Source organism: Agarivorans sp. 1_MG-2023, assembly GCF_030548385.1.
Lineage (GTDB): Bacteria > Pseudomonadota > Gammaproteobacteria > Enterobacterales > Celerinatantimonadaceae > Agarivorans.
Map to the genome: position 1 here is coordinate 115,344 of NZ_JAUOSJ010000006.1, position 115,343 is coordinate 230,686.

The following is a 115,343-nucleotide window of genomic DNA, read 5'->3' on the forward strand; positions in this document are numbered from 1 at the left end:
TGGCTATTTTAGATGCTTCTATAGATTTATTGCTCTATCGCTATTCTTATTTGTAGCTGCTTTCCTTTATACTATCGCCCTTTCACTAAATAATACTGCATAGCTGATTATTATTTAGGCTGAACATTCATTGAATTTTAAAACGTAAAACGGGAAAGGCCAAATGCGCACTGTTTACTGTGGACAAGTAACCAAAGAGTTAGTTGATCAAGAAATAAATTTAGTTGGTTGGGTAAATCGCCGCCGTGATTTAGGTGGCGTTATCTTTATTGACTTACGTGACCGCGAAGGCATTGTGCAAGTGGTTTTTGACCCAGATCGTAAAGATGTATTCGCTACCGCCAACAGCTTGCGTAATGAGTTTTGTGTCCGGCTTAAAGGCCGCGTTCGTGCGCGTCCAGACAGTCAAGTTAATGCTGACATGACCACGGGTGAAGTTGAGCTACTTGGCTTAGAGCTAGAAATCTTAAATCGCTCTGCACCACTGCCGTTGGATAACAATCAAGATAACTCTGAAGAGCAGCGTTTAAAATACCGCTATTTAGATTTACGTCGCCCAGAAATGAGCCAGCGTATGGTGTTTCGCGCCAAGGTAACGGGTTTCGTTCGCCGTTTTATGGAAGACAATGGCTTCTTAGACATTGAAACGCCAATTCTTACCAAAGCTACGCCAGAAGGTGCGCGCGATTATTTAGTGCCGAGCCGTACTCATAAAGGTCAGTTTTTTGCTTTGCCGCAATCACCACAGATTTTTAAACAATTACTGATGATGTCTGGCATGGATCGTTACTACCAAATCGTTAAGTGCTTCCGTGATGAAGACTTACGTGCCGATCGCCAACCAGAGTTTACTCAAATTGATATTGAAACATCATTCATGAGCTCTGACCAAGTAATGGCCGTGACTGAACAAATGGTTCGTGAATTGTTTGTCTCAATGTTAGACGTTGATTTGGGTGAGTTCCCACAAATGACTTACGCTGAAGCAATGCGTTTGTATGGCTCTGATAAGCCAGATTTACGTAACCCAATGCAATTAGTTGATGTTGCTGACTTGCTTAAAGACGTAGAGTTTAAAGTATTTTCTGGCCCAGCTAACGATGAGAAAGGCCGCGTAGCAGTGTTACGTGTACCGGGTGGTGCAAAGCTTTCTCGCAAGCAAATTGATGACTACGGTAAGTATGTAGGTATTTATGGCGCTAAGGGCTTAGCATGGATGAAAGTGAATGAAGTCGCTGCAGGCGTTGAAGGTCTTCAATCACCTATTCTTAAGTTCCTAAATGAAGAAGTTGCACAAGGCATTGTTGAGCGCACAGCTGCACAAGACGGCGACTTGATTCTTTTCGGCGCAGATAAAGCGAATATTGTTTGCGAAGCGATGGGTGCTTTACGTTTGAAAGTAGGCGAAGATCTTGGCCTAGTATCAGATGAGTGGCGACCGCTTTGGGTTGTTGATTTCCCAATGTTTGAAGAAGTAGATGGTCATTTCCATGCCATTCACCATCCATTCACTGCGCCAGTTGAAGGCGTGAGTGCTGAGGACTTAACCGCTTCACCAGAAGGTGTGTTATCAAACGCATACGACATGGTGCTAAACGGCTGTGAGTTAGGTGGTGGTAGCGTACGTATCCATAAACAAGATATGCAAGCTGCTGCGTTTAAAGTACTCGGTATTAGCGATGAAGAAGCTCAAGAGAAATTTGGCTTCTTACTGGAAGCGCTTCAGTATGGTGCTCCACCACACGCGGGTTTAGCGTTTGGTCTAGATCGCTTAGTAATGTTGATGACCGGTGCAAGCTCTATTCGTGACGTAATGGCGTTCCCGAAAACAGCCACTGCTGCCTGTCCGTTAACTAGTGCGCCAAGTGCTGCTAATCCAGTGTCTTTAACTGAATTAGCCTTAAGCGTTAACTTACCAAAGTAAGCGTTCTTTAAATTGCAAAAAGGCGAGCATAAGCTCGCCTTTTTTAATGTTATAGATTTACTTATTCAGCTAGTGATTGCCATTGGAGTGAGCGCTTGTTTGTGGAATATGAAACAGCGGGTGCAAGTGAATAATGTTGCCACTTTTATCCAATAGCGCGCCTTTTTCATTGCAACGCAAATAAAACTCTAATGCCGCTTCCTTAGTGACTGGGTGACCAAAAAAGTAGCCTTGTACTTTGTCAAAGCCGTTTTGCTTCAACCAATTAGCGTGTTCAAGTGTTTCTACGCCTTCTACCAAAATCTCGTAATCTAGGGTGTACATTAGCTTGCGCATGCTCAGTACAATGTTTTGAGTGGCTACTGAGGTGATGGCATTGTGGCCAAATTCTCGATCAAATTTAATCTTATCGCAGGCAAGGTTGCTAAGGTAACTCAAAGAGGTAAAGCCTTTACCAAAGTCATCAAAGGCAACTCTAATGCCTGCACCTCGAATTTCGTTTAACTGGTTTTTAACTTGCTGATAGTTTTGTACGGCGACACTTTCGGTGATTTCAAGCTCTAACAGATTACTACCGATACTAATGGTTTTATATTTGCTGATCAGCTTTTGAGCGAAATTCTTGTCTTCAAACTGACGGCCACTAATATTAAATGCGATGGTTAAGCCGCTGTAACCTTTAGTATTTAACTCTTCTAATAACGCTAATGACTTATCTATGACCCAATAACCTAGAGGAAGGATATGGCGGCCTGATTCAACGGTATCGAGAAATTGACCAGGGTTCATTAAACCTTGAGTAGGGTGATTCCAACGTAGTAGCAATTCGAAACCAGTGACTGCTTGTTGTTTCATTGAGACTTGCGGCTGTAAGTATAGTTCCAGTTCGTTGTTACTCATGGCATTTTGGAACTGATTTTCAATGGTGAATACCATGTCATTCTGACGGGCTAACTCGATATCGAAGTGGGTACAGCAATTACGCCCTTTACGTTTAGAAGAGTACATTGCTAAATCAGCATATTTAACTAATAACTGCGGCTCGTACTCGGCTTGTTTTGCGGTGGCGATACCAATACTGAGCGTCACCTTCATTGAAACTCCTGAGATGGTAATGTCTCGAGAAATTTCTTGTGCAAGGCTATAGGCAAAACCAAGCACGCTGTCTTTGTCTTTTTTGTTAATCAGCAGCGTGAACTCATCGCCGCCTAAGCGGAAGGTGCTAGATGCAAACTCGCTTAAGCGCATAATGCGTTTAGCGACTTGTACCAACAGTAAATCGCCAAAGTCATGACCTAAGGTATCGTTAATGGTCTTAAAATTATCTAAGTCAATGTAGATAAGGCTTAACTCGTCGCCTTGGCGTTCTGCTTCTTTTAGCGCTTTACTGAGTTGTTCGAGAAAAGCAGTTCGATTTGGCAGTTCGGTAAGTGGATCTTCCATCGCCATTTTCTCCAATACTTTGGTATTGGCGGCAATGCTCGATCGCATTTCAGAGAAACTATCGGCTAGCTCGATAGAAATATGATCAAGTGAGTCAAATTCGTCATTAAATAGGTGCAGGTTGTTTTGCGGTTTGTAGCTCTCATCTTCTAATATCGTTGGCAAGCTGGCAGCGTGATAACGAAGTTTATTTAAGGGACGGCGCATTAGCATTAAGCCAATAGCAATGCTTAAAGCCATGGTGAGCAATAACAAAATAGAAAGCTGGTTTTCGAAGCGGGTTTGCAATTGTATTTGGTCGCTCCAGTCTTTAAGAATAACCAGTTTTAAAGTGCTGCTAGCACTGTTCTTAATGGGATAAAGTTTGCCAACAATGGTTTTGTGTTCAACCTGAAACTCCATATTGGCATGGTGGCGGTACTCAATAGCACTATCAAACCATTGTTGGCTAAGGGCTTGAGTATTGGTCGCCAGTAAAATGCTTTTGTATAAGGGGCGATCTAAATCGACGATGGCCAGTTCAATGTCATCTCGCTGGGTTACTTTGATTAAGGCATCTGCTAACTCAAGTTGAAACGCTAGAATGCCTTGTTCTGAACTACGGGTACGAATAGGCAAAGAGATCCACAAATAGCACATCTCGCTGCATTGTAATAATTGCATGGGTTTAGAACGCAGTGTTACCTGCTCTAATAGCTCTTTGGGGGGCGGAGAGTCAGAGGCGCTGCAGGTGTAATTGTCTACCTCAAAAACCGTACAGCCATTCACAATAGGCAATAACCATTGCAGCTCTGGGAGTTGGCGAGTGAGGTACTTCTCTAATTCACTCATATTCTCCGCTTTACTAAACAAGGTTTGGGCTTCAAACAAGTAGGTAATGCTGTCACTTAATCGTTCTATTTGGTCATTAAATTCTAGCGCGTAGTTGTCTAGGTAGCTGAGCTTAAGTTGTGCTTGCTGATTCTGGTAATGCTCCATTGCGGTGAAACCGAAGATGGAAACAACAAAGCCCGCAGCTAGCACAAGTGCAACGGTCATTTTCAAACGTACGCTAATATAACGTTGTTTTAAATTGATTAAGGGGAACTTACTTAGCTTCATTGGCTATCCCAAGGTTAGTACTTACAGCAACGAAACATTAATAGATTCATTATTAGTTAAGCATAGAGCGATTTATTAAAAGCGGTAGCTAAGTTGTAAGGCGAACAAGCGCCAGTATCGCTCAGGGTTATTGTTTCGTTGTGGATTTAAGTCGTTTACAGGGGGGAGCATTGAGGTACCAACAAACCAGTGATGCTCAAATTTGAGTTGGAAATTCTGGTGAAAATTCCAAGTCGCGCCAATGGCGAAATCTTCTAGGTCTCGTAAGTTCTTTTCTATATCGTCGTCGATAAAGTGGCTGTTATCGTAACGAGCTAGTAGGTTCCATTGTTGGTTGATAATGTAAATCCCTTGAACATAGTAGGCATTCATATCGATGCTTCCGTCAAACAATGGCTCGAGACCTTGAGCTGGTTGGTTTTTCCCTTCTGCATAGGTGCCACCACGGCGCAGAGTAATTTCACTGGTTATTTCAAATTTCTGTTGAGAATACTGTAGAGAACCAATGTATTGATCAGTATCAATAGTAAAATCTAAGGGAAGGTCAAACGGACTTGGGTTTAGTGAATCCTCTAGGTGCATTTTTAAGCGGCGATATTCTAAACCTACATACCAGTTTGCTGTTGGGCGCATAGAGAAATGCAGCGATGTATTCCATTCGCTTTCAAATGTCCCTTCTTGGTCTTGACCAAAAAAACGGCGACTAAAGCTTTCATCAAAGCTTTCCTTACCTATCGACGCTGCAAACTTATATTCTTGACCGCCCAACGAAAAGTAGTCGATGTCCATACGCAATCCGTCGGCTCGCAAGCTTTGCTCTTTCAATATATGTGGGTATACCGACAAAGGTAATACAATGCTTGGTCGCGTAAACGGCACGTCACGTGTTTCTCCATAGATGCCATTGCTAATTTTGAAGCGCCCGAGCTTAAACCCAATATCCCAATCTTCATGGCTAGGGATTTTGTAATTTAAGCTGAGGTAGTCAACTTCAATGCCTGACTCAAACCAATCTCCAGTTTCTTGAGCTATGACCAAGCCTGATACCGACCAGTTTCTATTGATTAGCCAATAGCCACGTAACCCTGCTTCTAATAATGGGCCGCTGTCGCCTGAGTTGTATCCGTAGTAATTATTGGCGTTTACCCCAATATAACTGGCAGAAACAAATCCGCCCCAAGAGACTTTGCCTTGGCCGTATGCAGGAACTGCGATGGTGGATAAACTAGTCAACAATAATAGAATGAAGGTCTTCATTGCTCACCTCTTGGCTGACATATCCAATTGCGTTGGGGTTTTTAATAATGGTATCGAGCATTTCTTGTTCGGAATCTACGATGGTGGGCGCAATAGCTGTACCCGTGTATATTTGGCGTTCCCAAATTCGGCTGAGCTGGTAGGGGAAAAGTTTAAGCGCGTCTAAGCAAAACTGTTTATGCAATTCACTATTATCTTTCATCACGACCAGTTCAATAACTTGTCCGTCGGGCCAATTTTTTTCCCTTAGTGAAAAGATCGAACGAATTTGCTTACTGCTCAATTCAGCTTGTTTTTCTGCATGACTTATCACCCACACCTGTGCGTGCATGGGTATGCTAAAAATGAGTAAGAAAAGAAGCACAGTGACTTTTTTGAGGCTTGAGTTAAGCCGCAACAAGCTAAGTAAACTGTGCCAATAAATTACAATCATAGCCTTCCGTGGTTAGCTTATAACTATTGATAAAATGTTAATTCTCTTAAATATAGGCCAATTTTTTCAATAAGTTAAGTGAAATCATCTTTTGTTTAACATTGCCTAAATATTCGGCAGGAAATTATCCTTAATGGTTGATATTTAATGTAATTATCAATAGTGGTGAGGCTTTGGTGTCTTCTGGGTCTTATATATTTATGTAATATTATTGAATCCAGCTCTATGTTGTGACTAATTGCTGATGTTTTTATTATTTTTATGTGGGGAGATCGTAGAGTTATTTCTAAACAAATATGTAACAAATTGATATAATTGAACTTATGTTAAAAGATCGAGATCATTTATCAAACAGATAGTGCTAGGCTTGGTCGCTTCTTAGCGTTTATCATCAATCAATAAGCATTTATTGGAGAACGCCATGGCAGGTCATAGTAAATGGGCCAATATTAAGCATCGTAAAGCGGCTCAAGATGCTAAAAGAGGCAAGATTTTTACTAAGTTTATTCGGGAGCTTACGGTCGCAGCCAGAGAAGGTGGCTCAGATCCAGATGCTAATCCTAGATTGAGAGCCGCTATTGATAAAGCCTTATCTAATAACATGACGCGCGACACGGTAAATCGTGCGGTACAGCGCGGAGCTGGAGAGTTGGATGGGCAACAGCTAGAAACGGTGATTTACGAGGGATACGGACCCGGTGGCACAGCGGTTCTTGTTGAAACGATGACCGATAATCGAAACCGTACCGTATCTACTGTAAGACATGCCTTTTCCAAAAGCGGTGGCAACTTAGGTACTGATGGCAGTGTTGCTTATCTATTCGAAAAGAAAGGTATTATTTCTTACGCAGCGGGTAGCGACGAAGAACAAGTAATGGATGCAGCCCTAGAGGCTGGCGCTGATGATGTTATCTCCCATGAAGATGGAAGTGTTGACGTTTATACTTTGCCTAACGATTTTGGTGTAGTGAAAGACGCCTTAGATAATGCGGGTTTAGAGGCGGTTAATTCAGAAGTTACCATGATTGCCTCTACGCAAGCTGAATTAGATTTAAGCACTGCTCCAAAGTTGTTACGACTTATTGATATGCTGGAAGACGATGATGACGTGCAAGAGGTGTATCACAATGGTGAAATATCAGATGACATTGCTGAGCAACTGTAAACTTTCGTGAGTATTATTCTAGGCATTGATCCGGGCTCACGGATCACCGGTTACGGTTTGATAAAGCAAGCCAATGGACGAATCGAGTATTTAGGCAGTGGCTGTATTCGCACTAGCGAAAAAGAACTGCCGTTACGTTTGAAGCAAATTCACGCGGGTGTTAGCGAAATTATTGCCCAGTTTTCTCCTGATGAATTTGCCATTGAACAAGTGTTTATGGCTAAAAACGCTGATTCGGCACTCAAGTTAGGGCAAGCTCGAGGGGCAGCAATTGTAGCAGCAGTAAGCCAAGATTTACCCGTTGCTGAATATTCAGCAAGGCAAATAAAACAAGCGGTGGTAGGCACTGGCGCGGCCGATAAAAGCCAGGTTCAGCATATGGTGACTCAGCTGTTGAGCTTGTCAGCGAGCCCACAAGCCGATGCAGCCGATGCTTTAGCGGTGGCACTTTGTCATTGCCATACTCGTCAAAGCCTTATCGGCATGGCGGGGAAAGTGAGAGGCACAGTAAGACGACGTTTACGCTAGCTATTGCCTAAATAAACAGCAGCTAAGTGATTTTTTTTTATTAATTGCTTAACACGAATTGAAACCAGAAAGTTTGACCCAATATATTGCTGATAGAGTTTATTAGCTAAGGTAAAGAGGACGACATGACCTTAGAGCGTTCAGAACGTTTTGAAATTCCCGTATTACCCTTGCGCGATGTTGTGGTTTATCCGCACATGGTCATTCCTTTGTTTGTTGGTCGTGAAAAATCGATTCGTTGCTTAGAAAGCGCGATGAGCCAAGACAAGCAAGTATTATTAGTCGCGCAAAAAGATGCCAGCAACGACAATCCTCAAGTGGAAGACTTATACACTGTGGGTACTGTGGCTAATATTCTGCAACTATTGAAACTGCCAGACGGTACAGTGAAAGTGCTGGTCGAGGGCAGCCAGCGGGCTAATCTTGAAGAAATTATTCAAGAGGATGAGTATTACATTGCTGCTGCAGAGTATGTGGTGTCTGCTCAGCCGGATGAAAAAGAACAAGAAGTCATGGTTCGTTCAGCAATAAGCCAGTTCGAAGGCTATATAAAGCTGAATAAAAAGATCCCGCCGGAGGTGCTTACCTCGGTGTCTGGTATAGACGATGCAGCGCGCTTAGCTGATACCATGGCTGCACACATGCCGCTTAAGCTTGAAGACAAGCAGTCGGTGCTAGAGTTAGCCAGTATTCCTGAACGTCTGGAATACTTAATGGCGATGATGGAATCTGAAATCGATTTGCTGCATGTGGAGAAAAAAATCCGCGGTCGCGTTAAAAAGCAAATGGAGAAGAGTCAGCGCGAGTACTATCTCAACGAGCAAATGAAGGCGATTCAGAAAGAGCTAGGTGAATCTGAAGATGGTCAAGACGAGTTTGAGCAACTGTCTCAACGTATCGACGAAGCCAAGATGCCAGAAGAAGCTAAGGAAAAGACCTTAGCTGAGCTAAATAAACTCAAAATGATGTCACCAATGTCTGCTGAAGCGACCGTTGTACGTGGTTACGTAGATTGGATGCTGAGTGTGCCGTGGGTTAAACGCTCAAAAGTGAAGCGTGACTTAGCAAAAGCGGAGCAGGTGCTTAATCAAGACCATTACGGTTTAGAAAAGGTTAAAGAGCGCATTTTAGAGTACTTGGCAGTACAAAGCCGAGTAAACAAATTAAAAGGGCCAATACTATGTTTAGTTGGTCCTCCAGGTGTCGGTAAAACCTCGCTTGGTCAATCAATCGCTAAGTCTACCGGGCGCAAATACGTGCGTATGGCCTTAGGCGGCGTAAGAGATGAAGCCGAGATCCGCGGCCACCGTCGTACTTACATTGGTTCAATGCCGGGTAAGTTGATTCAAAAAATGTCTAAAGTAGCGGTTAAAAACCCTCTATTTTTGCTTGATGAAATCGACAAAATGGCTTCAGATATGCGTGGCGATCCGGCTTCCGCTTTGCTAGAAGTATTAGACCCAGAACAAAACAACAGCTTTAACGACCATTACTTAGAAGTTGATTACGACCTCTCTGATGTGATGTTTGTGGCTACCTCAAACTCAATGAATATCCCTGGTCCTTTATTAGACCGTATGGAAGTGATTCGTTTATCAGGTTACACCGAAGACGAAAAACTAAACATTGCTAAGCAACACTTAATTAGTAAGCAAATTAAACGCAATGGTTTAAAAGAGTATGAGATTGCTATTGAAGACAGTGCCATCATTGGCATTATTCGTTACTACACTCGCGAAGCGGGCGTGCGAAGCTTAGAGCGAGAGATCTCTAAGCTATGTCGCAAAGCAGTAAAAGAAATTTTGCTGAACAAAGACACGAAGAAAGTTGAGATTAGCCAAGACAACCTCAGCCATTATTTGGGTGTGCAACGTTGTGATTATGGTAAGGCGGATGAAAATAACCGCGTTGGCATGGTGACGGGTCTAGCATGGACCGAAGTTGGTGGTGACTTACTCACCATTGAAACAGCCTCGGTACCGGGTAAGGGCAAGCTTAGCTATACCGGTTCTTTAGGCGACGTTATGCAAGAGTCTATTCAAGCTGCGATGACAGTGGTAAGAGCACGCGCCGATAAGTGGCGTATCAATAACGACTTTTACGAGAAGCGTGATATTCATGTTCACGTACCTGAAGGTGCAACACCTAAAGATGGTCCAAGTGCAGGCATTGCCATGTGTACCGCTTTGGTGTCGAGCTTAACGGGTAACCCGGTTAAGGCTGAAGTAGCAATGACCGGTGAAATTACCTTGCGTGGTGAAGTTCTGCCCATTGGTGGCTTGAAAGAGAAGCTGTTGGCGGCGCATCGCGGTGGTATCAAAACGGTTCTTATTCCGCAAGAGAATGAGCGAGACTTAGAAGAGATACCAGAAAATGTTATTGGTGACCTAAAAATCATTCCAGTTCGCTGGATTGAACAGGTTCTAGAAGCGGCTTTAGAGCAAAATCCTGAAGGCTTTGAAGTAAAAGCTTGAGTCAATGCAAATAAACGATATTCAATCGTAAAATAGTACTTGCCAGCCTTGTTCAAGGGCTATAGCCTAAGGCTGGCAAGGAAGCCGTTGATAATTATATTGATGGTGAAAAATTAACTAAATGTAGACTGACGAACCTCATTCTGAACCGTAATAATAGGGAAGCTTTCCTGCGGTAAAAAGAAAAAGGAATAACAACAAGGGGAACCAATTGTGAATAAAGCTCAACTCGTAGACAAAATTGCTGAAGGTGCAGATATTTCTAAGGCCGCTGCCGGTCGTGCACTTGATTCTTTCATCGATGCCATTTCTGATACTTTGAAAGACGGTGATAATGTTGCCTTGGTAGGTTTCGGTACTTTCCAAGTGAAAGAACGTTCTGCCCGTACTGGTCGTAACCCTCAGACTGGTGCTGAAATTCAAATTGCCGCTGCTAACGTACCATCGTTCAAAGCCGGTAAAGCGTTAAAAGACGCAGTAAACTAAACAGTCAGGCGCAATTGCGATCTGTCAAAGGCGCATCCTCTGATGCGCTTTTTCATTATTTAATGTGGTAAAGAGTAATTAAGCATGTTGGAAAAGCTCCGTGAAGGAAGCCAAGGTCCGGTAGCCAAAATCATCCTCGGTCTGGTCATTTTATCTTTTGCTCTAGCTGGTGTAGGTAGCTATATAGCTACACCTAGTGAGCAACTCGCCGCTGAAGTTAATGGCGAGTCCATTAGCCGTGCTGAATTTGATCAAGCCTATCAAAACGAACGCGGACGATTAGAAAGCCAGTTTGGCGCTGCATTTAGCCAACTAGCGGCTGATCCAAGCTATATGGCACAGTTCAGAAATAACGTTCTAGAGCGTATGATCGGAGAGCGCTTGCTTGACCAAGCTGCCGAAAAATACGGTTTACGCGTGAGCGATGAGCGAGTTAAATCGCAAATCTTAGGTATGCAAGAATTCCAAGTAGATGGTAAGTTCGATAACGAACGTTACCTTGCTGTGCTTTACCGCGCGAATCTTCAGCCGAGTCAATTCCGCGATATGATTCGCAACGACTTAACCCGTCGCCAGTTACAGCAAGCCTTATTAGGTAGTGAGTTTGCGCTTCCAAACGAAGCTGAGTTGTTGGTTAAACTCAATCAGCAAACCCGAGACGTACGTTATGTAACGGTTCCGGTGGCTAATTTTGCCGCTCAAGAAGCGCCAACAGACGAAGAATTAAAAGCCTACTACGAAGAACGTAAAAACACCTTCAAAACTGAAGAGTCAGTAGATGTTGAATTCATCGTGGTAGACGCGGCCAAAATTGCAGACAGTATTGTTGTTGATGAGCAAGATATTCAGCAATTCTACGAAGCTAACAGCCGAAGCTATACTCAGCCGGAAAAACGTAAAGTTGCGCATATTCTGATTGGATTTAGTGGCGATGAAGCTGCCGATAAAGCGAAAGCTGAAGCTTTATTAGCTAAAGTCCAGCAAGGTGAAGACTTCGCTACTTTAGCAGCTGAATCATCAGACGACACCTTTAGTGGTCAAGAAGGCGGTGAGCTAGATTGGTTTGAGAGTGGCGTAATGGCGCCTGAGTTTGATGCTGCTGCTTTTGCCTTGGCCGATAAGGGCGATGTAAGTGAGTTAGTTAAAACTGAGTTTGGCTTTCACTTAATTAAACTGATTGATGTGCAAACAGCGCAAGTGAAACCGCTTGAAGACGTGAAAGATCAAATTAGTCAGCGTTTACAACAAGAACAAGCTCAAAATGCATTTTATGAGCAAGCTCAACGCTTAGCTGAAGTGTCTTTTGAAATTCCTGACTCTCTCGTTGATGTAGCCAGTGAAACAGGGCTAACTGTTGAAACCGTTAAAGGCTTAACTCGTTCAAGCGCTAACGCGATATTGAGCCAACCTCAAGTGCTTAGCCAACTGTTCAACCTAGACTTTATTGCTGAAGGCTTAAACAGTGAAGCCATTCAACTCGCGGATGATAGCTCGGTAGTGGTGCGCGTAATGGCTCATAAAGCTGCCGAAGTTAAACCATTCGAAACTGTTGAATCGCAAATTGCTAGTGACTTAACACTTTCTCGCTCTAATCAAGCAGCCCAAGATTATGCTGATAGCCTTATCGCCGCCCTAGAGTCTGGAGAAGGCTTAGACGGCTTGCTTTACGAGCAGAATCTAACTGTAGATTCTAAAGTAAAAGTTGCTCGAGATAGCCAAGACTTTGAACCACAAGTGGTTCGTCATTTATTCATGATGGCTAAGCCTACTGAGCAAAAAGTAGCGAGTCGTATCGCCACTATGAATGGCGATCAGTTGGTGATTCAAGTCACTGAGGTGAATGAATCTAGTTCAGTGGATAGCAGTGAAGCCGATCGTTGGTTAGAACAGCTTAGCAGCGTAAAAACTGAAGCTAGTTATCAAGTATTGATTGATGTCTTAAAAAGCAAAGCAGAAATCCAAAACTTGTTGTAAGCTTATCTCTTACGTAAGATACTGAAAAAAGGACGTTTTACGTCCTTTTTTAGTTTTGGGAGATTGTCTTGAAAAAGTCCTTGGTATTAATTATTGCCTTATTTGGGATCTGCTTAGGCGTGTTGTCTTTCGTTTACTTTACTTATCCAGAGCTTATAGGCGTGCAGCGAGAAGTTAAAGTAAATCCGATTGTTGGTGCTTGGGAATCAGAACATGCTTTCTATGGCAAGAAAGAGCGATTAGTATTTACTGATGATGGTCAGCTTAAATCTGGCAGCAGGGTAGCCACTAAGTACAAGATAAATGGTAATAAAGTCATTGTTACTTCTACCGATAGAGTGGTTGAATATCGGGTCTCTAAAGATGGTCAGCGTTTAGATGCATATTTGCCAAGGGTTGGCAGAGTTCGTTATACCAAAGTAAATTCCAGTCAACAAAATTCAAATCAAAGACAATAAAAAGGCCTCTAAAATAGAGGCCTTTTAAAAACAATTGTTCTGAGTTAATTAGATGGCTTTAACGTCGAATGGAACTAAAGTATCTGCGTCTGCATCGTAATCAACACCTTCCACCCCAAAACCAAACAGTTTTAAGAATTCAGCCTTGTAGTACTCATAGTCAGAATGCTGTTTAAGGTTTTCAGTGGTAATTTGTGGCCACAGATCAACACAGGCTTGTTGGATGTCGTCACGTAGCTCCCAGTCATCCAGGCGTAAACGATTGCTTTCATCTACCGCTGGCGTAGAACCATCATTGCGGTACAAACGCTCATCGAATAAACGATAGATTTGTTCCATACAGCCTTCATGCAAACCATGTTCTTTCATGATTTTGAATACCATTGATATGTACAAAGGCATCACTGGAATAGCTGAACTCGCTTGAGTGACCACACTTTTAAGTACCGCTACATTCGCGCTACCTTGTTTGGTGCTTAGCTTTTCGTTTAGAGCGCTGGCTGCTCGGTCTAAATCCATTTTGGCTTTGCCTAATGCGCCATCCCAATAAATAGGCCAGGTAAGAGCGGTGCCAATGTAGCTGTACGCAACCGTTTTACAGCCTTTAGCAAGTACACCTGCTTCGTCTAATGCCTTAATCCAAAGCTCCCAATCTTCGCCGCCCATTACCGTTACAGTATCAGCAATCTCTTGCTCGGTTGCGGGTTCAATGCTGGCTTCGATAATTGTATCTTTATTGGTGTCTACAGCGGTTGCTGTGTAGGTATTACCAATAGGCTTTAAGCTCGATCGGATTAACTCACCGCTATCGGGTAATTTGCGTACCGGAGAGGCTAGTGAGTAAACCACTAAGTCAATTTCGCCTAAGTCCTGTTTGATTAACTCAATAGCGGCTTCTTTTGCCTGATGAGAAAATGCATCACCATTAATACTTTTGGCATAAAGGCCAGCTTCATGCGCTTTTTGGTCAAACGCTGCTGCATTATACCAACCTGCAGTACCGGTTTTACGCTCGGTTGCTGGTTTCTCGAAAAAGACACCAATGGTTGCAGCGTCACTGCCAAATGCAGCGGCAATGCGTGAAGACAAACCGTAACCGCTTGAAGATCCTACTACCAATACACGCTTAGGGCCGTCTGTAACTTTGCCTTTTTGCTTGGTGTAATTAATTTGCTCTTGCACGTTGGCTGCGCAGCCTACCGGATGAGTGGTTGTGCAAATAAAACCACGGATCTTTGGTTTGATGATCATGCTAATTCCTTAAACTTGGCCAAATAGTTAGCGCTAAGTATATTGTTGTTTCAACGCTAAAAAACGCAATGATTCTAGCATGTTTGCTATTAAAGTGGCATTTAGCCTAGCTGATCAGAGCAGTTTATTGAGCACTCTATTTAAAACCCGTTATTCTTAAGTGATAGCACAATCAGATTTGCTTCTAGCGCTGCTATCAATTGGTGTCGCTAGAATTTTACTGGCTAGCCTTGGCACTTTTCTGATATAAACTTAATATCAAATTAGCAAAACATTATCCTATAGAGATAGTGGCTATACTAAACGCGATGCTTATTAAGCAACTATAAAAACACTTAAGGGAATAAGGGTTAAGCTTTTGAAAAACAAAATACTTCCGACCAGTATTAAAGGAAAAGTAGTTGGGTTACCTACTAGCAAAACAACCCAACATGCCGCCCAGAAAAAAGCGGCTGAAATTGCCAAACACTACGAGACTTATTTTCAACCATTGGTTGCACTCAGTGATGAGGATGTGGGCAGTGTTTACCGTTTGCGCCACGATGTTTATTGTGAAGAGTTAGGTTTTGAACCAGTAAACTCCGAGCAGGTAGAACGCGATGAGTTTGACGATTATTCTGATTATTGCTTGGTTCGCCATTTATCGTCTGGAACTTATGCCAGTACCGTACGAGTGGTATCACCAACGGGCGACCAATTGCTCCCATTAGAAAAGTATTGTGAGGGAGCGATTACTGACGACGATCTACACCCGCAAAATTTCGCTAGAGAAGACGTATGTGAAATATCACGTTTAGCATTACGCGCTACTTTTAGACGACGTAAAACTGATAAGTTTGTTGATTCAGCTACCGGTGGCATTAACGTAGCCGAACTTTATGAAGAGGAGTTGCGTTGTTTCCCGTTTATTACTGCAAGCATGTATTTAGCCGCTACGGTGTTGGTTGAGAGGCATAATATTAAGCATGCTTATGTGATGATGGAGCCTAGGTTAGCGCGCAGTACTGCCTTGTTAGGGATTAAATTTCAGCAAATTGGTCCTGTGGTTGAGTATCACGGTCAACGTGCGCCTTATTATATTACTGCAGAGAAAATCCGTAGCGATTTACCGATTACGCTTAAGCCTTTGATGGATATGATTGAACGCGAAGTTAATCTATCACTATCAATGAGCTCTGTTGTAGGGGCGCAAGAGTCAATTTTGTATCGTGGTAACTCATAAAACTATCGCGATGTTATTTACGGAAAGCATCTTGGTAGGCATTTAATAAACGTTGACTCAGCTCGTGTTCGGGCTGAGTAAAAAATAGCTCCGTTGGCCTGAATTCAACGGCTTTTCCTTGCTGCATTACCAATACTTTATCGGAAAAGTGACGCACCAACCCCAAATCGTTAGAGACGAAAACATAGCTGATCGCAAAGCGTTGTTGTAATTCAATTAGCAAGTTAATAATTTGCGCTCTTACCGATACATCAAGTGCCGCAATACTTTCGTCAATAACAATAATCTTCGGACTTAAAATCAGCGCTCGAGCTACCGCTATGCGCTGTTTTTGACCACTCGATAGCATGTTGGGATAAAACTCAGCATGTTCTTCAAGTAAACCTACCAGTTTCAAAGTAGCTACAACCTTTAGTTGTTGCTCCTCGGTACTTAGGCCGGTATTTAACATCAGTGGTGCAGAGAGGATCCGGCCAATGTTAGAACGGGGGTTTAAAGAGCTGGTAGGGTCCTGGAAAATCATCCTTATTAAGCGGCAGCGGCGAGTATAATCTCCATACTTTAAGGCCTCGCCATTTACAAAAATATCACCGCTACTGGGTTTATTAATGCCGGCGAGTACTTTGGCGAGGCTAGATTTCCCAGAGCCTGATTCACCTATAATTGCCAAGCTTTCACCCATATTGAGGTCAAAGCTAATATCATCTATTGCAGCAAAACGTTGGCGACTTAACCAACCTTTATGCACATACACGTGCTGCGATAAATTTTTAACGTGTAAAAGGTTAGCCATTTACAGTGACCTTTTTTTCAATATTGAGCGGGTAGTGGCAAGCATATTGATGGCCTTTTACTTTCTTTAATTTAGGTTGAGTTACGCACTTACGTTGGGCTTTAGGGCAGCGGGGGCCTAGCCGACAACCAATAGGCAAATGCTGCAGTGCTGGAATAGAGCCTGGCAACCCTGGGAGTAGGGCTTTTCTATCGAAAGGTTGGCTGAATTTAGGTGCGGAACTAAGCAAAGCATTGGTATATGGGTGGTGACTATTGCCTACCACTTGTTCTGAACGCCCAACCTCCACCATTTGGCCACAATAAATCACGCTAATTGTATCGGCTAAATCGGAGAGAGTATTTAAGTCATGGCTAATTAACAAAATAGCCGTATTGTTAAGCTTATTGAGTTTGTGCAGCAAGCGAAGAATTTGGCTGGCAGTAGTGACTTCCATCGCGGTAGTTGGTTCATCAGCGACTAACAGCTTGGGTTGCCCAGCAATGGCCATGGCAATCATTACTTTCTGGCATAAACCATCAGACAGTTCATAAGGATAACTGCGCATTACTTTATGGTGGTCTTTAACGCCTACCTTATGCAATAAGGCTTGCGCCTGTTTTTTCCGCCATTGAAAACGGCGCCAAAATCCCCCTTTGATATTGTGGCAAGGGATCGCTTCTTCAATTTGTTTACCCACTTCTTCTGAGGGATCTAAACAAGAACTCGGTTCCTGAAAGATCATTGCTATTTCGTGACCGAGTACCTTGCGCCGTTGCTTAGTCGTGAGCTGAAGAAGATCTACATCACCTAAGCGCATTCTGTCAGCTTTTATAGTCCAGCTGGGTTTGGTGACTCCTAGTAAGGCTTTAGCAATTAAACTTTTACCAGAACCTGACTCACCCACTAAAGCTTTAATTTCGCCTTCAGCCATGGTTAAGCTAACGCGGTCTACCGCCTTAACTTTGCCGGTGGGAGTATCAATTTCGATAGTCAGGTTACGAATGTCTAGTAAGGCCATTAGTCGACTCCTTCTAACATCGCTTGGCGTAAACCTTCGCCCACCATGTTCACACTTAAGATACTGGTCATAATAACAAAGCCGGGTAGGGTAACGGTCCAGGGGGCTGAGAATAGTAAATCTTTACTCCCCCCTAACATTGCACCCCACTCGGGCAGTGGAGCCTGTGCGCCAATGCCAATAAAACCTAGGGCGGTAATATCAATTAACGATGAAGAGAAACTGCGGCTTATTTGAAACACGATTGAGTCTGCAATATTGGGTAGTACGCCGTGTTTCAAAATTCGATAGTTGGTCGCACCATCAAGTCTAATTGCGGTAATGTATTCTTTTTGAATTTCGGTAGAAACCGCAATGTAAGTGAATCGAATAAACTGGGGTATTTGTGCTAAAGCGATAGCGATTAAGGTGTTCTCTAAACCCGTACCCAAAAACGATACCACCATAATGGCAATAAGCAGCGAAGGTATGGATAAGGCCGTGTCCATCACATGGTGTAAAACGCTAGATTTTACGCCACGGCTCATGCCTGAAAAGATGCCTAGAGGAATTCCAATTAGCGCTGCAAAGGTAACAACAATTAAGCCGCCACCAAAGGTGAGCTGGCAGCCGTAGATGAGGCGGCTTAACACATCACGACCTAAATCATCGGTGCCAAAAAAATTATCAACGTGACCGCTTTGATTCCACGAAGGTGGCTGTAATAAATTGTCGCTTTGAAAATCTAGGGTATAAGGCGCAATCAGCGGGCCAAACAGCGCTAAGCCAACAAAACCCAGCAGTACCCAAAAGCCAATCATTGCAATGGAGTTATCTTTAAAACGCTCTAATACACGCTGGAGAGCGCTAGAGATGGTCGTTTCTGCAAATACATTAGTGTTGAGCATAAACTTCTCTTCGGCGTAATGGATGTATTAGCGCGGTAAACAAATCGGTGAGTACAAAGGTAATAATTACCAAAGTGGCTACAGCCAACATTCCACCTTGAATCGCCACATAATCTTGTTGGTAAATACTGGATATTAACCAACGTCCAATGCCAGGCCAGGCAAACACCACTTCAAGAACCATTGCCATGGTAAGTACGTTACCAAATTGAAGGCCTAAGCTGGGTAAAATGGGCGGTAAGGCATTATGTAAAGCGTGGCGAGTCACTATTTGCCATTTTGATAGGCCTTTGGTCGCTGCAGCTTTAATATAGTTTTCGCTCATCACCTTCGCCATTGAGTTGGATAGCTGGCGTATTACTTCTGTTGTCGGTACTACCGCTAATACAAGAGTAGGTAAGGCTAAATGGCTAACGATGCTCATTAAGGCTGGCCAACGCGCTTGAGGTTCTAACCACATGACATCGATGATGCCAAAACCGGTAATTTGAGGGATCTCTAACAGTAAATCGTAACGACCAGATACCGGGAACCAACCCAATAACAGTGACGAGTTCATCACTAACAGTAAGGCTAACCAAAATACCGGAATACTGTAGCCCACCATTGTAACGCTAAGGATTAGGTTTCTAATCCAGTGTTGGTGATAAATACCGGCTAACGTACCCAGTGGTATACCCACAATAAAAGACAGCAAAAAAGCAGAAAAGCACAGCTCTAAAGTGGCGGGTAAAAAGCTAATCAGTTCATCAAATACTGGTTTGCCGGTAATGCTAGATACACCCAAGTCGCCGTTGAGGTTATTCCAAACAAAGACTAGGTACTGGCTTAACCAATTACCGTCTGTTTCAATAAAGATGGTTTGATTCTTCTGAAAGAAAAAAGCAATTAAGTTGATGATTAAAAAGGTAATCACCAGTAGGTTAATTCGACGAATAAAGTAACGTAACATGGCTTACTTCCTATAGGCGCTGCTAAAAGAAACGCCTCCGTATGGATTCCATGTAATACCACTGACACTGTTATTATACGAGTACATTTTAAGCGCATGGGTTAAGGGAAGTACGGGCACATCTTGCTCAATAATTTCTTGAATTTTATAGTAACTTCTCACACGGTCCGCTAATCGCGGTGAGGTGGTGGCAGCATCGAGCAGCTGTTCGAAGTGCCCATTACACCAACGGCTATAGTTGTAACCTTGTTCTACCGCTTCACAAGCAAATTGTTGACGGAAAAAATCATCGGGGTCGCTATTATCGGTAGACCAACCCACTAGCAGCATATCGTAGTTAACACTTGGAGCCAGTAAGTAACGGCGAAGCACTTCCCAATCAAATAATCTAACGTTTACTTGGTAACCATCTTTCACCAAGTCATTACGTATTAGTTCTGCGGTTTTGTGGGGCTGTGGGTTATAACTTTTCGCTTCATTGAGTACCCACAATTCAATCGGTTGTTGTTTGGCTTTTTCGATATAGGGGTATACCAAAAAATCTTGCTCTGGTGAGCGAGCTTGGTGGCGATAGGCCCAAGAAGAAGCGGATAACATTCCATCGGCAATTTCAGCGGTATTCAAATAAACGGAATCTACAATTCGTTGTTTGTTGATTAAGCCTGCTACATTGCGCCGAACGCGCACATCGGCAAACGGTGGCTTTTGAGTATTAAAGGCCAAATAAGAGACATTTAATCCCGCCTGAACTGACACCAACAAATCATCACGTTCTTTAAGCACTTCTAACTGATTGGCAGCTGGTTGAGCCATTATATCGCATTGGCCTGTCAGTAATTTGGCCAAACGAATAGAAGACGTAGGAGTGATATCAAATACCAACTGCTGCATAGGTGGAGCGCCACGCCAATGCAGCCAATGGCGGTAGTAACGAATAAAGTGATCTTTACGTTGGCTGGCGTAATAAAATGGGCCGCTACCAATCGGTTGCTGATCGAGTAAACCTAGCTGATTTTTGTCATTCAGCTGTTGGGCGTACTCTGCAGACAAAATAACTGCGTAATCGCTGGCCAGATTTGCCAAAAAAGCAGCGTCAGGTTTTTTTAGTACAAATTCGATGCTGCTATTAGATAGCTTGTTTAAGGCTTGAATATTGTTGCCAAAGCCAATGTTATTGAAAAACGGATAATCGCCATTGGCTAAGATATAAAGCGGGTGCTCAGGGTTTAAAATTCGCTCAAAGCTAAGCATTACATCATCAGCATTCAAATTACGGCTTGGAGAGAAGTAATCGGTTTTATGAAAATGAATACCTTGGCGTAAGTCGAAGCGATAATGTAAGCGGTCTTCACTAATGTGCCAATTGTTCGCCACACCACCTACCAGTTGCTGAGTGATAGGGTCGACTTCAATTAGGCGGTCGTATAAATGCCTAGAAGTCACCGCAATAGCATTCATAGAACTTTCTAACTGAGGGTTAAATGTGTGCGGAGCGGTCTCGGTGCAATACACCAAGCCGAGTTTTTTTACGTCTTGTTGCTGTTCACAACCAAGCAGCAAAAAACTTAGACACATCATTGTGCCGAATGAGAATGCATTCATGTGAGGCTGATATCCTGATAACTGCTTGATAATTTAACATTAACCATCTGCTTATCTCAACCAATGATGGACTTAGCCTTGGGTATTAATTTGATGTTTCTTGATCAAACCCCTTAGTTGATGGTAGCTGATCTCTAAGGCTTGAGCGCAAAGGGTTTGTTTATAATGGTGTTTTTCTAAGGTATCGATAATAAGTTTTTTTTCAAACTCAGCGACTTGCTGCGTAAAACCTAAGTGTGAATGGACAACTTGGCTTTCATTGTTTGGTTCTGCAACTGGGCGCCAAGGTGAAGCAAAAGGGTCAACGTTAATCGCCTCTACTTGCCCCTTAGCATTGCTATTTTCAACTACAGCGCGCTCTACTACATTTTTTAACTCGCGAATATTACCTGGCCACGAGTAGGCTTCGAGTTGTTGTTTAACCGGTGTAGTGAAACTAACTCGATTGTTTAAGTTAAGTTCGTGGGCAATTTTTTGAGCGAAGTGTTCGGCTAACAAACAAATGTCTTCGGCTCTATGACGTAGTGGCGGCAGGGTAATCACCGCAAAAGATAAACGGTCTAACAGGTCGGCTCTAAACTTACCTTGGGTGACCAAACTGGGAAGGTCTTGGTTAGTTGCACAAATTAAGCGTACATCAACATCTATGGTTTTATTACTTCCAAGACGTTCGATTTGATTGTATTCAATGGTGCGTAATAATTTTTCTTGCACCTCAGAGGGCATGTTGGCGAGCTCATCTAAAAACAAGCTGCCTTTATCTGCTTGCTCAAAGCGCCCGATACGTTGCTGAGCGGCACCAGTAAATGCGCCAGCTTGATGACCAAATAGTTCAGACTCAATCAAATTGGGATTTAAACTAGCGCAGTTTAGGCTTAGGTAGTGCTTGTCCCAGCGCTCAGATAAATAGTGTAAACGCGCTGCAATTAGCTCCTTACCGGTCCCACGTTCGCCAATGACTAACACTGGGCGGTTAAGTGGGGCAAGCAAAGACACTTTATCAAGTACTTCTAAAAAGCTGGGAGCATTACCTAGTAAACTTGGGCTATTCATTGGCTATATAGACTAACTTTTGGTTAATTTAACTATAACTTCGGCCGAGTAATTTGTCACTTTTCATCTAAATTTATAAATATCATGAGCTTACATAGTTGGCACAAGAGTTGTTATAGCTAGTTAGTCAATCTATAACACTTAGCCGTAATGATTAACGGTTTAACTTTTAGTCGTAAGGGGAAATACCATGGGAATGTTCACTCGTTTAGCTGACATCATTAATGCCAACATCAGTGCCATGTTAGACAAGGCGGAAGACCCACAAAAAATGTTGCGCTTAATCATTCAAGAAATGGAAGATACTTTAGTTGAGGTGCGCGCCAGCACGGCCAAAGTACTTGCCGATAAAAAGCAGCTGATTCGCAAAATCCAAATCTTAGAGCAGCAAGCTGATGATTGGCAGGGGAAAGCTGAGTTAGCACTTAGTCGTGAGCGGGAAGATTTAGCGCGTTTAGCCTTAGTAGAGAAAAAGCACATTCAGGAGTCTATTAAGATCCAGCAACACGAGCTCAGCTTAGTAGATGATAGCTTGCTACAGTTACAACAAGAGATAGAACAGCTTGAGTTAAAACTTACCGAATCTCGCAATCGTCAAGCTGGTTTACTCGCAAGACAAACCACGGCTAAAAACCGTCATGCAGTAAGACAGCAACTTGATAACGAACGCGCTTTAAAAACCCGTGAAAAATTTGAGCAATTTCAAGCTAAGATTGATCAACTAGAAGCAAAAGCAGAAGTATTGGGTAACGATGGTAATAACCCAGACTTAAATAAACAGTTTGCTGAGTTGAGCGCTGATGCTGAAATCGCAGAAGAACTGAGTAAGTTAAAAGCTAAGTTAGAGCAACAATAGGAGAGCATATGCTTACTGTATTGGTAACCCCGTTAATATTGTTTATGGCGATTGTGGCTCCTTTGTGGCTGATTCTGCACTACAAAAGCAAGCGACAAGTTGAACACGGCATTAGTGAGCAAGAGCGAGAGCAATTAAACGCCATCGCTACACGCGCCAAAGATATGTCTGCTCGGATTCGTGCTTTAGAGAGCATTTTGGATGAAAGTGTACCGCATTGGAGGGAGCGCTAATGTTTGATAAACCTTTATACCGCGATCCCCGTAAAGGAAAGATAGCGGGAGTATGTGCCGGATTAGCGCATAGTCTTGGCGCAGAAACCTGGTTAATTCGCATTATTGCGGTTACCGTCGCCATTACTAACTTAGGTTTGTTTCTGATTATCTATGGTGCCGCTTGGTTGTTTATGGACAAGCGACCTAGTAACCAAGAAAGTGACGAATCAGTGACAATTAAATCAAAAGTGTGGCAACGAGGGGAAACGCCAAGCCAAGCTATAAATGAACTTGAGCATCAATTTGATGGTTTTGAGCAACGTTTACGCAAAGTTGAGAAGGTGGTTACCGCGCGTGATTTTGAACTTCATAGTCAGTTCAAAAACTTATAAGTTAAACGTGAAATAAATTTGTTCAGTTCAAAATAACTCAAGTGAATGTTAAATGACGCTTGGGTTATGTTGGCTTTTTTGGTTAGACTAAAGAAGCTTCGATAGAATTCGAGCTGTAATAAGTTGCTCAATAGGAGAGTTTTTTGCGTTTAGTATGGATTGTAGGAGAGGGCGGTATGTGGTGCAGCTGTGAGTTTTTACAGGCACTCCAGTTACTGTCTCGGTCGCTAAAACTAAAAGCAGGCGCGTTATGCGCATAGAGCTAAACTGTGAGCAAAACACCCAAGTTTTTAGCGCAGTATTGGCAGTACTGGTTAAACATGGCTTGGCCCTGCAAGCGATGCAAAGTGTAGACAGTGGGCATTTATTCCTCCACCTTACTGAACTTGAACTTCCCCTTACTCAACAATTACTTAGTGAGTTTCGCTACTTAAATGGTGTGTCTGATGCGCGAATTGTATCGGCCTTACCTTCAGAAGTAGAGCATAAAGAAGTACAAATTCTGCTCGATAACGTGCCGTATCCGGTAGTGCTTATCGACAAACTTGGTCAAATTCGTCAATTCAATCAAGCCTTTGAGCAATCTTGTGGAGATACCCAACAGCCTTTATCTAATAGCGATATTAGTAAGTTTTTGCGAGGCTTTAGTGTACAGCGCTGGTTTGGCAGTGGCTCAGGCAAGCGCGAATTAGTAGAGATCCAGCTTAGCGGTCGGGTTTATATGGCCGACATTATCCCTCTCTCAGAAACCGCATTATTCTCACATCTGCCTGGTGCTATTATGCTGTTTAAGTCAGCGCACTGGTTAGAAGCTAGCTTTGATTTATCGCAAATTGAATTAGGCATTAGCGAAGGCCGCTTAGTGGCCAGTAGTGACGAAACTAATAATGTTCTCAATAGTTTAAAACGTTTAGTTGACCACCCTATGCCCACCTTACTGTTTGGTGAAGCAGGCGTTGGTAAACGCTTTTTAGCGCGCTTACTTAATGAGCTTTCCATGGGCAGTGACGAACGTTTTTATTCTGTTAGTTGCCATAGCCAAGAATACAGTCTCTCTGAACAATTGGCTGAAATTGCCGCCGAGCAACCTAATACAGTTCTGCTCACTAATATTGAACGTTTGAAAAGTAATGAGATAGAAGACGCTGTTAGTTCACTCACTGCGCCGCAGCTCGGTATAAAACACTTGTTGTTTTCAAGCCGCTATAGCCCAGAGCAATTAGCCGCGTTGTGGGGGGGCGATTATTATTATTCGATCATCAAAAACAGTATTAGTGTGCCTCCATTACGACAACGTAAAGAAGACATTGTGCCCTTGGCGCAGTCTTGGCTAGATTTCCAATCAGCTAAGCATCAAGAAGTGTCTCCTCCATTAGGGCGCGAGGTAAAGCGTTACTTGAGTTCCTTGAGTTGGCCGGGAAATATTCCGCAGCTATACCAAGTATTACAAGACTCTTTAGAAGTAGGCAGCTTAAAGCGCTGGCAAGTGAGTGATATTAAGTATCATCATGAAAAAGTGGTGGATAACGTCAGTATAGAGAGCTTGTTGCAGCAAGACTACCACTCAGCAATGGGCGAGTTTGAGCACCTTTTACTGAGTTATCATTATCCACAGCACCCAAGCTCACGACTGCTGGCCAAAAAACTGGGTCTTTCGCATACCGCAATTGCCAATAAACTTCGTGAACATAATATTCGTAACAAAACTGATTTAGATAACTAGTTTCGCCAGATTCGCAGCTGAAAAGCTCGATCTGTGGTTTACCCTTGCGCTGGTTTTGCTATGATGCGGCAATCAAAAAAATAAACTAATGCAATGGAGACGCAAACACAATGAAGAACTATAAGATCGCCTTATTGGCCGGCGACGGCATCGGTCCTGAAGTAATGAAGCAAGCGGTCAAAGTACTTAAAGCGGTTGAAGCGCGTAACCCAGAAGTAGCATTTGAACTTAACGAAGCCTTGTTTGGTGCGGTTGCCTACTTTGAAACGGGTAAATCTTTCCCTGCTGAAACCATCAAAATTTGTGATGAAGCTGATGCCATTCTTAAAGGCACCATTGGCTTAAATCATGAAGATTCAAAGAAAATCCCAGTAGACGAACAGCCAGAGCGTGGCGCTTTGCTACCGCTTCGTCGTCGTTACAATACCTACGCAAACTTCCGCCCTGTTTACCTTCCAAAAGAGCTCGCTCACTTTTCACCTCTTAAACAAGAAGTGATTGGTGAAGGTATCGATATCATGATCATTCGTGAGTTAGTGGGTGGTTTGTACTTTGGCGAGAAAGAAGTGGGCAAAGACGAAAATGGTCAGCGTTACGTGCGTGAAGTGCTTGAGTATGACGAAGGCCAAATTCGCGACATTCTAAAAGTAGGTTTTGAAACTGCGCAACGCCGTAAAAAAGTAATGCACAATATCCATAAAAGTAACGTATTGAAATCAAGCGTACTATGGAACGAAATTTTAGAAGAAGTTGCCGTTGATTATCCAGATGTAGAAGTTAAGCACATCTTGGTAGATGCAGCAGCCACCTACCTATGTTTAAACCCTGGTATGTTTGACACCATGGTGATGGAAAACATGTTTGGTGATATTTTAAGTGACCAAGGCGGCGGTATTTTAGGTTCGTTAGGCCTTATGCCTTCAGCGTGTATGGGCCCAGAAAAGTCTTACTACGAGCCATCTCATGGCAGTGCTCCAGACATTGCGGGCAAAAACATTGCTAACCCTTACTCAATGATTGGTTCAGTAGCATTAATGCTAGAAATGAGCTTTGGCATGGAGCAAGAAGCTAAAAATCTTTGGCATGCAATGAAGTCGGTATTTGCCAATGGTTACGGCACGCCAGACTTGGCAAAAGGCGAAGATGCTAAACTTATCGACACTGACGCCTTTGGCGATATGGTGGTTGATGAGTTAAACAAAGCCCCTCGCGTTTAATTGCCAATACCCTTAATAACCAGCCTACGGGCTGGTTTTTTGTTGCTGCTACTCGGATGTCTTTATGATGAAAAAATCAACCAAAATTGTCAGTGCTGGACGCGATAGAAAATGGACTCAAGGCCTTGTAAATCCGCCGGTTTCTCGCGGTTCTACGGTTGTGTTCAACAGCGTTAAAGAGATGAAACAAGCAACCGCTAAACGTCACGATAAAACCTTGTTTTATGGGCGTAGAGGCACTCAAACTCATTTTGCTTTTCAAGAAGCAATGGTAGAGATTGAAGGTGGAGAAGGCTGTGCGCTTTACCCTTGCGGAACGGCTGCGATAAGTGGTGCATTGTTGTCGTTTTTACAACATGGTGACCACCTGCTAATGGTGGATACTGCTTATGAACCTACACGAGATTTATGCGAGAAGTTGCTAACTCGCTACGGTATTGAAACCACCTATTACGATCCCTTGATTGGTGCTGGTATTAGTGCGCTTATTCAAGCCAATACCAAAGTCATCTTCCTAGAATCTCCTGGTTCGCTCACTATGGAGGTGCAAGATGCACCTGCAATAGTGGCAGCAGCACGCGCCGCAGAGCAAGATATTGTGGTGATGCTTGATAATACGTGGGCATCGCCACTTAACTTTAGTCCTTTTGATTTTGATATTGATATCTCTATTCAAGCGGCTACCAAATACATAGTGGGCCATTCTGATGTAATGCTAGGTACAGCAGTGGCTAATAAGCGCTGTTGGGACCAACTTAGAGAGAATTCTTATTTATTAGGGCAGTGCACTTCGCCTGATGATGTTTATTTGGCCATGCGCGGCATGCGCACCTTAGGTGTTCGTTTAGCCCAGCATGAGAAAAATGCTTTAGAAGTAGCCAATTGGCTGGCTACCCGTGACGATGTTGATCACGTTCGCCATCCGGCATTAGCAAGTTGCCCAGGGAACGAGTTTTTCAAGCGTGATTTTCAGGGTGCTTGTGGTTTGTTTTCTTTTGTTATGAAAGGTGGCAATCAAGCAGCCTTAACGGCATTACTTGATGGAATGGAACACTTTAAGATGGGCTATTCTTGGGGTGGATATGAAAGCCTAATAATGGGAGTTAATGGCGTTGATAAGCTTCGCACTGCCACTCAGTGGCAAGCGAGCGGCACCTTAATCCGTGTTCATATTGGTCTCGAAGACACCGCAGATCTTATCGCCGATTTAGAGGCTGGTTTAGCGAGATTTAATGCTCAGCTGTAAATCGAATGGTTGTGATAAAAAGCCACCCTCCTAGGGTGGCTTTTTTATTTGTAGTTATCACAATTTGATAACATTTGCGTTCTGAGCTTGTTGCTTGCAGAAGCCTTTGTTAGCGTTTAGTAACAACGTTAAAACAAAAAGCTGAGCAAAGGACTGCCGATGTTTAATCCATCTTTACCTAAACTTCATTCGCTAACGGTGATATCTATAAGCCTAATACTGGTCGCCTGCGGTGGCGGGGGGGGAAATGATGCTCCAGCTCAGTCTTTAACTGGTCAGCAGTTGTTTACTCAAACTGACGCTGGTGGCAATCAGTTTTCTTGTAGTACTTGCCATGCCATTGCTGAAGACAGCCAAGGCTTGGATGACCAGCAATTGCACCGTCCGGCTCACTCATTACGTAATGTAGTAAATCGCAATGCCTTCTATAACGGCAGCTTTAGTGAGTTAATTGATGCTGTAAACAACTGTAGGGTAGATTGGATGGATGCCAATGCCTATAGCGATACCAGCGAGCAGTGGGGGGGATTACAGCAATACTTGCAAAGCTTTAGTGATGGTTCGGTTGCTGATGAAGTCAGTTTTAATCAAGTGGCGGCTATTAATGATTTTAGCGGAGCTGACTCAAACAAAGGCGAGCAACTGTTTAATCAAACCTGTGCTACTTGTCATGGCGATAATGCAAGCGGTAGTCACTTAGCCAATAGTTTACATGGCTCTGGTTTAAGCGCGGCGCAAGTGGCGACTAAAGTTCGTACTTCGGGGCCATCGAATAGCGCCTACTTTACAAATTTGGTCGAAGGGAATATGCCATTTTGGAGTGAACAGAGGCTGGGCAACGCTGATCTAGCTGATATCGCAAGTTATGTTGAAAGCATTAATCTTAGCCAAACCTACAATTGTAATGCTGCCGACCACCCAAAAGTTGGCCAAGTAGCAATTTTAGATACTAAAGCGCATGGCGTCAGTGGCCGAGTAGAAATTGTTGATAATTGTACATTAGAGGTTACTGCGTTTAATTATGATGGTGGTGGCCCTGACGTACTGTTTTATGGCGCACCAACCAGCAATTACAATGTAGGCGGTTTTAACATTGGCAGTACTATTAATGGGCCAATTTATAATAACGATAGCCTGAGCTTAAATTTGGCTAGCGCCAGTCAACTGGATGATCTTGGCGGGATTAGTGTGTGGTGCCGAGACTTTAGTGTGAGTTTTGGTGATGGGCTGTTTAATTAGCCGTTTATTGAACATGATTGAACCTAGAGCAGAAACTAAAGCGAGCCAATGGCTCGCTTTAGTTTATTGGATCGCAAGGTTGCGGTTTTCCTATGCCATATCCTTGCACATAATCCACCCCAATCTCTGCTAATACATTTTGAATGTCTTGGTTTTCAACAAACTCAGCCACGGTTTTCATATTCATCATGTGAGCAATAGCGTTAATTGATTCTACAATGGCTCGGTCGGTGGCTTCGCTAACAATGTTAATGATTAAGCTACCGTCAATTTTCAAATAATCTACCGGTAAGCTTTTTAAATAACCAAAGGATGAAGCACCGCTGCCAAAGTCATCTAAGGCAAAGCGGATCCCTAAGGCTTTCATTTCTCGCATAAATTCCAAGGCTCTAGTGAGTTGAGAAATGGCGGCGGTTTCGGTAATTTCAAAGCAAATGTTTTTGGGGTTTATGGAAGAGTGCTTAACCAATTCAACGACTTTATTTACAAACTCATCGTTGCTTAAACTAATTCCAGATAAATTAATCGACACTACTGTATTGCCATCAGGGAAATACTGGTGGTAGCGCTTAAACACTGTTTCAAGCACCCATTGGTCGATAATGGTGATTACACTGTGTTTTTCTGCCGCAGGTATAAACAAGTTAGGTGGAATGATGTTGCCGTGTTCATCACGGTAACGAATTAGCATTTCGTAGTGTTTTGAATCGGAGTTTTTATCAAGTGGGGCAATCACTTGCTTCACTAAATAAAACTGGTTTTGCTCTATAGCCTGAGCTACGTTTGCGATGTAGCCCATTTGTTTGGCTTCATCGAACAAATCATCATTATCCAAATCTGCAATATATACCCGGCCACGGCCTTCTTCTTTGGCTCTGTAACAAGATAAATCAGCTTTGCTGAGCAATTCGGTTTCATTTAACGCGCCAGTAATCGGCACCATGCCAATGCTAACACCCACGTTGAATAAGCGTTTATTCCAATGGAAGCGATACGCGTTTACCTGAGCAATAATACGCTCACATAAGGCTTGCGCTTCTGCTTGGCTTTTACTGACTAAAATAATGCCAAATTCGTCGCCACCCAAGCGCCCTATAAGATCTTGTTTGTTTATGCATTGGCTAATTACTGTGGCTACTTCGGCCAACATAGCATCACCAATTAAATGCCCTGCAGTATCGTTTACCAATTTAAAACGGTCTAAATCTAGGAAACATAAATAACAATTTTGGCTTTCTTCTTGATGCCGCTGGGCATAAGCCTTGAGTTGCTCATTAAAGCTGGCGCGGTTAATTAAACCGGTGAGGGAATCATAAGTTGCTTGATAGGCGAGCTTTTGACTCAAGAGGTGCTCAGCGGTAATTTCTTTGCTGATCCCGCGATAACCAATATAGTTATTGCTGCTATCGAAGATAGGCTTACCATTGAGCAGAAATATCTTTATATCTTTACTGGGTAACTTAACTTTAAAGGTTAGGTTATTTAAAGGTTGGGTATAGGCGACTGCGTTTTCATATTCAAGCCAAGGAAAGCTTAATTCGGGCTTGGAACGGCAAATTTCAGATAAGGTTTTACCAATTAGCTGTGTTGCATCTGCAGCATAAAGTGGTCGAGTATCACCAGACAGGTAACTAAAGCGTTGTTCTGTATCGGTTTCCCAAAAAATGTTTGCTCCAGCTTTCGCCAAATCACGATAACGGGATTCATTTTCAGCTAGCAGTTGTCGAGTGATGCTGCCTCTGCGAATGATTTCCATCAATAAAATAATTATCAGTAAAGACACTACAAAAGCCGAGACCACCAACCTCACCATTAATTTGTATTTTTGGTAAAAGGTTTCTTCCTTATTGATGATCTTAGCGTCTTTAGGTAAAGATTTTTCGGAGTAATTATATTCTTGTAGTTTTTCCCAATTAAATATCCATTGACTTTGGGCAAGGGTAATCGGCTCTATGTCATCAACCGACTCACCGGCTATAATACGCTTAGCTAATTCGGCCGCGCGCATAGCATGTTGTCGACCGTCTAGTTCATCTGCTCCTACCGCTCCGTGTGACAGCGTTGTTATAGCAAGAGTATAAATTGGGTTGTTAGTCCAGGTTGCTAATTGTTGGGTGCCTTCGTTCCAGCTTAATAATGCATTGTTTCGCGCTGGACTAGTTAGTTGGCCTAGCAGCAATACTGGAATGTTGCTGTTGATATTGGCGAACACATCAACAATTTCATCCTCGGCTAAGGTTTCGATAATGTGAATTTTACTGGGTGCACCTGGTTTTCCTATCACTGTTTTTGCTTTGGCTAAATTAGCTAAACCGGTTGAGCTAGGATCTATTACCAGCACCAATTCATTTTGGCCAGTTTGCTGTTTAATACTAATGATAGTGTTAGCAATGTCTCGATTTTCAAATACCCCTGTCATATTCGGTGCGTTCAGTACTTGTTCTGTTACGCGGTTTATACCCAAATATACAATTGGTACCGTGCTAAAAAATTGCTTTCTATTATTTCTAATAAGGTTGAAGGCAGGGTCATCAGAAATCACGATAACATCTAAAGGAGTATTGGCGTATTTAGTCTCTAGGTAGCTTAAAAAGCTTAGCCTGAAATCACTGTTGGGATAACGTTTGGCATCCATGTATTCATGAAACAAGCGAGTATTGCCATCATCTTTGAATGAGCTGTCTAGGCCCTGTTTTAAGTAACCGGTCCAAAAGTGTTCGTTGTGATAGGAATGAACCACTAATACATTATTGTTTGCTTGTGCATTCGCACTAAACATATTGAGGCTTAGCAAGCCAAAGAATAGACACTTCCAATATAGAGAAATCGCTCGCAAAATGGCTCCCTGCCTAACAATGATTTTTGAGAACTTGTACTCTCAAAAAACCAGGTGATTACTGCTTTCCTTGTTGTATTGATGCTAGCACTATGAGCACAAAAATCGAACTCCGATAACGATATTTAGCCACACAAAGCTCTCTCAATCCTTAAAGCGTGACCTTGATACAACACTCAACAAAAGCTTAGCTGGTACGACCCAAGTAATTAATCTAATTGATTAAATTATCTTTAATTAGCGCTAGTCGCTCTGTAAAGCTTTGGTTAGGATGGTTCTTTTTTACCGATTCCAAGGATTAGGATGGCGGGTTTAAGTTTAATCGCATTGCTTGATGACATTGCTGCTGTGTTAGATGACGTTGCGCTAATGACTAAAGTTGCGGCAAAGAAAACCGCAGGAGTGTTGGGTGACGATTTAGCGCTTAACGCCCAGCAGGTGTCGGGGGTTAAAGCTGACCGCGAATTACCGGTGGTGTGGGCGGTCGCTAAAGGCTCTTTTGCTAATAAATTAATCTTGGTGCCAAGTGCTTTAGCCTTAAGCGTTTTTCTGCCAGTGGCAATTAACATATTGTTGATTGTAGGCGGTTTATTTTTATGCTTTGAAGGCTTTGAAAAAGTCTTTCATGCGTTATTTCCTCATACTGATAATGAACAACAAAACAAACACCAGCGCTTACAAGCCAACTCCGATGACACTGTGGATTTAGTGGCGTTTGAAAAGGATAAAATTAAAGGTGCCATTCGTACCGATTTTATTTTATCTGCCGAGATTATCGTTATTGCGTTAGGGACAGTGAACGAGGCCGCGTTGTTAACTCAGATACTTGTGGTATCGGGCATTGCCTTTTCAATGACCATTGGGGTTTATGGTTTAGTGGCAGGCATAGTAAAACTAGATGATGCGGGTCTATATTTGCTTGAGCATGCTAAGCAAAATAACGGCGGTCAACTACAACAAACATTGGGTAAAGGTTTGCTAGGTTTTGCGCCCATTCTCATGAAGTTTCTAGTCGTAGTGGGTACCGCCGCAATGTTTTTAGTGGGGGGCGGTATTTTAAGCCATGGCATTCCCATGTTTGCTGATTGGACTCATCATGTTCAACACTGGGCTGGCCATTTAGGCGCAATGTCTCCGATTATGGAGGTGTTCGCTCCTATTGCTTACAATGCCTTGTTAGGCATTGTTGCTGGCGGTGTGGTTATGTCGGTTATTACTCTTATCAAAAGTGTGTCGATTAAAGCCGACTAGCTCAATGGTTGAATTTTTGTTGCTGGTAGCGCGTGAGCAATTGCTTAAACGCGCTACCTTGCTTTACCTCCTCTAAGGCGCGTTGAAACTGCCCAATAACAGCGTCGTCGACAGCATTATTAAAGGCGTAGCAAAGTTCTTGCTCTTGAAGTACCCAGCTTACTTCGTAGTGTTTTAATGAGTAATTGTTTTGTTTGGCCGCGTGCCTAATGGTTTGCTCTGAGCCAGCGATAAAATCAACCCGCTTAGCTAACAACAACTTAATTAAATGGCGATAGCTGTCGCTAAACATTAGGTTTTCGTCTTCAATGCCATTGTTTAGCAAAATTTGTTCTCCTACGTCTGCGCGTAATACGCCAATTTTCAAGTGGTTGAGTTGTTTGAATGAGGAGAGCTTTGGATGACGCTTGTTATCGCCCATCAGAACTATATTCACGTTATCGATAGCACATACCCATTTAAAGTAAGGGTCACGTTTTGGTGTATGTACCGTAGCAAACAACACTGTATTGGGTTTTTGCCCGAGCAAGTAATAGGCTCTATCCCAAGGCATTATTTTTACGCTGTGCTCAGGTTCACCCAATTGTTGCCAAATCAGCTTGAGTAGCTCAACCGAAAACCCACTTGCTTGGCCGTTGTTATCTCGGTAATTGATGGGGTAGGCATCTTCGCTGAGGTAGCTGAGCTTGGGTAACTCTGCGTAACTTTGCCCGCATACCCAATACAGAGAAAGTACTAAAAGGAAACGCCGCATGTCTAAACTCAACTAATATGGATTAGCTTAAGTATAGAAAGGGAGCGGCGTTGCTCACGACAATTGTGCTAAATGTGCGCTACCTTGTGTTTAGTCCTATTGCTCTAAAGGCAGGCGAACACAAAACTCAACACCACTATTGTCGGTAAAATTGCGAGCGCTAATGTGGCCGCCATGAAACTCAGTAATTAAACGCGCAATATACAAACCTAAACCTAAGTGGGGCTTTTGCTGGGCTTGTTGGCTGCGAATTGACACCATTGATTCAAAGATTTGCTCTACCATATTATCCGGCAGAGTCGGACCGTGGTTGCTAATCAGTAGTACCGCATCTTTGTTATCCTGTTGGAAGCTCACCTTGATGGGTTTGTCTGGCAGGCTGAATTCCATAGCATTGGCGACGAGCTTATCCATAAGCTGGGCAATGTATTCTGGCACACCAACGATGTTTAAGGTGTTGGGCGTAATATCGCAATCAAAAGCCTGTTCAGGATAAGTATATTGGTAGCCCTGCATGCAGCCGGCCACAACTTTAGATAGCGGAAAACGACTGGTTTCTGCTTGCGATAAACTTTGCTCAAGACGAGTGGCCTCACTCATGTTGTTGAGGATCATGTTTAAGCGATTCACCCCTTCTTGGGCTCTATCTACGTATTTTTGAGTATCTTGATCCAGTGTTTGTAAACTCAGGTGTTCTAATGACGAACGCACTACTGCAACTGGGGTGCGAAGCTCATGAGATAAGCGCGAAGACATGTTTTCTAGGTAATGCGTGTATTGGCTTAAACGGCTAACAATATTGGCAAAGCTGCGTGATAGGTCGCCAATTTCATCGCGGTCTTTAGAACCGGGCAACGTGGCGGTTACTCGCCCTTGGCTATCAATGGCTTTTTCAGCTTGGTCGCGTAGCTTTCTAATTCGGCTAGAAATGCTGGATGCAAACAAAAAGAGTGACAGCGTGCCAACCCCCATCACCAGCAAAATAATATTGAATAAGCGCTCTAGCGCGCGGTTACGCAAAGTGCGAATACCGTTAGTGGTCTCTTCTGCTACCACTACGCCCATCACTTTATCGTCAATCCATATCGGGCTGGCAGCAGCTAACACCACGGCACGCCCGTCGGGTGTTAAACGCCACGTTGAGCCGGGTTTGCCGGTAAGCGCTTGCTGAATGTGGCTGCCTTCTAGCTCAGTAGAGTCTTGCAGGGAATCGACAAAATCCTGTGGTGGTTTAGTCAGAATTTTATAATACAGTGGGTGTAAATACTCGGTGGTAAAGCGGCTCCACCAATCATCGTTGTTATCGCGGCTCAGGCTGCGAGCCCAAATACTTTGGGTACTGCGAATATCACCTGATTTAGCCAATACTCGGCCGTGTTTATCTACTACCCAAATGCGTGAGCTGTTGTGGCTCATCCCTTTGATGATGCTTTCTATCTCAGGTGAGGGAACCAGTACAGTACCCAATTGGTCAACGGTATCAATGGCCGACGTACCCACAATAGACACTAACTCTCGCTTTGGTGTGCGGTTTACATCGTAAATCGAAAAGCCCAGTTTACTGCCAACCATACTCAGTGGAATTCGCAGTTCAATGTTGTAGCCTTTATTGGTTTTTAACCATTGACCTTGAATTTTCACCTCGGGTTTTACTGGGGTGTTTAAGCTGGGGTCTAGGGGCAATTCAAAGGCATTTATCCAGCCATCTTCTGTTGTTGCCACAACATAGCGCCTAAACTCGCCATCGGGTGCAAGCGTCGCGATGGCAAGGTGGTCATTGTTGTCTACGCGCAGTGTATTTTTGCCGCGGTAAACCACATCTTGATCGGTCACTTCAAAGTAGGCATATAAATAGCGCCCAAATTTACCCACCATATGCGTAAATTCGCTTTGCAAGGGGGCATCGGGATCGGCTTGATAAATCACATGCTCGTCGCCATAGCGCAACATGCGGTGTTGGTACTCGTGCCAGTCGTTTAGTTTGCCATCGAGTTGAATCGGACCAGAAAGCGGGTAGGCGTATAAATCACGGCCTTTTTGTACTTGGCTTAAAAAGCTGGCTTGGCTATTAAACAACGTTGGGCGTTCGTGCAGGGCGGTTGCCAAGGCTTGCGTGGTACCTTCTAAGGTTTTTTCTTGGCCTAAGCGCAGGTATTTTTCCATTTCCCACACGTATTGATAACCCAACCAAGGCAAGCACAATAAAAACAGTGAAAGAATGGTGACTTTGGCGCGTAGGCCAATTGGCAGTACTGGTAGCATTAGGCCACGCTATCCCATCGATAACCCATGCCATACACCGTATCAATGCACTCAAAATTTGGGTCTATGGCTAAAAACTTCTTACGGATACGTTTTACGTGAGAGGTAATCGTGCTGTCGTCGACAAAGATTTTCGCCTCGGTCATTAGTTCTTGTCGGCTTCGAACATGGCCGGGACGTTTAGCCAGTGCATGTACCATCCAAAACTCGGTCACGGTTAACTCTATAGTTTGTTGGTTCCACAGCACTTGCATGCGGTTGCCATCAATAGCCAAAGGGCCTCGCTCTAGTAAGTTGTCTTCTAAAGGGGCTGCGCCGAGTAATTCTGAGCGACGAAACAATGCGGCAATGCGAGCCACTAAATGCGGAAAACTTATATCTTTTGTTAAGTAATCGTCGGCGCCTAATCTAAGGCCACAAACGGTATCGAAATCGCTGTCGCGTGCGGTCAGAAAAATAATCGGCAGGGTACTCGACATAGCGCGCAGTGATTGGCACAACGAAAAACCGCCATCTATCTCATCTTCTAAACCTATATCAATGATGGCCAAGTCGGGCAGGCGAGTATTAAAAGCGGAGAGTGCACTAGGGCGATTAGCATAGGCCTGTACGCTATATCCTTGTTGCTGTAATACATCTTTGTAGTTTTCGCGGATGGCCGCTTCGTCTTCTACGATGGCAATTCGTTTCATGGTTTCACTTACGTTCTAAGCTGCTGACTTGCATAGACTATACATTATTTTTATCACGCTTTGGTGGCTTCAGCGCAATTGCCATTTTGTTGCCACATTTGATAAGCGAACTGCCATTTTTAGCGCCCGCTAATGCCATTTCAACAGTGTTTAATTAAGCCATCGAAGCAGCTTGGACAGACCAAGCTAACAACAAAACCATAATTATCCATTGAGAAGGAAATACTCCATGAAAAAGCATCTAATTGTCCTAGCCATTATTAGCAGCCTAAGCCTATCAACTGTATCAGTTGCCAACGAGGTCACCGAGTCATCTTCACCACGTAGCGGCAAAAGTGAGATGGTTGGATTTGGTACTGGAGCTGCCATTGGCGCCATAGTTGGCGGCCCAATAGGCGCGTTTATTGGTGGCTTCACTGGCACCTGGATTGGCAAATCGGTTGCCGACGAACAAGAGTTAGCGGCTCAAACGCAGCAACTACACCAGCAGCAAGATGAAATAGAGGTATTAGCTAAGCGCAGTGAGCAGCTGGAGTCTCTTACTCAGCAGCACGCTAGAGTTAACACCCAATTAGAGCAGCTAAAAATGGCGCAACAGCAAAAACTTGAGGAGCTCGCGATTGGTTTAAACGTGCAGTTTAAAACCGGCTCTTCGTTAATCGAGCCTCACTTTAAACAGCAACTCGACGACGTAGTTTATGCCATGTCTCTAGCACCAGATTTAAAGCTAGATTTAACCGGCTATGCCGATCGCCAAGGGGATTCAAGTTACAACCAAGCCTTATCGGAGCAGCGCTTAGCTGAAGTAAGAGCCTATTTAGTTAATCAAGGTATTGATGAATCGCGATTATATTCTCAAGCCTTTGGTGATACCGCACCGCTTCAAGCAGAGGCCAATTTAGAGAACAACTTCTTTGACCGCCGCGTCACCCTAAAGCTGATGTCTGAACGTGGCATGTTAGCAGCGCAATAATCACCACAGCTAAGGGAGATAGCCTAATGAAAATAGATGTTATTCGATTAGCCAGCGGTTTTTGTCACAGCGTCTCCTTTGGCGGCGCTATTATCGTGTTGTGGGCGGCCTTTGCGTCGCCCAGCCAAGCGGCAGTGCACAGTGACAACAGGGAAAGCGGGCAGGAGCTAAGCCAAGGCAGTTTGGTGTTTATAGACAGCAACGGCCAGCGTCAACAGCGACTACCGCTACATACCAAGGTAGAAATGACAGTATCAGGTATGACCAACAGAGTGACGCTTATTCAAACATTTGAAAATAATACTCAAGATTGGATTAATGGCCGCTACATGTTTCCGTTACCTAATGATGCTGCCGTAGACCAAATGCATTTAATTGTGGGAGACCGCGAAATAGAAGGGGAGATTCAAGAGAAAAAACAAGCCAAACGTACTTTTGATACCGCTAAACAAGAAGGTAAGCGAGCCAGCTTAGTTGAACAACTAAGGCCGAATATTTTTACCACGGCAGTGGCTAATCTTGGCCCCAATGAAAGCTTGCAGGTGAAAATAAGCTATCAGCAACAGTTGGCTTATCAAGATGGCGAGTTTAGTTTGCGCTTCCCTATGGTGGTCAATCCACGCTATACCCCGCAAATTTTCAAAGACCAAGCGCGAAGAACCCTGGCGGATGATAACTCGCAAGCGTTGTCGTTGGCTGCTTTAATGGATGAGCCGTATCAAACGGCGAATGGCAACAGCAATTTTGAGCACATGATGCAGCTAATGCAACATAGCGTTCGCCAATATAGCCAAAGTGAATCAACCAGTCCGCTTAAGGCGAGTTTACATATTTCTTTAAATACAGGCTTTGAGTTAGATAGCTTGCAAAGTGTTTATCACCCAGTGTCTAAGCAAGTTCTTAGCGATGGCAGCATCGATATTAGATTGCTGAATACCGATGCAAATCGTGATTTCTTGTTGAAGTGGAAACCTATTGTCGGCTCTCGTCCTGAAGCGGCGGTATACAAGCAAACTGGACTGAGCCATCAAACATCAGCGTTGCCAGCTAAAGATGACTACGCTTTGCTAATGTTGATGCCGCCGCAAGGGAACGCTGAAGACATTATTGACCTACCTCGGGAGCTTATTCTGGTTATAGATACCTCTGGGTCGATGTCTGGAGAATCTGTGGCTCAAGCTCGTGAAGCCTTACTCGAAGCATTAAGCGGATTAGCCGAGCATGATTATTTTAACCTTATTGAATTTAACTCAAACTATCAGCATTTTTTGCCTCAATCGGTACCAGCCAGCAGCAAAAATCTAAAACAAGCACGTGCTTTTGTTAACCAGCTGCAAGCCAATGGTGGGACTGAAATGTACGGGGCCTTACAAGCGGCGTTAAAAGATGTTAACCGTGAGCAGGAAGAGCTCAAGCGACTTCGCCAGGTGATTTTTATCACCGACGGAGCAGTGAGTAACGAGTCTGCTTTGTTTGAGTTAATCACTAACCAATTAGGCAATAATCGCTTGTTTACCATTGGTATCGGCTCCGCGCCTAATTCACACTTTATGCAACGTGCTGCCGAGTTGGGTAAAGGTACCTTTACCTACATAGGCAAACAAAATGAAGTGAAACAAAAGGTGACGACTTTATTTAAGCAAATTTCTCACCCGGTGGTGAGCGATGTGCAATTGAGTTTCAGTGACGGCACTGTGCCTGAATATTGGCCGGCAAACATTCCCGATTTGTACCTTGGTCAACCGTTAATGGTGAGCATTAAAATGCCTAGCCACTCTCAACAACAGCTAGTGGTGAGCGGCAACATTGGTGAGCAATTTTGGCAACGTAGTTTAAATTTACAAGCTAACCAATCAGCAGCCGGTTTAGATTTATTGTGGGCCCGCCAATACATATCTGCCTTAGAGTTAAGCAAAAGCTCGCTCAACCAAGAGCGGGTAGAGAAACAAGTCTTAGCACTGGCGCTTAAATATCATTTGGTGAGCTCGCAAACCAGTTTAGTGGCAGTAGATTTAACGCCGGCTAAGCCTTTGTCGTTTGATGCTATTAATAAACAAATAGATGGCGGTATGCCGTTAGGCTGGCAAGCAGGTGGAATATTGCCGCAAACCTCGACTTCAAGTCGGTTAAACATTCTCATTGGTTGCTTGTTGCTACTCCTTGCGCTGGGCCTTGGTTGGCGCAAAACAACACTCAGTAATGAAAACCAAGTGGTTCACTAACACATCTCAAGCAAGAGCATGAACAGATAATTCATGCTCGTTTTTACTCAGCAAATCAAACCAACTATTCAAAAAGGACAACACCATGAGCATTAGCTTTATGGCAAAACATCCGGTGCCTTGTAGTTTATTCCTCCTCGGTATTTTGGTGCTTGGACACGGCGCGTACATACAGGCAAAAGCCTACTTGGCGCAGTTTTTAATTGCTCAAGCCTGGCAGAGCACTCTAGCCGATCAGCAAACTCATAAACCTTGGCATTGGGCTGATACCTATCCTGTCGCTAAGTTAAGCTTCGTGACCAAACTAGAAAGCATTGGCTTTAAACATCAAGTCGATTCGGTGTATGTATTGGCAGGAGCGTCGGGGCGCACTTTGGCTTTTGGCCCCGGTTTAGTGCTTAGTGGCGCAAAAATTGGAGAGGTGGGAAACACCGTGATTGCCGGGCATCGCGATACCCACTTTTCCAATTTAGCTGCGGTTAACAAAGGAGACCTATTACAAGTAGAGGCAAATGATGGTGAAGTATTACTGTATCAGGTGGTGAATACTCAAATTGCTCATCAATCTGATACTCAATTTATGGCACCTAGTGATGATAATCGTTTAACGTTGATAACTTGTTATCCCTTTAATCAACTTAGTGGCGGGGCAGAGCAGCGCTACATAGTAGAGGCGCTGCTCGTAAACCAACCTAAAGCGATTTAAAGATGGGATAAGCTAACAATTAGTGAGTATTTACCACTGAGTTTTGCTCTCTAAAGCGCTCTGGCGATTGGCCTGTCCAGCCAGAAAAAGCCCGATAGAAAGATGTGGTTTCGTGAAAGCCGAGTAAAAACGACACCTCTGAGGTGGAGGTAGGGGTTTTACTCAAATAGAACTCGGCTAACTCTTGGCGCGTATTATTAAGAATGTTTTGATAGTTGGCGTTTTCTGCACTGAGTTTACGTTGCAAGGTTCGTTTACTCATGGCTAACTGGCTGGCTACATTTTCAATTGATACCTGAGCGCTAGGAATAAGCTCTAATAGGGCACTTTTCACGCGTTGTTGGGTAGAGGCATCACGCTCAAGGTTAGATAAGCGTTTCTGCAGCTCTGGCTCAAAAATACTCCACATGCCGGTGTTTTCAGTAAGAAAAGGCAAGTTTGCATCCTCGGCGCTAAACTCTAGAGCCAGAGAGTCTGACTGTTTAACCGCAACACCAAAATACTCTTGATAACGCTCGGCAGACGATACTTCGATGGGGCAATACACCGCTAGCGGTTCAATGTTCTTGCGCGTGGCTGTGCGTAATAGTTGGGTGAAAAACACCAACTCAGTCATTGAAAAAGTGCGAGACAGCTGCTGATTAGCTTGCAATGGCTCTAAGCTTAATCGGGTCGTTTTACTGGTAAACGTTAGGTCTAGTTTAAGCGGTGCAATCAGCGGTTTAAAGCGTTGCAGCCGTTCCAGTGCGGTATTAAAGTTTGGGCTACATAAGCTGGCAAAAATAGGTGGGTCAAAACACTCTACATTGAATGATTCAGCAAACTTTAAGGGCAACTCTATGTCGCCGGCCATTTGATCTAGGGCTTGCCAGAATCGAAAATATTCGTCGGCGGTAATTTGCATATTGTCGGTAGCAAACAAATCAAGCCTTAGCTGGGCAAGGCGAAGCAGCTCAGCGGGCTCAATGCCAAAGTCTATTAGCATTAATCGCCAACCGGCATGAACCGAGTATTTAGAACTTATCGTCATTAATGTCCCCTTTAGGGCCAAGCCTTAGCGCTTTGTACGCTAAGGCAAAGTGTTGATTACATGGTTTTCTCTTACTTAGTTTTTTCCATTGATTGGCGAGATATTTTAAGCAAAGTTTTACGAGGCATAAACGGAATAATCCAATTTAGCATGAAGCTCAAACTACGTTGGTTAATTGCCACTAGTTCGCCTTTCTCCATCGCTTGATAGCCATACCTTGCTACCGACTCTGCGCTGGCGGCATTTTTCCAAGCATCTACGCCTTCAAGGTTACCCGCTTCCACAAAGCCAGTGGCAACGGTGCCAGGACAAAGGGCAGTAACGGTAATGTTATTCTCTGCCACTTCTTCGGCAACGGCTTGTGAAAATGAAGTCACGTATGCTTTAGTGGCGTAGTAAACCGCTTGTAATGGCCCCGGCAAAAATGAAGCGGTAGAGGAGACATTTAGGATTTTGCCGTTATTTCGCGCCACCATGCCTTGTAGGTATAAGTGAGTGAGATTGCTTAAGGTCACCATATTTAACTGCATCATGGCTTGGTCTGCGCTTAACTCGCGCTCGTGGAATTTACCATGACCACCAAAACCGGCATTGTTAATCAGAACGTCAACTTCTATACCTAGTTGCTCGGTCTGCTCAAACACCTGCTGAGCTGAATCCGCTAGAGATAAGTCTAGTGCAATCACCGTAACAGATACTTTGTATTGGTTTTCTAGTTCTGCCTTGAGAAGGCCTAGGCTTTGCTTATTGCGAGCAACTAGTACTAAATCGCCACCTTTGGCTGCGTGAATATGGGCCAATTCTTTACCAATTCCCTTAGATGCCCCGGTGATTAAAGCGACATTGTTTTGGTTGTTTTGGATGGTCATGTTGTGTTCCTATCAAGCGTGTTTGGATTTGATGTGGCTATATTATTAGCTGATGAAGCCAAAATCTTTTCCAAAGGTGACACGCTTATAGCGGATCGCGCCAAGTTGCTTTTGGTTTAGTCTAGAAACAAATAGACAATCTTGGGTTACAGCATGTACCTTAATCGCAAACCGATAATGGTATCTCCCGCGGTGTTGATACCTCTGGTAGCCGATTTAGTGAAGTAGTGCTGAATATCCGGCGCGATACTGAGGCGATTGGTGACTTTAAAATCGTAATAAATCTCTATCGACTTTTCATTGCCGTGCTGTTTGCGAATACGGTCTATGGGTTCTACTTCGGCGTAACCAATACCGAGTACGTCTTGATTATTCAGTAAGTCATTAAACACAATACCGCCTACCGCTACTGCTTTGGTTTTAGCCACATATCGCTGGAAAGAACGGTTATATCGAGCAAAAATACCCACATTGCCAATGTCTTGGCTGAGGCTAATTGACAGGGCTTGTCCTGCGCGATTAGCCTCTAAGTCATTAGCAGAGGTTTGAGCGTTAGAAGTATCATCAATGTCTGCGACACTTACTTTAAACTCACCCCCTCCAAAGCTGAACTGCGGTGTAAGACCTAGCTCTATATGACGCACCATTTTGCCATCGCTGAAGCTTCGAAAATCAATGTCTTTACCGTTGGGCTTGGCATCGTTAAAGCCCACTTGCGCATAGGCCCAATCATTCTGCACTGACAATGTAGCGCCTAAGGCGCGTTGTCCAGTGGTCCAACTTAAGCCTTGGTGGGAGAAAGGGGAGGCCATAAAAGTACTACGGTCGTCACTAAGGTATTTGTTGGTGGCCCATAGACGCGTGGTATAAAGATGGCCTAGCCGATATGTGAGCCGACGGTTTAACAGGCTATGCTCCCACCACAGCCCGTTTATTGCTGTAATGTTTTGATCTGGGCCGGTCATGCCGCCGTTGGGTTGGCTTGGGCCAAGGCCAACATCATCGGCAAATTTACGAGTATCAGTATTATTCAGCATGTTTACCATCACTCCCGCAAATACCAGCTTTGCATAACCATTTTGGTTTTCCCAAAAGCGCTTTTGAATGATTAAGTCTGTCTCGTTATCAAGATAGTTATTGCCGTGCCCGTCGGTTTGGCCTATTGGCGCGATTTGTATTTGATAATCTAAACCATGATTTACCGACAAGTATTTTTTCATATCTTGGTAGTTATCTAGCGTATCTACACCTTGGTAAAGAGGTCTTTGGTTATAGGGGGATACTGATTTGGACAGATCTTCAAACTGCTGGCCTTTTGAACCATTGGCCGCCGCTAAAAAAGAGACGCTAAACAGTAGTAACACAGACAAGGTACGCATAATTGTTCTCAACAGTTTAATTGATGAGGAGATTATCTATTTAGCGTTGTCGGTTGTTGAGTAAATTACGGTTTACTCACGACTAATCAGTAGGTTAGCAATGCTTTGTTGTTGTACTTGTTACCTAAAGTTACTTTGCTTAAACCTGAGATTTTTACTGCCTTTTGTTATTGCTCCAGTGTGTTACTGCTTGGCTGTTTTATTACTTTGTAAACTAGCTCAAATGTTGTTAACAGAGAGTAATCGCCAATGTGGGTATGTTTGTGTCACCAAATAAACGACGATGCTATAGCGAAAGCCCAGCGAGAGGGTCAAGATTCTATTAAGCAATTAAAGCAATCTCTTGGCTTGGGTAAAACTTGTGGAAAGTGCGTTCGCCTAACCAAACAGCGGTTAATAAGTCAGCCTAAAACACTTATTACTAGCCGTATACTGGCACATTGATTAGCCAACTAAAGTTTATGTATGTGGTGCATGTATTAAATGACAAAAATTCACTTAATACATAGTGATAGAAAGACTACACTCTAGCTAATTGAATTAACTCGCACACTATTCGGAGTATCACTATGTTTAAGGCTCTCGTTCTCGATCAAGTAGAGAAGCAAACTCACTCAAATATTCGTCAGCTTGAAGTTTCAGATTTACCCGAAAGTGACGTGGTAGTGCAAGTAGACTATTCATCTCTTAACTATAAAGATGGCTTAGCTATTACCGGTAAAGGCAAGATCGTACGTAATTTTCCGATGGTGCCAGGTATTGATTTAACTGGCACAGTTGAGCAATCTCACGACCCGCGTTATGGGGCGGGTGATAAAGTTGTATTAACTGGCTGGGGAGTTGGAGAAGGCCACTGGGGCGGTATGGCGGAAAAAGCGAGTCTTAAAGCAGATTGGTTAGTGCCTCTGCCAGAAGGCTTAAGTGGTAAACAAGCCATGATGATTGGTACCGCTGGTTTTACTGCTATGTTGTGTGTTCAAGCATTAGTTGATGCAGGTATTACGCCTGAATCTGGCGAGATATTGGTAACCGGCGCTAGCGGCGGCGTGGGCTCGGTAGCGGTTTGTTTGCTCGCTCAACTAGGCTACCAAGTAGCGGCTGTAACTGGCCGTATTGAACAGAATGGCGAACTACTTAGCCAACTTGGCGCAGCGCGTATTATTGACAGAACTGAGTTTGAAGAGCCTGCACGTGCTTTAGAAAAGCAGCTTTGGGCGGGTGCTGTTGATACTGTAGGCAGTAAAGTACTGGCTAAAGTATTGGCTCAAATGGACTATAACGGTGCAGTTGCTGCATGCGGCTTAGCGGGTGGCTTTGATTTACCCACCACAGTAATGCCATTTATATTGCGTAATGTAAGTTTGCTTGGCATTGATTCGGTGAGTTGCCCAACAGCAAAACGAATTAAAGCATGGCAACGCTTGGCTGAATTATTGCCACAAAGTTATTACCAACAAGCGTGTACTGAAGTAGAGCTAGAGCAAGTGGCAGAATATGCTGAAGCGATTACTAATGGCCAAGTAACGGGGCGAGTAGTGATTAAGCTCTAGTTAAATGCTAATACTGAACAAGCCGGCATCTCGTCGGCTTTTTTGTTGGTGCTTACAATATGTATTAAAGCAGACCTATGTCTTGTACTCGTTTGCTAATGAGTCGACTGCACTCTTGCTTAATAATGTTTCTAAGCCACATTTGAGGCGCAGAGTAATCACAGCGAGCATGCCATATTAGCGAATAATCAAAGGGTTCAAACTTGAATGGAAGCGGCTTAACAACTAGCTGATTTTTTTCTGCCACCAAGTAGGCTAAATCTGCTGGTACAGTGATAATAACCGGGACTTTATCGGTTATCGCTAGGGCCGCTTCTAAGTGATAGGCGCGTAACAATGTGGCAGGTTTGGGGTGTTCAATTAAGGCTTCGTCTAGCAGTGCTTTAACGCCATCGCTAATGGCGATCATCGCGTGAGGGAAGGCGAGGTAGTCTTCAATGGTTAATTCTTTTTCTGCTAAGGGGTGATGTTTTGCTAATAAACAAAATACGCTCACTAGCCCTAAGCTTTCTTTTAGTAGTGGTTCTACCGCTTGTACTGGTCGACAAATGGCCATATCGCAACCTTCAGAAGTCAGTTGCTTAGCAAGGTTTTGGTGCTGCAAAGGAGCAAACTCTAAAGAGATGTTTGGTGCTTCTTGATAGATACGCGCTAGTGCAAAGGGCAATATGGTTTGCATGGCATAGTCGGTGGTGGCAATTCGAAAATGCTGCTGACAAGTAGCTGGGTCAAACTCACTGGGGCTAAGTACCTGTCGCAATTCCTCTAGCGGATTTTGCAAAGACAGAGTAATGTCTAGCGCGCGTTGTGTAGGAACAAGACCTTGGCCTTGGCGAATAAACAAAGGGTCGTTTAGCAGCTCTCGTAAACGGGTCAATACTCGGCTCATGGCTGATTGACTGAGATTTAGTCGGCTGGCCGCGCGGCTCACACTGCCTTCCTCAATAAGCACTGTTAGTGCAATGAGGAGGTTTAAATCCCGACGATATATTTCTTCTAATTCCATCACTAGCTTAGGTAATTATGTCTATGTTTAGTATGCATTAATTACCATGATTTTGGTGGGTTTTTCTAAAGCAAATGGTTAGCTTAAGCTAACGTTTGCTTCTTTTAGAACTTTGCCAGAAACCTTCGCTACTTTCTAAGATATTGAGTTTATCGTTAAGCTTGGGGTTAAAGATTGTGTTGAGCGGCTAGTAAGGGGTAACACTGAGGTGAAGTAAGAGTTCTAGCCGCGAAACTACAGCGGCTAGAGGCTTAGTCTTAATCATATGTTTTCTTAATGTATTTAGTGATGGCTCTTAATAACTTGTGCAATATCTATTAGCACTAAGTAAGAGGCAACCAATGCTAGGAATATCCCTATAAATATCATGACGTTGTCCTTTTTAAATCGCGTTTAATTATTAAGAGATTCGTTTCCGACAACAATTTAACGAAAGCCTTAATGTCGATATTTTTTTAGTTTTTATTGTTGGTTCTTTATTGCTATGTATACCATTAAATCTTGCTAAAAATTAATAGTAATACAATTAAAGCTCAATAATTGAGCGCATGTCTGTGAGAATGATCGGGTTTTGACTTTTCAAGCCAAAGAATCTCCTTGTTTGGTGACAATGATCGGCTGCTTAAGCAAAAATCAGTAAGGGAATGTTAACGTTAATAAACGTGTAAATGTGAGCGTAGGAAAACCTGAAAACGACGGTTATTTGTATTACTAGTAGTGTAAGGCGTCATTAAGATCTTTGTTTGTTGTCATGATGTGGCTAACGAAATGTAAGTAGTACGAGATAGTTTTTGCTTTAGGGTTAGTTATAGTTGTCACGCCATTATATTACTCTTTCTAAACGATGCCTTTACTTACCCTATTGTAAATTGAAACTTGGTTAAGTATTGGTGAGTACTTTTGTATTAAGAGCTTGTACTAAGCTACTCCCTATAGATATTGTTTTTATTATTCATAGTGAAAAGAATCTCGCCGCCCTTTATCTAAGCAGCATGTCTCTTTCCTAGGCTCTCCACTCTTATTGATGGTTTTACTACTAGAGACAGGGTGGAAATAAACGTGTTAAGCAAATCTGCTAAAGACAAATCGAACCAGACTTATCAGTAAAACAGCATAGATCTCAACTTGAGAAATAGACGGCTTTTTAAGCGTAATAGTGCGAGGCAGGTCACTTTACAATCGCTTTTATTTGCCACATTATAGTTTTGTATTACTAATACAATATGATCATTTTTACCGATTTAAGGAGGTTTAAATGAAACCTTTATCCGGTTACTCGATTTATAAGTGAGTAACTATAAGAAGGCGAAGTAGCGACTTAAGCTAACGGTGTTAATTCTTCAATAAAACACCTAAGTACTTAAAAGCTACGCAGAAACATTAGTACCTTAACTATTACAATAATATTATTTATTCCTACAAGGAGGTTTAAATGAAAGCGTCTAAGCTGCTGCTAATCCCTATGAGCACTACTTTTATGTTTGGCTGTTTCGATGCACCAGAGGTGTACGTTCCACCAGCTGAGCCTACCTATGCTATTGAGGAAGTTACTTGGAATATTACAAGTGCTACTTCTCTTATAGCCCCTACCTCAGCAGAATATCCTGAAGTGTACTACTTCGAAAATGATATTCTTAAAGTTTACACTTACAACGAGACTGATGATTTATACACTTATAGCCAGCAAGCTTACACAGTGTCGGAATCTACTATTAGTTATGGTGATGTAGACGGTACATATGAAGTTGTTGGGGATACCTTATCGATTTCTTATACAAAAGATGCAGTAGAATACACGGATAACGGTTCTGAAATTATTGACCAAACCGTGCTGGATTCTATTGCTGCTGCTGAAGAAGCTGAAGGCCCAGGTGTTGAAATCCCTGATGCCGTGAATGAGTACCAATTCTCGGGTGGTGATTTTGAGTCCGATAGTGGGACAGCAGCAAACGATATTTATGCATCATCGGAAGATGTTCGCTTCACTGCTGCCGCTGGTATGGGCGGTGTTGACGAAACAGCGATAACTTTTGATCAGTTTAACGCTGGTTCAGGTGCTTATGGTTACTTGAAGTATGATTCTTCAGAAATTGTTGAGGGTGTCACTTATGGTTCAGATACCTTGTCTACAGAAGAGTCACCTTCGTTCTCTTTAGAAGCGGTAATTAATGCTAATACTGCTGCTGCAGAGAACATGCAAATAGTTCAATTTGCGGAAACCAGTAACAACGATAAAGGCTTTAATTTCTATGTAGCTTCTGATCAAACTATTCGCTTTAAGCTATATGGCGCTGGTGGTAATACTGTTGAAGTAACCGCTGCAACTGCTTTCGAAACAGGCAACTGGTACCACTTAGCCGCTGTGTATGATGCTGATGATGGCGAAACAGGCACGATCAAAATTTACGTTAATGGTAAGTTAGATAATACTCGCGATGTTTCAGTAGATTATGGCTTTAACACGGAAGATGATTTTTACATCTTAGGTGGTGCTAACAGCAAAGATCGTAACTTTAAAGGTACTGTAGATAGTATTGCAACGTGGGCTGAAGCGTTAGATGCTATTCAAATCGCCGAGCGAGCTTCTCAGTTTGCAGACGGTGAGGAGCCGGTTGACCCACCCGTTGACCCTGATGTGCCAGCTGCTAACTATCAGTGGGAGTTTTCTACCGTTGATGGAGATGCTGCAATCGGTGCCTACACCTTAAGTATGAGTAAATCAAGTGACAACCCACGTGAAGTTGTGACAGGTGCATTTGATACTGGAAGTGCTGTTCAAATTACTCAAGCTGAAGGTGGAAACTTTGGTTACCACTATATTGATGATGTAGATATGTCAACGAGCCCACTAGCAGCAGCTGATGGTGTAATTTCTTTTGAAATACTGTTCAAGTCAACTGACGCTGCATTTAACTCTGATGCTGGTCAAGATTTACAGTTGATTGAAAATGTTGATAGTAACCGAGGTTATAAACTAGTTATTGACGAGACTACTTTGCTTCCTCGATTAAGAATTTATAATGGCTCAAGCTCTACTTCAGTAACTGGTGCAACTCCTCTAGAAGATGATGCATGGACACATATTGTTGCAACTTACGATGGTACAACTGCAACCGTCTATGTAAATGGTGTTCAAGACGCGACACAAGAAGTTACTGACTTCTTACCTAACGAAAGTACAAGCGACAAGCTTTACATCGGTGGTGGCGCTAACAGTTCACAGAAAAACCTTGAAGGCGCTATCGATAATGTTGCGTTTTGGTTAGACACCTTAACTGCTGAAGAAGTGGCTGCACGCGCTGAATCACTCGGCTTCACTGTTGCTCAATAATTAATGGTGACACCTTAAGTTAGCTTCTTTAGCTTAAGCGATAAAACAGAGCCCCTCACAACTTAGTTGTGAGGGGCTTTTTTGTAGAGAACGTTTGTGGTTTTCTTTAATTGTCGTTTTATGCGCACTAGGTATGGAGGTGTTACTAGTCTTTCAAGTAACTGTTGCTATGCAGGTGTAAGTAGCGGTAGAAGACAGCTTTTGTTTAAGTTTCACTTAGCGGGCACTGCTTATTTCCCAATAGATTTGCTTCGAGTGGCAAAGCTCCTCGCTTTTGACCGCCAGGGCTCGAATAGCCTCTCCTGTATTTTGCCAATTTATCTTTGCTATTTAACGGCATGATTTCTCTTAGACCTTATACTGACTTAGCATCAGAATGCTCTTGATGTTGTGTTAATTAAATGTGCCAAAAAATCTTTTACTTACGGGCTAAAAATCTGCTCAACCTCAAAGTTGCCGTCAGTTTGACTGATTCGTTTTGATTGTGATCACATTTTATTCACCTCTTACTTGGAAGTGATAACAAATAGTATTGTAATACAAATAAGTTCATCCTAAACAGAGTAAATAATGAAATCTAGCAGTCTAGTTATGTTGATTGGCGGCGTAAGTTTGTTGAGCGTAAATGCAATGGCAACGTCGGTAGACTTTCGTCACGAGTATAAAAGTGACACTAAACAACATGCTAGCCGAGTGAAGATGGCCCACACCTTTGAAAACAATTTCTCTATGGCTTTAGAGTTAAAGTTTAAGGGAGAAGAGGGCAAATTTATGGAAGATTTACAATCAAACGGATCCGAAATCGATCTCGGTTATCGTTACAAAATAAACGACCAATGGGCGTTAATACCTGGTATGCCAATTGAATTTGGCGCTTCAGGAACAACCTATAAACCACAACTACGTTTAACCTATACACCCGAGAAGGTTAAGGGCTTGTCTGTTAGTGGCCGTTATCGCCTTGATGTAAAACCCGGCGAAGATGTTAAAAAATACCGTCATCGTTATACCGCAAACATTGGTTATAAATATCAGCAATGGGCATTTGGCTTAGAGAGTAACTACTACTACGCTGATAATTCAGATTACCTGTTGTACAACAACGACAGAACTAACTATGAAAACAACTTTACCATTCATTACAGCATTGGTGATTGGACTCCTTGGTTAGAATTTGGTGATGTATCTGTATCTGATCAGTCTAGCCAGAGGGAACTAAGAAGTCGTATCGGGCTTCGTTATAACTTCTAAAATGTGAACTGAGTATTTGTAATACAATAAAAACATGTTTAATCTTATTGTATTAATTAATAATTTATTTCTTTTAGATTAACTAATCAATGAGAGCGTAGATATGTCTAATAAAGTTGCTTTAATCACGGGCGCAACAGGTGGTATTGGTTTCCAAGTCGCCAAGCGATTGGGTCAAGATGGCTACACAGTTGTACTTAATGGTATCGAAGACGAACATGGCGCAGCGCGTGTTGCTCAACTTAAAGACGCAGGTATTGAAGCTGAATACTATGGATTTGATGTCACTGATGATGCTGCTGTTACCAAAAACGTAAATCTAATTGGCGAAAAGTTTGGACAGATTGATGTTGTGGTGAACAATGCTGGTGGTTTAGGTGGGCGTAGTCCAATGGAAGAAATGACCACTGAATTCTATCGCTTTGTTATGGCACTTAACTTAGATAGCGCGTTCTTTGTTTCGCGTGCGGCCATTCCATTTTTAAAGAAAGCGGAAAATGCCTCGATTATCAACTTTACGTCTAATGCCGCTTGGAATGCTGGCGGTCCAGGAGCGGGTATATACGGTGTGTCTAAAGCTGCGGTTCATACTTTAACTCGTGCTTTAGCTAAAGAGCTCGCGCCCGCTGGTATTCGTGTTAATGCAGTATCACCAGGTACTATCGATACGCCATTCCATGCTCAGATAAAAGAAACTAAGCCAGAAGTCTTTGCTTCTTGGAAGGACAGCATTTTGCTTGGGCGTTTAGGCCAACCAGAAGAAGTGGCTTCAACGATCTCTTTTCTTGTTAGTAAAGATGCGTCGTTTATCACTGCTGAAACAGTGCAAATTGGCGGTGGTCAAGCCTTGGGTATTTAGCCCCTACTAATAAGCATTTGGTAGCGGTGGGATAAATCCTTGAGTGCATCATAAAAAGCCACATGGTTAGCTGTGTGGCTTTTTCTTTTAAAGTGTCTAGATGTAGATTGCTATAGTCTTTTCGGCTCTAACACTTATTCAAACACCCCGTTTGATCAGTAGAATCTTCCAAATCCATAGTTTGGCTTTCTTACCTATATGGAACGCGAGCGTTTTGCATCGCTATCTCACCACGTCATTAACCTTAGCGAAGCTTACGTAAGCTAAATACTGGATCATTTTGGTGGGTAGGAGGCTCATCTGCTGCAACAAAAAAATGAAGGCGGATAGTGTTGTTACTTAAAAGAGTAAAAGATTTAAGGTAACTAATTTCCCGAGTCAGTTTAAAAGTAAACGGCTGTTTGATTAGTCTTTAAGTGTTACAAATAAGGCGATCAAGCCTGCATTTGCTAGTATTTTATGTATCTGAGATAAAATAATTACTGTAGTATTAGTAATACTAAATGTGTATTAATTTGTGTTAGCAATGGTAATTCTCAGGGTTGCCATTGCTAACACAAAATTTGGAAAAGGTTGTTCTATGTCTAACGAATTCACTCAGATTGAGGGCTCATCACGCAGTCTTCATTTGCAAGTGGCCCGCGAAATTGCCCGCGGTATTTTATCGGGGGCGCTACCACAAGGCAGTATTATCCCTGGCGAGCTTGATTTATGTGAACAGTTTGGCGTGAGTCGCACTGCTTTGCGTGAAGCTATCAAGCTGCTTAACTCAAAAGGTTTGTTAGAGTCTCGTCCCAAAATTGGTACTCGCGTTCGTGATCGTGAGTATTGGAATTTCTTAGACTCCCAGTTACTTGATTGGATGATGGGTTTAAACAACACCGAATTAGCGTATCAAGATTTCTTAGCGTTACGCCGAGCTATTGAGCCAGAAGCCGCTGCGTTAGCCGCACGTAATGCCAGTGCTGAACAGCGTATGGGACTTTCTGCAGTGTTTCAACAGATGGCTGATGTTGCCTCTGGAGCAGATTTAGAAACATCGTGGACCGACGTAGATATGGAGTTCCACCGTTTGGTATTTTTATCAACCGGGAATAGTTTCTATATTCCATTTGCTAATGTATTACGCACCATGTTTATTGGGTTTATCGATCACTCATCGAAAGATGGCGGCACCTGTATTGAAGAACATAAAGCCATTTACGATGCGATTATGGCCGGAAACGCAGATAAAGCACGCGATGCCAATTTGGCCTTGTTAAACAATAGTAATCATCGCCTACCATCGCATAACGCGGCTTAGTATTTAACTACCGTTTTGTAAAAGCCTAACTCATTCTTGAGTTAGGCTTTTTTGTTGCCTGATTAATAAAAACAAGGAATCAACAAATTGACGTTTCAGTTATATTGGCAAAAGCTTACTTGTACCTCATTTGGGCAATATTGTACTAAATAAAAAAGCCAACGAATTGAGAGCTTAGTTATCTATCATGGGGTAACGGTTGGAGCAAAAGGGCAAAGTAGTGACTTTGGTTTGCCTACTATTGGTAATCATGTTCGTCTCTCCGCCGGGGCTATTGTTCTTGGCAGTGTTCAAATAGGCGAGAATACAACTGTTGGTGCAGGAGCGGTAGTGGTTAAAGATGTACCTGCTAATTCTGTTGCTGTGGGTAACCCCGCTCGATGTTTTGATAACCCCGTTGAGCATCAAATTGTTGGTGATGAACAAGATGTGGAGTAAGGTTTCTTACTAAGTCGTTTACTATTATGGGAATATTCGAGCGGTTATTGGAGTTGTCTCTAAATTATTTAACTGACAGGGGGAGGAATGAGAAAGCTAGCTGAAGATATTTGGATAGTGGAAGGCGAAGCCGTTCCTTTTTTTACCTTACCATACACCACGCGAATGACCGTTGTTCGGCTTGATGACGGCGGGCTGTGGCTCCATAGCCCAATCCGTTTTAGTGAACAGTTAGCTAGTCAATTAAGCGCTCTAGGTATTGTTAAATACCTGATTGCCCCGAATCATTTACACCACCTTTTTATTGGTGAATGGCAGGGCCGTTACCCTAATGCCAGCACCTACGGCACCGAGCAAGTTATAAACAAACGCGGAGATTTGGTTTTTGACGGAGCGTTAACTAATAGTGCTAATATGCATTGGCCGTGGCAAGAGTTTATAGAACAAACCTTGTTCACCGGCTCCCCCGCAATGCAAGAATGTGTCTTTTTCCATAAAAAATCAGCTGTTCTTATTGTTACCGACTTGGTAGAAAATTTTAGTATTGAGCATTTTTCTTGCTGTCATCGATTGATTGCCAAAGGGGTAGGGATTTTAGCGCCTGACGGAAAAATGCCGATAGATTGGCGTTTGAGCTTTATGTTTGGTAGAGCAGAAGCTCGCAATCATCTAGCTACTATTCTCAATTGGCAGCCCAAGGTTCTGGTAATGGCACATGGCGAGATTGTTGAAACAGAGGCTACAGCTTTTCTAAAACGCTCATTCCGCTGGTTAAGCAAAGCGGAATAAGTGGTCTGTAGCCTAAGCGGTGTGTTTGGTCTTTAGTCTTTTTAACCACACTTTGAGCGGGTAAAGAGTTTGTCCTATTACTGTCCGAGGCAATCGTTGGGTTGTGCCGTAACTTGCTGGCCAATGTTGTTTGGGAAAATGATAAGTCTTGAATAAGCGGTCGAATAATACGGTATGCGCAGAATAATTGGTATCAATCGCCGGTTTTTCCGAACTATGGTGCCAGTGATGGAATTGTGGCGTAACCAATATGTACTTTAGGGGGCCAAATGAAATACCTAAATTACAATGGATAAGTACTGCTTGCAGCGCGGCGAAGGTAACGTATATATTCAGCGCGGCCTGATCAACGCCCAATAAGTAGAGGGGGATCATTACCATCGCTCGTTCTGAGAATACTTGAACGAAATGTCCTCGCGAACCTGCTAGCCAATCAATATTTTCAATCGAATGATGAACCGCATGAATAGGCCACAAAACTTTGAACTCGTGATAAGCACGATGCTCCCAATATAAAACAAAATCGGCGCTAATCACGATAACGACGAATTGTACAATGGTAGGTATGCTTCTAATGCTTTCTTGAAAGGTGTTGCTAACAGCCCAGTCAAAGTGACTGACATGGTAGTTGGCAAACACGAGTATGGCCGAAATAGCGAGGTGATTAAAAGAAAAGTAGAACAAGTCTACATCCCATTCAGGCCTCATGATTAATTGATTTCGGTACTTAGGGAATAACTTCTCTAAGCTTAAAAATATGAAGATGGAACCTAAAAATGCCAAGATTAACCAATCAATCCCCAGTGACAGCTCGGCGGGTTCAACGGGGCCTACAGGAATTCTGTATCCACCTAACAAAAAAGCGACGGCTGTAAATAGTATTCCCGAAATACCTAAATATTTGTAAGCACCTTTATTGAGCAAAAATGTCAGAATACCTAATACGATTGACGTATACATACCGTATTTAAGCACCTGTTGTAACTGCTCCGCGTCATAGATTTTTCTTAACTCGGTGGTAGTCAGCATGGAAGGATATAGGTAGGCTATAACCGCTAGCAGGCTGAGTATTCCTAGAAATAATGAGCAAAATCCGCTGATTCGCCCTTCACCTAAACGAAACTCTTTGTCTACATTTTTTGAAACGGTACGTGGTTTGTAGTTGTACTCACTGTCCATGTGATTCTCTGCTTGTATGGGAGCTCAGTTTACGCTTAAGTCTTGGTGCTCAAATAACACTGCTATGAAATGGCAACTGCTGATTAGAGCTAAACCGCATTTTGTGGCAGGCATAGTAAAGTGTTTGCTGTTGAGAATAAAGTTATTAACATATTTAATACAACAAGGGTTTTATTGTTAAGCGTATGAGCGAGGGCTTCGGCGTAATCTGCTAGGTTTTGTCATTCCAACAGTCCAAACGCCAATATAGTTGGCGTTTGGAAAATTGAATAGGGGAGAAGGTACTTTAACGCCCACCAGTTTGTTGCAAGCAACGAGATTATTGGTTGATAGCGAAGCCTATCCCCAGACTTTTGTTATGTTTGTTGTAGTCAATGAGTGATTCGCCGTAACCATTAAAATATTTAAGATACAGCGCTAGCTCTTGGGTGATTCCGTAAGACCAACGCAGGTCTACCGCGCCCTTGTTGTCGCTTTTTAGGTTATTCCGGCCTAAAAAGCTTAAGCGATGTCGGTCATTGATTTGCCATTTGGCTGTGAGCTCTCCGTAACCGTAATAATCTTCCATATTGGGGTTGTCATCTTCTTCCGCTGTTTCCTCAAACCGATACCAAGGTTTTACAGCAATAGTGACGGGCTTAGCGTCGAAGCTAAACTCGGTATATATGCGATTCCAGGAACGAGAACGTATTTGGGTCTGACCGTTAGATTCATGCACTAAACCTAAACGTATCCATTCTGGCGACCAAGCCGAGCTGCGTGCCTCTTTTTTGCTGTTCCACTGATAGAAAAACTCGGGCTCGTAGTTGGTTTCCCTCACTGAATCGCCAGAGCGTTCATAAGGTTGCCAAAAGGTTTGTTGGGTATACGCAAAGCTGAGATTGTCGGTGTCGGTAAACAAGTTGAAGGGCATGGTTAAGCGAAAACTAAACTGAAACTCCACTTCTACTTTGTCGGGCTGCTGGCCTGGAACGCCTCCTGCCAAGTCGGGAACCGACGGGGAAGGGTTGTACTTGAAAGGCAGAATATAACTATCTCTAAATATGCTCATGCCAGCAAATGTCCATTGGCTGCTATCAGACATCATTTCGCGTCTATCACCAATTCGGTTTAATGCTACTCCCAAGCCGAAGGATTGATTGTGAATGTTATAATCAAGCATCGATTCACCATAGCCATTAAAGTACTTGGCATAAAGCGAAAACGCTGGCGTTATACAATAGGCAAAGCGTAAATCTATTGCGCCTTTGTTATCAGACTTTAGATTGTTTCTGCCCATAGCGCTGACGCGGTGGTTACATTGGTTGTCACCAAATAAGTAAGCTACAGAAACTTCGCCGTATCCGTAATAATCGGTAAAGTCTCCGCCATTATTAACTTCTGGGCCTATCGGGATCCAAGGTTTAGCGGAGAACAACCAGTCGTTGTAGGATGTATCAAACTGAGCATAAATCCGCTCCCAAGAGCGATCAAAGTCGCCATAAGAGCCATTGGCTTGATGGCTAAAACCAACACTGGCTGAGCGCAGATGCCATTTATTCGCGTCAATAGCAAACTCATCAGGTCGCCAAGTATAAATTAGCTCGGGTTCGTAGTTGGTATCGCGAAAAGGGGAAGAGAATGGTTTGTTGTAAACTTGCCAAAAGCTTCGTTGAGTATAGGCAATACTAAAGTAGTCTCGCTGGCTAAACAGGCTCTCGCCTACAATCAACTTACCACTGATTTGAAACTCTGTTTCTAAGTTATCGATACCGCGATTACTGTCAGCTTCTTTTGTGGCTAAGGCCGAAGAATAGTCACCAAGATCAGGCGGGTTAGGGTTATATTTTCCGAGTAGAATATAGGTGTCGCGATAGGCCACAAGCCTTGGACCGGTTTGTTGTTCTGCAAAACCGCTGGTGCTCGCCAGCGAAAATAACAAGGCGCTAAAGGTTAACTTTTTCATCTCATCCCTGATATTCAACCAATGGTTTTAAACCTGATTGCAATTTCTATATCAATTTAACAATGTTGTTACCTTAATGTTAGCGGTGATACGTTTAAGATGCGAGGTTTTGTAAGCCAAAGTGTGCTGCGATAGGGTTAGCAACTCGTTGTAACTGAGAGAAAATTTGGAAATAAAAAAGGAAGCGAGCCGCTTCCTTTTCTTAGGAGACAAGTACCAGTCAAGAGAGGGTATACGCAATAGCCACACCAAATGCCACAATTGCTACGGTGAATAGTAGCTGGATCCCGGTGGATAATAAGGCTAAAACAAATCCTGCAACTGCAGTGGTTTTAAACAGCAGTGAAAACAAAATACTGGTTACTACTATTGCTACCAAAGTGGGGAAGAACCCTTGGCCAATGACAATATCGGTTAGCATGCCGGCTGCAATGGCCAAGATGACCGCAATAAAACATACATCCATGCCTGAGCGTTCTATTTTTAATACTTGAGTGCCAATTTTAATTGGCGCCAACATGATTAAAGTGAGCAGTGCGAGAGTGATTACTACAGTCATATCATTACCTCATTCCTTGATATTAAGCATCCGTGCTAGTGACAATGTACTGATTTATTGTCATACCTAATTAGGTATAGCTGCAGAATATCTTTCGTTTAGAAAATGAGCCATTCCCCATTTGGGTTAAATTTGTCGTTTAAATAGTGAACACTCTGCTAAGTCTTTGATTATGCTATTTCACAGTGTGAACTTTTTATGACGAGGAGGTTTGTTAGGTTTTTTGAGCGCGGAGTGAAGCGATGTTCCAGAATATCGTCCATTAGCCCGCTTTAGTTTTTCGTCGTATGAGAAGTTATTGGCGAATGGGGTGGTTACGAGCAACCAGCAGAAAATGTCGTTATATCAGTAAGCTATTGTCTAGTTTGAATCTGAATATAAATGTTGAATAAGAGAAAGCCTCGCGATAGCGAGGCTGTAGAAGCGCTTACATAACAATTGTTATGCAATGAACACAGGACCACTCCAGCGCAGGGTTTTACCGTCAACCTCGAGCTGATGTTGAGTATCTTTTTTCACATTAGCTTGGTTAGACACACATACCGTAATGTGTTTACCCGACACCAAATGAATCGCAACCGCTGACGCCACTTTATTATGAGTGAGAACCTCTACGGCACATACTTGGCCGCGTGCATCAGTGCTGGCTTCAATGGCTTCATTAAAGTAGCCGTGAGTTTCAAATACGTTAGCAAATAAATGATCTTTAGCTTTCTGGCGAAGTATCAGTACTGGCTCGCTGCGTAAATTGAAGTCAGGATCGTTAGCGCCAGTGCGGGCCATTATCACTTGGCTGTTCGCTGTTGCTGAGCTTATTACTGAGTAATAACTGTTGCCTTGTAGCCATGTCATTAGGCTTGAGTTGTTTACCTCTGCAGTGGCTTGATGCCACAAGTGCTGGTAACCGTGTGCGTCGCCCAAGGGTTTTAACGTGGCTTTGCATTGGTAGTTAAAATCGCTGCGAATAAAGTGACCAGAGTAGTGCAGGGTATAGTCGTAGTTATGTTCTTGCTCACTCACCAAGCGGAATAAATCTAGCACCAATGGCTTAGTAAAGCCTTCCGCTTCAAACATTATAACGCTGCGTTGTTGGTCTACACCTGGGTAGTAGTTACGTACAAACGCACTCATCGCTTGTAATTTTCTGTTGCCGCTTACGAAGAAGTGTTTCTCTCCCCACTTTTGTTCTGCGGTTGCAGTGTCACCTTGGTTTTGACTTTGGAAATCAACCACCACGGTATTATGGGCAATCGTTTGCTTAGCGTAGCTTTTGTTTTCAGGAATGTAGCGACCACCGAATTTAGGCTCAATGTTTACCCAACGGCCATAACCGTAATCGTGTAGCACTTCTTGGCCACGATTAAATAGGTTGAAGTGCAGGCCATCAAAGTGGCCGTGGTCTAGCGCCGAGTGAAGTTTATGATCACTGCCGTGTTGGCCAAACCATAGAAGCGCCATGCTGTCATCTTGCATAGTGTCACGGTGGCGTAGAATCGCCACGCCGCCGCGATCGCCTTCAGCGCCGTCTGTTAACACTAAACTGCCCCAGTTAAAACCACCTAAGTTTGCGGCGTTATTGCTGGCTTCAGACAAGCTAGCGCCCGAAGCGTGTATCCACACTTTAGCTTGGTGCTTGGCCATCGCCACTAAGTTTGCATCGCGTTGGTAACGGCTAAAACACATGCTGGTCGCAATCAAAATGCCTTCGTCATTAATGTCCATAGATTTAGAGGAATCATTAAGCGCTGGCAGTACACCATTTGGAAAGGCGGTAGACATTACTGCGTAAGTGGTGGTTTTAATCACTTGGTCTTTTAACTGATAAATACCAATTTCTGGTTGGCGACGTTCAATGGCTTCGGCAAACAAAAAGATTGGGCGCAGTGAAAAACGGTGATAGTAAGGGCCTTCCATGTAGTAACCGTCTGGCGAAAATAATTGAGTCAGTTGGGCAATAAAGCCTCCACTTACGCTATCGCCTTTTAAGCCGTATAAGGCTTTATCTACACTGGTTTGGTCTTGAATGGCATAGCCACAAATACCTACCCCGGCTACTGCCCACAAACCATGGTTATGTACTATGTCAAAATCATGGGTATAAACGTCAACAAACAATTCAATCATCAATTTGAACAAATCATTTTCGATCAATGTTTGTTCATCATCTGCGAGTTTGTGGCGAATACACGAGTAAGCACATGAGGCGTAAAGCATCCACATGTTTTCGTTCAAGGTTTGGTGAAACAAGCGCCCTGGTGGGTTGGTGTCTCGGCTAGTGTTTAGCTCTAAAGTAGGGTACACCTTGGCGTATTCAACCAGCATGTTTCGTGCGTAATCTAGGTAGCGTTGTTCTTCAGTAATCAGGTACAAACGGCCGGCTAAATCTAAATGGATGTAGTTTTGTTTATGGCGGTTATGTTCGTAACCACCGGCTTCACCGTGACCAGGGATCTCGATGCCTAATGGCATGTATGCCTCTAACGCGGCAATTTCGCTAGCGATAGATTGACCAATAAGTGAATCGGTATTTAAATGCTTAGCGAGCTCTTTTGCTTCTTCAAAGCTTATCAATAGTGGTTGGTAAGTCATGATTAACCTCGGTTCTTTTCTAACGCCAGAGATCCCTGCCAGCAATAAGTTTGTTGATGAGTTTCTATAGAATGCTGAGTATTGGCGCTTACGTTTCGCTGATTACTTAGCATTACAGTGAAATGAATATTTTCGCCCAGTATTTGAATCACAGTGCCTATTTCGTTACTGGCTAGCACCTTTACTTCTGTTACTTTACCGCGAGCATTGGTACTCGCTTCTACGGCTTCATTAAAGTAACCATGTGTTTCCAACACATTGGCAAATACTGTCGATTTGGCTTGGCGGCGCAGAATAAGGCTGGTTTCGCTACGCAAGTTATATTGTGGGTCATTGGCACCAACCCGGGTAAAGAATAGCTCGTCGTTGGCTTCACTGGCGCTAATCCACGAATAGTAGCTATTGCCTTGTAACCAGCTAACAAGGCTGTTGTTTGCGGCTTTGCCTTGGGCAACATTCCATAAGTGCTGGTAACCAAAGTCGCTACCCATTGGCGAGAGTTCGCCATGCATTTGGTAGTCGCTGTTACAGCGAATTATTTGCCCTTGATATTGCAATGCGTAGTCGTAACTATGCTCTTCTTCACTGTTTATGCGGAAAACATCTAACAGTAAAGGTGCGTCTAAGGCATCATCGTTTATCAACAGTAAGCTGCGCTGTTGATCCACGCCAGGATAAAAGTTATCGGCAAATGCACTTACCGCTTGCAGGTCTTTACCTTGGTTTTCGAAGAAATGTGGAACACCGTGTTTAGCGTCGGCGGTTTCTACATCAAAGTCATTTTGGCAATCTTGGTCTACTGCCACCGCGTTATGGGCAATAGTTTGGCGCGCGTAAGACTTGTTTTCATCTAAGTAGCGTCCGCCAAATTTGGGCTCTACGTTAACCCAGCGTCCAAAACCGTACTCTTTAAGCACTTCTTGGCCACGGTTAAAGAAGCTAATGCCTAAGGTGTCAAAGTGACCATGCCCCATACCGTGTTGGCCATAGTTCATAACTAATTGGCTTACGTCACCGTCTTGGCTTTGAAGGCGAACAAAGCCCTGAGCACCGCGGTCTCCGTTTGGTCCTTCGTTTAATTCAACACTTGGCCAATGCGGCAGGCTGGTATTGTTCGATTTTTCAAAGCCTTGCGAAAGCGCTGATCCACAACCATGTATCCACACTTGCTGCTGAATGTTAGCCATGCCGAGTAGTTTGTCATCGTGGCCATAATGCTTGTAAGCCAAACTTACTGCTACCACCACGCCTTGGTCTTTAATATCCATAGATAAAGACGCGTCATTTAAAGCAGGGAATACACCATTAGGGTAGGCGGTGGCTAACAAAGCTTTAATGGTTTTTCCAATCACTTGGTCTTTGTATTCAAAAATATTTAGGCTGGGGCGATGGCGGTGCAATACTTCGGCAAATAAACACAGAGGGCGAATCGCATAACGATGGTAATAAGGCCCCTCCATGTAGTAACCAGAAGGAGCAAACAATTGGCTAATTTGCGCTAAAAAGCCACCACTTACATCATCGCCTTTAAGGCCATGCACAGACATTTCAACGTACTCTGGTTTATCAATGGCTAAACCACAAATCGCTACTGCAGCTACTGCCCATAAACCATGGTTATGAATGCGATCAAAATCGTGACCGTATTTTACCGTGAACATATCCAACATAGGTTGGAATAGTTTGCTTTCGATGTGCTGGCGCTGTTCATCATTCAACCAGTGTTTAATGCAGCTATAGCCTAAGCTTGAGTAAAGTAACCACACATGTTCATTTAGGATCTGATGGAACAAACGACCTGGTGGGTTGGTATTGCGTTGAATGTGAAAGCCAAAGCCTAAGTATTTGTCGGCATATTCAGTCAGTATCTCGGCGGTAAATTTGGCGTATTGTTTGTCGCCAGTGATTAGAAATAAACGACCCGCCTGATTAATGTATTGGTAGTTTTGCTTGTGACGGTTGTGCTCGTAGCCTCCGGCTTCTCCATGTCCCGGTACTTCGATGGGGGTGGCCATGTAAGTTTGAGTATCGCTAATCATTTTAGCTAGGCTTAAACCCATTAAGCTGTTGGTACCAAGCTGCGCACTAATCTCGGTAATTTCTTGCTGGTCGAGTAGCACTGCATTTGTTGTCGCAAGCATCTAAAAACCTCTGAATACATTAATTTATTGCTATAAAGTAATACAAATAAGGGGTAAGATCATCCTTGTGGACAAAAAATAGTGAGATTACTCACAATATATCTTTCTTTATATTTTATGTTTGTGGTGTTGCTGCTTATCTGTGTATTCGTTGTTATTTCTGGCTTTATGTGCTTTTTAACGCATCAACTGAATGTATAGGAAAAATAATTGGATCTTCATCACGAATAAAGTGTTTTTGTATTACAATATAATTTAATTGTTTTAGACTAAGTGTGTTCTTACATTTTCTTATTAAACTTTAACCTTCAGAGGCGGCTATGAGTATTGATATCGTTGTTGTACTGGCCTACTTCGTATTTTTAATTGCGATAGGTTGGATGTTCCGTACCTTCACATCTTCTACCAGTGACTACTTTAGAGGCGGCGGTAAAATGCTGTGGTGGATGGTAGGTGCGACAGCATTTATGACTCAATTTTCAGCATGGACCTTTACTGGAGCAGCAGGGAAAGCATTTAGCGACGGTTTTGCCATCGTTATCTTGTTCTTAGCCAACGCGTTTGGCTACTTTATGAATTACATTTATTTTGCACCGAAGTTTAGACAGCTTCGCGTGGTAACAGCCATAGAAGCCATCAAGAAACGTTTCGGACGTACCTCTGAACAGTTTTTCACTTGGTTAGGTATGCCAGACAGCCTTATTTCGGCGGGTGTGTGGTTAAACGGTTTGGCTATTTTTGTTGCCGCAGTGTTCAACATCCCAATGGAAACAACCATTATCTTTACTGGTGTAGTGCTAGTGATTATGGCGGTAACCGGTGGTTCGTGGGCTGTTGTTGCGTCTGACTTTATGCAAATGTTAGTGATTATGGCGGTAACAATTACCTGTGCCATAGCGGCTTACTTCCACGGTGGTGGCTTAACTAACATTATTGGTAACTTCCATGGCGACTTCGTGATGGGCAGTAACCTTAATTACGTGAGTATTTTCTTACTATGGATTGTTTTCATCTTTGTAAAACAGTTCGGTGTAATGAACAACAGCATTAATGCTTATCGCTACCTTTGTGCTAAAGACAGTGATAATGCGCGTAAGGCTGCAGGCCTAGCGTGTATCTTAATGATTGTTGGCCCTCTTATTTGGTTCTTACCACCTTGGTACGTTAATGCCCATATGCCTGATTTTGCTGAAGCATATAGCTCGGTAGGTGGTGCTGATGCAGCTTACTTGGCCTTTGTGCAAAACGTTATGCCAGCGGGCATGGTGGGTTTGTTAATGTCGGCAATGTTTGCGGCAACCATGAGCTCTATGGACTCGGGTCTTAACCGTAACGCCGGTATCTTTATCCGTAACTTCTACTCACCCATCGTGCGTAAAGAAGCAGCTAGCGAAAAAGAACTGATTGTAGCGAGTAAAGCCGCCACTATTTGCATGGGCATTGTGATTATCTCTATCGGCCTATTCATTAACTCACTTCGTCACTTAAGTTTGTTCGACATTGTATTGAATATTGGTGCCTTAATTGGCTTCCCAATGCTCATTCCTGTGCTACTCGGCATGTGGATCCGCAATACGCCTGATTGGGCAGGTTGGGGAACCTTAGTTGTGGGTGGTGTGGTGTCTTACGTATTTGGTATCGCGTTAACTGCAGACGACATTCAAAACTGGTTTGGTTTGGACCAAGCGTTAACTGGTCGTGAGTGGGCAGATCTTAAAGTGGGTCTGAGCTTAGCGGCGCACGTAGTGTTCACTGGTGGCTTCTTTGTAGCCTCAACCATGTTCTTCAAAGGCCGTACGCCAGAGCGTGAAGCGGAAGTGGCCGAGCTGTTCCGTGATTGGAATACCCCAGTACATGCCAATAGTGAAGAGCAGCAAAACCTAGATACTAAACAGCGCTCAATGTTGGGCAACCTCATTAGCGTAGCTGGCTTCGGTATCATCTCTATGGCGATGATTCCAAACGATATTTCTGGCAGAGCTTTGTTTGTACTGTGTGGAACTATTGTACTAGTAGCGGGTATCTTGTTAGTTCAAGCAGCAAGAAAACCTAATAAAAAATTACCGGCAGAAGCGACGATGGAATAAACGCTAGATGCTTAAACCAAGGCGAGCACTAGGCGAGCCTTGGTTTATAAAAAACGGATTTGCCTTAAGCACAACCGAAAACTAACCATAACGAGAAACATTATGACAGCATTTTTTGATTCAGCAGCAACACCTTGGGACGACCTAGGCGACGGTATCACACGTAAAATCGTGGGGCACACAGACCAACTAATGGTTGTTCACGTACGTTTTGAAAAGGGCGCAATTGGCGCACCGCATGCCCATGAGTTGCATGACCAAATTGGTTACGTAGCCGAAGGTAGTTTTGAAGCTGAAATTAACGGCGAGAAGAAAATCGTTAAGAAAGGCGATGCCTATATTGCTCCAAAAACCTTTATGCATGGCGCAGTGGCGCTTGAAGAAGGCAGCGTATTAGTAGATTGTTTCTCACCACCGCGTGAGGACTTCTTGTCTTAAGAGGAAACATTCATGACTGAGTTAAAAGTCGCCTTTATTGGCGAATGCATGGTAGAACTACAGCAGCAAGAGCAAGGCCTTCGTCAGAGCTTTGGTGGCGACACACTAAATACTGCTGTTTATTTTTCACGGATTAGTGAAAAAGCCAAAGCAAGTTATGTTACTGCATTAGGTAGCGATAACTTGAGCGAGCAAATGATCGCTACTTGGCATGCTGAAAATATTGATACCCACTTAGTGCAGCGACTAGACGATAAGATACCAGGCATGTACATGGTGCAGGTAGACGAAACCGGCGAGCGTAGCTTTTTATATTGGCGTAACGATTCAGCGGCAAAATTTTGGTTAGACAGAGCTAGCGAAGAGCTATTGGCAGAGCTAAGCAGCTACGATGTAGTGTACTTATCTGGCATTAGCATCGCAGTGTTACCTGAAGCATCTCGTGAAAAACTCTTCCAAGTATTAGCTCAGTGTAAAACCAATGGGGCTAAGGTTGTTTTTGATAATAACTTCCGCCCAGCATTATGGCAGAGCAAGCAACAAGCAATTGAAGCTTACGCAAAAGTATTAGCTTGTACTCATACCGCCATGCTTACCTTTGATGATGAGCAAGAAATTTACGGTGATGAGAATATAGAGCAGTGCATAGAGCGCACTCTAGCTTTAGGTGTTAGTGAGCTAGTCATTAAACGCGGTAGCAAAGACTGCTTGATTGTGACCGAAGATGGCGCAATTAGTGTGCCTGCAACCAAAGTAACTAACGTGGTTGATACTAATGCTGCGGGTGACTCATTTGCTGCTGGCTACCTTGTTGCACGTTTACACGGTGCAAACACCGAGCAAGCCGCATTAACCGGCCACAAAGTGGCAGGTACCGTTATTCAGCATAAAGGTGCGGTAATTGACGCTGCGCATATGCCAAAGATTCAGCTATTATTTACCGCAGATGCGGTATAAGAACTAGGAACAAAACATGAACTTAAATGAACAACTTCAAGCGCTTAAAGTAATTCCTGTTATCGCTATTGATAACGCTGATGATGCAGTGCCATTGGCAAAAGTATTGGTAGAAAATGGTTTGCCATGTGCCGAAATCACCTTTAGAACACCTGCTGCAGCTCAAGCTATTGCTAACATGCGTGAAGCTTACCCAGACATGCTAATTGGCGCAGGTACGGTTCTGACCAGTGCACAAGTAGACCAAGCTATTGATGCTGGTGTTGATTTTGTAGTAAGCCCTGGTTTTAATCCAACCACTGTTCGCTACTGTCAGCAACGCAACATGCCAATTATTCCTGGTGTTAACAACCCATCGTTGGTTGAGCAAGCAATGGAAATGGGCTTAGATACCTTGAAGTTCTTCCCGGCAGAACCTTCTGGCGGAGTAGGCATGTTAAAAGCCTTAACCGCTGTTTACCCCGTTAAATTTATGCCTACTGGTGGTGTATCGGTTAAGAACATTAACGATTACTTGAGCATTAATGCGGTACTGGCCTGTGGCGGTACGTGGATGGTGCCAGCTAACTTGATCAAAGACCAAAACTGGGATGCGATTGCAGAGTTAGTAAAAGCTATCGACCTTAACTAGTTTTACTGAGTTAAATGATAGCCTCGGCAGCGTAAGCTACCGAGGCTTTTTTGTGTCATATCAACGTGCTTAATATGTAGGCTGTTAGAATAACCATACTCGTACAGAGATGGAGTCAAGCCTATGGATTACCTAAAACTCAACGCGCTTAATATTGAAGAACAGCATATTTGCTGCGGCTTTTCGGACAAAAAGTGTGCTGAAAGTTACCAGGCAAAAAAAGCGTGGCTAAGGGAGCAGTTCGATCATGGTTTGGTATTTGAGCGACTCGATGAACGGGCTAAGGTATTCATTGAATATCAACCTGCTGAAAACGCTTGGCTGCCCATTGAAGCAGACAATTATTTGGCTTTAGCTTGCTTTTGGGTGTCTGGAAAATATAAGAAACAAGGCCATGGTAAACGTTTATTGGCGTCTGCTCTTAGTGCTGCTAAGCAACAAGATAAAGCTGGTTTAGTCACTGTAGTAGGGCGTAAAAAGTATCATTTTTTGAGTGATACTAAGTGGTTACTTCGGCAGGGCTTCAAAGTGGTAGACGAAGCGCCAAACGGCTTTATATTGCTTGCGCTAAATATCACTTCAAAACAAAGCCATAAATCACCTTGTTTTAGACAAAATGTTAAATTTCCCTCTTTGAGCCAGCAGGAAAAGGCATGTGTGGCTTATTATTCTAATCGTTGTCCCTTTGCTGAATATCACGTTACCCAATCACTACAAGAAAGCTGTAAAAAGCGAAACATTACCTTGCACTTAGTTAAATTTACTAGCTCGGAGCAGGCGCAAGCTAGCCCAACACCCGCGACTATTTTTAGCTTGTATTACGATGGTCAATTTATTACTACAGATATCAGCGCGTGCATGGATAGCCGCTTTGACAAATTTGTTAAAATTTAAGGCCTGCTAAGCAGTCGTCAATCACCTTCATGTTTTGTTGTGGTTGTGTAGATTATTTGTTGATGCTTATATTTGTTTGGCCTAGTATGATTTAGGTCAATATGGATAAGGCTTATACCTATGAATAACATGCTGTTTTGTTGTCTAGCGTTAATTCTCTCTTTATCGCTAAATGCCTGTTACTTTGACTCTACTGGGGATCTCGCTGTTGAAAAACTGCAAGTCTCCGTTCGGAGCGTTGATGGTGATAGTTCACCAGGCTCCCTTCCAAAAGGTTTTAGCCAGTCGTTAGTGGCTACGGCGACCTTATTCGACGGTTCAACCCGAGATGTTACTCACCTGGTGCGTTGGCGTAGCAGCAACCAAACTGTCGTTAAAGTTGCGGATCAGAAAGCATCAGCAGTGGCCGTTGGTAGCGCCGATATTTCAGCGATGTTGCGCGGAATAGAAAGCAATCAGTTGAGTATTAACGTTACTGACGCGGTATTAGTCCAGATTCAAATCACGCCTCCTTTAGTCTCTCTCCCCGTTGGAATAGTCCATAACTATCAAGCTTTAGCGAGCTTTAGTGATTCCAGTGTTATGAATGTCACCGATCAAGTTATTTGGACTTTAGGCGATAGCGGCATAGCGACCATGGATGCTGGCCGCTTAACCACTTTATTACCAGGTTTTATAGGTTTAACTGCGACGTTACTCAACGTTCAAAGTAATTTGGTTGAATTGCACGTTACTGATACTGAATTAGTGTCTATTCAGGTTACCCCTAGCGATTATACTATTGCTTTTGGTACCAATGCTGAGTACTTAGCAATCGGCACTTATACGGATAGTAGTACGCAAGATTTAAGTAGCTTAGTTGAATGGTATAGCAGCGAAACTAATGTGGCCACCATCGCTGATGGCTTGGCCACCGCGGTAAGCCAAGGTTCTACAAACATTAATGCGAGCTTAAACGGTGTAAGCAGTAATAGCGTGGAGCTAACTGTAACAGCAGAAGAACTGGTTAGTATTCAAATTACTCCTGCTTTGAGTTCCCTTCCTGAGGGCGGAACTCAAGTTTACGTGGCTACCGGCACCTATACAGATAACAGCACTCAAGATATTAGTCACCTAGTCGCTTGGAACAGCAGCGCTATAAATATTGCTACGATTGTTGATGGTTTGGCAATAGCTGTTGATGAAGGCACAAGTGTAATAAGTGCGAGCTTACATGGTGTAAGTAGCAGTGCAACGTTAACGGTAATAGAAGAAGAGCTAGTGAGCATTCAAGTGACGCCGGCTTTAAGTTCTCTTCCAGAAGGCGGGACTCAAGTTTACATCGCCACTGGCACCTATACAGATGACAGCACCCTAGATATTAGTCATTTAGTTGCTTGGAACAGCAGCGCTACAGATATTGCTACGATTGTTGATGGTTTAGCGATAGCGGTTGACGAAGGCTCAACTGTAATAAGTGCGAGCTTACATGGCGTAAGTAGCAGTGCAACGTTAACGGTGATAGAAGAAGAGTTAGTGAGTATTCAAGTGACGCCGGCTTTAAGTTCTCTCCCAGAAGGCGGAACCCAAGTTTACATCGCCACCGGCACCTATACAGATGACAGCACCCTAGATATTAGTCACCTAGTTGCTTGGAACAGCAGCGCTACAGATATAGCTACGATTGTTGATGGTTTGGCAATAGCGGTTGACGAAGGCTCAACTGTAATAAGTGCGAGCTTACATGGCGTAAGTAGCAGTGCAACGTTAACGGTGATAGAAGAAGAGTTAGTGAGCATTCAAGTGACGCCGGCTTTAAGTTCTCTCCCAGAAGGCGGGACCCAAGTTTACATCGCAACTGGAATCTACTCGGACAACAGTACTCAGAATATCAGTAACTTGGTGGCTTGGAATAGTAGTGATACACGTGTAGCAACTATTATAGGTGGCTTAGCGACAGCTGTAATAGAGGGTAATAGTGTTATCAGTGCCACCTTAGGTGATATTACCAGTAACAGTGGGGCGTTAACGATTACAGCTGAAGAATTAGTCAGTATTCAAATTACACCGGCTACGAGCAGTATCGCTAAAGGGATTACCCAACCTTATGTTGCGACAGGAACTTACACAGACAGTAGCACTCAAGATATCAGTAATCTGGTGGCTTGGAATAGTAGCAATACCAGTATAGCAACCATTGTTGATGGTTTAGCAACGGCGACAGCACAAGGAGTCAGCGTAGTCAGTGCCAGCTTAGGAGGCATTCATAGTAATAATGCTACACAAACGGTGACAGCGGAAGAACTGGTTAGTGTTCAACTTACCCCTACCGTTAGCAGTATTGCGAAGGGTAATACTCAAGGTTTTGTTGCAACCGGTACGTACACAGACAATAGTATCCAAGATATCAGTAGTTCTGTGTCTTGGAATAGTAGCGATACTGGAGTCGCAACGGTGGTTGATGGTTTGGTCACAGGGGTGATTGAAGGTAACAGCACTATTACTGCTAGCTTAGCGGGCTTTACCATTAATAATGCTAGCTTAACGGTAACCGCTGCGGTGTTGGCGAGTATTGAGGTTAGTGTGCCGAGCGAATTGTTAGTTACCGGTAGAGCGAGTACTTATAGCGCCACCGGCGTTTATAGTGACAATACAACGGCTGATCTTACCTCACTGGCTGATTGGAGTAGTGATAATGCCGCAATAGCGACGGTTACCGATGGTAATGCAGTCGCTGTTGCAACGGGTGCTGCAGTGTTTACCGTGAGTTACAACGGAATAAACAGCCCAGGGACTAACTTATTGGTTGTTGATACAGTGCCCGTTTGTGGAGCGAACCCTGCATCGGGTGATTGCATCATGTATTCAACAGGTTTATCAGGTAATGCTGCCGGCAAGTTATTCACCGCAGGGCCTAGTTTACCAGTGGTTAGCGCCATGGGGTATACCGTTATGAATCAAGGCGCCAATACTGGATTAACCTATGGGCAAGCCATTGCGGAAGACGGTGAATATGGGCCTGAAGGCACTTATGTAAGGTTTCGCAATGATGGTGTAGGTAATGGGCAGTACGACCGCTTTTGTTTAGATTTGAATACTATTGTCTTTGATGGAAAAACTAATTGGAGGCGAGCAACACGTTTCGAGCTAAGTGATCTGTTTGCCGACTATGGAAATATGTTTGTAAACCAAGGCTGGCCTGTTCGATCCGGTTATTGGTCTTCAAATTACTATGGATACAGTGGAACATATGACAGCGATTTGTATTGGTTTGTAGCTATGCTAGATGGCAGTAACTATACGCAAGTTGACTGGACGCCTCGACCTGCAAGTTGTGTGTCGGAATAGCATGTAACTCGTTGTGGCTAAACTCATTCTTCTTTGTGGTTTTATTGGTTCGGGTAAAACCACCTATGCAAAAAAACTGGCTGAGCAAGTGCCCGCTTTTCGTTTCACGATGGACGAATGGATGATCCCATTATTTGGTGAACATATGGGGAGAGAAGTCTTTGATCATCGTGTCGCCACGCTTACTCGTCTTTTTCAGCAATCGGCCGTTGATCTTATCAAGCTAGGTAACTCAGTTGTTCTAGATAGCGGCTTATGGAGACGTATTGACCGTGAACAAATGATGCAGTGGGCTGAATCGCTGGCTATTGATTATGAGATACACTATTTGAATGTAAGCTTTGCAAGGTGTTGCGAACGAGCTTACTTGCGTAATGGTGATTGTGACCAACACGCCTACAAAATGACGCCTGAAATGATGACTCAATTTTGGCAAAAATTTGAGGTGCCGACTGAGGATGAGCTTGTAAAGTGGGTAGGGGATTAATCTGATAAAGTAGTGAGGCGAACTTAAGTTAATCATTATTATAGATTTTTATTTTGTGTGATTACTTATTAAGGCTTGTAAGCTTCAGCCTAAAGCAATAGACTTTAACTTTACAATTATATGACATTAATCACAAAGTCATTTTTGCTAATGCTTCTACATCATACTTTGATGATAGATCCAAAACGCGTTTCGCGATTTAAGATGAAAGCTCAAGGGACTGAGTTTGGATAGACAAACTAGTAAGTTAAATTTAAAGGTATTAGCCGAACTAATCTTCGCTTTAGTGGCTATTTTAACCTTAGGCTTTTTGTTAGCGCGTTTCGAAGCGTTTGAATCTATATATAACTTCTCGCGCGCTCATGAAAGCTGGGAGTTAGACGAACTAATCATTATGCTGCTGTTATCACCGGTATTTTTGGTATGGGTGTTAGCACGTAGATGGATAGAAGCCTTACAAGAAGCAAAACTTAGAGACAAGCGCGAACGGCAATTAGCGTATCAAGCTACTCACGACCCCCTTACAAAATTACCCAATCGACTGTTACTTGAAGACCGACTTAGCCTTGCAGTAGCTCGCGCACAGCGCAACCATACTCAAATTGCAGTTATGATGTTAGATCTCGATGATTTTAAGCGAGTGAATGACGAACTTGGCCACGATGTTGGAGACCGCTTACTGGAACAGTTAGCCGCCCAGCTAAAAGCTTGCGTTCGAGCTGAAGACACCATCGCACGTTTTGGTGGTGATGAATTCGTAATAGTACTTTGCAGTGCTAGCGAGCAGCAAGCCTGTTTGACACTCGTTGACCGTATTCTGGAAAACTGCGTAAAGCCGATTACCCTCAATGGTATAGAGTTAATAACTTCTGCCAGTGTAGGCCTCACCTTTTATCCCGATAACCATCATGAAGAGCTCGCACCGGACCAATTAATTCGTCAAGCTGATCAAGCGCTGTACCAAGCTAAATTAGCAGGTAAAAATTGCTACTCTATTTATAACAGCGAGAGTGCCAAAGCGATTAAGTGCTCCCACGCAAAACGTAAAGCGTTTGCTTACGCACTGAATAATCAGCAACTACAGCTATTTTATCAGCCTCAAGTGAATATTAAGACTGGCCAGGTGATAGGTGCCGAAGCGTTGTTACGTTGGCAGCATCCTAGGAAAGGCTTGCTCTCTCCAATGAGTTTCTTAGATGCTATTGAAGAGCACAGTTTAAGCATTGATTTAGGTGAATGGGTTATCGATACTGCCTTGGCGCAATTACAGCGCTGGCAGCTATCAAACTGTCGTTTTAAGTTGAGCATTAATATTGGTGCATTACATATTCAACAATCTAACTTTGCTGAACGTTTGCAACAGCAACTCGCTAAATATCCCAGTGTTAACCCAAACTGTTTACAGTTAGAAATTACCGAAACTGGCATTTTAGATGATCTGCAGAAGGTAGCTGCCACCATTACGCAATGTCAGAAGATGGGCGTGAGTTTTGCCTTAGATGATTTTGGTACCGGCTTTTCATCACTCACCTATTTACAAAGTTTGCCCGCAGAGTTGATTAAAATTGACCGCAGTTTCGTTCGAGATGAGTTAAATGACCCTAAAGATTTACGCATGATTCAAGGCATTATTAGCTTAGCCAAAGTTTTCTCTTTACCGGTTATCGCAGAAGGTGTGGAGTCTGAAGCGCAGCAAAATAAGTTACTTGGTTTAGGTTGCGAGCTTGCTCAAGGCTACTTGTATGCCAAAGCCTTACCAGCTGATGAGTTTTTATTATGGCTAACGGAATGGCAAACTCAGGAAAATAGCCAAAGTTCTTCTTCTAGGGTGGAGTATTCAAGTATCCCTAAGTTAGCCTTGTAAGTCTCTTGTTTAGTGGCTGTTTTTGCCTAAAGATAACGCATGAAATTAGCCTCGTTAACAAGTATTGCGGTGAACAGATTTCTTACTATTTTTGCAACCTTAGCCTTATTTAGATGAGTTTACAGATGGTGGAATTAACCCTCTTTTAAAGCATTTTGTGTTTCGTAGGCAGAATGTATCCCTCGAAACGTAAACCCTATCCTATTTATTTTAAATGCTATTAATCTGCTTTTACCTGTCCTTTACTCTATATTTTAAATAGACCGTAGCGTGTTATGTTGATTTTTGTGTAAATCGTCGAGTCTCAGATTGTTGGATTTGGCTTAAGCTAGACCATGATGCTAATTTAATTATTCTTTTAGATAATAATATCAATAACTGTCTCTTATACAAAAAACTACAAAATTTTCTCTAGTCAATTATTTGTTAGGATCTTGTTAAGCGTTTGCAATTGCAAATGCTTAATTTTAACAAATTGTTGGTTTATTTTGCTATTAGGGTAGGCGGGAAGCTTGTCTGAGTTATCTAATAGACACTAAAAGGGAATCGTAATGCATAGTTACAAGCGAACATTAAAAGTCACCTTATTATTTGCACTTTCAGCAGGTTTGATAAGTGCTTGTTCAGAAGAGCAGAAAGCGACGTTAGGTGCAGAACTGCTTAGTAAGTCAATTTCTCAAGCGTCAATTCTAGATCATTTAGCCAGTTTAGAGGGCTTATCTTCAGCTACTACCGATGGAAACTCAATTACTCGAGTGGCTGGCAGTGAAGGCTATAGTTCTTCTGTAGAGTTTATTGTGGGCAAGATGGAAGCACTAGGTTACCAAGTGGAATTGCAAAGCTTCGACTTTAGGAGTTGGGAAGAACTACCGGGCTCAGCGGTGCAAGTTGATGGAGTAAACTTATTAGGAATTTCTGACATTACCGAAGGTGAAGCAGCTGATTACGCAGCGATGTCTTACTCTGCTAGTTCAACTGGAAAAGTGATGGCTGATATCGCATTTGTTAGCCCAGACTTTCGCTTTGACGCCGACGATTATGACAGTACTGATGGTTGCGAAGTGAGTGACTTTGATGGCTTAGAGCTAACAGGAAAAATCGCGGTTATTCAACGAGGTGGCTGTAGTTTTAACCAAAAAGTAGTGAATGCCCAGCAAGCAGGCGCAGCCGCTGCACTTATATTTAACCAAGGCAATGATGAAGGGCGTACAGCCGTTGTAAATGGCACCTTGGGGAGTGATAGTGAGGCGGTTATACCAGCTTTTGGGGTAAGGTTTGACCTTGGTGAGCAATGGTATCAAGCGAGTTTAGTGGGGACGGTGACAGGGGAGCTGACCATATCCACGGATGACAACATGATCGTAACAGAAAACATTATCGCTGAAACTAAAAGAGGCGATGCCGAGCAAGTGGTGATGTTAGGCGCTCACTTAGACTCCGTTGCCGTAGGTCCGGGTATTAACGATAATGGTTCGGGTAGTGTGGGTTTATTAGAATACGCAACGCGCTTAGCTAAATATGAGCATTTGCTAAAGAACAAAGTTCGATTTGCCTGGTGGGCCGCGGAAGAAGCTGGTTTAGTTGGGTCTGAGTATTATACTAATGACTTGTTTGGCCCCCTATATAATACCGCTCAACAGCAAATATTGTCTGAGTTAGGCTTAGATGATGTGAGTGAATTGAGCCCAGAGCAAAGTGCATTGGTTGATCAACGTTACAACCAGCTTAATCACATTAAACTCTATTTGAACTTCGATATGATTGGCTCGCCAAACTACATATTCGGTGTAATGGACGGGGATTTATCTGACACCAAAGACAGCCCAGATAATGCTTATACTGGCGACTTTACTCCACCTGCTGGCACCTCAAACATAGAGTCTGTTTTCAACCGCTTTTTTAGTGAACAGTCTGAGCAAACAGTACCTCAAGCGCTGTCTAAACGTTCAGACTACGCAGGCTTTGCAGATTGGGGGGTGGCATTTGGTGGCTTGTTCACCGGAGCGGAACGCGTAAAAAGCATAGCTGAAGCCGAAGCATTTGGTGGTGACGCTGAGCAAGCTTACGATCCTTGCTATCACCAAGCGTGTGATGACTTAAACAATGTTAGTGCGAAAGCTGCATACATCAATACTCAAGCATTGGCGTATGTGACCACCTATTATGCGATGAAAAAAGAGTTGTTTCCTGCTGAACCAGTGGTTCAGCAGGCGCGGTTTAGCTCATCAGCAACTTACCTACCTATTGGCACTAAGTTAAAAGCTGCCCCTAGTCATAGTGATCATGGACATTTCCATGGTGATTTAGACCAAGATAGAGAGTAAAGCGCTGTTCACTTAGTTATTGGGGGCTTTACGCCCCCAATTTTATTTCTTGTAACGGGTGTTGTTCTGGTCTGCTTTGTTATATTTTGGTTGTTTATATGTAGCCAAGTGTGAGTTTGTGACAATAAGTTTAAAAGAAGCCGGTGAAATCCAACAGGGTCGTATTCATAGCAAACTGAGTGATTGTAAATCGACATTTGATGCTAGCTCACCTTTTTGTAATCCCATCTTTCTAGTCGCTCTTGAGGAGCGACTGTGCGTAGGCGGCAACACAGGTTGGCAGCCACATCACATTGAGTTGCCCGATCATCAAATAGTGATTCCTAGTTATATAAAGCAGCACAGTTATGGCGAGTATGTTTTTGATTGGGCATGGGCCGACGCTTATCAGCGTTACGGTGTAGAGTATTATCCTAAGCTGGTCACTATGCAGCCCTTTACTCCTATAACTAGCAATAAGCACCTTGGTGGAAACCTTAACGCATCGCTCATAAAGCAGTGGGTAGACAGTGTTTATACCGTTTGCGAGCAACAGCAATTAAGCTCCTGGCACTGCAACTTTATTGGTAAGGACTTAGCCGATGAATTTGCTGAACTTGGTTTAATGACCCGCCATGGAGTGCAGTTTGAATGGCTTAATAAAGGCTATCAAGATTTCAACGATTTTTTGGCTAGCTTTACTTCTCGTAAACGCAAAAACACCAATAAGGAGCGCCGAAGCGCTCAGCAAAATGTAGATGCTATTCATTGGAAGATTGGCGCTGATATAGACTCAGCCGCATTAGACGCTTTTTACCTGTGTTACCAAACCACTTATTTAAAGCGTGGCCAACAGGCCTATTTGTCTCTCGCTTTCTTTAAACAGCTTTGCGAAAACATGGGTGAATCTATGTTGTTGGTGGTGGCCGAAAAAGATCAGCAAATTATCGCTTCAGCCTTATTCTTTTTTGATGAAACCAACCTTTATGGCCGTTATTGGGGGAGCGTACAACAAACCGATATGTTGCATTTTGAGCTGTGCTTTTACCAAGGGATTGAGTTTGCGATATCAAGAGGTATTAATCGCTTTAACCCTGGAACACAGGGAGAGCACAAACTGTTAAGAGGTTTTGAACCCATCACTACTTATTCATCTCATTATGTAAAAAGAAGTGACTTTTCCGTCGCTATCGCCGATTTTTGTCGGCAAGAAAGAATGCAGATGGCGCAATATAAACAACAATGTTTACAGCTGCTTCCATACAAGCAAAGCTGTGACTAAAGGGAAGATGGAATTCTAATGATTGATTTAGCGTTACGCTGTCATTGCGGCAAAATCGAAGGTGTAGTTAAGCAAGTCAGCGCCAATAGCTGCAACCGAATGGCGTGTTATTGTAAAGACTGTCGCCAATTTTCCAATCACTTGTCAGTAGATTCAAACACTCTAAATGAGTACGGTGGAACAGAGCTATACCAAGTGGCTCCAAATAGTTTACGCATCACCCAAGGTGCTGAACATCTAGCGTGTTTACGGTTAAAAAGAAAAGGCATTTACCGTTGGTATAGTGCTTGTTGTAATACGCCAATTGCTAATACCGTGAGTTTAAAGCTACCGTTTGTTAGTGTTTTCCATGACTTTGTAGCCGAAGGGCAACAACCTGACCTTAACTTAGGAAAATCTTTAGGTGCAGTTCATTCTGACCAAGCCTTAAAACCCTTACCTGAACACTTACAAGGTCAGTCTCAGCGTAAAATTGTCGTAAAAACAGTACTTAAATTGTTGTTGTGGAAACTTACGGGGAAGGCCAGGCCAAGTCCATTTTTTGAAGACTCAGGCAGATCAAAAGTGAAACCCATTATTCTTAAAGAATAATTACATTGCTTCTTGGTTTGCTGCTTTTACTTTGCGTTGTAAGTAATAAAAAATCACAATTTGAAAAAGCTTAAAACTTAACCAAAACATATCTCGTCTCCGGTGGTATATTCTAATGTCCCAGATCCGTGTGGTCGATTAATAGATGAGTAAATAATAAGAAAGCTCAATTTTTGACCATTTTCTCAGGTTTGTTATCCGTTCGCAAGCTCTACTACAGATACACCTAATACCCAATAAATGGCATCAATGGCCTGCTGTTTGTCACCCCACTTTTCTGTGAGCAAACTCTGTAAACGTTGAATACCCGTTACTGTCATTGAACTGGTATCTTCACGCGTAGCGTTACTTACCAACAGGTGAACCACAGTTTTAAATACTTTTTCGTTTAAACAGTTATGCCAAGATGCCTTAAACGTGTCTGGGTTAGTAAAGTCCAGTTGAGTCATCAATACTGGAAACACTTTTCCGCGTAAGGCTTCACCAAAATCTGTTTTAGTGGGGTAGTAGGCCTGAACACTACTTTTGCCAATACCAAACTCTTTCGCCATATTGTTTAACGTAATGTAATCCCAGCCTCGTTCAAAGAAACAATTAAGTACGATTGCATCGTATTTTTCTTTGTTCTCTTGCCGTTTTTCTACAGTAATTCTTGCCATATGCTCCTCCGATTTCGAGCAATATAACACTTTATTCGTCCTTTGGATAAATAAAATGTTGACTTTATGGGTCCCGGGGACGTAATATGCATCTCGTCATAAGGAATTGAACAACGAAACAAGGAGATATTTGGTTTATTTGTAGCGGGCTATTCGAAATTAGATGGTGTTGAGCCCAACTTTAAAGGTAGAAAAATGAAAAGAACTGTTTTAGCAACTCTCATTGCGATTAGCCCACTGGCCTTAACGGGTTGTTTAGATAACTCTAGCACTTCTGATGACTCTGAACTGCAGGCGCGCACGGTTAGTGTAAAATTGCAGTCACCAGCCTCAATTGGTCTTAAAGAGGGTGAGCTCGAAGGCAATGATTTACACGAGAAGGTAATTAAGGTTTATGACAACAACGGTTACCCCCACTTTCTCCGGGTCGATGGTTACCAAGTACTGGTAAACGACTTTATCGATGGAGTAGGCGCTAGAGAAGTTCTTATCGATATCGAAGATATCAGCAAAGCTGACAGCTTTGACATTGAGGTTACCGGTGAAGCTCACATTAAGCTAATCGCCCCTATTACCTATTTTGATGGTGACGTAGCTTACTCGTATACTGCAGTAGCTGAAGAAACTGTAACTCGTGAAACCAATGAGGTGTTGCTTTATGCTGAATATGACCCTTCGTTTAGCTACGTTACTGTTCGAGCTACAGAAGACGTTGACCGTGCCAACACCTATGTAAATGATGAAAATTTGGCTGCCGCCTTAAATGAGGACGGTACTGATGCGTACCATACAGTTTACGTTCAGAAAGAATCTGTAATTGAAATAACTACAACTTATGGGTCGACAATCGTAGAAACATTGGCCTATGACTCAGAAAGTCCAGAGCATTATCCATATAACATCACTAGGAATGAAGAAGGTGGGATTATTATTGTTCCTCCTAAATTTGGCGAGCCAATTGAAATTTCACCTGTAGAGCCAATCATCACTAAGTCTCAAGTGATTTTTGCTGATATAACCAACACTGATAATACAGACGGCGCAGTTACGTTAGTGCCTAAACCACGAGGTGGGAAACCTAATGATTTTGAGGCCACTGTTAAAACGGTAGTTGGCAATGAAAATCTTGGAACCATTGGCGATAGAAATCTAGATTTTACTTATGATTTACTTACTCATGAGGGAGCTATTCAGCCGTATGTGAACATCTACGTAGATGGGACTCTTGAAGTAACGGATGCAGATAACACAGTTACTAAAGAGCAAGTAAAGTCGGTAACTTACTATGGTAACGGTCAAAAAGATGTCACCGTGAGATTTGAAAGCTCTGATGTACCAAGTAAAACATTTGATTTATCTGAAGTTTTACACCTAAACGTAACCAACCAGTTGGACAACAATGGCAGAGGCAATTTTTGGGTTCGCTTAAATGATGAAGACGCAAATTCAGGTACCCCTATTACTATTCGTACTTACGATTTTAGCCTGATCTCGGTGGAGTAATATAGTTATGCTACCGATTTTAAACGGCCTTGTAGTACTGTTGATGGTAATTGTTGCGATGTATCTGATGATACGCAAAGTTGTTCAAGGTTTGGTTGTGTTACCAGTCGCGCTGAGTGCTAATACCCAAGAAGAAAAAATTACTAGCTAACATTACTCATTAGCTTTTAGACCAAATAAAAAACCAGGGGCAATATAGCTTCTGGTTTTTTGCGTAGAGTATTTTTGGCTGAATTAGCTTTTTCTATTTTTATAGTGGCCATTACCTTTCTTAGATTTAGGTTTGTAGTTAAGAATAGAAACCGGAACCTCTTTAGTCGGTACAAAGCCTTCTACTTCTTTTCGTTCGATTAAGTGACCAATACGGCTTTCTATGGCGCAAAGGTTTCTAAAATCGTCTCTAGAGACAAATGATATCGCTTCGCCTTGGGCTCCAGCTCGGCCAGTTCTGCCAATGCGGTGAACGTAGTCATCGGCTTGGTCTGGCAAATCGTAGTTTACTACGCGGCTCAGTTCATCAATATCAATACCACGAGATGCGATCCCTGTGGCCACTACAAACTTTACTTCGCCAGCCTTAAAATTTTCTAGTAGCTTGTTTCTCGACGCTTGGCTTCTGCCGCTATGAAAAGCCTCAGCGGCAATGCCTCGTTTTTCTAACTGACTCACTAACTTAGCAGAACCGTGTTTGGTTTGAATGAAAATTAGTGCTTGTTGCCAGTCATTTTCCTTAATCAAATGGCTGAGCAGCGCTGACTTTTTATCTTTATCTACGGTAATCAAGCACTGGTCAATTTTGGGTGCGTTATCAATATGGTTGCTTACCGATATTTCTACCGCATCGTTAATGGTGGTTTTCGCTAAGGCTTTAACTTGCTTTGACAGGGTCGCCGAGAACAGCAGGCTTTGGCGATTGCCTGGTAAACGGTCAACAATTTTAGTGATATCGTCGATAAAGCCCATATCTAGCATGCGGTCGGCTTCATCTAACACCAGGGTTTCTAGTTGATCAAAATGTACCGCTCTTTGGTACATCATATCTAGCAACCTTCCTGGAGTGGCCACGAGTATGTCTATTCCGTAAATTAGCGCTTGTTTCTGTGGCTCTGAATCAACGCCACCCACCATCGCTAACGAGCTTATTTCTAGGTGTTTGGCGTAGTCTACAATGTTTTTTTCTACTTGCTGTGCTAATTCACGAGTGGGAGTGAGTATTAATGCTCGTACTCGTTTACCGCGTAAATCTTCACCTTGTTGGCTGATTTTTTCCAAGATAGGTAACACAAAGCTGGCCGTTTTACCGGTGCCTGTTTGCGCAGCGCCCATTACATTCTTACCGGCTAATACCAAGGGGATTGCCTGCTGTTGAATAGGGCTTGGAGTATGGTAGTTTAGCTCTGCTAAAGCGTGCAAAATTGGCGTGCTTAATCCGAGTTTGGAAAATGGCATGATAGTTCTCAGGTCAACAAAGAGGGCTGTTGCTATTATAGTGGCTAGCAACACAAATTAATAAGGCGCGCAGTGTAACACGTAAGCCTGTGTAAGCTAGTCTAGTGATTGGCGGTCTGTTGTATTGTTAACAGCATTAAATGAAGAGGCCTAAATGATTTCTTGCCAAGATTATGACTATATCGAAATAGTATGCATGTATCATTTTCCTATAAGGATCGAGCTTGTAAACGGCGAGACCATTCAAGGTAAAGCCTTGGATACACAAAGAAATACAGAACAAGAAGAATGTATAAAAGTATTAGTAGGCGAAGATGAGCGCTTAATAAATTTAAGCTCGATTAAACGTTTAACAGTACTGATGGATAACCCACACTTTCATGCCGTTGAGTTCAATTGATTTGGCAGTGTCACTATTGTTTTGACGTAAAAAAGGCGAGCACTGCTCGCTTTTTTAGTTAACCGAAACCTTATGTTACGCAGGCTGGCGTTGATGTAACCTCACATTTAACATGCGCAGGGTTGCTTGAATACCGGCAAATACTTGGTTTGAGTTAACCCCTCGAGTATGGAACTGCTTGGCGTCATCGGCCCATTGAATCACACATTCTGTTAAGGCATTTGCTTGACCACCTGGAGGAATACGTACTTCGTAATCAAGAAGTTCAGGCATGGTTAGATCAGCTTCAGAAAGTGGATAGGCTAGTGCTTTCATAAAGGCATCAAACCCACCGTTGCCGTGGCCAGAGCTTTTGTAGACTTCATCACCAATTCGCAGGCGAATATTGGCAGAGGATTCTAAATCTAAGCCGCTGGTGATCGAGCAGTTAAGTAACTCAATATGGGCGAAATCATTGCTTTCCATAATGTCGGCAATAATAAACGGCAAATCGTTAGGGGTAATAGTGGCTTTTTGGTCGCCTAATTTAACAATTTTATCCAACAGCTTTTTCTGGTTCTCTGGCGATATTTCTATCTCCATCGCTTCAAGGTTTTTAATAATTGAAGCCTTACCGGCCATTTTCCCTAAGGCATAACTGCGTTCTCGGCCAAAGCGCTCTGGGCTAAGTTCGGTAATATATAAACCGCCTTTTTGGTCACCGTCGGCATGAATACCAGCCGTTTGGGTAAACACATCGGCGCCTACAATCGGGGTATTGGCGGCTAAACGTTTGCCCGAAAAGCTCTCTACTAGCTTGGCAATATTGTGAATTTCTTTTTCATCAATATTAAGCTTGAAGCCAAGTTTATCTTTGAGCACAACCGATACTTCAGCTAGCGAGGCATTGCCCGCGCGTTCACCTAAACAGTTCATGGTGCAATGCAACGCCGCCACACCGGCTTCTGCTGCTGCCATAGCATTTGCGGTGGCTAAACCATAATCGTTATGTGGGTGGAAATTAAACTTTATGTTTGGGAAGCGGCTAATCATATCGCTTAGGCTACTTGATACTTCTTTTGGCGCCATAACGCCCAGTGTATCGGGTAGCATAAAATGCTCAATGCCTAAGTCTTTCAACGCTTCTACCAAGGCGTAAACGTAGTCTGGGCTGTTAGCATAGCCGTTTGACCAATCTTCTAAATACACATTTACACTCAAACCTTGGCGTTGTGCGTAGCTTACCGTTTGTTTAATGTCGGCAATGTGTTGTTCTAGCGTTTTACCCAGTTGGTTAGTGCAGTGATTAAGGCTGCCTTTGGTTAGTAGGTTGATGATCTTCGCGCCGGATTCAACAATCCAATCCACGCTTTTGGTGTGATCAACAAAACCTAAAATTTCTATTTGTTGTATATGGCCAGCGCCTTTTGCCCAATCGGTAAGCTGCTGTACAGCTGATTTCTCGCCGTCTGATACACGAGCTGATGCCACTTCAATGCGATCAACTTTTAGAGATTGGAGTAGGGCTTTGCCTATGCTGACTTTTTCCTGAGGGAAATAAGACACACCTTGGGTTTGTTCGCCATCGCGAAGGGTAGTGTCCATGAGTTGTATTGAGCGGTTTTGCTCCATAAACCATGTCTCGCAGTTAAGAAAATTGCTAAAAGCAGGCGCAGCCATAGCTGCGCCTAGCTACAACTAAGCGCTTGGCCACAACCAAGGTAGTTGTTGTTTGTGTTTCACTTCAAATTCGTCGATTTTATCTTCAAATTTCAAGGTCCAACCGATGTCATCAAGACCTTTCGATAAAGTCTCTTTGCGGAATGGGTCAACATCAAACGCAATTTTGTTACCCGCTGGGGTGTTAATTACTTGATTCTCTAAATCGATAGTAATTGAAATGCCTGGTGCAGCTTCTACTTCATCCATTAATGCTTGCAGTGTTTCGGCATCAACTTTAATTGGCAATATGCCATTTTTAAAGCAGTTGCTAAAGAAGATATCAGCATAACTGGTTGAAATAATGGTATTAAAACCGTAATCGGCAATTGACCATGGTGCGTGTTCACGTGAACTACCACAACCAAAGTTATCACCAGCGATTAGGATTTTTGCGCCTTTAAACTCAGGGCGGTTTAACTCAAACTCTGGATTGTCAGAACCGTCTTCTAGGTAACGCCAATCGTGGAATAAGTGGATACCAAAACCGGTGCGCTCAACTTTCTTCAAGAATTGCTTTGCTATGATTTGGTCTGTATCAACGTTACTGCGGTTCATTACCGCAGCAACAGAGTTGTGTTTTTCATATGGTTGCATCATTAACTCCAAAAATTTAACTCACATCGATTAACTCAATGTGTTTACATTATTTCCAATTACGTAAATCGACGAACTTACCTTCAACGGCTGCGGCTGCGGCCATTGCTGGTGATACAAGGTGGGTACGACCCCCTTTACCTTGACGTCCTTCGAAGTTTCGGTTTGAAGTTGAAGCACAACGTTGCTCAGGTTGAAGATAATCACCATTCATGGCTAAGCACATTGAACAACCTGGCTCACGCCATTCCCAACCCGCGTCAATGAAGATTTTATCTAAACCTTCTTTCTCGGCTTGTTCTTTTACTGGGTAAGACCCTGGTACAGCAATAGCTTGTACGCCTTGGGCAACTTTTTTGCCTTTGGTCATTTCAGCGGCTGCACGGAAGTCTTCGATGCGACCGTTAGTACAAGAGCCTACGAATACCACATCAACTGGGAAATCTGTCATTTTCTTGCCAGCTTCTAGGCCCATGTAGTTAAGGGCGCTTTTAGCGGCGAGTGACTTAATTGAGTCTTCGATTTGAGCTGGATCTGGAATAGCTTGATCTACTGGAAGTACTTGCTCTGGCGAAGTGCCCCAAGTGATTTGCGGAGCGATGTCAGCGGCAGCTAATTCTACTACTGCATCGTACTCTGCGCCTTCATCAGTGGTTAGTGATTCCCAGTAAGCAACGGCTTGTTCCCAGTACTCACCTTGAGGGGCAAATTCTTTGCCTTTCAAGAAATCATAGGTTTTTTGATCGGGAGCGATAAGGCCAGCACGTGCGCCGCCTTCAATAGCCATGTTACATACGGTCATACGACCTTCCATGCTAAGGGCTTCAATAGCGCTACCGGCAAATTCGATAACATAACCAGTACCGCCTGCGGTACCAATTTTACCAATAATGGCTAGAACAATGTCTTTAGCAGTAGCGAATTCAGAAAGTTCGCCATCTACTTTAACCAGCATGGTTTTTGATTTTTGCTGTTGGATGGTCTGAGTAGCCATGATGTGCTCTACTTCAGAAGTACCAATACCAAAGGCTAGGGCGCCAAAGGCACCATGAGTAGCGGTATGGCTATCACCACAACATACCACCATACCTGGATGTACAAAGCCATGCTCTGGTACAACAATATGAATAACACCATTGTTGGCGTTGTTCATGTCGTAAAGGTTAATGCTGTTGTCGGCACAGTTTTGCGCCATCACTTCGATTTGTTTTTTGCCAATTGGGTCTGGCAAGCTTACGCGGTCGGCTGCTTTAGTTGGAACACAGTGGTCCATTGTAGCCAGAATGCTGTGTGGGTTACGAACCGGGCGATTAGCAATGCGTAAACCTTCGAAGGCTTGCGGGCTAGTTACTTCGTGCATGAGGTGACGATCAACAAAAAGGATAGATGCGCTACCTTTTGGTTCGTGGACTACATGCGCGTCCCAGATCTTTTCGTACATTGTTTTTTTCATGGCTTCCTTTACACCCTGTCTGTTGCTCTCACTCGCGTTGTTTTTATATCTCTGTCAAGCGTTAAGCGAATACGACTAACTTAAACTGTTTATTTTCTCTGTCTGCCAATTACGATTTTTAAGCTAAAAATAGCGCTTAAATAACCACAATTAAGACCCGACATCATAAAACAACATCACAGGTGCAGCAAGGGGCACGAGGGATTCATTGTTGATCTGGCGGCCAAGTTGATGTTTTGCCAAATGAAAGCGCTGTCAGTCATAAAAATCACAAATAATCATGCTTTGTTAGTGAAAACTTAAGTAGCTTTTGTTTTCATCATTCCAAATGGTTGAACGAGGTGTTTGCTCGCAGGGTGCGATGTACAAATACCATGGAGGTTGAATGAAAGGTTTTAAACTTGGTTTATTAAGTGCCGCGTTAGTTATGGCGGGCGGTTCGGCAAATTTGTCGGCGGCAATGATCAAAACCCCTTTGTACATGAATTATGCCGATAGCGGCGTAAATGTTGAGCAACGCTTAAAGTTTGCAGGAAAGAGTCGCTACAAGATTACGGTACCTCTAGAAAAAGGCATTTATAACTTCCAGGTGTCTGATGAAGGTCAACAATGTGGCCTACGTTACGGCCCCGCCGATGAAGCGAAAATGCGCTTTTCCAAACCTCAAGGCTTGAGCGACTGCGCTGAAGACAAGTTCTTCGAGCTAAACATTCGTTTTGCTGGCAATTATGAGCTGATTTTAGATAACTCCGATGCCGACAAACCTACTTTACAAGTATCGCGTAAAGCCAAAGCGTCTACCTTCAAACGTAAACCTCCAGCCGTGGATTGTATTGCTTGGGATGGTCAACCGGTTACCGTTGACGTTAGCTCTACCTTTAGTAACGGCGAAACGGTAAAAGACTTCTATTCTGGTCAAACACAAAAAGTTACTAACGGCACTGTTACCATGCAACCAGACCCCGCAAGCGGCGGAGTATTGTTGCTAGAAGCGGCGGATGCTGAAGCCAGTGAGTTCTCGTGGGATAACGCCAGCGTTTATTTCATCATGACAGACCGTTTCAATAACGGTGATACTAGCAATGATTACCCGCTAAATCGTAAAGCCGACGGTAAACAAGAAATTGGCACCTTTCAAGGTGGCGACTTTAGCGGTATTACGGCCAAGTTAGATTACATTAAAGATTTAGGCATGAACGCCATTTGGGTTACCCCAATTGTTGAACAAATTCATGGCTTTATTGGGGGCGGTGAAAAGGGCAGTTTCCCATTCTATGGTTACCATGGTTATTGGGCTTTAGATTTTACCAAGATTGATCCAAACCTAGGCAGTGAAGAAGATTTTGGCCGCTTTGTAGATGAAGCACATAAGCGTGGTATTCGAGTATTGGTAGACGTTGTAGTGAACCATGTTGGTTACCCTACAATGGATGATATGCAAACCTTTGGCATCAACGCTATGGCACCAGGCGCCCCGGTGCCTAAGAAGTGGACTGATTGGCAACCTGATTTCGAAAAAGGCCACAACTGGCATCGCTACAACAACTTTATTCGCTGGAGTTCTAGCGACTGGGCAGACAAATGGTGGGGACCAGATTGGGTTCGTAGTGGCATGGCTGGATATACTGCTCCTGGCGGCGATGATATCACCATGAATTTAGCTGGCTTGCCAGATCTAATCACCGAAAGCACTAAGCATGTAGGCTTGCCGCCTATTCTAAAAAATAAGAAAGATACCAAAGCTGTTGAGCGCGAAGGCTATACGGTATTGGATTATTTGGTGGAGTGGCATACCAACTGGGTACGTGACTACGGTATTGATGGCTTTAGAGCAGATACCGTTAAACACGTAGAAGCCGAAGTATGGGGCAAGCTAAAAGACTCTGCGACAGAAGCGTTAGCTGAGTGGAAAAAAGAAAACCCTGAGAAAGCAATAGATGACAAACCGTTTTGGATGGTGGGTGAAGTATGGCACCACGGGGCTTACCGTGATTTCTACTTCGATAACGGCATGGATAGCTTAATTAACTTTGAATATGCAGGTGAAAGTGCTGCACTTAAAGGCTCTCAGTGTTTAGCGCAAAACGAGAAAATGTACGCAACTTATGCCAAAGACATAAACAGCGATCCTACGTTTAACTTGCTTACTTACATTAGTTCGCACGATACCAAGTTGTTCTATTCAAACTATGAAGATATTCCGCTACAAGCAGGAGCGGGTACAGCATTGTTGATGATGCCTGGTGGCGTGCAACTGTATTATGGTGATGAGAGTGGGCGACCACGTGGGCCGCAATCGGATGCATTTGATTCGCCGACTCGTTCATTTATGAATTGGGAACAAATTGATAAAGAAGCGGATCGCCAAGCTTTGGTTAAACACTGGCAAACAGTGGGTCAGTTCCGAGACCGTCACGTAGCGGTTGGAGCTGGTGAACACAACAAGATCAGTGACCAGCCCTATGCCTTTAGCCGCACTAAAGGCGACGACAAAGTCGTTGTTGTATTTGCGGGCATCAAGCAATAACAAACAAAAAATAAACGGTAATAGCAAAGCGACAGTATGGTTAGCCATACTGTCGCTTTTTCGTTTAGGGTTTGCCTACTGCTTTTCTAACGATTAGTGCGCTTAAGCCCAGCAGTACTAGCCAAATTGAAGTGGGTTCAGGTACTTGGGCTGGTAGATTTGCGTCGCCACTAATAACGATATCGCGAAAAGCAAAAGCTTCGGCACCACTGTTCTGCGTTGCGTTAAAATACAGGCTAAATACCGAACCACTGCCATTAAGCGATTGTTCTAGTGTTTGGAACTGGTTATTTAAACGCTGGTTGTTAACAAGCAAAGGGTCGTTTAATACCTGCTGGTTGCCATTGGCTAATCGGTAGCTTTGATCGGATTGCTCATCTACAACACTCGAAAACAATGCGCTTACTGGTGCTGCATCAATCGAGTAGGCAAAGCTGAATATGTCTGATGATTCAAAGTCACCCATAGCCGCCATAGCAATAGAAATCGAGTTGAGGGTAAAACCCGCAATGTTGAAATGCCAAACTGCTTGAGTGCTGCCGCTTGGATTGTTTGGGTTAGCAACATCAGTAACACCAAAAAATGTATTGGTGTCATTTTGAGTATTAACAATGCCCAAGCTATCATTGGCAGTGGTTAAACTAGTGTCTAACAAACTATTTGGGATAGTGGCGCTTACTCCAACACGGTACTTCTCAAATCCGTCTTGCTCACTATTAAACTGCTGCTCGTAAGGGTTGCTGTGCTCAATAAGACCTTGGCTGTTGCTATTAAACATATCGTAGGCAATTACTGAGGCGAAGCTGGGGCTACTTAGTAACAACAAGTAAGCAGGTAGAACAGTGTTGGTTTTAAGCATTTGGCATTCCTTTTAAAGTGAACACCAGCGATATCAATAATTAAGCCAGAAGCAATAAATTCATATTTATCAATGGGTCGCAAAGACTTCCTCAGATCTTTTTGTGTGAGTGTAAATTAAAGTGGCACTTTTGTTACTAAGGCTTCTTTGCTTATTCATGATGTTAAATAACTTTTAACTCAATAGGTGGGTGTTTGCATGGCCTAAAGTTTTTCTATAAGAAAATTAAAGGCTTAATAAAAAGGGCCATTATGCTGTAAAGAAATCTGACTACCTCCAATGAAATAGCTGCAGATAAATTGAACTAAAGCTAAGGCTCAAACGTTCTAATAATGGTTAAAAGCGAGGATAACGTTTATGAAGAACTTACTAGCTTTACTCATGATTTGTTTTAGCGCTTATTCGCAAGCTTACCCCTTAGAACATAATTATTGGTCACATCGCAGTGTTTTATTTTTCGCTCCGCAACAAGACCAGTATGTGGAAAAATTTGAAGCGGAAGAACTACGCTATCGGTGCCAAATCAAAGAACGAGACATGGTGGTGTTGGTGGTGACCGAAGATGCTAAAGCCATACCTAGCGGCCATTTTGATGATGATGGGTTCGAATATCTACGTAATAAATACCAAGCCAGTCTGAAACAATATACTGCGGTGTTAGTGGGTAAAGATGGCCGAGAAAAATATCGCTGGGGGGCAGAAACTGATTGGCAAAAGATCTTTTCGATTATCGATGCGATGCCGATGCGTCAGCGAGAAATGCGGGATGCTCCTAGCGTGTGTTCAGCCTAAAAAAAGGGCCAAGTAGGGGAGCTACTTGGCCAAAAAAGGAATGCTAAGGTTTTATGAAACTAGAACTTGTATTTAACACCAATACGGGTTTTAAGTTGGCGTTGATCAGTTTTAGAACTTACGCTTGAATTCCAAAATTCTACGTATGGGCGCCATTTTTCAATTTGGTAACCAATGAAGATACCCGCATCCCAGTTGTCATCACCGTTGTTAAATTGTGCATCTTTAGCTTTACCAGCTTCTGCATCCCACTCGTACTCGTGGCTCTTCCAGTAGTTTGCTTCATAATCTAACTTAAGGTTAGGCATGCTTTTAACTTTGTAGCCACCGGTTAAGGTGATTTTAGATTTGTTCCACGTTTCACCATTCTCTTTACCATCAGCATATTGACGGATTTCGTAACGGTAACGAAGGGCGGTTTTTAAACCAAAGTCAGAGGTGTAACCTACACGAAATTGTGGTTTGTAGGTGATACGCTCAGAACCAAAAGTGATTGGCATACCAGGTTGGATGTACCACTTTTTGTTTAGTTTATGACGGTAGCCAAAATCAAATTCAGAGTCGCCACGTTGTAGGTTTTCTAAGAAGCCACCAGGAGTGCCATCTACTTTGTCACCGCTGAAGAATTTCATTTCTACGCTGTAGTACACTTTGCCTTGGTCACTTACCTTGGTTGAGTCACCAATCTTAATACGGCCAGCATGATCTTCTGATTCATGTTTGTACTCAGTACGGATATCAAGCTGTCCAGCGAACGCAGTACCGCTAAGGAATACAGCGGCAATGGCAATTGGTAACGCTTTCATTTTATTCATAATAAATTCCATTTCTATATTTGGGGGCTTATTGTTAAGCCTCGGTTTTATATTTAAGGAGTAGGGTTAAAATTATTTTCTTGGGTAGAGCAACTCTATGTCGCGTTCAGCCCAAATTTCTGCGAGGTTTTTCTTTACGGTGTATTTCGAGAAATCTCCTGATTTAGACAGAGCAAGCAAGCTTTCATCACTCATTCCTAAACCAGCTTTACGGTAAATAGGTATCATACGCATAGTGCGAGGCGTCTTTTTGTGTTGATAAGGCCATCCCTCTGCGTTGTCATGATATTGTGCAACTAAATCAATACCTTTCTTCAGCGAAGCGCCAGTAGTTGATTGATAGCTCCATAGGTCTATACCTATTTTTTCACCTACTTGAGCAACACCGGCTAATGCATCTAAATTAAAGTAGCTGTAGTGGTAAGAACGGGTTCGGCCTAATTCGTGAGGCTGAGTGCCGTCAGGCATAAACTGAGTATCAATTCTCATTTTGCCTTTTTCCACTATGTTCATTGCAACGGATTCTTTTCCTAGAAAGTACGAGATGCCAGCTACCTGCAAGTCGTACCAAGAACCATGGTTGTTTTCAGCGTAAGCTTCGCCTTTAGGGCCGCCACCTAATTCGCTGGTGAGCAACCAGTTTAAGTACTCGCTATACCATTGGTTGATGCCTTTTTCATCGGCTTCTGTCCAATTAGGTGAGGTAGATACCATTGCAACGGCATCTAACATTCGGTCAGCAAATGAACGTGAATCGATTAAACCACTACGGCGACCGTCAGCACGGCCAGGAACACCTTGTGCGAAGTTCATATTCGGGTTCATACGTGTTTCAGGATTTAAGAACCAAGTTCGAATATAGTCGATAGCGGTTTCAGCATATTTCTCGTCTTGGCTAAAGTAATAAGCAATTGCCAAGGCGCGAACTGAACGGGTAAATTTACCTAGGCGTTTTGAATCGGTTTCGCTGGTCTTAGACGCAGGGTTAACTTTGCCATCGTGGCGGATCCACGGTAGTCCATCGGCTTTATTTTTATCAGGCCACCAATATGGACTAATACTTAAGTAATCGTTTTTGTCACCACTTGGCGGTGTCATGCCTTTATCGGTTACAGAAAAGGGGCCTGCTTTTGTCGCGTAACCCGCTTCTTCTAATAAGCGCTCATAACTCAGCTTCATAGACGCAGGTGCCGCATCAGAATGAAGTAAAGCACGGTTCTCTTTAAGAACACTTTCGTTCACAAATACAAATTCAGCTGCTAAAGCTGAAGAGCTAAAAGCAAAACAAACTGCAAGTGCCAGAGGCTTATAATTCGTCATCATCAATCCTTATGGGTGACTTCGATTACTGTATTAATGTAATACAAATATGCTATTGCGATTTGCGATAGTTATCTGTGAACCTGATCAGGTTATTAAATATTCTTGTATGATTAATAGTGGAAAGGTCAAAAAGTGTGGACTTGATAGAGAAAATTGTAAAAAACTGTGAGCTTTTCGCAGTAATTACTCAATTGGTGGTGTTTATTTGAGCAGCTATGTGAAGCCCTTAAGCTTTGTGCTTTACATTATTGAGGAAAATGTTATTTGGCGTTGATTGTAGTTTTCATTTTCAGTGTCTATCACGATCAAACCCTTGAATCCAGACGAGTTAGCATAAAATGTGAGGCGATGAAAAGTATAGCGACTTAAGTAAATAACTGATTTGCGTAAGTTCTTATCTATTTAACGTAAGTTAAGCTTAGTGCCGTCAACAATGTTAACTAAGCGATAAGTGATACAGCAAGGTCATTTAGCGGTTAAACAAAGTGAGAGGGATTAGTGTTAGGGAAGTGGAAGCTTTACTCTTTTACTCATGGTTGATTTGGAGTTCATTTTAATCTTAATTGTACGACATAACCTCATTTAGCTGAGTGTTCGCTAGATTAAAACTTCGCCAGTACTCTGAAAACGAAATAGAATAAATATAAAGCCTTGTATGAGAACAAGGCTTAGGAGAGCGTAATGGTAGAACTAAGTGTTTCTATTGGCTTAAAGGTAGCCAATCTACTTGTACACCGGCCTGGCTAAACATGTCTTCGCTGACTTTGATTTTGTCGCCCCAGCGAGATAAAAAATCTTCACTTTGTTCTGGGCAATGCACAGTACTAATGCCGGTTTGAATGATCTTGGCCGCGCAATTAGGGCAGGGGAAATGAGTGACCCAAATTTCGCAACCAGACAAATCGCGCTTTGCAAACAGAATGGCGTTTTCTTCGGCGTGCAAGGTTTTAAGCAGTTTCATTTCCCTATTGTCGGTTTCTGCACTGTCTGAGATACCGTGGGGATAGCCATTAAATCCGAGAGAGACTATTCGGTTATTTTCGGTGATTACTGCACCTACCTGGGTAGAGGGGTCTTTACTCCAGGAACCTACCAGTTCAGCCATTTGAAAAAAGCGTTGTGCCCATTTAGAAACCATATTGCTTAACTCCTTTGTTAACGCTGCTATTGTGCGCAAGTTCCAATGCGCTTGCAAGTTATCATAAGGTAATGATTTCTCAACTAATCAAGATGTAGGTTTAAGGTCTCTATGCCGTAAAGTTACTAATGGCCTGAGGTTTACCGTATAGCCACCCTTGGTGAAAACTTACGCCCTTTGAAATTAAGTATTCAGCTTGGGCCTTTGTTTCTACGCCTTCGGCGACCAACTGTAACTGTAAATTTAGTGCTAGATCTATGACTCCATTTAATACTTTTGCTTGCGGAGATTCAGTGCCAATGGCGACAACAAAACTACGGTCAATTTTTAAGGTATCTAATGGTAGCTGCTGCAAGTATTGCAGACCCGCGTAACCCGTTCCAAAGTCATCAATCGCCAGTGTTACACCTTGTTGTTTAAGCTTTTGCAGTGACAGTTGAACCTGCGGTGAATCTATTTCGACCAATTCTGTTTCTGTGATTTCTAAGCAAAGGTTAGGGAAATCAGCATGTGCGGCTAACACTTGGCTAATAAATTTGGGGCTTTTTAAATGTTGCCCTGTGATATTAATGTTTACTTTAATCTTTGGGTATTTTGCCAACAAGGTGTGTAAATCACGTTTTAGATTTTCGATAACTTGTTCTGTTAGCGCCACCTGTAGTTGATAACGATCTACATCTGGCAAGAAGGAATCGGGGCTGCGGAGGCCGTCTACTGGGTGCATCCAGCGAACAAGTGCTTCTACAGCGACCAATTGGTTATTTCGAGTATCAAAAATGGCTTGATAAAAATTTACGAACTCTCGATTCTTCAAGGCTACTTTTAAGCGTGATTTTTGACTCAAACGGCGGCGACGGTGTCGATATGCCAAAAAGGTCATGCTACACAGTAAACAAGCAAATAAGCTTACTTGTAGCAGACTTAAGCAATAAACACTTTTGTATAGCTCGTGAATGGATCGGCTTGAGATAAGCGATAAACCTGGTAGCGCTGGGAACACCTGGACGATATAGAAACGCTGTTCCCCATCGTCAAATAGCCTAGCGCCAGAGGTTTTACTTTGTTGGAGAGGGAATAACTGGGCAGAGTTATGCAACGGCAAGCTGTAGTCTCCTATTTTGAATAGCGGCGATCCGGTTTTACTATCGCTTAAGGCTATGGAGTCACTGTGATGATTTGAATCCTTTAAAAATGCACGAAAAACATCTAGAGGGATTGCGGCGTTTATTTCGCTTCCATCATGGCGGGTTTGGGCCACTATCATTGCTAGTTCTTCGGTGTAATCTAATACGGCTGGGCCAAAGTAGCGAAGGGTGCTATCGCTAACTGGTTTAAGTACATCTAAGGGAGGGCTAACCGGGCCCCAGCTGCTGCACGTGAGTTTACCAAATGGGCTGACGATGCCCATTTCAGCAATGTAAGAAATTCGAAAATGAGTTTTGCGTAAGGCGACTAAGGTATCTTCAGAGCAGTGTGTATTGGCGTTATCTAGAAGTGAAAATTGCTGAGCAATAGCATTTAAGTTATGGCTAATGTTATTGAAACTGGTTTGGTAATCGTGAATAAATGCTTCGCGGCGTTGCTGCTTGTTGTTTTCAATTATACAAACATAAGCTATCGCAATAGGTAGCAGGCTACACAGTAGTGCCAAAAGTGCAGGTTTAAAATGAAACCTTCTGATTTTGCTGAGCATTTGTTGCCACCTTGAATGCAGAGTATTGCCATTACGCACGAAAATGCTCTCGCGCTTAGAAACAGACAATAATTTTGAGTGGCAAATTTACTGCATTTTTATGAAGGAATTGTTACAGGTAGGGCTAAGAAGAAGATTGAGAAACGAGTGCGTAAATAAAAGGCTACAATTGATGGTTTTGTAGCCTCTAGGGTTTACTTCATGGTAGCAATAAACTTATCTGACTCAGCTATCGCTTTGCTCATTTGCTGAATCACGTCAGCAACCTCTTGCTCTAAGCGTACGAATTCTTTGCCTACAGAGCCAATAGCTCGCGCATTTAGATTGTGTTTTAAATAAAGCTGATTGTCGTTTAACCGACTTAACACCGGTGCCATTTGTGATTCGGCTCGGCGCATTGCTTTTAGCATTGCTGCATAGCGCTTTTTAGTGTCGGCGAGTTGAGTTTCGCTTTCCGCTCTTAAGCTGGTTGATTGATATTGTTCCAACTCGCCTTGCCATTCATCAAACAAAGCTTCGGCCACGCTATCAACTTCATCAATGCGCTTACTCACTAGTTCAGCAGCTGCTTTGGAATCTTTATATTGATCATTTACTTGGTCATAAATAACTTCTAAATCACCGCCATCAAAATTGGTCAGGGTTTTAAGGTGTTCTAACGCAGAAGTAAATTGTTGCTGCGCATCTTGTTGGCTTTCTTGAGCGTCTTCAACTCGGTCGACCAAAATCTCACGTTTGTGATAACCCACTTTTTCCATGGCCGAGTAGTAAGTAGATTCACAGCCAACAAGGAAAATGAGCAACAAAAAGGGCGAGAGCAGTTTCATCGAGAACCTCCTGGAGAAAAGCGCGCAGCATCAATAATGGCCCAAATATGAACGATAACGGCAATAATCACCGGAAATACTACCAGCCACAGTGCGTAACCTGCAGCGGTAAAAATAAAGAATAGTATTGCTGGTAACATCCGCCCTTGTACCAATTGGCCAAGACCCGGGATAAAAAAACTACATATGGCGGCGAGTACATTGCCGGTAGAACCTTGTTCAGTCACAGCTCTTCCTTGAAACGAGATAAATAATTTAACTTATGTTGCCAGAGTATTTAATCGGGCGCGAGTTTAGTTAGCCATTTTTACTGTAATGCTGCCCTGTGAGGCGAATAGGCTTAGTTTTGTCGTTGGCTTATTGATTGTCATCCCTGATAATAAGCATCAGCTTTTTTGGGAAAATACTATTTTCTCATTTACTTAGAACACGGATATTGAATGAAATTTCTCCATACATCAGATTGGCATTTAGGCCGGCAGTTGCACAATCAATCTTTGCTTGAGGACCAAGCCTTTGTATTGGAACAGATTGTGAGCTTGGCCAAGCAGCACGATGTTGATGCATTAATTGTTGCTGGAGATATCTTCGACCGCTCTGTTCCACCTAGCCAAGCAGTAGCCCTGTTAGATGAAGTATTACACCAATTAGTTAATGAGTTGGGGATAAGCGTGATTATGATTGCGGGAAATCACGATGGCGCTCAACGCTTAGCTTTTGCTTCGCGGCATATGCAAAATTTACATATCGTAGGCCCCTTAAAGAATCAGATAAAACCTATCAAGATTAAGTCTAAGGCTGGTGAAAACACAGCGTTTTATGGTTTACCTTATGCAGAGCCTGCAACGGTAAGAGAGGTATTTGATTGTGAGGTGTCAAGTCACCAGCAAGCCATGCAAGTGCTGCTTGAACAAGTCAGCGAGCACGATAGCCAAACAGCGAATAAGGTTGTTATAGCTCACTGCTTTTTAGATGGTGGGGATGAATCTGAATCTGAGCGGCCGCTCAGTATTGGCGGTGCAGACAAAATATCACCGAACTTATTTACTCCTTTTTCTTATGCTGCACTTGGCCATTTACATGGGCCTCAATACAAAGGTGAATCGCATGTGCGTTATTCTGGTTCGCCACTTAAATATTCGTTTAGCGAACAGCACCAAAACAAATCTATAACCTTGGTTGAACTGAATGGTGATGATTATCAATTTGAATTATTGCCCTTAAAACCCTTACGTGATGTACGCATTATTGAAGGAATGTTAGACGACGTTATTAGTGCTGGCGCAACCGACACTAATAACAGCGATTATTTAATGGTAAGGCTACTCGATAAGTCCGCCATATTAGATGCAATGGGCAAGTTAAGAGACGTATACCCCAATGTATTACATTTAGAACGTACCGGTTTAATGGCAGAGAATCAGCAGTTGGCTTTGCATCGTGCGCATGTACAAAAAGGTGAGTACGACATGTTTAGCGATTTCTTTTCTCAGGTATCGGGAGAAAGCTTGAGTAACGAGCAACAAAGCTTGCTAAAAGCCACCATTGAATCACTGCACAGTGGAGACCAATAATGCGTCCCATTAGCTTGCGCATAAGCGCTTTCGGTCCGTTTGCTGGCACCGAGTTTATTGACTTCTCTCAGCTAGGACGCAACCCGCTGTTTTTGCTTAACGGCCCCACTGGCGCCGGTAAAACCACCATTTTAGATGCGATGTGTTTTGCCTTGTACGGTAAAAGCACCGGAGATGAACGAGAAGCAGCACAAATGCGCTGTGATTTAGCCGATGAATCACTGCTTACCGAGGTGGTTTTTGAATTTGAACTTGGCCAACAGCGTTATCGTATTCGCCGCGTGCCTGATCAAGAACGGCTTAAAAAGTCTGGAGACGGAGTTACCAAGCAAAAACCAGAAGCGCAGTTGACCAAAATAGATGACGACGGCAGCGAAACCTTATTGGTACCGGCTAAAGTATCTGAAGCAAATAGCGAAATAGAAGCGCTAACGGGTTTAGACGCAGACCAGTTTCGCCAGGTGATGGTATTGCCTCAAGGCAAATTTAGGCAATTGCTAATGGCTGACTCTAAAGAGCGAGAGAAGATCTTTAGTCAGCTTTTTCAAACGCACATCTACCGAAAAATTGAAGACAGCTTAAAAAGCCAGGCCGCCAGTATTCGAAACGCCGCTGCTGAGCAGAAAAGCATTCGCGAAGGTATATTGCTAAGTGCTGATGTAGAGCAAGAACAAAACCTTCAGCAAGAGTTGGGTGAGTTGGCAAGCACAGTGAGTTTGGCAGCTGATGACAAAGCTCAGTCAGGCAAAGCCTTTGATGAAGCGAGTAAGCAGTTTGAAGTCGCCAAGTTACTTAGCGCAGACTTTGAGCAGCAGGCTAGCTTAAAAGCATCTTTGGCATTACTGACTAAACAAAAGCCTAGTATAGACAAACAACAACTAAACTATGACCAAGCTAAGGCTGCTCGAGCAATAGAGCAATTTGACACAGATTATCGCGTTCGTTTTAACGAAGCTAAGCAAGCAAGCCTAGCGCAAACCCAAAGCGAAACCGAATTAAGCCAAGCCAAGCAAAGCTTGGGCGATGCTGAGCAGTTATTTAAGCAAGTTCCCGAGAAAGAAGCGCAGTTAAATGTTGCTCAGGATCAGCTCCGTTCATTACAAAGCTTTAAGCCTTTGTTGGAAGAGCTAAATAAATTTAATGGCTTACATAAGGCTGAGCAGCAGAAGCTTGATCTGCAAGCTGAACAAGGTAAAGCGCTGAAGCAGCAGCTTAGTGATACCACTGAGCAAAAAGCCAAGCTACTTCAACAGCAAAGTGAATTACGCCAGCAAGCTGATACTCAGGCGGCAAAGCAAAAGATTTTGGGCGTTGCAGAGCAAAGCGTAGAACAAGGTAAGCAATTAGCTGCATTAAATAAGCAACTGGCCGAAAGCCAACAGGCCATGCAACAATCAGCGGGGCAGGGCAAGCGCTTACGAGAGCAACACCAACTTGCGGAACAATTTGCAAACCAAACCGAGTTTAATTGGCACCAAGGCCAAGCGGCCATTATGGCAAAACGTTTAAACCAGGGGGACGCGTGTCCTGTTTGTGGTAGCCAAGAGCATCCGCATTTGGCAGTTAGTGATGATGAACTGCCTAGTGAGGGTGACGTAAAACACGCGAGAGAAAGTGAGCAACAAGCTAAAGACAAATTAGTAGAAGCACGCCAGCAATACTCGGTGTTAAAAGCGCAATTATCTGAGTGGGAAGTTCAGCAACAAAGTTTACACCAGCAAATGGCCAGCAAGGCTAGTTTGTCGCTACCAGCGCTTACTGCTGAGTTGGAACAGGCGCAACAAGCCTTAGCTACTGCCCAGCAAGCGCATAAAAAAGTGGACGAACTGCAACAGCAGATTGAACAAACTACCCAAGCTGAGCAAGCACTGCAAAATAAAGTTGAACTTGCTAAAGACGCTTACCGAAACATTAAAGAGCAAATGGGTGTTTACCAAGCGCAGCATGAGCGAGCTGAGCAGAATCTACCTGAGCAATACCGAGAGCCTCAATTGCTGGAACAGGCAATTGAGCAGCAAAGTGCTAAAACTGAAAGTTTGAAACAAAACATAAGCACTGTTAATCAGGCTTATAATGCGGCAAGAGAAGCGTTAAGTGCAAAGCAATCGGGCGCTGCGGCTGCCAAGCAGAGCCTTAAGCTCGCTCAACAAACCTTAGGTGAAGCTAAAACTACTTTTAGTGAGCAGTTAGCCGGTTCGTGTTTTGATAATGAGGGGGCGTTTAACATAGCCCTTAACAGCTTAAGTGATGAAGAGTTCTCTGAGTTAGAAGCACTGTTGCTGTCATTTAATCAAAACCTGACTAAAACCACGGTTCTTTTTGAACAGGTCAAAGCTAAGCTCAAAGGTAAAAAACAACAAAATGTAGAAGCCCTAGAGCAAGCACTGGTAGGGCATTTAGCGCTGCGTAATCAACACGATGTTCAATGGAATAAACTAAACAGTAGGCAACAGACTTTACAAGATATTCAACAAAAGCTGCTTGGTGCGGATAAAAATGCAAAGAGTTTGCAGGCAAAGTATAAAGTTGTCGGCACCCTGGCTGACGTAGCGAACGGCCAAACCGGCAACAAAATTAGTTTGCAGCGCTTTGTATTAAGCGTGTTATTAGACGATGTATTGCTGCAAGCAAGTCAACGTTTACAGCTAATGAGCAAAGGGCGTTACCAGCTTATTCGAAAAGAACAACGGGCAAAAGGCAATAAAGCCTCTGGTTTAGAGTTAGAAGTCGAAGATAGTTACACCTCTAAAGTTCGCTCGGTAGCTACCTTAAGTGGCGGCGAAAGCTTTATGGCTGCGCTAGCCATGGCATTAGGTTTGTCGGATGTTGTTCAAGCTTATGCTGGTGGTATTAAGTTAGACACCTTGTTTATCGATGAAGGCTTTGGCAGCTTGGATCAAGAGTCGTTAGATCTAGCTATTCGCACCTTAATTGATTTACAAAGCTCAGGGCGAATGGTGGGCGTTATTTCTCATGTGGCTGAAATGAAAGAACAAATAACCAGCCGAATAGATGTATTAAAACAGAGTGGCGGTAGCACAACTCACATTGTTGTGCCTTAACAAAGTCATAAAAAAGGGTAGCTTACGCTACCCTTTTACATTGCTACTGACTCAAGCTACACGGTAATTATATTTTGTAGATGATTGCAAAGTAGTGACCGAATCCAGTAGTTTCTTGAAGTGGACCAGTAGGGTACAACTCAGCACCATCTTTCATGCCATATGTATCGTAAAAGTATTTAAGGCCGTAACCCGCTGAAAAGCGGTCTGAATGCCAGTAGATACCGTGGTAGGTTTGACCACCTGAGGTAGTGCGGTTTGCTTGGTCTGAATATCCGTCAGCACCAAACATATGATCCCAGTAACCCTGGTATGAAATAAAGCTATCATTTTCGAAGAAGTAAATTGGTTTGAACCAGTTGGTAGAAAACTGGTAACCATTCCATGAGCTTTCGTCATCGTTACCGAAGTTTTTTGCACTGTAACGAGCGTACAGGTTCATACCCATTTTGCCCAACCATGGCACATTTACGTCAGAGCCAAGACCAATAAAATGCTCTTGTTGTTCTTGACCAAAGTTGTTTAAGTTGGCGATGTAAACTTCTTGAACTGGACCAAATGACAAGTCTTTACCTGTCACTGCATCTAACGAAAGACGAGGGGCAAATTTCATGAACATGCCACCAGTTTCATGTTTAGTGCTACTGCTGCTATTGGTAATGTCGAAAACATCAACGTAACCGTAGAAATCGAAGTAGCCAGAGCGACCACCAAACTCCATTTCTAGGTAGGTGTCTTTGTAGCCTTCATTAACATTGTGCGGCTTTTGATCGATGGTATGCATAAGGTTGAATTGCATCCATTTGTAATCGCCAGCATGTACGTCTTCTTTTGGTTCAACAGCGTTTGCTGAAAAAGATGACACGGCAAATAGTGCTGCGCTAATCAGTCCAAGTTTTTTCATTAGGGTAGTTCCTTGTTCACATTTAGGTGAATTACCGAGTGTGTTTTGTTTTGAGTACGGCGGGAATTCTATAGATGAAGGGAACTAAAGTTCAGAGATAGATCACAAAAAACTGCGCAGTAATTGCTCAATTAAATTATATTAACCCTATATGTGTATGGTTTTTAGCGCTAGACAAAAAAATAACTAAAATTTTATATAAAAATCAACATTGTTTTAGTTATGGGGTTTAGCGCTAAAAAGAGACGGCTTGACCAACGAAATATGAAATAGTGGCGGGTTATATAGATTTTTATTCTTTGGTGTTTTTAGATTTTTCGAGCTTGTGTTGATAGTCGCTACCAATAATCTCTAAAGCTTTTAATACCACCTCTGGTTCGATTTGGTTTTCTTCGAGTAATTGAATGAGATCGACGGCCAGCTGAACATGTTTGGGTGCGGAGGAAAGAGACATAAGTGACCTGCGGAAGACTATTGAGGGGAGAGGATAAATTAAGGCTTGAGTTAACGATTTAACTCAAGCCTTACTGTTATTGCTGTTGGATTACCCAAATTTGAAATGCTTTACGGGTTGCAGCGTCTGAACGTTGATACCAAAACTGTAGCATTTGTAATTCAGTGTTATCACCACTAGGCATTACTACATCAACTTCTGGAGCAGCAGCGGGCTCGTTACTAGCAACGGCAGCTGTTGTTGCTACCACTGCTGTAGCCGCAGCGGCGGTATTAGTAGTAGATGTTGATGCTGTAGTTGTTGGCTCCGCCTTTACGGTATTGCTAGCCGCAACCGCTGTGCTGGTAGTGGCAACTGCTGCAGCCGTTGTGTTTGCTTGTGTTGCTTCAATGGCGGCGATTTCTTCTAGGTAATCACGAGAGAATTGCATACCTGACTTTAACGGTAACACGTAGTGCGTAGAGTCAACCGCGCCACCATTTTTGCTTTTTAAACTAAACGTAGGCTTGTCTGCGAACTTCTTGGCCTTACTAATGCTACGTGGTTGTTTAGCGGATAAAACGATGTCTTGGTTTTCTTTAACATTTAGATTGATAACAATCGGTTGAGATTTAATGATTTCAGAATTGCTATTAGAGCCAACATTGTCACTGTAACGCACGACAATTTGATGTGGACCAGTGGTGAGGTCGGCGTCTGTTTTGCTTAAACTAAAAGTACCAGTAGACTGTTTATCTACATACATAATCTCGAAATGAGTTGGTGTAGAAAAGCTTGCGGCTAATGCATTGAAGCTGGCGATACAAGCAAATGTTAATGTTACAGTCTTCCCTAAGAATCGCATGAATTACTCCTTAAAGCGTGATTCTATCTGATTAATTTTCTGTTCTAGTTTCCAAGTGGTTTTCTGACACTCACCTAAGCGACTCTTTAGACTGAGGATCTCTGCGCTTAGTCTAGCAGTATCTGTCTTGAGATTACTACGATTAAGTACTTGGTTTTTTTCGGCAATTTTTTGCTCAAGTTGTTGCTCAAACTGTTTCTGTTGAGAAAGTTTCTCGTGTAGCTCAGAGCGGTTGCCCGAACTCATTACTTTATCTAAGCGCTTTTGCCAGTTCTGAATGCGTTTTTGTTGAGGAATAGCTTGCTGTTTTGCTTGGCGATTTGCCTTAGATATTTTGCTTTGCAGCATAGCAAATTTACCTACAAACCTATCGCAATACAGTTGGAGTAATTCAAGGTCTTGGGTTTTTTCACTCAGCAGGTGGATTCGATTTAAGTCTTGCTCTAGTTCTGTCACGTAATCGCTAAACAGATCACTACGACAACTAAAGCGCTCATCTAATACTGCGGTTTTGGCGTAAGCGCTGCGCTCGCCTTGAAGATCACGATGTTCGGCTTGCTGCTTTAAGTGCAGCAGTTTTTGGCTTAGCGTTTGAAGCTCTAGCTGAACCATGCTTGCCACGCCAGTTTACCGGCAATTACCATGACAACAGTAATGAACACCGGGCGAATAAATTTTGCGCCAAAATGGATGGCTGAATGCGCGCCTACCACTGCGCCAAGCATAATGCTTACGCCCATGGTTAAACCAATTGCCCAATTAACGTGACCTAAATAGACAAAGGTAATAAAAGAAACAAAGTTACTGGTAAAGTTCATCGCCTTGGCTAAACCAGACGATAACAATATGTTCATTTTGTAGAGTGCCATAGACGATACTGTCCAAAATGCACCAGTACCTGGGCCGGCCACACCATCATAAAATCCGAGGCTTAAGCCTTGCCCCACCATTTGCTTAGTGAGTTTTTTACTGGTTTTAGGCAGTACTGCTTGGCCATCTGCTTGTTTTCTATTTACTACGGTATAAACCGCTGTGGCCATAATCACTAAGGGCAGCAGTTTTTCTAACCATTGGGTACTTATAAAGTCGACGATAAAGGTGCCGAAAAACGCTCCAATTGCCGTAGCAACAAAGCTCCAAATCCAAAACACGGGGTTGAACAATTGTTTTCTATAAAAAGTCCAAGCGGCGGTGCTTGAGCCAAAGCTGGCGGCTAGCTTATTAGTGCCTAAGGCTATATGTGGCGGTAGACCAATACTTAATAAGGCGGGAATAGTGAGTAGCCCGCCGCCACCTGCAATAGCATCAATAAAGCCTGCGGTTAGCCCTATGCCGATAATAAGCAGCAAAACAGAGGAGTCGAGTCCCAATTCCAACATTAACTATCACTTCTTTTATATGGGGGTAATGCAGCCAATAATTGGCTACCGTAGCGGCGCGAACTTAGCCGACTATCAAGCAGCACGATTCTACCTGAATCACTTTCTTTTCTCATTAACCTTCCACAGCTCTGGATGAGTTTTCTACTCGCGCTTGGCAATGTTAGCAACATAAAAGGATTTTGATTTCTACTTTCTAACAACTCCGCGTGGCTAGCCATAACCGGTTCTGTAGGAACCGCAAACGGTAAGCGAGCAATTAGGAGATCCGTTAATAGCTCACCCGGCAAATCGATACCCTCACTAAAGCCGATAGTTGCCAAAATAGTGCTGGTTTGATGCTGCTTTCTGCAATCACGGTGTTTAGCTAATAGTTGCTGGTTGGTGAGTTTACCCTGTACCCAAAGGTTGCTGATGTTGTGTTTTTCTAAGTGCTCTGCAACCAAATCAACTAAACGGTATGAGTTACACAGCACTAATACCCCCCCTTTATTTTGCTGTGCTGCTAAAACGTAATCAGCAACACTGCGAGCAAAATCTGGATGGTCTGGCTCAGGCAACCTGCTAGGAACTTGCAATTCTACTTGCTGATAATTAAAAGGAGAGGGCAGTTTTACTAATTGTTCAGAAGGCAACTTAGGTAAACCTACTTGATTTAAGTAATAGGAGAAATTGCCTAAGGCACTTAAGGTAGCCGACACCGCAATGACCGAGAATGCATCTTGCCAAAGCAACTGCTGAAGTACACCACCAATCTCGATGGGAGAGCTGCATAACAATAGTTCTTTTTCTTTTTGGCTAAACCAAAATGCAGTGTTTTTTTGATTATTTTCATTTGCGTAACTAAATAAAGTGTCGACCCACGACTCACTAAGGTGTTGCATAGGGCTTAATTGGCTAAGTAACGCTTCTGCTTGTGATGACTTTAATTGGTTGTCAGCCACACTTTCTTGAATCACACCAGCAAAGTGTTGCAGGCAACTACCAAGCTTATTGGCTTCTTTAAAGTAGTTACTTGCTAAATTGGTAATGGCAGTTGGTGTTTTGGCTAAAGGAAAACGCCAATGCCCACTTTGTTCAAAACTAGCTTTATTATCAATTGCGATATCTTTGAGCTTATTAAAGCATCGGCTAAGTTCAACGCAGGCTTCTTTTAGCTTGATACTTGTACCAGCAATGCTTGAAGGGTTAAGTACCGTTGCTAAATGCTTGTCTAACTCCTTGATGTTTTCTAGTTCTTTTAATGCATAACGTAAGCCTAGTTGATTGGCACTGGCTTCGCGGGCGATATCGGGGAATTGATGCGCTTCGTCTAATATATAGATGCAATCTTCGGCTGGCGGCAATATATGGCCACTACCTGCATGTAAGTCAGCCAGTAGCAAACTGTGGTTGGCAACAATGACATCAGCCTTTTTCAAGCCTTTACGCGCTTTATGAAAAGGGCAACTGCGGTGCCTAGCTGACTGAACTGAACAACTTAAGCCGTCTACCACAACGTGTTGCCATATTTGCCAAGGGATTTGGGCTGGCCAAGTATCTCGGTCTCCGTCCCATTTGCCTTGTTGCAGCGCTACTGCCATGCGCTTCGCTAAATCGGCGTGTTTAGGCGTTAAACCCACCTCAGGAGAAATGGCTGCAACCAGTTTATGGGCGCAACAATAGCGCTGACGTCCCTTCGCTAAACAAAACTGAAACTCGCCATGCGCGGCTAAATGCACCAAGGGAATGTCACTGTCTATTAACTGTTGTTGCAACGCGACAGTAGCGGTAGAGATCACGACTTTCTTATTTAAGGCTCTTGCTAAAGGGATAGCGGCCAATAAATAAGCAAGAGATTTTCCTGTTCCTGTACCAGCTTCAGCTAAAAGTACCCGTTGTTTGCGATTTATATCTCCCGCAATTGTTTTGGCAATTTGAGCGATTAAAGCAGTTTGTGCAGATCTAGTAACAAATTCTGGATTTTGTTCCTGCAGGGTCTTATACCAATGGCGAATTCGTTTCTTGTTTTTTTCTGTTAACATGAATTCCTCAATGTTGTTAACAACTTATAACTACCTTTATGTTCTTTAGCTGAACATTATAGATTAGAGCCGCGGCATAAAACACTGCAAATAAATAAAATAATTGGTTTAAATACTGTTAGATGTAGATCACGTTTTTGTGTCTATTACATTCTTTTATCATGCTTGATTACAGATTGACCGCTGTAAAAGCACGTGTATACAGGGTTTTACGTGATTTTATAAAAGTTCAATTTTTTATTGCAAAAAAATTTCAGCTTGATAATGTATTGACCAGACAGTGAGAAATCACTGTCGCACAGGGAATTTAAGGAACAAGTGTTTAATTGCTAAGAAGGCACAGGAAAAATGAAAAAAACAATTCTAGCGGTAGCAATACCAGCTCTATTCGCAGCATCTGCACAAGCTGCAACTGTATATGACGCCGACGGCGTAACTGCTGAAGTTTATGGTCGTATGCAATTCGATATTACAGACAAAGGTGGTGAAAACTCTAAAGTTGACGGTATCGGTTCAGCTCGTATGGGTTTCAAGGCTAAATCAGAAATCGCACCTGGCATTAAAGCCTTAGCTCGCGGTGAATGGCAAATCCAAGCTGAAAATAGCGCTAAAGGCTCAAACTTTGAATGTGAAGACGTAAACGACACAAGCACTTGTAAAGTTAGCAGCAGCGACCCATTTGCCGCTCGTCACCTATACGCAGGTTTTGAGTTTGATGAAGGCGGTACTGTAGTATTTGGTCAAACTGATACTGCATTCTACCAAGCTGTAGCTGCAACTGATATCTTCAATACTTACGGTTACGAAGCTTATGATCTAATCGAAGATGGCCGTCAAGAAGGTCAAATCGTTTATAACGGTGAGTTCGGTGGGTTTTATGTTGGGGCTTCTTACCAGTTCCGTGATGACAACTTCACTGTTGATTTTGGTAACCCAAACAATGGTACTAGCGTAACTACTAACGCTAAACTTGATTCTGGTTATGCTGGTACCCTTGGTTACACTTTTGATTTTGGCTTAGCTGCGTATGCTGGTTACCACGTAGAGAAGTTTGATGCTGGTGAAGACAAGAAGAACATGGCGCTTTCAGCTTCATACTCTTGGGAAGATCTTTACTTAGCTGGTGCTTACGTTACTACTGAACTTGGTGATGCCGAACTTAAAGGTTATGACCTAGTAGCATCTTACGACATCAATGCTGTTTCTCTATATACTGGTTATGCAGCTCAGAAAGCTGAAGGTTCAATTAGCGACCAAGGCGATACAGCTAAAGCATTCAAGCTTGGTGCTGCTTACAAGTTCAACAGCAACATGAAAGCATGGGCTGAGTACTTGAACGACGGCCTTGAAGGTGCTGATGATAAATGGACTATCGCATTACAATACAACTTCTAAGTTGATTGTTGTGATAAGCGCTTGTTAAGCGCTCCTATATAGAAGCTCGCTACGGCGAGCTTTTTTGTTTGTTATTTTTCTCTTTTTCAAACCCAGATTCTGCCCGCATTTCCTCACCCAGAGCTCTATTATTCATTTTGTGTATATCTGCTAGTTCTTGAATAGATAAACATTTTGTCAAACTCACTATTGCATTTTCAATAAACTATAAAAGTTCATAAAAACTTCAAAAAAATGTTGAATTCCCTCTCGTTTTCAGCAAGTATGTCGGCCGTGAGAAGGACTTCACTGCACAGGGAAACCATTCAAAGGATGTAACGAATGGGTCAAGGAAGAGATAAGTTATTAATCTCAAAATAGGCAGTGGAACATTGAAAAAGACAATTTTAGCAATCGCAATTCCAGCATTATTTACAGCTGGCGCAACTAACGCTCAAGAAATTTACAATGACGGCGAAAATTCATTCTCTATCGGTGGTCGCCTTAACCTTATGGTTGAGTCAGCAGACAACGGCGTAGAAGGCGAAGGCCGCGAAGCTCGTTCAGAAAACAACTCTTCACGCATTAACTTAAACTTTTCTCGCAAAATGAGCGAAAACGTTACTGCTCGCGCTACCATGGAATATGGTATCGATAACCCAAATGGCGACAGCGATGCTCCTTTCTTTAACCGTTTAGGTTTTGTAGCGTTTGACCACGCTGACTACGGTTCAATCTCTTACGGTAAGCAGTGGTCTACTTACTACACTGTTACTGGCGTAACCGATGTATTTTGGGTTTACGGCGGAACTGCTATGGGTATTTACGACGGTGGCCAAGGTGAAACTGGCGCTGGTCGTGCAAACGATGCCCTACAATACAACGGCAGCTTCGGTGGTGTTAACTTAAGCGGTCAATACCAATTTGCTGATGAAAACGAAGGCCGTAAAGACAGCTACTCTGGTGCAGTATCTTACGATTTCGACTTCGGTCTAAATGTTGGTGCTACTTACCACCAAATGAACCGTACTGATGCCAAAAAAGCTGAAGTATCTAACGATGGTGACATTAAACTAACTGCATTAGCAGCTAGCTACAACCAAGGTCCTATCTACGCTGCTGTTTCTTACGGCGAGTTTAAAAACCACGTAGAGTTTGACGGCGCTACCGGCGTTTCAGATAAAGCTATGGGCCATGAAGGTGTATTCGCTTACACCTTAGACATGGGTCTACAACTTTACACTGGTTGGAACTACCAAGAAGACAAGAACTCAGAAGCAGATCTAAAAACTGCTTTAGTAGGCGCAATGTACGATTGGAACAACGTTCTTTTGTACACTGAGTACCAAGACGAGACTGTTAAGTCTACTTCTGGTAACAAAACTGACGACAACCGCCTAGCGCTTGGTGTTCGTTACAACTTCTAATCTGGCTTAAAAGTCGATAGAAGTAAAAAGGCCACCGCAAGGTGGCCTTTTTGTATGTAGCTATTTATTGCTAAAGAGCAAAACTTTCACGACGTTTTGATAAGCGATGTTTATCACTGCAGCGCTGGCAACGCTGCGTACTAGGATCACTTGCCAATCTGTCTAACTCAATAACTTCTTCACAGTCACTGCATAGCCCGTATAAACCTAGGTCGATTTGGCAAAGCGCGGCATCAACTCGCTTAAGCTGTTTAAGTTGAGCATTTAATTCTGAATACTGTAGCTTTAACGCTTGATCAATGAGTTGTTCATTACTCAGTGATTGCAGCTTACCGGCGGTTAGCTTTAAGCTGGCTTTTTCAGAGGCAGTTAAAAATGAGATGATTTCAGACTTTAACTGCTCTAATTGCTGCGTAAGTCGCAACTGATAATCTGTAAATTCCACATTCAAGCCCAATTAAAAAGTGAATATGCAGTATAAACAGCAGAATAAGCCTTGAGATATGATGTGAATCAAAAGCCTCTCCCTATAGCGCTATATGTCTACATTTATTAGGGTTTTGTTGATCTGATGCAGAAAATGATTAAATTTTGTGACAAAACATAAAATGGATATGTGGCTTACGCTAATTTGCTTGTTGTAAGCGAATGGTATTAATAATTGTCGCTGTGTCTTTGTATATACGGATAGAGCGAAATAATTCATCAGCTTCAGGATAATAGCCAGAGAGGTACCTAAGCCATTGTTTTACTCGGCTTTGATAGTATTTTGATTTTTCGCTATTTATTTCATGTTGCGAATAACGAATAAGCAGCTCAATCACCGCTTCCCAAGATAATGGGTCTTCTTCTCCGCGAACCACTTTGGCTAAGTTAGGAATGGTAAGCGCGCCGCGGCCAATCATTACGTCATCACAACCACTCGTTTCTTGGCATTGTAAGTAGTTTTCTCGGTTCCACACTTCACCATTAGCAATAATGGGTATCGAAAATTGCTCTTTTACTTTTTTAATGTAATGCCAATGGGCTGGGGCTTTGTAGCCATCTAATTTGGTTCGGGCATGAATGGTAAGTTCATCTGCTCCAGCTTCTTGAACAGCTTGTACAATATCAAAGCAATCTTCTTTGTTTTCCCAGCCTAAACGGATTTTAGCAGAAACAGTATGTTGTTTTGGTACTGCTTGGCGAACCGCGCTTATTACCTCAAAGATGGATTGAGGGGCTTTTAACATAGATGCACCACCGCAGCTGCCGGTAACCGTATTACTTGGGCAGCCAAAGTTTAAATCTAGGCCATGCGAACCTAATTCGATAGCACGAACCGCATTTTCTGCCATTGGGCTAGGGTGTTGGCCAAGTAGCTGCACCCGCACAGGAGTGGTGTTATCAATGAAGCCGCCTTCATGTAACTCAGGACAGTACTTATAAAAAACTTTATCTGGTAGGGCAACGTTAGTCACACGAATAAACTCGGTTACGCACCAATCGTATCCGCCACAACTGGACAAGAGCTGTCGCATTGAAGCATCGGCAACACCTTCCATTGGGGCTAAAACTACGCGCATAACTTACCTACCTAAAAAAGGGCGTTATTCTAACGGTTTGGCATATAGCAAGCCAGTGAAATTAACCATCTCACTAAGCAACCCGCGCTTTAGTTCGAATAGCTTTATCCTTTCTTTTTATGGGTATTTGTAGCAAACGGAGTCGCGTATAATTGATTTAGATCAATGTTGATTGGAATTAGTTTTAGGGTGTTTTTGAAATGGACCACGAGTTTAAAGAAAGTTATAACGTATTATATTTCCTAGGTTTTATAGTGGCTCTACTGATCCCAACCTTACCATTGAGTTTGTCTTTACTTAAAATTTTAGCTTAAATTTTGTATTGTTTTGCAGGAAGCTCTACGTTGCTTTATGGCTGCAAACTGAGATAATTAAAGATTGTAAATAGCGCCCACCTTTATGGGCGTTTTTTTTGGACAATGGAAGCCGGTATGAGCAGCTCAAACCTCGAATATATTAAAAGCGCAATCAAAACTATCCCTAACTATCCTAAAGAAGGCATTTTGTTTAGAGATGTTACCAGCCTAATTGAAGACCCAAAGGCTTTTGCTTTAGTTATTCATGAATGGCAGCAACGTTTTGAAGACTTAGGTATTACCAAAATTGTTGGTACCGAAGCGCGCGGATTTATATTCGGTGCGCCTTTAGCCTTAGCTTTGGGCGTGGGTTTTGTTCCGGTGCGTAAACCTGGCAAATTACCTCGTGAAGTGATTGGCGAAAGTTATGAGCTTGAATACGGCATGGACACACTTGAGATCCATACCGATGCGATTGAGGCCGGTGATAAAGTGTTGTTGGTTGATGATCTCATTGCCACTGGCGGTACCGCAGAAGCCTCGGTTAAGCTGATTCGTAAACTTGGTGGGCAGATAAATTATGCGGCCTTTGTGATAAACTTAGTAGACTTACCAGGCGCACAAAAGCTAACCACATTGGGCGTTGAATCTAGCTATTTAGTTGAGTTTGAAGGCGAATAGGACAAGCATATTTAATGAGTTATCAAGCCCTAGCAAGAAAATGGCGACCAAGAACATTCCAACAGGTAGTTGCTCAGCAACACGTGTTGGCAGGCTTGATTAATTCTCTTGATCAACAACGACTGCACCACGCTTATTTGTTTAGCGGTACGCGCGGTGTTGGCAAAACAACCATCGCACGTTTATTTGCTAAGAGCTTAAACTGCGAAGTAGGGGTATCGTCTCAGCCCTGCGGAAAGTGCAGTAATTGTATTGAAGTAGATCAAGGTAACTTTGTTGATTTATTGGAAATAGATGCTGCGTCTCGCACTAAAGTAGAAGATACCCGCGAGTTACTCGACAATGTGCAATATAGCCCTGCCAAGGGGCGTTATAAAGTCTACCTAATTGATGAAGTGCACATGCTGTCTCGCCACAGTTTTAATGCCTTGCTTAAAACCCTGGAAGAACCGCCAGAACACGTGAAGTTTTTGTTGGCCACTACCGATCCTCAAAAGCTTCCGGTTACTGTGTTATCTCGCTGTTTACAGTTTCAGCTTAAAGCCTTAAGTGAAGAGCAAATTGCTCATCAGCTAGCGCATATCCTCGATGCAGAGCAACGTCAGTATCAACCCGATGCGCTTAACGCACTTGCCCATGCTGCAGACGGCAGTATGCGAGACGCTTTGAGTTTAACTGACCAAGCTTTAGCCTTATCTAATCAGCAAGTTGATTACCAACAAGTATTAGATATGTTAGGCGTGCTTGATCCCCACCAATTACGCCAATTGTTGTGTCATGTTGCAGCAGGTCAAACGGAATCAGTTTTTAGCAAAATATCTGAGTTAGCCACTATGGCGCCAGACTACGAGCAACTGCATCAGCAACTGGCTGAAATTATTCATAAAGTGTGCATGGCGCAAGTGTTGCCTGCTAGTCAAAATGACGAAACCATACAGATGTTAGCGGAGCAATTAGATGCGCAACTACTGCAGTTGCTTTATCAGATTGTAATTACCGGTAAACGTGATTTTGCTTATGCGCCTAGCCCACGTGGCGGCTTTGAAATGACCGTGTTACGCATGTTGGCGTTTCAACCTGCAGAGCAGGTAGAGCAACTCTTGCCAGAGCCGCAAACAACTGCCACTCCGTCTAATGCTGAATTAGCTGACAACAGCTTGGTAAAAGAACAGCAAGAGATAATTGAGCAAGCGCAGCAACAAGGTTATCAAGTTGATGCGGCGCCTGTAAAAACAGCTGCACCTGCATCAACACCGCCATCGCAAACTAAAGACGAGCGGGTAGTGCAGCGTGAGCAAAGCATTGCAAAGCTAAAAAACCAACTGCGGGGCAATGAGCCAGCAGACGATGTAAAACCCGCCGTATCGGTTCATGATCAAGATAAGCAGGTTCCAGTGGCTAAATCACAAGCTGCTGCTCCTATTGCTGAGTTAGTTCAACAGCCAAGCGAACCTGCGGTTGCCATTGAACAACGTTTACCAGCATCCGAAGCTGCTACACATCCAGTGGAGCCGAATGAGCAAAGGTTTGATCAAGCTACGCCACCGACTCCTGCCGCGCCGGCCAACGAATCGAGTGACTCAGTAGATGATAGCTATTATGCGCATTTAGCAGAGATGGGCGGAGGCTATGATGAAGAACCTAATTACGCGGCGGATTATCAAACGCAAGATATGCATTCTGCTGTTCCCCCATCGTCAGCATCACCTTCAATTTCTAGTCCTAGCCCTGAGGTCAGTAGTGCTCCGGCCAAAGAGGATACTGCCTCATTGTTGCAGTTGCGAAGCCAATTAAGAGCGCGAGGAAAAAGCGAAAAAAAGTCTGAAGAGGTTAGCGCCTCAAACAGCAAAAACAGCACTTTAGCTCCAGCGGCAAAAACGGCCAATTATGTTGGGCAGCAGGTTAGCTCGAACAATGAGGCGCTTACACCTCCACTTGCAGAGGGTTTAGCGCCGGCAGCACCAGAGCCATTTCAGTCATCAGTGACCGATCATGATGAGAGATGGGCTGAAATGGTTAAGCATATGGACTTAGGCCCAATTGCTCGGCAAATTGCTATTAACTCCTTGTATCAACTTGTCGGTAGCACCGTAAAATTGTTACTTAAGCCTGATTTGTCTCACTTGCCTAAACCCAGTTCTGTAGAAGAATTGAAGCAACAGCTTAGTCATTGCCTACAGCTTAGTGCGGAATTAGATATTACGGTTGGTGAAGACTCAAACAGTAATACGCCGCTAGAGCTTGCTCAGTTACTTCATCAAAAAAATACCGAAGCAGCACGCGAGCGCTTATTGGAAGACCCCAATATTCAAGCGCTGCAACAACGCTTTGGTGCAGAATTAGATCACGACAGTGTGAAATACCACTGAACAACTTGATTTTCGACATTAATATCGATGTAATGTCGCTGTTATAACTAATAGAAGAGAAGAGAATAGTTATGTTTAAAGGCGGAATGGGTAACCTAATGAAGCAAGCGCAGCAGATGCAGGATAAAATGCAGCGCGCTCAAGAAGAAATCGCCAAAATGGAAGTTACTGGTGAGTCAGGTGCAGGCCTGGTTAAAGTTGTTATGCTAGGTAACCACAATGTACGTCGCGTTGAGCTAGATGAAAGCTTAATGGAAGATGACAAAGACATGATTGAAGATTTACTTGCCGCTGCTGTTAACGATGCGGTGCGTCGTGTAGAAGAAGCCAGTAAAGAGAAGATGGGTGACGTAACCGGCGGTATGCAAATGCCTCCAGGTATGAAAATGCCTTTCTAAATTGGCTTCAATTAGCTGATTGATTAGGCCGCGTTGCGGCCTTTTTTGTGCAACACTGATATTGCACGGTTTATTTTGTAACGGGTATTAATATGAAAGTATGTGGCGTAGAAATAAAAAGTAATGAAGTAATAATAAGCTTATTGAGTTTAGAAGATGGCTTGTTTCAAATACCCGATTGCCGCGTGCGTCGTTTAACCCTTAGCGATATTAATAGCACTCAGCATTTACGCGATTTTCAATTTGCTTTTGCTAAGTTAATGAGTGACTACAAAGTTGAAAAAGTGGCGATTAAACAACGCCCAATGAAAGGTAAGTTTGCGGGTGGGGCTGTGGGCTTCAAACTTGAAGCTGCCATTGAAGTGATCGCCGACCTTAATGTTCAGTTGATCTCAGCGCCTTATTCTAAGCAAGTACTTAAAGATAACCCTATACCTGTAGAATTCTCAGCTACTGGTCTTAAAGCTTTTCAAGAGGTGTCTTTTACCGCCGCTTATGTAGCTTGTATGTCTGAGTAGTATTTTACTGAGATATAAAAAAACCGATGCCATGGCATCGGTTTTTTGCTTTTAAACTCAGTTAACCAAGCCTAAAAGTGATTAGTACGCTTCGTTGTGTACCGATAGTACTGCACGGCCTGAAGGATCTGCGTTGTTAGCGAAGCTCGCATCCCAAGCAATTGCTTCAGGTGTAGAACAAGCTACAGACTTACCGTGTGGCACACATTCTGCCGCAGAGTCCTGCGGGAAGTGTTCTTCGAACATGCTTCGGTAGTAGTAAGCTTCTTTAGTATCTGGAGTATTAATTGGGAAGCGGAATGCCGCATTTGCCAATTCTTGATCAGATACTTCAAGCTCTACAAGTTCTTTAAGGCTGTCAATCCACGAGTAACCTACACCATCAGAGAATTGCTCTTTTTGGCGCCATGCTACTTCTGCTGGTAAGTAACCTTCAAAAGCTTCACGAAGGATGTGTTTTTCAATCTTGTCACCAGCACACATTTTAGCTTCTGGGTTAATTCGCATTGCTACATCCATAAACTCTTTGTCTAGGAATGGAACACGGCCTTCAATACCCCAAGCGGCAAGTGATTTGTTAGCACGATTACAATCGAACATGTGTAGCTTTTCTAGCTTACGCAGTGTTTCTTCATGGAACTCTTTAGCATTAGGCGCTTTGTGGAAGTACAAGTAGCCGCCAAAGATTTCGTCGGCGCCTTCGCCAGACAATACCATTTTAATGCCCATAGCCTTAATTTTACGCGCCATTAAGTACATTGGGGTAGAAGCACGAATAGTTGTTACATCGTAGGTTTCTAGGTAGTAGATAACGTCTTTAATCGCATCAATACCTTCTTGAACCGTGAAGTGAATTTCGTGGTGAACTGTGCCTAAGTGCTTAGCAACTTTTTGCGCAGCAATTAGGTCTGGTGAGCCTACTAGGCCAACGGCAAATGAGTGCAGTTGCGGCCACCAAGCTTCAGAATTGTCGTTATCTTCAATTCGCTTGTCTGCGTACATTTTAGTAATCGCAGAAATAACTGAAGAATCTAAACCGCCAGATAGTAATACGCCGTAGGGTACATCACACATT

General features: G+C 43.1%; 95 protein-coding genes (1 of these 95 only partly in view). 51 read left to right on the top strand and 44 right to left on the bottom strand.

Features of this window, described 5'->3' with window-relative positions; genetic code table 11:
• Positions 1-163 precede the first annotated feature (163 nt).
• Entirely contained in the window at positions 164-1,924 is a 1,761-nt protein-coding gene (aspS, locus tag Q4592_RS10710; RefSeq protein ID WP_303512709.1) for an aspartate--tRNA ligase, read from the top strand.
• 69 nt (positions 1,925-1,993) lie between these two features.
• Here the strand turns inward: aspS and Q4592_RS10715 are convergent, their stop codons facing one another.
• From Q4592_RS10715 to Q4592_RS10725, 3 genes are all read right to left on the bottom strand, one after another.
• Positions 1,994-4,468: a bifunctional diguanylate cyclase/phosphodiesterase gene (locus Q4592_RS10715; RefSeq protein WP_303512710.1), complete on the bottom strand. Its 2,475-nt coding sequence runs from the start codon at positions 4,466-4,468 to the stop codon at positions 1,994-1,996.
• A gap of 75 nt (positions 4,469-4,543) precedes the next feature.
• Positions 4,544-5,725, bottom strand: coding sequence for a hypothetical protein (locus Q4592_RS10720; RefSeq protein ID WP_303512712.1), 1,182 nt, complete (start codon positions 5,723-5,725; stop codon positions 4,544-4,546).
• Positions 5,694-6,056 (bottom strand): substrate-binding domain-containing protein, encoded by a 363-nt coding sequence (locus Q4592_RS10725; RefSeq protein WP_303512714.1) that lies wholly within the window; start codon positions 6,054-6,056, stop codon positions 5,694-5,696. The genes Q4592_RS10720 and Q4592_RS10725 overlap by 32 nt, the downstream gene beginning before the upstream one ends.
• A 523-nt stretch (positions 6,057-6,579) precedes the next feature.
• Between Q4592_RS10725 and Q4592_RS10730 the strand changes: the two genes are divergently transcribed.
• The 6 genes from Q4592_RS10730 to Q4592_RS10755 all read left to right on the top strand — a co-directional run bounded on the left by Q4592_RS10730 (position 6,580) and on the right by Q4592_RS10755 (position 13,243).
• The gene (locus tag Q4592_RS10730; RefSeq protein ID WP_303512717.1) at positions 6,580-7,323 is read left to right on the top strand and encodes a YebC/PmpR family DNA-binding transcriptional regulator; all 744 of its coding nucleotides are present in this window, start codon (positions 6,580-6,582) and stop codon (positions 7,321-7,323) included.
• A gap of 6 nt (positions 7,324-7,329) precedes the next feature.
• On the top strand, positions 7,330-7,851 hold the full coding sequence (gene ruvC, locus Q4592_RS10735; protein ID WP_303512719.1) for a crossover junction endodeoxyribonuclease RuvC: 522 nt from the start codon (positions 7,330-7,332) through the stop codon (positions 7,849-7,851).
• A 125-nt stretch (positions 7,852-7,976) separates the two neighbouring features.
• Positions 7,977-10,325 carry an endopeptidase La gene (gene lon / locus Q4592_RS10740; RefSeq protein WP_303512723.1) on the top strand — a complete coding sequence of 783 codons (2,349 nt, stop codon included), beginning with the start codon at positions 7,977-7,979 and terminating at the stop codon, positions 10,323-10,325.
• Between the two features lie 213 nt (positions 10,326-10,538).
• Positions 10,539-10,811 (top strand): nucleoid-associated protein HU-beta, encoded by a 273-nt coding sequence (gene hupB, locus Q4592_RS10745; protein WP_137675218.1) that lies wholly within the window; start codon positions 10,539-10,541, stop codon positions 10,809-10,811.
• An 84-nt stretch (positions 10,812-10,895) separates the two neighbouring features.
• The gene (locus Q4592_RS10750; protein WP_303512724.1) at positions 10,896-12,785 is read left to right on the top strand and encodes a SurA N-terminal domain-containing protein; all 1,890 of its coding nucleotides are present in this window, start codon (positions 10,896-10,898) and stop codon (positions 12,783-12,785) included.
• Between the two features lie 68 nt (positions 12,786-12,853).
• Positions 12,854-13,243, top strand: coding sequence for a DUF2850 domain-containing protein (locus Q4592_RS10755; protein ID WP_303512725.1), 390 nt, complete (start codon positions 12,854-12,856; stop codon positions 13,241-13,243).
• Between the two features lie 48 nt (positions 13,244-13,291).
• Here the strand turns inward: Q4592_RS10755 and fabV are convergent, their stop codons facing one another.
• On the bottom strand, positions 13,292-14,494 hold the full coding sequence (fabV, locus tag Q4592_RS10760) for an enoyl-ACP reductase FabV (protein WP_303512727.1): 1,203 nt from the start codon (positions 14,492-14,494) through the stop codon (positions 13,292-13,294).
• Between the two features lie 358 nt (positions 14,495-14,852).
• On the opposite strand from fabV, the gene Q4592_RS10765 reads away from it, so the two are divergent.
• Positions 14,853-15,716 carry a PEP-CTERM/exosortase system-associated acyltransferase gene (locus tag Q4592_RS10765; RefSeq protein ID WP_303512729.1) on the top strand — a complete coding sequence of 288 codons (864 nt, stop codon included), beginning with the start codon at positions 14,853-14,855 and terminating at the stop codon, positions 15,714-15,716.
• A 13-nt stretch (positions 15,717-15,729) separates the two neighbouring features.
• Here the strand turns inward: Q4592_RS10765 and Q4592_RS10770 are convergent, their stop codons facing one another.
• From Q4592_RS10770 to pspF, 6 genes are all read right to left on the bottom strand, one after another.
• Positions 15,730-16,509: an ATP-binding cassette domain-containing protein gene (locus Q4592_RS10770; protein ID WP_303512734.1), complete on the bottom strand. Its 780-nt coding sequence runs from the start codon at positions 16,507-16,509 to the stop codon at positions 15,730-15,732.
• Positions 16,502-17,509 (bottom strand): oligopeptide/dipeptide ABC transporter ATP-binding protein, encoded by a 1,008-nt coding sequence (locus Q4592_RS10775; RefSeq protein ID WP_137675223.1) that lies wholly within the window; start codon positions 17,507-17,509, stop codon positions 16,502-16,504. Before Q4592_RS10775 ends, Q4592_RS10770 begins: the two co-directional genes overlap by 8 nt.
• Positions 17,509-18,396, bottom strand: coding sequence for an ABC transporter permease subunit (locus tag Q4592_RS10780; protein WP_303512739.1), 888 nt, complete (start codon positions 18,394-18,396; stop codon positions 17,509-17,511). Before Q4592_RS10780 ends, Q4592_RS10775 begins: the two co-directional genes overlap by 1 nt.
• Positions 18,383-19,348, bottom strand: a complete 966-nt coding sequence (locus Q4592_RS10785; protein WP_137675225.1) for an ABC transporter permease subunit — start codon at positions 19,346-19,348, stop codon at positions 18,383-18,385. The genes Q4592_RS10780 and Q4592_RS10785 overlap by 14 nt, the downstream gene beginning before the upstream one ends.
• Before the next feature lie 3 nt (positions 19,349-19,351).
• Positions 19,352-20,950, bottom strand: a complete 1,599-nt coding sequence (locus Q4592_RS10790) for an ABC transporter substrate-binding protein (protein ID WP_303512743.1) — start codon at positions 20,948-20,950, stop codon at positions 19,352-19,354.
• Between the two features lie 72 nt (positions 20,951-21,022).
• Positions 21,023-22,003 carry a phage shock protein operon transcriptional activator gene (gene pspF / locus Q4592_RS10795; protein ID WP_303512745.1) on the bottom strand — a complete coding sequence of 327 codons (981 nt, stop codon included), beginning with the start codon at positions 22,001-22,003 and terminating at the stop codon, positions 21,023-21,025.
• Positions 22,004-22,193: 190 nt separating this feature from the next.
• On the opposite strand from pspF, the gene pspA reads away from it, so the two are divergent.
• From pspA to Q4592_RS10830, 7 genes are all read left to right on the top strand, one after another.
• Positions 22,194-22,859, top strand: coding sequence for a phage shock protein PspA (gene pspA, locus Q4592_RS10800; RefSeq protein ID WP_303512747.1), 666 nt, complete (start codon positions 22,194-22,196; stop codon positions 22,857-22,859).
• A gap of 8 nt (positions 22,860-22,867) precedes the next feature.
• Entirely contained in the window at positions 22,868-23,092 is a 225-nt protein-coding gene (gene pspB / locus Q4592_RS10805; protein WP_303512750.1) for an envelope stress response membrane protein PspB, read from the top strand.
• Positions 23,092-23,466, top strand: coding sequence for an envelope stress response membrane protein PspC (pspC, locus tag Q4592_RS10810; protein ID WP_137675230.1), 375 nt, complete (start codon positions 23,092-23,094; stop codon positions 23,464-23,466). Before pspB ends, pspC begins: the two co-directional genes overlap by 1 nt.
• 250 nt (positions 23,467-23,716) lie before the next feature.
• Positions 23,717-25,189, top strand: coding sequence for a TyrR/PhhR family helix-turn-helix DNA-binding protein (locus Q4592_RS10815; RefSeq protein ID WP_137675231.1), 1,473 nt, complete (start codon positions 23,717-23,719; stop codon positions 25,187-25,189).
• A 110-nt stretch (positions 25,190-25,299) separates the two neighbouring features.
• The gene (gene leuB / locus Q4592_RS10820; RefSeq protein WP_303512756.1) at positions 25,300-26,406 is read left to right on the top strand and encodes a 3-isopropylmalate dehydrogenase; all 1,107 of its coding nucleotides are present in this window, start codon (positions 25,300-25,302) and stop codon (positions 26,404-26,406) included.
• A 67-nt stretch (positions 26,407-26,473) separates the two neighbouring features.
• Positions 26,474-27,652: a cystathionine beta-lyase gene (locus tag Q4592_RS10825; RefSeq protein WP_303513046.1), complete on the top strand. Its 1,179-nt coding sequence runs from the start codon at positions 26,474-26,476 to the stop codon at positions 27,650-27,652.
• Positions 27,653-27,811: 159 nt separating this feature from the next.
• The gene (locus tag Q4592_RS10830; protein ID WP_303512758.1) at positions 27,812-28,891 is read left to right on the top strand and encodes a DM13 domain-containing protein; all 1,080 of its coding nucleotides are present in this window, start codon (positions 27,812-27,814) and stop codon (positions 28,889-28,891) included.
• A 58-nt stretch (positions 28,892-28,949) separates the two neighbouring features.
• Here Q4592_RS10830 and Q4592_RS10835 read toward each other — a convergent pair whose 3' ends face one another.
• On the bottom strand, positions 28,950-31,727 hold the full coding sequence (locus Q4592_RS10835; protein ID WP_303512761.1) for an EAL domain-containing protein: 2,778 nt from the start codon (positions 31,725-31,727) through the stop codon (positions 28,950-28,952).
• Between the two features lie 303 nt (positions 31,728-32,030).
• Here Q4592_RS10835 and Q4592_RS10840 point away from each other — a divergent pair, with 303 nt between their 5' ends.
• Positions 32,031-32,978, top strand: a complete 948-nt coding sequence (locus Q4592_RS10840) for a DUF808 domain-containing protein (RefSeq protein ID WP_303512764.1) — start codon at positions 32,031-32,033, stop codon at positions 32,976-32,978.
• Position 32,979: 1 nt separating this feature from the next.
• Here the strand turns inward: Q4592_RS10840 and Q4592_RS10845 are convergent, their stop codons facing one another.
• From Q4592_RS10845 to pdsR, 3 genes are all read right to left on the bottom strand, one after another.
• Positions 32,980-33,732 carry an ABC transporter substrate-binding protein gene (locus Q4592_RS10845; RefSeq protein ID WP_303512767.1) on the bottom strand — a complete coding sequence of 251 codons (753 nt, stop codon included), beginning with the start codon at positions 33,730-33,732 and terminating at the stop codon, positions 32,980-32,982.
• Between the two features lie 96 nt (positions 33,733-33,828).
• Positions 33,829-35,994, bottom strand: a complete 2,166-nt coding sequence (gene pdsS / locus Q4592_RS10850; protein ID WP_303512770.1) for a proteobacterial dedicated sortase system histidine kinase — start codon at positions 35,992-35,994, stop codon at positions 33,829-33,831.
• Positions 35,994-36,686 carry a proteobacterial dedicated sortase system response regulator gene (pdsR, locus tag Q4592_RS10855; protein ID WP_137675424.1) on the bottom strand — a complete coding sequence of 231 codons (693 nt, stop codon included), beginning with the start codon at positions 36,684-36,686 and terminating at the stop codon, positions 35,994-35,996. The genes pdsS and pdsR overlap by 1 nt, the downstream gene beginning before the upstream one ends.
• A 229-nt stretch (positions 36,687-36,915) precedes the next feature.
• Between pdsR and pdsO the strand changes: the two genes are divergently transcribed.
• The 3 genes from pdsO (at position 36,916) to Q4592_RS10870 (ending at position 40,587) form a co-directional block, all read left to right on the top strand.
• Positions 36,916-37,659, top strand: a complete 744-nt coding sequence (gene pdsO, locus Q4592_RS10860) for a sortase-associated OmpA-like protein PdsO (protein ID WP_303512775.1) — start codon at positions 36,916-36,918, stop codon at positions 37,657-37,659.
• A 26-nt stretch (positions 37,660-37,685) separates the two neighbouring features.
• Positions 37,686-39,881, top strand: a complete 2,196-nt coding sequence (locus tag Q4592_RS10865; RefSeq protein ID WP_303512778.1) for a marine proteobacterial sortase target protein — start codon at positions 37,686-37,688, stop codon at positions 39,879-39,881.
• 85 nt (positions 39,882-39,966) lie between these two features.
• Positions 39,967-40,587, top strand: a complete 621-nt coding sequence (locus Q4592_RS10870) for a class GN sortase (protein ID WP_303512779.1) — start codon at positions 39,967-39,969, stop codon at positions 40,585-40,587.
• A gap of 19 nt (positions 40,588-40,606) precedes the next feature.
• On the opposite strand, the gene Q4592_RS10875 is transcribed toward Q4592_RS10870, so the two are convergent.
• The 3 genes from Q4592_RS10875 to Q4592_RS10885 all read right to left on the bottom strand — a co-directional run bounded on the left by Q4592_RS10875 (position 40,607) and on the right by Q4592_RS10885 (position 43,865).
• The gene (locus Q4592_RS10875; RefSeq protein WP_303512781.1) at positions 40,607-41,617 is read right to left on the bottom strand and encodes an AraC family transcriptional regulator; all 1,011 of its coding nucleotides are present in this window, start codon (positions 41,615-41,617) and stop codon (positions 40,607-40,609) included.
• Positions 41,618-41,688: 71 nt separating this feature from the next.
• A complete protein-coding gene (locus tag Q4592_RS10880; protein WP_303512783.1) occupies positions 41,689-42,486 on the bottom strand; it encodes an SDR family oxidoreductase in 798 nt (265 codons plus the stop codon).
• Positions 42,487-42,632: 146 nt separating this feature from the next.
• The gene (locus tag Q4592_RS10885; RefSeq protein WP_303512786.1) at positions 42,633-43,865 is read right to left on the bottom strand and encodes a carbohydrate porin; all 1,233 of its coding nucleotides are present in this window, start codon (positions 43,863-43,865) and stop codon (positions 42,633-42,635) included.
• 249 nt (positions 43,866-44,114) lie between these two features.
• Between Q4592_RS10885 and Q4592_RS10890 the strand changes: the two genes are divergently transcribed.
• Positions 44,115-44,309: a (2Fe-2S)-binding protein gene (locus Q4592_RS10890; RefSeq protein WP_303512789.1), complete on the top strand. Its 195-nt coding sequence runs from the start codon at positions 44,115-44,117 to the stop codon at positions 44,307-44,309.
• Positions 44,310-44,434: 125 nt separating this feature from the next.
• On the top strand, positions 44,435-45,415 hold the full coding sequence (locus tag Q4592_RS10895; RefSeq protein WP_303512792.1) for an MDR family oxidoreductase: 981 nt from the start codon (positions 44,435-44,437) through the stop codon (positions 45,413-45,415).
• A 64-nt stretch (positions 45,416-45,479) separates the two neighbouring features.
• Here the strand turns inward: Q4592_RS10895 and Q4592_RS10900 are convergent, their stop codons facing one another.
• The gene (locus Q4592_RS10900) at positions 45,480-46,421 is read right to left on the bottom strand and encodes a LysR family transcriptional regulator (protein ID WP_303512794.1); all 942 of its coding nucleotides are present in this window, start codon (positions 46,419-46,421) and stop codon (positions 45,480-45,482) included.
• Positions 46,422-47,853: 1,432 nt separating this feature from the next.
• On the opposite strand from Q4592_RS10900, the gene Q4592_RS10905 reads away from it, so the two are divergent.
• The 6 genes from Q4592_RS10905 (at position 47,854) to Q4592_RS10930 (ending at position 54,392) form a co-directional block, all read left to right on the top strand.
• Positions 47,854-49,752 carry a LamG domain-containing protein gene (locus Q4592_RS10905; RefSeq protein ID WP_303512797.1) on the top strand — a complete coding sequence of 633 codons (1,899 nt, stop codon included), beginning with the start codon at positions 47,854-47,856 and terminating at the stop codon, positions 49,750-49,752.
• A gap of 570 nt (positions 49,753-50,322) precedes the next feature.
• The gene (locus tag Q4592_RS10910; RefSeq protein ID WP_303512800.1) at positions 50,323-51,003 is read left to right on the top strand and encodes an oligogalacturonate-specific porin KdgM family protein; all 681 of its coding nucleotides are present in this window, start codon (positions 50,323-50,325) and stop codon (positions 51,001-51,003) included.
• A gap of 103 nt (positions 51,004-51,106) precedes the next feature.
• Complete coding sequence (locus Q4592_RS10915; protein ID WP_303512802.1) at positions 51,107-51,862, top strand: SDR family NAD(P)-dependent oxidoreductase; 756 nt, start codon at positions 51,107-51,109, stop codon at positions 51,860-51,862.
• Between the two features lie 580 nt (positions 51,863-52,442).
• On the top strand, positions 52,443-53,165 hold the full coding sequence (locus Q4592_RS10920; RefSeq protein WP_137674678.1) for a FadR/GntR family transcriptional regulator: 723 nt from the start codon (positions 52,443-52,445) through the stop codon (positions 53,163-53,165).
• A gap of 231 nt (positions 53,166-53,396) precedes the next feature.
• Positions 53,397-53,603 (top strand): hypothetical protein, encoded by a 207-nt coding sequence (locus tag Q4592_RS10925; protein WP_303512808.1) that lies wholly within the window; start codon positions 53,397-53,399, stop codon positions 53,601-53,603.
• An 87-nt stretch (positions 53,604-53,690) separates the two neighbouring features.
• Positions 53,691-54,392: a DUF4336 domain-containing protein gene (locus tag Q4592_RS10930; RefSeq protein WP_303512813.1), complete on the top strand. Its 702-nt coding sequence runs from the start codon at positions 53,691-53,693 to the stop codon at positions 54,390-54,392.
• Between the two features lie 12 nt (positions 54,393-54,404).
• On the opposite strand, the gene Q4592_RS10935 is transcribed toward Q4592_RS10930, so the two are convergent.
• The 5 genes from Q4592_RS10935 to Q4592_RS10955 form a co-directional block, all read right to left on the bottom strand.
• Positions 54,405-55,571, bottom strand: a complete 1,167-nt coding sequence (locus tag Q4592_RS10935; protein ID WP_303512816.1) for a sterol desaturase family protein — start codon at positions 55,569-55,571, stop codon at positions 54,405-54,407.
• Between the two features lie 319 nt (positions 55,572-55,890).
• Complete coding sequence (locus tag Q4592_RS10940) at positions 55,891-57,516, bottom strand: phospholipase A (RefSeq protein WP_303512819.1); 1,626 nt, start codon at positions 57,514-57,516, stop codon at positions 55,891-55,893.
• Positions 57,517-57,736: 220 nt separating this feature from the next.
• On the bottom strand, positions 57,737-58,075 hold the full coding sequence (locus tag Q4592_RS10945; RefSeq protein ID WP_303512821.1) for a hypothetical protein: 339 nt from the start codon (positions 58,073-58,075) through the stop codon (positions 57,737-57,739).
• A gap of 441 nt (positions 58,076-58,516) precedes the next feature.
• The gene (locus Q4592_RS10950) at positions 58,517-60,664 is read right to left on the bottom strand and encodes a heparinase II/III family protein (RefSeq protein WP_303512823.1); all 2,148 of its coding nucleotides are present in this window, start codon (positions 60,662-60,664) and stop codon (positions 58,517-58,519) included.
• Between the two features lie 2 nt (positions 60,665-60,666).
• Positions 60,667-62,805, bottom strand: a complete 2,139-nt coding sequence (locus Q4592_RS10955) for a heparinase II/III family protein (protein WP_303512825.1) — start codon at positions 62,803-62,805, stop codon at positions 60,667-60,669.
• A gap of 320 nt (positions 62,806-63,125) precedes the next feature.
• On the opposite strand from Q4592_RS10955, the gene Q4592_RS10960 reads away from it, so the two are divergent.
• From Q4592_RS10960 to Q4592_RS11010, 11 genes are all read left to right on the top strand, one after another.
• Positions 63,126-64,892, top strand: a complete 1,767-nt coding sequence (locus Q4592_RS10960; protein WP_303512827.1) for a transporter — start codon at positions 63,126-63,128, stop codon at positions 64,890-64,892.
• A 102-nt stretch (positions 64,893-64,994) separates the two neighbouring features.
• Positions 64,995-65,330, top strand: coding sequence for a cupin domain-containing protein (locus tag Q4592_RS10965; protein ID WP_303512829.1), 336 nt, complete (start codon positions 64,995-64,997; stop codon positions 65,328-65,330).
• 12 nt (positions 65,331-65,342) lie between these two features.
• A complete protein-coding gene (locus Q4592_RS10970) occupies positions 65,343-66,287 on the top strand; it encodes a sugar kinase (protein WP_303512831.1) in 945 nt (314 codons plus the stop codon).
• 16 nt (positions 66,288-66,303) lie between these two features.
• Positions 66,304-66,918 (top strand): bifunctional 4-hydroxy-2-oxoglutarate aldolase/2-dehydro-3-deoxy-phosphogluconate aldolase, encoded by a 615-nt coding sequence (locus Q4592_RS10975; protein ID WP_303512834.1) that lies wholly within the window; start codon positions 66,304-66,306, stop codon positions 66,916-66,918.
• 123 nt (positions 66,919-67,041) lie between these two features.
• On the top strand, positions 67,042-67,812 hold the full coding sequence (locus tag Q4592_RS10980; protein ID WP_303512836.1) for an N-acetyltransferase: 771 nt from the start codon (positions 67,042-67,044) through the stop codon (positions 67,810-67,812).
• 120 nt (positions 67,813-67,932) lie between these two features.
• Positions 67,933-71,139, top strand: coding sequence for an Ig-like domain-containing protein (locus Q4592_RS10985; protein ID WP_303512839.1), 3,207 nt, complete (start codon positions 67,933-67,935; stop codon positions 71,137-71,139).
• A 13-nt stretch (positions 71,140-71,152) separates the two neighbouring features.
• Positions 71,153-71,626: an AAA family ATPase gene (locus tag Q4592_RS10990; RefSeq protein ID WP_303512842.1), complete on the top strand. Its 474-nt coding sequence runs from the start codon at positions 71,153-71,155 to the stop codon at positions 71,624-71,626.
• A gap of 226 nt (positions 71,627-71,852) precedes the next feature.
• Positions 71,853-73,490, top strand: a complete 1,638-nt coding sequence (locus Q4592_RS10995; protein ID WP_303512843.1) for a bifunctional diguanylate cyclase/phosphodiesterase — start codon at positions 71,853-71,855, stop codon at positions 73,488-73,490.
• Positions 73,491-74,041: 551 nt separating this feature from the next.
• The gene (locus Q4592_RS11000; RefSeq protein WP_303512845.1) at positions 74,042-75,814 is read left to right on the top strand and encodes a M28 family peptidase; all 1,773 of its coding nucleotides are present in this window, start codon (positions 74,042-74,044) and stop codon (positions 75,812-75,814) included.
• Positions 75,815-75,932: 118 nt separating this feature from the next.
• Positions 75,933-77,075, top strand: a complete 1,143-nt coding sequence (locus Q4592_RS11005; RefSeq protein ID WP_303512847.1) for a GNAT family N-acetyltransferase — start codon at positions 75,933-75,935, stop codon at positions 77,073-77,075.
• Positions 77,076-77,093: 18 nt separating this feature from the next.
• Positions 77,094-77,666, top strand: a complete 573-nt coding sequence (locus tag Q4592_RS11010) for a DUF6151 family protein (RefSeq protein ID WP_303512849.1) — start codon at positions 77,094-77,096, stop codon at positions 77,664-77,666.
• 194 nt (positions 77,667-77,860) lie between these two features.
• Here Q4592_RS11010 and Q4592_RS11015 read toward each other — a convergent pair whose 3' ends face one another.
• Entirely contained in the window at positions 77,861-78,325 is a 465-nt protein-coding gene (locus Q4592_RS11015) for a hypothetical protein (protein WP_303512851.1), read from the bottom strand.
• Positions 78,326-78,520: 195 nt separating this feature from the next.
• On the opposite strand from Q4592_RS11015, the gene Q4592_RS11020 reads away from it, so the two are divergent.
• A complete protein-coding gene (locus Q4592_RS11020) occupies positions 78,521-79,828 on the top strand; it encodes a hypothetical protein (RefSeq protein WP_303512852.1) in 1,308 nt (435 codons plus the stop codon).
• A 7-nt stretch (positions 79,829-79,835) separates the two neighbouring features.
• On the top strand, positions 79,836-79,979 hold the full coding sequence (locus Q4592_RS11025) for a hypothetical protein (protein ID WP_303512853.1): 144 nt from the start codon (positions 79,836-79,838) through the stop codon (positions 79,977-79,979).
• An 83-nt stretch (positions 79,980-80,062) separates the two neighbouring features.
• Here the strand turns inward: Q4592_RS11025 and Q4592_RS11030 are convergent, their stop codons facing one another.
• Entirely contained in the window at positions 80,063-81,277 is a 1,215-nt protein-coding gene (locus Q4592_RS11030) for a DEAD/DEAH box helicase (RefSeq protein WP_303512855.1), read from the bottom strand.
• Positions 81,278-81,431: 154 nt separating this feature from the next.
• Here Q4592_RS11030 and Q4592_RS11035 point away from each other — a divergent pair, with 154 nt between their 5' ends.
• Positions 81,432-81,677, top strand: a complete 246-nt coding sequence (locus Q4592_RS11035; RefSeq protein ID WP_303512856.1) for a Rho-binding antiterminator — start codon at positions 81,432-81,434, stop codon at positions 81,675-81,677.
• 75 nt (positions 81,678-81,752) lie between these two features.
• Here the strand turns inward: Q4592_RS11035 and Q4592_RS11040 are convergent, their stop codons facing one another.
• From Q4592_RS11040 to leuC, 3 genes are read right to left on the bottom strand one after another with little or no spacing between them, the layout of a single operon-like run.
• Complete coding sequence (locus tag Q4592_RS11040; RefSeq protein ID WP_303512859.1) at positions 81,753-83,336, bottom strand: alpha-isopropylmalate synthase regulatory domain-containing protein; 1,584 nt, start codon at positions 83,334-83,336, stop codon at positions 81,753-81,755.
• A gap of 18 nt (positions 83,337-83,354) precedes the next feature.
• The gene (gene leuD, locus Q4592_RS11045; protein ID WP_303513049.1) at positions 83,355-83,972 is read right to left on the bottom strand and encodes a 3-isopropylmalate dehydratase small subunit; all 618 of its coding nucleotides are present in this window, start codon (positions 83,970-83,972) and stop codon (positions 83,355-83,357) included.
• Positions 83,973-84,021: 49 nt separating this feature from the next.
• Entirely contained in the window at positions 84,022-85,425 is a 1,404-nt protein-coding gene (leuC, locus tag Q4592_RS11050; protein WP_137674657.1) for a 3-isopropylmalate dehydratase large subunit, read from the bottom strand.
• A gap of 385 nt (positions 85,426-85,810) precedes the next feature.
• On the opposite strand from leuC, the gene Q4592_RS11055 reads away from it, so the two are divergent.
• The gene (locus Q4592_RS11055; RefSeq protein ID WP_303512863.1) at positions 85,811-87,952 is read left to right on the top strand and encodes an alpha-amylase; all 2,142 of its coding nucleotides are present in this window, start codon (positions 85,811-85,813) and stop codon (positions 87,950-87,952) included.
• A gap of 64 nt (positions 87,953-88,016) precedes the next feature.
• On the opposite strand, the gene Q4592_RS11060 is transcribed toward Q4592_RS11055, so the two are convergent.
• The gene (locus Q4592_RS11060) at positions 88,017-88,811 is read right to left on the bottom strand and encodes a PEP-CTERM sorting domain-containing protein (RefSeq protein ID WP_303512866.1); all 795 of its coding nucleotides are present in this window, start codon (positions 88,809-88,811) and stop codon (positions 88,017-88,019) included.
• A gap of 357 nt (positions 88,812-89,168) precedes the next feature.
• Between Q4592_RS11060 and Q4592_RS11065 the strand changes: the two genes are divergently transcribed.
• Entirely contained in the window at positions 89,169-89,603 is a 435-nt protein-coding gene (locus tag Q4592_RS11065) for a DUF4174 domain-containing protein (RefSeq protein WP_303512869.1), read from the top strand.
• Between the two features lie 59 nt (positions 89,604-89,662).
• Here the strand turns inward: Q4592_RS11065 and Q4592_RS11070 are convergent, their stop codons facing one another.
• The 6 genes from Q4592_RS11070 to Q4592_RS11095 all read right to left on the bottom strand — a co-directional run bounded on the left by Q4592_RS11070 (position 89,663) and on the right by Q4592_RS11095 (position 95,626).
• The gene (locus Q4592_RS11070) at positions 89,663-90,418 is read right to left on the bottom strand and encodes an oligogalacturonate-specific porin KdgM family protein (RefSeq protein WP_303512872.1); all 756 of its coding nucleotides are present in this window, start codon (positions 90,416-90,418) and stop codon (positions 89,663-89,665) included.
• A gap of 72 nt (positions 90,419-90,490) precedes the next feature.
• Entirely contained in the window at positions 90,491-91,738 is a 1,248-nt protein-coding gene (locus Q4592_RS11075; RefSeq protein ID WP_303512874.1) for an alginate lyase family protein, read from the bottom strand.
• A gap of 703 nt (positions 91,739-92,441) precedes the next feature.
• Positions 92,442-92,879 (bottom strand): dCMP deaminase family protein, encoded by a 438-nt coding sequence (locus tag Q4592_RS11080; protein WP_137674652.1) that lies wholly within the window; start codon positions 92,877-92,879, stop codon positions 92,442-92,444.
• A 109-nt stretch (positions 92,880-92,988) separates the two neighbouring features.
• The gene (locus Q4592_RS11085) at positions 92,989-94,572 is read right to left on the bottom strand and encodes an EAL domain-containing protein (protein WP_303512878.1); all 1,584 of its coding nucleotides are present in this window, start codon (positions 94,570-94,572) and stop codon (positions 92,989-92,991) included.
• Positions 94,573-94,766: 194 nt separating this feature from the next.
• On the bottom strand, positions 94,767-95,399 hold the full coding sequence (locus Q4592_RS11090) for a DUF2959 domain-containing protein (RefSeq protein WP_303512880.1): 633 nt from the start codon (positions 95,397-95,399) through the stop codon (positions 94,767-94,769).
• Positions 95,396-95,626, bottom strand: a complete 231-nt coding sequence (locus Q4592_RS11095; protein ID WP_303512882.1) for a hypothetical protein — start codon at positions 95,624-95,626, stop codon at positions 95,396-95,398. The genes Q4592_RS11090 and Q4592_RS11095 overlap by 4 nt, the downstream gene beginning before the upstream one ends.
• A gap of 213 nt (positions 95,627-95,839) precedes the next feature.
• Between Q4592_RS11095 and Q4592_RS11100 the strand changes: the two genes are divergently transcribed.
• A complete protein-coding gene (locus Q4592_RS11100; protein ID WP_303512883.1) occupies positions 95,840-96,973 on the top strand; it encodes an exonuclease SbcCD subunit D in 1,134 nt (377 codons plus the stop codon).
• The gene (locus Q4592_RS11105; RefSeq protein WP_303512886.1) at positions 96,973-100,035 is read left to right on the top strand and encodes an SMC family ATPase; all 3,063 of its coding nucleotides are present in this window, start codon (positions 96,973-96,975) and stop codon (positions 100,033-100,035) included. Before Q4592_RS11100 ends, Q4592_RS11105 begins: the two co-directional genes overlap by 1 nt.
• 67 nt (positions 100,036-100,102) lie before the next feature.
• Here the strand turns inward: Q4592_RS11105 and Q4592_RS11110 are convergent, their stop codons facing one another.
• The 6 genes from Q4592_RS11110 to dinG form a co-directional block, all read right to left on the bottom strand.
• A complete protein-coding gene (locus Q4592_RS11110) occupies positions 100,103-100,939 on the bottom strand; it encodes an outer membrane protein OmpK (RefSeq protein WP_303512889.1) in 837 nt (278 codons plus the stop codon).
• A 292-nt stretch (positions 100,940-101,231) separates the two neighbouring features.
• On the bottom strand, positions 101,232-101,393 hold the full coding sequence (rsmS, locus tag Q4592_RS11115) for a pleiotropic regulatory protein RsmS (RefSeq protein ID WP_303512892.1): 162 nt from the start codon (positions 101,391-101,393) through the stop codon (positions 101,232-101,234).
• A gap of 76 nt (positions 101,394-101,469) precedes the next feature.
• Positions 101,470-102,237: a DUF2057 domain-containing protein gene (locus Q4592_RS11120; protein WP_303512896.1), complete on the bottom strand. Its 768-nt coding sequence runs from the start codon at positions 102,235-102,237 to the stop codon at positions 101,470-101,472.
• A 3-nt stretch (positions 102,238-102,240) separates the two neighbouring features.
• On the bottom strand, positions 102,241-102,849 hold the full coding sequence (gene priC / locus Q4592_RS11125; RefSeq protein ID WP_303512898.1) for a primosomal replication protein PriC: 609 nt from the start codon (positions 102,847-102,849) through the stop codon (positions 102,241-102,243).
• Positions 102,837-103,616 carry a TSUP family transporter gene (locus tag Q4592_RS11130; RefSeq protein ID WP_137674642.1) on the bottom strand — a complete coding sequence of 260 codons (780 nt, stop codon included), beginning with the start codon at positions 103,614-103,616 and terminating at the stop codon, positions 102,837-102,839. Before Q4592_RS11130 ends, priC begins: the two co-directional genes overlap by 13 nt.
• A complete protein-coding gene (gene dinG / locus Q4592_RS11135; protein ID WP_303512900.1) occupies positions 103,616-105,640 on the bottom strand; it encodes an ATP-dependent DNA helicase DinG in 2,025 nt (674 codons plus the stop codon). The genes Q4592_RS11130 and dinG overlap by 1 nt, the downstream gene beginning before the upstream one ends.
• A gap of 348 nt (positions 105,641-105,988) precedes the next feature.
• On the opposite strand from dinG, the gene Q4592_RS11140 reads away from it, so the two are divergent.
• Positions 105,989-107,035, top strand: a complete 1,047-nt coding sequence (locus Q4592_RS11140) for a porin (RefSeq protein ID WP_303512902.1) — start codon at positions 105,989-105,991, stop codon at positions 107,033-107,035.
• Positions 107,036-107,406: 371 nt separating this feature from the next.
• Positions 107,407-108,441, top strand: coding sequence for a porin (locus tag Q4592_RS11145; RefSeq protein ID WP_303512904.1), 1,035 nt, complete (start codon positions 107,407-107,409; stop codon positions 108,439-108,441).
• A 70-nt stretch (positions 108,442-108,511) separates the two neighbouring features.
• Here Q4592_RS11145 and Q4592_RS11150 read toward each other — a convergent pair whose 3' ends face one another.
• Both Q4592_RS11150 and Q4592_RS11155 read right to left on the bottom strand, forming a co-directional pair.
• On the bottom strand, positions 108,512-108,886 hold the full coding sequence (locus tag Q4592_RS11150) for a TraR/DksA C4-type zinc finger protein (RefSeq protein WP_137674638.1): 375 nt from the start codon (positions 108,884-108,886) through the stop codon (positions 108,512-108,514).
• 181 nt (positions 108,887-109,067) lie between these two features.
• Entirely contained in the window at positions 109,068-110,006 is a 939-nt protein-coding gene (locus tag Q4592_RS11155; protein WP_303512909.1) for a tRNA-dihydrouridine synthase, read from the bottom strand.
• 431 nt (positions 110,007-110,437) lie between these two features.
• Here Q4592_RS11155 and apt point away from each other — a divergent pair, with 431 nt between their 5' ends.
• The 4 genes from apt to Q4592_RS11175 all read left to right on the top strand — a co-directional run bounded on the left by apt (position 110,438) and on the right by Q4592_RS11175 (position 114,268).
• A complete protein-coding gene (gene apt, locus Q4592_RS11160; RefSeq protein WP_303512911.1) occupies positions 110,438-110,983 on the top strand; it encodes an adenine phosphoribosyltransferase in 546 nt (181 codons plus the stop codon).
• Between the two features lie 14 nt (positions 110,984-110,997).
• Positions 110,998-113,352 carry a DNA polymerase III subunit gamma/tau gene (gene dnaX / locus Q4592_RS11165; protein ID WP_303512914.1) on the top strand — a complete coding sequence of 785 codons (2,355 nt, stop codon included), beginning with the start codon at positions 110,998-111,000 and terminating at the stop codon, positions 113,350-113,352.
• A gap of 71 nt (positions 113,353-113,423) precedes the next feature.
• A complete protein-coding gene (locus tag Q4592_RS11170; protein ID WP_137674634.1) occupies positions 113,424-113,750 on the top strand; it encodes a YbaB/EbfC family nucleoid-associated protein in 327 nt (108 codons plus the stop codon).
• Positions 113,751-113,842: 92 nt separating this feature from the next.
• Positions 113,843-114,268, top strand: a complete 426-nt coding sequence (locus tag Q4592_RS11175) for a DUF3010 family protein (protein WP_303512917.1) — start codon at positions 113,843-113,845, stop codon at positions 114,266-114,268.
• Positions 114,269-114,349: 81 nt separating this feature from the next.
• Here Q4592_RS11175 and asnB read toward each other — a convergent pair whose 3' ends face one another.
• A protein-coding gene (asnB, locus tag Q4592_RS11180; protein WP_137674632.1) for an asparagine synthase B crosses the window boundary here: on the bottom strand, positions 114,350-115,343 show its 3' portion. The gene runs 671 nt beyond the window's last position; only the last 994 of its 1,665 coding nucleotides appear in the window; its start codon lies off the right edge, out of view; its stop codon occupies positions 114,350-114,352.

Bases quoted from the DNA above. Each gene is read 5' to 3' on its own strand.
- aspS (WP_303512709.1), top strand. From the start codon at position 164: ATGCGCACTGTTTACTGTGGACAAGTAACCAAAGAGTTAGTTGATCAA.
- Q4592_RS10715 (WP_303512710.1), bottom strand. From the start codon at position 4,468: ATGAAGCTAAGTAAGTTCCCCTTAATCAATTTAAAACAACGTTATATT.
- Q4592_RS10720 (WP_303512712.1), bottom strand. From the start codon at position 5,725: ATGAAGACCTTCATTCTATTATTGTTGACTAGTTTATCCACCATCGCA.
- Q4592_RS10725 (WP_303512714.1), bottom strand. From the start codon at position 6,056: ATGCACGCACAGGTGTGGGTGATAAGTCATGCAGAAAAACAAGCTGAA.
- Q4592_RS10730 (WP_303512717.1), top strand. From the start codon at position 6,580: ATGGCAGGTCATAGTAAATGGGCCAATATTAAGCATCGTAAAGCGGCT.
- lon (WP_303512723.1), top strand. From the start codon at position 7,977: ATGACCTTAGAGCGTTCAGAACGTTTTGAAATTCCCGTATTACCCTTG.
- Q4592_RS10750 (WP_303512724.1), top strand. From the start codon at position 10,896: ATGTTGGAAAAGCTCCGTGAAGGAAGCCAAGGTCCGGTAGCCAAAATC.
- fabV (WP_303512727.1), bottom strand. From the start codon at position 14,494: ATGATCATCAAACCAAAGATCCGTGGTTTTATTTGCACAACCACTCAT.
- Q4592_RS10770 (WP_303512734.1), bottom strand. From the start codon at position 16,509: ATGGCTAACCTTTTACACGTTAAAAATTTATCGCAGCACGTGTATGTG.
- Q4592_RS10775 (WP_137675223.1), bottom strand. From the start codon at position 17,509: ATGGCCTTACTAGACATTCGTAACCTGACTATCGAAATTGATACTCCC.
- Q4592_RS10780 (WP_303512739.1), bottom strand. From the start codon at position 18,396: ATGCTCAACACTAATGTATTTGCAGAAACGACCATCTCTAGCGCTCTC.
- Q4592_RS10785 (WP_137675225.1), bottom strand. From the start codon at position 19,348: ATGTTACGTTACTTTATTCGTCGAATTAACCTACTGGTGATTACCTTT.
- Q4592_RS10790 (WP_303512743.1), bottom strand. From the start codon at position 20,950: ATGAATGCATTCTCATTCGGCACAATGATGTGTCTAAGTTTTTTGCTG.
- pspF (WP_303512745.1), bottom strand. From the start codon at position 22,003: ATGAATAGCCCAAGTTTACTAGGTAATGCTCCCAGCTTTTTAGAAGTA.
- pspA (WP_303512747.1), top strand. From the start codon at position 22,194: ATGGGAATGTTCACTCGTTTAGCTGACATCATTAATGCCAACATCAGT.
- pspB (WP_303512750.1), top strand. From the start codon at position 22,868: ATGCTTACTGTATTGGTAACCCCGTTAATATTGTTTATGGCGATTGTG.
- pspC (WP_137675230.1), top strand. From the start codon at position 23,092: ATGTTTGATAAACCTTTATACCGCGATCCCCGTAAAGGAAAGATAGCG.
- Q4592_RS10815 (WP_137675231.1), top strand. From the start codon at position 23,717: ATGCGCATAGAGCTAAACTGTGAGCAAAACACCCAAGTTTTTAGCGCA.
- leuB (WP_303512756.1), top strand. From the start codon at position 25,300: ATGAAGAACTATAAGATCGCCTTATTGGCCGGCGACGGCATCGGTCCT.
- Q4592_RS10825 (WP_303513046.1), top strand. From the start codon at position 26,474: ATGAAAAAATCAACCAAAATTGTCAGTGCTGGACGCGATAGAAAATGG.
- Q4592_RS10830 (WP_303512758.1), top strand. From the start codon at position 27,812: ATGTTTAATCCATCTTTACCTAAACTTCATTCGCTAACGGTGATATCT.
- Q4592_RS10840 (WP_303512764.1), top strand. From the start codon at position 32,031: ATGGCGGGTTTAAGTTTAATCGCATTGCTTGATGACATTGCTGCTGTG.
- Q4592_RS10845 (WP_303512767.1), bottom strand. From the start codon at position 33,732: ATGCGGCGTTTCCTTTTAGTACTTTCTCTGTATTGGGTATGCGGGCAA.
- pdsS (WP_303512770.1), bottom strand. From the start codon at position 35,994: ATGCTACCAGTACTGCCAATTGGCCTACGCGCCAAAGTCACCATTCTT.
- pdsR (WP_137675424.1), bottom strand. From the start codon at position 36,686: ATGAAACGAATTGCCATCGTAGAAGACGAAGCGGCCATCCGCGAAAAC.
- pdsO (WP_303512775.1), top strand. From the start codon at position 36,916: ATGAAAAAGCATCTAATTGTCCTAGCCATTATTAGCAGCCTAAGCCTA.
- Q4592_RS10865 (WP_303512778.1), top strand. From the start codon at position 37,686: ATGAAAATAGATGTTATTCGATTAGCCAGCGGTTTTTGTCACAGCGTC.
- Q4592_RS10870 (WP_303512779.1), top strand. From the start codon at position 39,967: ATGAGCATTAGCTTTATGGCAAAACATCCGGTGCCTTGTAGTTTATTC.
- Q4592_RS10875 (WP_303512781.1), bottom strand. From the start codon at position 41,617: ATGACGATAAGTTCTAAATACTCGGTTCATGCCGGTTGGCGATTAATG.
- Q4592_RS10880 (WP_303512783.1), bottom strand. From the start codon at position 42,486: ATGACCATCCAAAACAACCAAAACAATGTCGCTTTAATCACCGGGGCA.
- Q4592_RS10885 (WP_303512786.1), bottom strand. From the start codon at position 43,865: ATGCGTACCTTGTCTGTGTTACTACTGTTTAGCGTCTCTTTTTTAGCG.
- Q4592_RS10890 (WP_303512789.1), top strand. From the start codon at position 44,115: ATGTGGGTATGTTTGTGTCACCAAATAAACGACGATGCTATAGCGAAA.
- Q4592_RS10895 (WP_303512792.1), top strand. From the start codon at position 44,435: ATGTTTAAGGCTCTCGTTCTCGATCAAGTAGAGAAGCAAACTCACTCA.
- Q4592_RS10900 (WP_303512794.1), bottom strand. From the start codon at position 46,421: ATGGAATTAGAAGAAATATATCGTCGGGATTTAAACCTCCTCATTGCA.
- Q4592_RS10905 (WP_303512797.1), top strand. From the start codon at position 47,854: ATGAAAGCGTCTAAGCTGCTGCTAATCCCTATGAGCACTACTTTTATG.
- Q4592_RS10910 (WP_303512800.1), top strand. From the start codon at position 50,323: ATGAAATCTAGCAGTCTAGTTATGTTGATTGGCGGCGTAAGTTTGTTG.
- Q4592_RS10915 (WP_303512802.1), top strand. From the start codon at position 51,107: ATGTCTAATAAAGTTGCTTTAATCACGGGCGCAACAGGTGGTATTGGT.
- Q4592_RS10920 (WP_137674678.1), top strand. From the start codon at position 52,443: ATGTCTAACGAATTCACTCAGATTGAGGGCTCATCACGCAGTCTTCAT.
- Q4592_RS10930 (WP_303512813.1), top strand. From the start codon at position 53,691: ATGAGAAAGCTAGCTGAAGATATTTGGATAGTGGAAGGCGAAGCCGTT.
- Q4592_RS10935 (WP_303512816.1), bottom strand. From the start codon at position 55,571: ATGGACAGTGAGTACAACTACAAACCACGTACCGTTTCAAAAAATGTA.
- Q4592_RS10940 (WP_303512819.1), bottom strand. From the start codon at position 57,516: ATGAAAAAGTTAACCTTTAGCGCCTTGTTATTTTCGCTGGCGAGCACC.
- Q4592_RS10945 (WP_303512821.1), bottom strand. From the start codon at position 58,075: ATGACTGTAGTAATCACTCTCGCACTGCTCACTTTAATCATGTTGGCG.
- Q4592_RS10950 (WP_303512823.1), bottom strand. From the start codon at position 60,664: ATGACTTACCAACCACTATTGATAAGCTTTGAAGAAGCAAAAGAGCTC.
- Q4592_RS10955 (WP_303512825.1), bottom strand. From the start codon at position 62,805: ATGCTTGCGACAACAAATGCAGTGCTACTCGACCAGCAAGAAATTACC.
- Q4592_RS10960 (WP_303512827.1), top strand. From the start codon at position 63,126: ATGAGTATTGATATCGTTGTTGTACTGGCCTACTTCGTATTTTTAATT.
- Q4592_RS10965 (WP_303512829.1), top strand. From the start codon at position 64,995: ATGACAGCATTTTTTGATTCAGCAGCAACACCTTGGGACGACCTAGGC.
- Q4592_RS10970 (WP_303512831.1), top strand. From the start codon at position 65,343: ATGACTGAGTTAAAAGTCGCCTTTATTGGCGAATGCATGGTAGAACTA.
- Q4592_RS10975 (WP_303512834.1), top strand. From the start codon at position 66,304: ATGAACTTAAATGAACAACTTCAAGCGCTTAAAGTAATTCCTGTTATC.
- Q4592_RS10980 (WP_303512836.1), top strand. From the start codon at position 67,042: ATGGATTACCTAAAACTCAACGCGCTTAATATTGAAGAACAGCATATT.
- Q4592_RS10985 (WP_303512839.1), top strand. From the start codon at position 67,933: ATGAATAACATGCTGTTTTGTTGTCTAGCGTTAATTCTCTCTTTATCG.
- Q4592_RS11000 (WP_303512845.1), top strand. From the start codon at position 74,042: ATGCATAGTTACAAGCGAACATTAAAAGTCACCTTATTATTTGCACTT.
- Q4592_RS11010 (WP_303512849.1), top strand. From the start codon at position 77,094: ATGATTGATTTAGCGTTACGCTGTCATTGCGGCAAAATCGAAGGTGTA.
- Q4592_RS11015 (WP_303512851.1), bottom strand. From the start codon at position 78,325: ATGGCAAGAATTACTGTAGAAAAACGGCAAGAGAACAAAGAAAAATAC.
- Q4592_RS11020 (WP_303512852.1), top strand. From the start codon at position 78,521: ATGAAAAGAACTGTTTTAGCAACTCTCATTGCGATTAGCCCACTGGCC.
- Q4592_RS11025 (WP_303512853.1), top strand. From the start codon at position 79,836: ATGCTACCGATTTTAAACGGCCTTGTAGTACTGTTGATGGTAATTGTT.
- Q4592_RS11030 (WP_303512855.1), bottom strand. From the start codon at position 81,277: ATGCCATTTTCCAAACTCGGATTAAGCACGCCAATTTTGCACGCTTTA.
- Q4592_RS11035 (WP_303512856.1), top strand. From the start codon at position 81,432: ATGATTTCTTGCCAAGATTATGACTATATCGAAATAGTATGCATGTAT.
- Q4592_RS11040 (WP_303512859.1), bottom strand. From the start codon at position 83,336: ATGGCTGCGCCTGCTTTTAGCAATTTTCTTAACTGCGAGACATGGTTT.
- leuD (WP_303513049.1), bottom strand. From the start codon at position 83,972: ATGCAACCATATGAAAAACACAACTCTGTTGCTGCGGTAATGAACCGC.
- leuC (WP_137674657.1), bottom strand. From the start codon at position 85,425: ATGAAAAAAACAATGTACGAAAAGATCTGGGACGCGCATGTAGTCCAC.
- Q4592_RS11055 (WP_303512863.1), top strand. From the start codon at position 85,811: ATGAAAGGTTTTAAACTTGGTTTATTAAGTGCCGCGTTAGTTATGGCG.
- Q4592_RS11060 (WP_303512866.1), bottom strand. From the start codon at position 88,811: ATGCTTAAAACCAACACTGTTCTACCTGCTTACTTGTTGTTACTAAGT.
- Q4592_RS11065 (WP_303512869.1), top strand. From the start codon at position 89,169: ATGAAGAACTTACTAGCTTTACTCATGATTTGTTTTAGCGCTTATTCG.
- Q4592_RS11070 (WP_303512872.1), bottom strand. From the start codon at position 90,418: ATGAATAAAATGAAAGCGTTACCAATTGCCATTGCCGCTGTATTCCTT.
- Q4592_RS11075 (WP_303512874.1), bottom strand. From the start codon at position 91,738: ATGACGAATTATAAGCCTCTGGCACTTGCAGTTTGTTTTGCTTTTAGC.
- Q4592_RS11080 (WP_137674652.1), bottom strand. From the start codon at position 92,879: ATGGTTTCTAAATGGGCACAACGCTTTTTTCAAATGGCTGAACTGGTA.
- Q4592_RS11085 (WP_303512878.1), bottom strand. From the start codon at position 94,572: ATGCTCAGCAAAATCAGAAGGTTTCATTTTAAACCTGCACTTTTGGCA.
- Q4592_RS11090 (WP_303512880.1), bottom strand. From the start codon at position 95,399: ATGAAACTGCTCTCGCCCTTTTTGTTGCTCATTTTCCTTGTTGGCTGT.
- Q4592_RS11100 (WP_303512883.1), top strand. From the start codon at position 95,840: ATGAAATTTCTCCATACATCAGATTGGCATTTAGGCCGGCAGTTGCAC.
- Q4592_RS11105 (WP_303512886.1), top strand. From the start codon at position 96,973: ATGCGTCCCATTAGCTTGCGCATAAGCGCTTTCGGTCCGTTTGCTGGC.
- Q4592_RS11110 (WP_303512889.1), bottom strand. From the start codon at position 100,939: ATGAAAAAACTTGGACTGATTAGCGCAGCACTATTTGCCGTGTCATCT.
- rsmS (WP_303512892.1), bottom strand. From the start codon at position 101,393: ATGTCTCTTTCCTCCGCACCCAAACATGTTCAGCTGGCCGTCGATCTC.
- Q4592_RS11120 (WP_303512896.1), bottom strand. From the start codon at position 102,237: ATGCGATTCTTAGGGAAGACTGTAACATTAACATTTGCTTGTATCGCC.
- priC (WP_303512898.1), bottom strand. From the start codon at position 102,849: ATGGTTCAGCTAGAGCTTCAAACGCTAAGCCAAAAACTGCTGCACTTA.
- Q4592_RS11130 (WP_137674642.1), bottom strand. From the start codon at position 103,616: ATGTTGGAATTGGGACTCGACTCCTCTGTTTTGCTGCTTATTATCGGC.
- dinG (WP_303512900.1), bottom strand. From the start codon at position 105,640: ATGTTAACAGAAAAAAACAAGAAACGAATTCGCCATTGGTATAAGACC.
- Q4592_RS11140 (WP_303512902.1), top strand. From the start codon at position 105,989: ATGAAAAAAACAATTCTAGCGGTAGCAATACCAGCTCTATTCGCAGCA.
- Q4592_RS11155 (WP_303512909.1), bottom strand. From the start codon at position 110,006: ATGCGCGTAGTTTTAGCCCCAATGGAAGGTGTTGCCGATGCTTCAATG.
- apt (WP_303512911.1), top strand. From the start codon at position 110,438: ATGAGCAGCTCAAACCTCGAATATATTAAAAGCGCAATCAAAACTATC.
- dnaX (WP_303512914.1), top strand. From the start codon at position 110,998: ATGAGTTATCAAGCCCTAGCAAGAAAATGGCGACCAAGAACATTCCAA.
- Q4592_RS11170 (WP_137674634.1), top strand. From the start codon at position 113,424: ATGTTTAAAGGCGGAATGGGTAACCTAATGAAGCAAGCGCAGCAGATG.
- Q4592_RS11175 (WP_303512917.1), top strand. From the start codon at position 113,843: ATGAAAGTATGTGGCGTAGAAATAAAAAGTAATGAAGTAATAATAAGC.